Origin of the sequence: Mesorhizobium sp. M0998 (assembly GCF_040318885.1) — a bacterium.
GTDB lineage: Bacteria > Pseudomonadota > Alphaproteobacteria > Rhizobiales > Rhizobiaceae > Mesorhizobium.
The window spans coordinates 1-101,147 of sequence record NZ_JAMYND010000024.1 but is presented as its reverse complement, the minus strand read 5'-3'; the positions used below and the strand labels follow the sequence as shown (position 1 = coordinate 101,147).

The following is a 101,147-nucleotide window of genomic DNA, read 5'->3' as shown; positions in this document are numbered from 1 at the left end:
ATGTGGCTGCGGCTGCTGGCACAGCGGCGGCAATCCTCCCCCCGTGAGGGTGAGGTGCCCTCGCAGCGGGTGGAGGGGGTTGCCGCCGAAGGCACCGCTAGAGCGTCGAGCACTGCCGCCGGTAGGTCAAGCACTGCCGCACGGACCCCACCCCACCGGGCTTCGCCCGGCCACCCTCCCCTCAAGGGGGAGGGAAGCCCGCGCCTGTCCACCGTAAATATCTGCTGCGTCGGCGACGACGACCAGTCGATCTATGGCTGGCGCGGCGCCGAGGTCGACAACATACTGCGCTTCGACAAGGATTTTCCCGGCGCCACCATCATCCGGCTGGAGCGCAACTATCGCTCGACCGCGCACATCCTCGGCACCGCCTCCCACCTCATCGCCCACAATGAGGGCCGCTTCGGCAAGACGCTGTTCACCGAAAAGATCGCCGAGGACGACGAGAAGGTGCATGTCCACGCCGCCTGGGATTCCGAAGAGGAGGCCCGCGCCGTCGGCGAGACGATCGAGGCTTATCAGCGCCAGAAGCACAATCTCAACGACATGGCGATCCTCGTCCGCGCGTCCTTCCAGATGCGCGAATTCGAGGACCGCTTCGTCACGCTCGGCCTCAACTACCGCGTCATCGGCGGCCCGCGCTTCTACGAGCGCCTCGAAATCCGCGATGCGCTGGCTTTCCTTCGCGTCGTCGCACAAGGCGCCGACGACCTCGCCTTCGAGCGCATCGTCAACGTGCCGAAGCGCGGCCTTGGCGAGGCCACCATCCGCCAGATCCACGACACCGCACGGGCGCTGCGCATCCCGATGCTGGAGGCGGCGGCAAAACTCGCCGAAAGCGACGAGCTGAAGCCGAAGCCGCGCGCCGCGCTGCGCGAGGTATCGGCCAATTTCGAACGCTGGCAAAAGGCTCTCGAAACCACGCCGCACGCCGAGCTCGCCGAGACCATTCTGGAGGAGAGCGGCTACACCGACATGTGGAAGAACGACCGTTCGATCGAAGCGCCCGGCCGGCTCGAGAACTTAAAAGAACTGATCCGCTCCATGGAGGAGTACGAATCGCTGCGCTCCTTCCTCGAACATGTCGCGCTGGTGATGGACGCCGAGCAGAACGCCGAGCTCGACGCGGTCAACATCATGACGCTGCATTCGGCCAAGGGCCTCGAATTCGAAACCGTGTTCCTGCCCGGCTGGGAAGAAGGCCTGTTCCCGCACCAACGCTCGCTCGACGAGGGCGGCCGCTCAGGGCTGGAGGAGGAACGCCGCCTCGCCTATGTCGGGCTGACCCGCGCCAAGAAGAACCTGCACATCTGGTTCGTCTCCAACCGCCGCATCCACGGCCTCTGGCAATCGACCATCCCGTCGCGCTTCCTTGACGAGCTGCCGGAAGCCCATGTCGAAGTTTCCGAGAGCGGCAACTCCTACGGCGGCTACGGCAATGCCTATGGCGGCGGCTCGTTCGCCTCCGGTCGTGGAGGCCAAGGTGCAGGCAGGCAGAACCCTTATGGGGCATCGCGCTTCGACAACATCGGCGGCAATAACGGCGCCGAAAAATCCGGCGCTTTCTCCAGCACCTATGCGACACCGGGCTGGCAGCGCGCTCAGGCCAACCGCACCGAGGCGACCGACCGCAATTGGGGCACGCGCTCCGGTCACCAGGTCGAGCGCATCGGCTATGGCGAAACCGACTCCGGCTACGGCGCCGGCCGCACCTCGGTCAAGGGCCGCACCATCGACGGCGAGCTGGTCGCCAAATCCGTCGCCGACACGCCGTCCCCCTTCAGCGTCGGCGACCGCGTCTTCCACCAGAAATTCGGCAACGGCAACATCTCGGCCATCGAAGGCAACAAGCTGACCATCGACTTCGACAAGGCCGGCCAGAAACGCGTGCTGGACGGGTTTGTCACCGGGGTGTGAGGCCGCCTATGATCTAGTACCGTTATAAGTTTGCTACTGGGACTTTTCATTAATAGCAGCAATGTGCGCTTCACAATACACCAAGCGCAGATCGTCATCGCTCATGGCTTCATATTCGGCGAGCCTTGGCGCACCCGCAAAGAAGGCCAGCATGTTAGCTTTCGTACGATTTTTGTTCACCTCCATTAGCCATTCGAACATCTGAAAATTGTCCTTTGGCCGGCGAGGCTGTGGTGAAACTTGCCCAAAATATGCATCGCCAAATTCACGATACTCAGCCAACTCCGCATCTGACATCGACGATTTGAGGATAACTGATTTGTTTTGGTTCTTCGTGACGCCGACAAACATTTCCTTTTTTTGCTCGTCGACAGCCACACTCGTGACTGTTCCTAAAGTCCCGCCTTCTCCAATATCTTCGAACAAATAGGCTTCGCCAATTTTCAGGCGCGCGCTCGTCTGCCCAAACGCCTCTGAAGGCACCTTTCCATCGAAGGTGGCCGGGAACCTGAGGTATTTTTCGATCGACTCCCCAATACGGTAAGCATCAATGTGGTTTCGCTTTCTCCGGTATGCCTCGCTAACGCTAACCATACCCGGACGATTGAATTCCGGCATACCAAGGCCGAATGGCCACGCTGCGATGGACGGAGCCACTTCGAGTTGACGGTGGAACGCCATATTCGTCACAAAGACATACGCCGTAACGCCGGAAGCAAGCGTGGTCTGTTCATATTTTGAAAGCCGATCCATGGCCGGTTCAAGCCAATCAGGTTTTCCGTCTTTGACGAGCAGCAGAGGGGTATTGAGATCAATAAAAATGAGGCGCTCATCCTGTGCTGGTTTGGCCAAAGCAGCATTCAAATGCGGAATGAGCTTAGCCAGCAGTTTGCCATCTTTACCGCCATCGGCCGCAGTGCGACCAAGTTGCCCGGCCACAGATCGCATCTTTGCTTCAACCCAATAGCGTTTGCCAGTCGTCTCAGAAACCGCAGCGAACTCACAATGTTTGACCGCGCCATCACCCTCGTCCTCCAACGTCAGAGCGAAGCCGGCGCGGATCAAGATGCTGGCGACGATCAATTCGTAATACGCACCTTGGAAGTTGCCGATATCCTTCAGACGGTTGATGAACCGCGCTTGCAGTTCAGCGTTGTGATCAAGAAGGTAAAGTGCGTACGCCGTGCCTAGATATGCAGCGACGACACCGGTCACCTCGGAACTATGGACCTCCCCGTCCTGTTTAAACATCTGCGCTTGGTATTTGGCATAAACATCGTACCACTGCATGAGCGGGTGGCGGAATTCGAACGGCTTAACGATCTCTGCATTGCCCCATTCCGGGCCGATCTTCCGTTTGATATAATCGTGAAGAAAATCGGGAAACGTTTTCCATTTCTTTGACCAGTGAATAGTGTTTCCCACTGCCACAATCTGGTAGCCATCCATCCGTGCGCCTACGATAGGTCGGCCCAGCCCTTGCTGAGACTGACGAATCTTCTCGTCGGCCTCGTGTGAGTCGAGGCGCGTCTTCCTGGGAGCAAGGTCGGCGACGAAGGCGCTGTGGCATTTCTTGTATTTGAGCCCGCTCCCACAAGGACACGGTTGATTCCTGCCAATCTTCGTCATGGGGTTATATATCCGCACCACGATGAGAAAGCCATAGAAGTTGCCGATGGGCGCTGCCCATTAAACTGTGTTCGCGACTGTATACGTTACTGCGCCAACATCGCGAACGTGATTAGTCCTTCGAGTCTCAGGTCATCGTGGCCTGATAAACCTGCCATACCAGGCAACGGTCAGGGTACGCGGTTAGCGTATCAAGGACATTGTTGCGCAATCGGCCATGCCCGATCATAAAATCAGCTTCACGTAATAGCCTTGCCCTTCACCGATACCGCGCCTGGTTCCACTTATGGCCGAGCAGCGACAGGATGATGATCAGGCCGTTGAAGAACTGGACATAGAAGCCGCTCAGGCCTGCCGCGACGACGCCGGTCTGGATGAACGAGACCGTGACCGCGCCGATCGCGCCGCCGACAACCGTGCCGATGCCGCCCCAGGTCGGGGTGCCGCCGACGAACACCGATGCCAGCACCGGCAGCAGGTATCCGTCGCCCGCCGTCGGCCACCAGGTGAAGTTGATCATCACCGAAAAGGTGCCGGCGATCGCCGCGCCGATACCGACGAAGACGAACACCTTCACCCTGACGCGCTTGACGTCGATACCCATCTGCTGGGCGCTGTCTGGATTGTCGCCGACCACCTTGACCTGCGCGCCGAAGCGATGGCGGTTGTAAAGCAGCGCCGACAGCACGACGAAGCCGATGGCCCAGAAGATCTGCACCGGAATGCCATAAAGCTGGCTGGAGAAGATCTTGTAGGCCCAGCTGTCGGCAAGACCGGTCAGTGCCGTCGACCTGCCCTCGTTGATGATCTGGATCAGGCCGCGCAGCAGGAAATTCATGCCGAGCGTGGCGATCAGCGACGACAGCCCGCCATAGACGACCAGCGACCCGACCAGGAAGCCGAGCAGCATGCCGGTGACGATTGCGGCGGCGATGCCGAGGAACGGGTCGTAGCCGGCCTGCACGACCAGCGCAAACACCCAGGAGGCAAAGCCCATCGTCGCCGGAAACGACAGGTCGATCTCGCCGCAGGTGACGACGAAGACCAGCGGCACCACCACGAACAGCGCTACCGGCAGCGTGGTGAGTACGGAGCTGTAGAGATACCAGGTGGTGAAGACGATCGGGTTGGCGATCATGAACACCGCCATCATGACGATGAACACGGCAAGCGTGCCGAGCGCGGCGCGGTTGTCGAGGATGAACCCGCGCAGCCAATTGTCGGACGGGTGTCTCCACTCTTTCCCGGCGGCCTCATTATGCGTGCCGCCGAGGGGGCTCTGCAGATCGGGTTCCATGGTCTTGCTCATCGTGCCGCCCTCCCCGCATCGCCCGCGTCGTGCAACCCCGGCAATCCGCTGGGGTGGGCGACGTCTTCCATGAAATTGATCAGGTCTTCGGCCGATTTGACCTCGCTGCGGTCGGCGCTGAGCGCGACCTTGCCGCGATCCAGCACCACGAAGCGATCGGCGATATCGAAGACGTGGTGGATGTTGTGGCCGATGAACAGGATCGAGCGACCGCTCGCCCGCACCTGGCGCACGAAGTGGAAGACCTTGGCGGTCTCGGTCAGCGATAGCGCGGTCGTCGGTTCGTCGAGGACAATCAGCTCCGCCTTCTTATAGATGGCCCGCGCGATCGCCACGCCCTGCCGTTCGCCGCCCGAGAGCTGGCCGACGATCGACTGTGGCGTGAACACTTTCGAGGTGAAGCCGATCTCGCGCATCAGCCGGCTCGCCTCCGCGATCTCCTTGTTGACCTTCAGCCAGCCAAGCCAGCCGGTGAGTTCGCGGCCCATGAAGATATTGCGTACGATCGTCTGCTGCACGGCGAGCGCCCGGTCCTGGAACACCGTTTCGATACCGGCGTCGCGCGAGCGCGCAGGGCTCCATCCGGTCACCGGCTTGCCGCGGACGAGAATCTCGCCGCTGGTCGGTTTGACCACGCCGGACAGGATCTTGATCAGCGTCGACTTGCCGGCGCCATTGTCGCCGATCAGGCCGACCACCTCGCCGCGATCGACGCTGAGATTGACCCCGCCCAGCGCATAGACCTGGCCGTAGGACTTGGTGATGTCGCGCAGTTCGATGATGCGTTCGGCCATGGCGATCCTCGCTTGATTGTCGCGTGCCGGCCTTTTCGCCGGCGGTCCCGCCGGCCGGGCTCGATCCCGGCCGGCGGCTTGGGAGGTCAGCGCAGCGCCTGCTTGGCGAGCTCGGCGACGATCTCGTAATTCTGCGGCGTGACGAAGCCGGCGCCGGTGTCGACATTCATCGGTGCGAGACCTAGCACAACCTGCTGGCAGAGGCTGAGGATCGGCAGATAGCCTTGCAGGAACGGCTGCTGGTCGGCCGTCAGCTGCACCCAGCCGCCCTTGAAGCCCTCGACGATCTGCGGGCTGGTGTCGAAGCCGAAGTTGAAGATATCGCCCGGCTTCCTGCCCGCCGCCTGCATATAGGTGGGCACATTGCCCAGCATCTGGCCGCCGGGATAGCCAACCGCCTTGACGTCGGGATTGTTGAGCAGTGCCGCGGTGATCACCGGAAGGGCCAGATTTGGGTCGGAAGCCCATTCGCCGCTCGGCGGCGAGGAGAGCTGTATGACCTCGACACCCGCTTCCTTGAGGGCAGCGACAGTGCCGCGTTCTCGCGCGCCGCGGCTCTCGTTCTCGAACGGGCCGATCATGATTGCCTTGTCGCCGGCCTTGAGCCCGGCCAGCTTGACCGCCTCGGCGCCGAGCGCGCGGCCCTGCTGCTCCTGCTGGGCACCGACATAGCCGCCGCCGAACGCCGCCGTGACCGTCGGCACCGGCACGTTCTGATACATCATCTTGATGCCGTCCTTGTGTGCCTGTTCGGCCAGCGGCATGATCGCGGCGTCGCCGGGGTGGCCCATCATGGCGATGCCTTGGGGCTTGACCGCGACAGCCTCGCGCAATTGCTGCACCATCTTCTCGACATCCCACTGGGAAAAGATGTAGTCGACCTTCGGCCCGAGATCGGCCGCGGCCTGCTTCGCGCCATTATAGACGATTGTGCCGAAGGCATCGCCCTCGGCGCCGCCGACGAAGAAACGGATATGGACATCCTTACACCACTGGGCATCGAGCGCCTGCGCCGGCAAGGTCGAGAGTGCGGCGGCGAGCGCCATCGCGGCTGCCGCGACGGTCGAGCGCAGAACTGTCCTTCTCATCGTAATGCTCATGCACTTATCCTCCCTTTGTTCCCTCGCTAGCCGAGGGGTTTCGACGATCGCTTCGGCATTGCGCCGCAATCTTTCGCTGGCCGGCACCTCCCGTCGGCTTGTCCTGTTTTTATGCATGTCGTTATCGCAAAACCGCTGGGCACTTTTGCGCGACATGCATTAGCCTCACACCGGGTTCGGCAGGTAGCTCGCGCCTCCCCGGCATTGTTGGAGATAATCCAGTGCCCGCGCCTGGCCGGTGATCTCGAGATCGCCGCGATAGACCGGGTCGTGCCAGCCCTCAATGTCGATGGCGCCCTTGTAGCCGGCCAGCCGCAGCTCGCTGATCACCCGCGTCCAGTCGCTATCGCCGAAGCCAGGGGTGCGCATCTGCACGAACGGCAGGCGGCCGAACACGCCATGTTCGCGGATCACGTCCCAGCGCACCGTCGCGTCCTTGCCGTGGACGTGGAAGATACGCGGCGCCCATTTGCGGATCTGCGGGATCGGATCGATCAGATAGACCAGCTGGTGGCAGGGCTCCCACTCCAGGCCGAGATTGTCGTCCGGCAATTCGTTGAACATCAGCTCCCAGGCGTCCGGATTGTGGGCGATGTTCCAGTCGCCGCTGGCCCAGTTGCCGTCCATGGCGCAATTCTCGAACGCGATGCGCACGCCCTTGTCGGCGGCCCGCTTTGCCAGCTTCCCCCAGACCTCGCGGAAGCGCGGCAGGCTGTCGGGCAGCGGCTTGCCGCGGATGCGGCCGGTAAAGCCGCTGACCACATTGGTGCCGAACAGATGCGCGTTGTCGATGATCGTTTCCCACGCCTCGAGCACGCCGCGATCGACTTCACCGCTCTCCAGCGGGTTGCCGAACACGCCGATTGACGAGACGACGACATCGGCATCGCCGATCGCCTCGCGGATCTCGCCTGCCAGCCGTGGAATGTCCTTGCCGCCCAGCGTCTGCCAGAAGAACGGCTGGATGCTCTCGAAGCCGAGCGGCAGGATCTGCCTGACATAGGCGGCCGGGTCGTCGAGATTGGCCCGCACCATTGTGCCGATCCTGATGTCGAGCAGCGGGGTTGGCATCATGATCCCTCCTGTTGAGCGATAGCGACCCGGCGCCCGGTCTCGGCGCTCTCGATCGCAGCGAAAACCATGGCCAGGCTCTTGATGTTGTCGGCGCCGCGCGTCTCCGGCTCGGTGCCGGTCTCGACGGCGCGGACGAAATCCTGGATGATGCCGAGATGGCCGCCGACGCGATCTGCCGGGTCGAGCGGCGGCACGGCTATCGATTCGGTGCGGTCGAACAGGCCTTCACGGACCGGCCGCACGACTTCCGCCTTCAACCCGTCCGCGCCGTCCCAGACAATGCTGCCGCGCTCGGCGACGATCCGCCATGTACTGTCCCAGCTGGTACGGAAGCCGGCCGCGCACCAGCTGCCGGCATAGGTGAACAGCTTGCCGCCGCCGAGGTCGAAGCTTGCGGTTGCCGACGACCCTTGCCGATACCAGGAATTGACCGGCTCCCACTCCTGGCAATAGACGCCGGCCGGTTCGCCGGCCACCATGTAGCGGGCTGCATCGAATGTGTGGATCGCCATATCGAGCAGCAGCACATGGCGCATCTCTTCGCGAAAACCGCCGAAATGCGGCGCAACGAAGAAATCGGCGTGGATGCTGGTTGGCGCACCAATGGCGCCGGAATCGAGAAAGCGCCGGATGCGCCTGACATTGGCGACATAGCGGCGGTTCTGCACGACGGCATGGATGCGGCCGGCGCTGCGGGCCGCCTCGACAATGGCACGCGCATTGTCCGGGCTGTCGGCCAGCGGCTTTTCGGTCAAGAGATGGCAATGGTGGGCAAAGGCGGAAAGCGCGACCTCGCGGCGGGCGGCGGGAACCACGACGTCGAATACCGCGTCGGGCCTGGTCTGGTCGAGCACGGCGTCGAGCTCGGTTCCGATGACGGCGCTCGAAAGCTCGTATTCGCGCGCCCTTGCCCGCGCCCTTTCGGCGTCGATATCGACCAGGCCGACAATGGCGAGCTCGTCGATCTGCTTGGCCGCATCGAGCCACGCCTTGCTCATCGCTCCGCAGCCGACCAGGACGACATTGATCATCCAGCACTCCTCCCTCTCGGCCCCTCCAGACCGATCGTCACGGCGTTCACGGCAGAGCCGCAAACGTTCTTCCGTAAACGTTTACGAGAACACACCCGATGGCGTAGAATGTCAATTGGCCGGCTGTGAAAAATCGTGGCGTCGGCTTGGCCCGGAGAGCAGCCGGTGCTAGCCAAGCAAGGGGGAGAACTGTCCTTTGGCGTCCAGTATTCACGACCTTGCACGTCACCTGAATATTTCCATCGGCACGGTGTCGCGCGCGCTCAACGGCCGCGCCGACGTCAATGCCGACACGCGCCAGCGCGTGCTCGATGCGGCCAAGAAGCTGAACTATTCACCGAACCAGTCCGGCCGCAGCCTGCGGCGCGGCGCCACCCATTCGATCGCCTTCATGCTGCAGCCGCATCCGGGCGACCAGGAATATGGCGAGCCGTTCTTCATTCCGTTCCTGACCGGGTTGCAGGCCAAGCTCGCCGAAAGCGGCCTTGACCTGATCGTAGTGATGGGCGCGCCGGGCGACTATCAGCAGGAGCGCCTGCGCCGTGTCGTCGAGACCCGCAGGGCGGATGCCGTAGTGCTGGCCTGGACGCGGCGCGAGGACGAGCGCATCGACTATCTGACCCAGGCTGGTTTCCCGTTCGCGACGCTCGGCCGCAGCCGCTCCGGCGGCGATTCCTATCCCTCGCTCGACCTCGATTTCGAAAAAGCCGGGGCTGACGCGGTCGATCGTCTCGTCGCGCGCGGTCACCGCCGCATCGCCGCCATCCGCCCGTCGCTCGACCTCAATTTCGGCTATCTGTTCCTCGCCGGCTATCGCAAGGCGTTGCGGCGGCACGGCATCGAGTTCGACCCCGAGTTGATCGCCGACGGCTTCATCAACGAGGCCGGCGGCTACGCCGTGACGCCGAAGGTCATGCACTCCAAGGACCCGCCGACGGCCATCATCTTCAACAACGACGCGATGGCGCTTGGCGGCTGCAAGGCTCTGGCCGAGGCGGGCATCAGGCCCGGCCACGACGTTGCGGTGATCGTCATCGTCGACACCCCGCTCTGCCGCTATTTTTCCCCGGCGCTGACCGGCTTCCGCCCGGCGCTCGAGCCGATGGGCGAGCGGTTGGCCGAAATGCTGCTGGCATCGATCCCGGCTTACGCCGGCGCCGAAGGCGCACGCATCATCCGTGAAGTCTGGCCGCTGGAACTGATCGCGCGCGACAGCGATTGAATCGCGGCGCTCACTGAGCAGGCTCAGATTGATCAAGACCCCCGCGCTCGCGCTCCGGCGTTGCGACCAGCGAGGCAGCGGCGGCGTTGGCGGCGCCAAGTGCCGCCTCGACGGGCTCTCCACGCGCAAGCCACGCCGCAAAGGCGCCGACGAATTCATCACCGGCACCGTGGGTGCTGACCACCTCCACCGGCATCGCCGGCAAGGCGAATGCCTGGCCGTCGCGGTCGCGATAGGCAACGCCCTCGCCGCCGGCCGTGACGATTGCAGCCGGATAGAAACCGACGAGCATGCCAGCCGCCTTCGTAGCACCCTCGAGCGTGTCGACGACCGAAACGCCGGCCAGGAACTCCGCCTCGATGGCGTTGACGATGACGATGTCGGTCAGCGCGATCAGTTCGGCTGTCAGCTTTCGCGCCGGCGCCGCATTGAGAACGACGCGGCCGCCATGCGCCTTCACCGCTCGCGCCGCGGCAATGTTGGCGGCTTCCGGTACCTCGTTTTGCAGCAGCAGAACCGCCGTTTGCGCGATCAACTCGGCCGCCTCAATAATGTCCTTTTCGCCGAGAGTGAGATTGCTGCCCGAGACGATCACCGCGCCATAGTCGCCGCTGTCGTCGAAAATCGCTACGCTCATGCCCGAGCCGGCGCCCGAAGCCACTCCCACGAAGCGCTGGTCGACGCCGTTGCGATCGAGATTGTCGAGAAGCGCGCGGCCGAAATCATCGTCGCCGACAGCTCCGATCATCGCCGCACGCACGCCGGCCCGCGCTGCCGACACCGCCTGGTTGCTGCCCTTGCCGCCGCATTTCGGATGCCAGGCATGGCCGGTGACCGTTTCGCCCTTGCGCGGGCGATTGGGGGCTTCGACCATGATATCGTAATGCAGGCTGCCGAATACGGTCACCAGCGGCCGAGGAGCCGTCATGTGCCCCACACCTTCATGAGCCGCTTGCCTTTCATGAGTTCTTGTCTTTCCGTTTCGACGTCACGGCAGACATGGTGCGGCCGAGATTGCGCTCCGCCGCCTGGTAGTCGCGTTGCGCGACCGCGACGAACAGCGCGTCGAGAATGTTGAGCTGGGCAATGCGCGCGGCTGCGTTCTCACCCATCAACGGCGAGCCTTGGGCGGTCGAGCAAAGCACGATGTCGGCGACGGCTGCCAATGGCGAGTTGTCATAGTTGGTGATGGCCAGCGTGCGCGCGCCGCTTTTGCGCGCAAGTTGGATGGCGTCGATAACAGCGCTCGTGTTGCCTGAATGCGAGAAGCCGACGGCGATGTCGTCGGCGCCGAGCAGCGAGGCCGACATCAACATCATGTGCGAATCGTCGTAGACAGAGGTGCGGATGCCGATGCGCAGGAATTTATGCGAGACGTCGCGTGCGATCTGCGCCGAGCCGCCGACGCCGTAGAAATCGCGATTCCTGGCGCGGTAAAGCAGATCGGCGGCACGGTCGAAATCGTCCATGTCGAGGATGGCGAGCGTCTCCTCCAGCGCCTGGATGGAGGTGCGGAACACCTTCTGCACGATCTCGGCCGAACTGTCGTCCACCGACAGCTCCTGATGCATCTCGGCGGTCGGCAGGCGGCTGTATTCATAGACCGCCGTGCGAAAGTCGCGATAGCCGGAAAAACCCAGCTTCTTGGCGATCTTGACCACCATCGCCTCCGAGACACCGGCCTCCTCGGCGATCTGCTTGAGCGGTATGGTCTCGTCGAAGCCGCGCCGTCCGAAGACCGTTTCAACCACCTTCGCCTCGAGCGGCGTCAGATGCGGCATCATCATGCGAATGCGCGGTCCTACTGCTTTCAGGTCCAGCCCGGTCAAGGTCATCCACGTCCCCTCGTCACGCGATCGATAAGCATCGCGGCGAGGATTATAAGGCCAGTTGCCAGGAGCTGATAGAAGGACTGCACGTTCATCAGCGTCAGGCCGTTGCGCATGCTGCCAAGGATGATGGCACCCAGGATGGTGCCGACGACGCTGCCCTTGCCGCCCATCAGCGAGGCGCCGCCGATCGCCGCCGCTGCTATGGCGTCGAGCTCCCAGAGATTGCCCAGAATGGGTTCGGCCGCACCCAGCCGGCCGATCAGGATCTGCGCTGCAAGCGCTGCCAGCAGGCCCGAGATCATATAGGCGGCGATCTTGGTGCGGGCGATCGGCACGCCGGCTATGTAGGCCGCCTCCTCATTGCCGCCGACGGCGAGCAGAAATTCGCCAAACGGCGTCTTCTTGAGGATGATCCAGGCAATCAGCGCGACCACGGCCACGATGATGACCGCCAACGGCAATCCGAACAGCGAGCCATTGAAGATGGCACGGAAGCCGGCAGGCAGGCCGAGCACCGGATTGCCGCCGGTATAGATCAGCGCCAGCGCCCGGTAGGTGCTGAGCGTTCCCAGCGTGACGATGAAGGGCTGCAGCCCGACATAGGCGACCAGCACGCCGTTGAGCAGTCCGCAGGCAAGGCCGATGGCGAAGCCGGCGGCGATGGCCAGCGGAAACGGCACACCGGCAACCAGCATCGAGGCCGAGATGACCGCCGAAAGCGCTGCCGTCGGCCCGACGGACAGGTCGATGCCGCCCGAGATGATGACCAGCGTCATGCCCAACGCCAGGCAGGCATTGATGCTCGACTGCTGCAGGATGTTGATCAGGTTGCGCTCGGCAAAGAAGCCGGGGACCAGCGCCCCGAAGACGGCAAGGATCACCACCAGGCCGATCAGCGTGCCGGCGTCGCGCACGGAAAACCGGTGCAGGAAATCTGCCCTTGGGCGCGCTGCTGTGTGTTGGGCTATATCGGTCATCCGCTGGTCCTGTCCGTTATGCACCGGCCCGATGGCCTTGCGCCTTGCCGGTCTCAATCTCCGTTTGGGGTATGGCGTGCGCGGCGATCGCGTGTTCGCTGAGACTTGCGCGGTCCAGTTCGGCGGCGACCGTGCCGTCGCGCATGACCAGCACGCGGTCGGCGACCCGGATCACCTCGGGGAGTTCTGACGACACGACGATTACCGAATGGCCTTCGGCGGCGAGTTCCTCGATCAGGTGGTAGATCTCCGCCTTGGCGCCGACATCGATGCCGCGCGTCGGCTCGTCGAACAGAAGGATCCGCGTTCCCGCCGCCAGCCAGCGGCCGATGATCGCTTTCTGCTGGTTGCCGCCGCTGAACAGGCAGATCGGCCGGTCGAGCAGGAACGGCCTGAGATTGACCCGCTTCATCTTCTCGGCCGCGACCCGTTTCAGCCTTTTGTGATCGATGACGCCGCGCGGCGCGAACACGCCCATCGAGGCCAGCGCCATGTTGCTGGAGATCGACCGCAACGGCACGATGCCTTCGCGCTTGCGCTCCTCCGGCACCAGGCCGATGCCGGCCGCGATGGCGTCGCGCGGACTGGAAAGCTTTACCGCCTTGCCGTCGATCTCTATTGCGCCTGATGAGGCCCGGTCGGCGCCGGCCAGCAGCCGCAGCAGTTCGGTGCGGCCGGACCCGACCAGGCCGGCAATGCCCAACACCTCGCCGTGATGCAGGTCGAACGAAACGTCACGGACCTTGGTTGCCGAGGCGAGGCCACGCACGCTCAGCCTGATCTCGGGGGAAGCATGCGAGCGGTGTTGTTCCTGGGCAAGCTCGCGGCCGACCATCATCGAAACGACGGCCTTTTCCGACACCTGCGCGAGATCGACGGTTTCGACCACAACGCCGTCGCGCATGACAGTGGCGCGCTCGCAGATGCCGAACACCTCGTCCAGCTTGTGCGAGACATAGATGACGGCGACACCGTCGCGTGCCAGACCGGCAATGACTTCCGCCAGCCGTTCGAACTCGCTCGGCGTGAGGCTCGACGTCGGCTCGTCCATCGCCACGATCCTGGCGCGGTCGAGCAGCGCCCGGGCGATCTCGACGATCTGCCGCTGCGCCACCTTCAGCGAGCCAAGCGGGGCTGCCGGATCGATGGTCGGGTCGATGGCGGCCAGCGCTTCCGCAGCGCGGCTTTCCTGCTCGCGCCGTGCGACGAAGACGCCGCCGCGCGTCAACGGATGGCCGAGGAACATGTTCTGGGCGACGCTGAGGCGTGGCACCTGCTGTAATTCCTGATGGATCATCGCCACGCCCGCGGCGCGTGCGGCGACCGGATTGTTCAGCGTCACCGGCTTGCCGTCGATCAGCACGCTTCCCGCCGTCGGTCGGTAGACGCCTGACAGTATGCGCAGCAGCGTCGATTTGCCGGCGCCGTTTTCACCGAGCAGGCCATGGATCTCGCCGGCGCCGACCGAAAACGACACGTCGCTCAGCGCCCGCACAGCCGGAAACTCTTTGGAAATGCCCTCGAATTGCAGCCGCGCTGACATTGCTTCGGTTCTCCAGGCAAGGTGCCGACCCAAGGCCGGCACCTGCCGGCCCTGCTCTACTGGCCCGCTGCCGCGTCCTCGAGCAGCGCCTTGCGCACGGCGTCGCCGGCGCCAGAGTAACGGTCGGCATTGTCCTTGGTGATCAGCGCCTGCGGCGTGGCGACGACGCGCGGCAGCTTCTGCCCGGCCACCAGCCGCAGCGCAGATTCCAGCGCCACCTCGCCGGTCAGCACCGGGAACGAATCGACGGTGCCGGTCAGCTCGCCGGCGCGGATCGAGGCATAGGCGTCGGAGATCCCGTCGGTGCCGAAGACCGCAACCTTGTCCTGCAGCCCGGCAGCCTTGACCGCCTCGACGATGCCCAGCGCCATGCCGTCATTGTTGGCATAGAAGCCGATCAGATCGGGGTGCTGTTGCAGGATGTTGGTGGCCGCGTCGTAGGAGGTCTGGCGATCCCAGTTACCGGGGACGCTGGCGACGACGTCGAACTTGCCGGCCTCGGTGATCGTTGTCTTGAAACCATCGGTGCGCTGGACGGCGGCGTAGACGCCGGCCTGGCCTTCGACGATGGCGACCTTGCCGCCGTCCGGCCGGTTCTTGATGAACCATTTGGCGACGCGCACGCCGTTGTCGCGCTGGACATTACCGACATAATGCTCGGCCTGCGGGATGACCGCGTCGTTGACGTTGACCACCGGCACGTTGGCCGCCTTGGCCTGTTCCATGATCGGCTGCAGGTTGGAGTCGGTCTGCGGCGAGACGAGCAGCACGTTGTAGCCCTGTGTGACCAGGCCTTCGGCGATGGTGAGCTGACCGAGCTGGTCGCCCTCGCTCTGCGCTGCCTGGTAGACGACGGGCACGCCGGTGCGGTCGCCGAACGACTTGTAGCCCTCTCCCAGCGAGCGCCAGTATTCATTGGTCAGCGTCTTGGAGACCGCACCCGCCTTGGTACCCTCGGGCAGCTTGGGGAACGCACCGAACCTGGCCTCGAGCTGCGACCAGTCGATGCGATCCTTCTCGGTGTCGGAATTGAGCGGCGCGAGGTCCGCGGAAAAAGCCGAGCCGATGGACAGCGCCATCAGGGCAGCGGCAGCGGTGGCAAGTAGAAATTTCATGATCTTCCTCCCTTGTTGAAAAACGGTCTATGCCGCCGGCCTCAGCTGTCCGGCCCGAGCATGGCTTCCTGGATGATGGCCTGCGAGGCGACCGCGTCCTGACGGTCGACGGCAGTGGACAGCCGATTGTCCTTTTCCAGCCGATCGACGAAGCGCAGCATGCGCTTGACAGTCGCGATGTTGACTTCGCATTCGTGGACCGGGTCGAGCCCGGTCATGTCGGGGAACGTGTCGAAGTAGATGGCGCCGGCATAGCCGTCTCGACGGATCTGCCTGAGCAGCTCGATCGTCTGCAGCGTATGCACGGCCCCGACCATCAGGCCGTCGTCGCGCTTGGCGTAGCCGTCGTTGAGATGCACGCCGAGCAGCTTGCTGTGTCGCGCCACGAGTGCTGCGGCAAAGGCCGGCTGCTCGTCGGCATAGAGCACATGGGCGAAATCGAGCGTCACGCCGAGATTTGGCAGGCCGATCTCGCGGATCGCCAGCAATGTAGTCGCCGCATCTGGCATCAGGCTGTAGGAGCGCGGCTCGTTGGGTTTGTATTCAAGGCTGATTTGGCAGCCCGGATCATGCGCCGCAACTTCACGAATGCCATCGATTTCGTGTTGCCAGAGCGCTGCGTAGTCCACCTGGAAGGCATAGTCGAAGCCATCCTGCCCGAGCCACAAGGTCATCAGGCTGGCGCCCGCCTCGCGGGTGGCGTCGATGCCGGCCTTGGTCAGGTCGATGGCTTCGCGGCGAATGGCAGGATCCGGGTTGGTGAAGGCGCCGAGCTTGAAAGCCGGATTGGAATAGTAGCGCATGGCGAAACCATTGATGGAAAGCCCGATATCGCCGAGTTTGCGCGCTATTTCCGCAGGCTTTTCATCGACATGGTCGGGGTAGTTGAGGTCGAGATCGGTCAACTCCGCAACCTTCGCCGCACGTGCCGCCATTTGCAGCATGGACGGTTTGCCGACAAGATCGGGCCACTCGGACTGTGGCCGCGAGGCAAAGGAATTGAGGCGGGTGGCGAAACGATAGGCAGTCATCGGGGACCTTTCATTGTCATAACTTTACATTATAACGATTATTTGTAAAGTCGTTAATTGCTCGCTCGGCGACGACGAATTCGCCATACCCAGGCCAGTTGCGACCATGGGGGACAAGCGAGCGCGGCACTGTCACGCAAGTATCATGTTCGCGTCCTAGATCGCTTCTCCGAAGGCTTTCGCGGCATCCTCGATGCCACGCGGCGCTTTTTCAGATCCCGGCAGCTTTGTCTCAAAAGAGGATATCCATGAAAAACCTGCACCGAACCGCGTCCCTCGCCGTCGCGCTGGCGATGTTCACCGCCTTGACCCCGGCCTTGGCTGAAAACGCCGCGACCGTCGGCGGCGTCAGCTTCGTCAACAAGGGCCTGGTCGGTGTCGGCCGCATCCCGGCCAGCCAGAAGGACAAGTTCGGCGAGACGTTTGGCTCGGGCTCGGGTATGTCGATCGACGCTGCCGGCTGGACGCGTGGCGCCGATGGCTATAAGGGCTCGCTGTGGCTGCTGCCGGATCGCGGCTACAATGTCGTCGGCACCACCGATTACCGTCCGCGCCTCAACACGATCGCCCTCGAGTTCGCGCCGATCGCGCCGGGTGCGGCACCGGCCACCGGCCAGGAACAATCGGGCCTCACCGCGACGCTTGCCGACACCATGCTTTTGACCGACGACAAGGGTACCGACGCAACCGGCCTCGATCCGCTCAACGGCGTGCGTGCCGCGACCGACGACATGCCGATCCTGCCCGAAGCCAACGGCAAGCTCGCGCTCGATGACGAAGCGATCGCACGGCTGCCCGACGGCACGATGTTCATCTCGGACGAATACGGTCCGAACATCTACCGCTTCTCCGCCGATGGGCGTCTGATGTCGGCAACGCAGCCGCCGGCGGCGCTTGTCCCGATGCGTCACGGGACGCCAAACTTTGCTTCCAACAATCCGGGACCTGGCGCGGCAGACCCAGATCCGAAGGATCCCGAAACCGGCCGTCAGAACAACCAGGGCCTCGAAGGCATGGCGCTGACGCCGGACGACAAGTTCCTGATTGCCGTGCTGCAGTCGGCCCCAAGGCAGGATGGCGGCGATTCCGCCTCGACGCGCCAGAACACGCGCGCGCTGGTCTACGATGCCTCGGATCCCGGCCAGCTCAAGCTCGCGCATGAATATGTCGTGCCGCTGCCGGTGTTCACCGATGCCAAGGGCAAAACCAAGATCGCCGCGCAGAGTGAAATCGTGGCGCTGTCGGACAAGACCTTCCTGATGCTGGCGCGCGACAGCGGCAATGGCCAGGGGCTGAAGGGCGACACTTCGCTCCATCGCGAGATCAGCGTCGTCGATGTGTCGGCGGCAACCGATATCGCCGGCACAGAGTTCGACAAGGACAAGCCACTGGCACCCAAGGGTGAGCTCGATCCATCGGTGACGCCGGCCAAGCTGACGCCGTTCATCGATATCAACGACAAGTCCGAGCTCGGCCGCTTCGGGTTGCACAATGGCGCGCCCAACGACCGCAACAACCTTTCGGAGAAATGGGAGGCGATGTCGGTGGTGAGCGTCCTCGATCCAAAGCTGCCCGACGACTATTTCCTGTTCGTCGCCAATGACAATGACTTCCTCACGCAGGACGGCTTCCAGGTCGGCGCGGCCTACAAGGCCGAGGATGGCGCCGATGTCGACACCATGTTCCTGGTCTATCAGGTCACGCTCCCAGGCCTCGCCAAGAAGCAGCGGCACCCACTCAGGCGGACGCGCGGAACGCGTCCGCCTGAGCTGGCGCGATTGAGCGGTCGTGCCCTTCAGTTGCGGCTCGCCCGCGCAAGGACGGTGTCCTAGTGCGTTGCAAAACCTGCGACTGACGATCCAGTCGAAGGCACTTACCTCAACATCTCCGCGTCCTTTGGCACGCCGGCATCGATCGGCTCGGCCGTCCTGTTCGACACGGCGGCGATCTTCCCGGCGGCCGACAGGTTCGGGCGCACGAAGACCGGCGCGACGCCGTCGACGCGGCTGTAGAGGTCGATAATGTCCTGATTCATGAAGCGCACACAGCCGGAGGAAGCGTTCTTCCCAATGGAATCCCACTCCGGCGTGCCGTGCAGCCTATACATCGTGTCCTTGCCGTCACGGAAGAGATACAGCGCGCGGGCACCAAGCGGGCTCTGCGGGCCGGGCGGCATGCCGTCCTTGTATTTCGCCAGTTCCGGCCGGCGTTGGATCATTTCCGGCGGCGGCGTCCAGACCGGCCACTTCTTTCTCGCCTGAACCACGGCGCTGCCGGTCCATCCGAAACCGGCCTTGCCGAGGCTGACGCCATAGCGAATTGCCTTGCCGCCGTCGCGCACCAGATAGAGGAAGTGCTCGGAAGTATCGACGACGATCGTGCCGGGTTTTTCTCCAGTCGGGTCGGCCACGATTTGCCGCACGAATTTCGGATCGACCTTGGCTACCGGGATTGCCGGCAGTTGATAGCCCTCGTCGATGCGCGCGGCATACATGCTTGCGGCATCGCCGAAAGCCGGATCGCTTGGTGCCGCGGGCACCGGCGCCGCCACGTCCGTCGTAGTGCACGACGAAAGAGCCACGGAGGCCGCGCCCAGAGCGGATGCACCAAGAAAGGCGCGCCGGTTCAGGCGCTCAAAAAACAACGGAATATCGGACATGAGCCCCCCGGCTTACCCATGAGATCCAGGAAAATGCGGCCCCACGCGTGCGGGATCAATATACGATTCCGGAAGGTTTGAGAAATGCTTAGATCAAGGCACACCAGGCGGAATTTGCAGCGCCGCATCGACCTCTCCCGTTAAATCGGCAATCATTGCGGACTCAAGACAAGCCTTCGCCGAGTTGCCTGCCATGGACGACAACATGCCCCAGCGCCGGCAGACCGGCGACCTCACCAGTGGGCCTATCCCGCGCACCCTTTTGCTGTTTGCCCTGCCGGTGCTCGGCTCCAATGTGCTGCAGTCGCTCAACGGCTCGATAAATGCCGTGTGGGTCGGCCGTTTCCTCGGTGAAGCGGCGCTGACCGCCACGTCCAATGCCAACCTCGTGCTGTTTCTCATCCTCGGCACCGTCTTCGGCATCGGCATGGCGGCGACCATCCTGGTCGCACAATCCGTCGGCGCTCGTGACCTGCCCGAAGCCCGGCGCATCGTCGGAACCAGCGCCACCTTCTTCTTCCTCGTCTCGGTGGTGTTCGCGGTCTGCGGCTGGATCTGGGTCGATGCGATCCTCGATGCGCTCGGCACGCCGGCCGACGCGTTGCCGCTGGCGCGCTCCTATCTGCGCATCATCTTCCTCGCCGTGCCGATGATGAACCTGCTGTCCTTCGTCATGACGGTGCTGCGCGGCGCCGGCGATTCGCGCACGCCTTTCCTGTTCATGGCGCTGGCCGTCATGCTCGACGTCGTTTTGAACCCGTTGCTCATCCTCGGCATCGGCCCGTTCCCCGAACTCGGCATCGCCGGCTCGGCCACCTCGACGCTGATCGGCCAGACGGTAAGCGTGGTTGCCATCCTGATCGTGCTTTATGCGCGCAAGCACCCGCTGCGGCTGGCCGGCCCTAATCTCGCTCTGCTGCGGCCGGACCCGGCGCTGCTGCGCATCGTCGTCTTCAAGGGCGTGCCGATGGGCCTGCAGATGATCGTCGTTTCGGCCGCGGCGCTGACGGTGATGGGCATGGTCAACTCGTACGGCTCGCAGGTCGCGGCTGCCTACGGCATAGCCGCACAGCTCTGGACCTATATCCAGATGCCGGCGCTCGCCATCGGCGCCGCGGTGTCGTCCATGGCGGCGCAAAATGTCGGCGCCAGGCGCTGGGACCGGATTGGACGCATCGCCACCTCCGGCGTCGGCTTCAACCTTGTGCTCACCGGGATGCTCGTCGCGCTGCTGTTCGTATTCGATCGCGCGGTGCTCAGCCTCTTCCTTGGCAGCGACAGTGCAGCAATCGACATCGCCACTCACATCAACAAGATCGCGTCGTGGTCCTTCATCCTGTTCGGCATCACCATCGTGCTCTTCGCCACCGTGCGTGCCACCGGCGCGGTGATGCCGCCGCTGATCATCCTGGTGATCTCGGTGCTGCTGGTGCGCACCAGCTTCGCCTATTTCTTCCGAAGCGTGATCGGCGAGGAAGCTCTGTGGTGGAGCTTTCCGGCTGGCTCTATAACCTCGCTCGTGCTGGCCGCGGCCTATTATCGCTTCGGCCGCTGGCGCAGCCTGCACATGATCGAGAGCCGGCCGGCTGCCGGCGAACCGCCGGATACCGGCCTCGGCGTACCGCGCCAGCGCGCGCACCTTTCGCCCGAGACACCGAACGGCTGAAAGGTCGGCTCAGCGCGCGTATTTCGCGCCAAACCCGAGAGCGACCAGGGAAAAGACGACAATCATGCCGGCAAAGGCCACGCTTGCCGCGGTCGCACCTGCCACCGTCGACAGAACGCCGATGCCGATGACCGGCAGCGCGTTGCCGCAAAAACAGCAGATGAAGAAGGCCGAGACGACTTCGGCGCGCCGGTCCGCCGGCGCGATCTCGTTCACCACTTGCAAGCCGCCGCGATAGCCGAGCGCTGCCGCCACGCCGCACAAGGCGGTGCCGGCAATCATTATGGTCATCGAGGCGAAGACCTGCGCCGCAACAATCAGCGCGACGGTTGGGATCATCAGCGCAAGCGCCGCGAACATCGCGGCTCGGCTCGAAAGACGCGCCGTCGCTACAATGGTGGCGGCCGTCACGATCGCCAATTCAAAGAACAGAGCGCCGGCTTCGGCATGGTTGGTTACCTGCAGTTGCTGCGCCAAAATGCTCGGTGCGAGTGCTGCATAAAAGCCGACCAGCGCCATTGCGCCAAAGCCTGTCACCGCCGGCGCAACGAAATTTGCGCGGATGGCATCGGGCACGGAAAGGCGCGGCCGCATCGAAACGTCAGCCAGTTTCCCCGGCCGCGAAACGGTTTCCCGCGTGCGCCAGACCAGCAGGGTTACAGTCGCGAGGATCGCCAGGTAGACGACGAATGTCAGCCTGAGCGGCCAAGGCGCGTATTCGGCGAGCAACCCGGCTCCCAGCGCACCGAGGCCGAGGCCGAGAAAATTGGTGCTGGTGGCAATCGTCGCCGCCTGTGACTTGTCGTCGGTCGGGAGCAATTCGGCGAGCCAGGCGGTGCCGGTGCCCGCGCCGACGCCGATTCCCAGTCCGCTCAGAATTCGGGCGATGTCGAGCCATGCGACATTTTCGGCGAACAGGAAAACCACCGCGCTGACCACGGCCACCGCCATCCCGGCCAATGCCATTGGACGGCGCCCGATGACATCGGACACACGCCCCAACATCAGCAGCGCCGCCAGATTGCCGATGACATAGACGGCGTAGACCAGCGTCAAAGTGATCTGTGAGAAGCCGAAGACCTGCTTGTAGATGATGTAAAGCGGCGTCAGCGCCGTGCTGCCGGCGAAAAGAGCCGCGATCATAGCGGCCACGGTGGCCGCTGCAGCGCGGCCGCCGAGTTCGTAATCGCGCGTCATGACTTGAGCGTGAGCGGTCATTTTTTCGACCTTTTGCTGTTCGGGATCTGACATCCTAACGCCTTTTTCGCGTCAGCCGTTCCCCCTCCCCGGCTTGCTCCTGACAAGTTTGGCAGCTTTGCCGATGGCGCTGAGCGAGATCCTCTTTTAACTTCAGCGGATTGTCAGGGGAGATTCATGGGCAAGGGACGAGTCGAGGCATTCACCGATGGCGTGGTCGCCATCATCATCACCATCATGGTGCTGGAATTGAAGGTGCCGCATGGCGAGGATTTTTCCGCGCTGGCACCACTCTGGCCGATCTTCCTCAGCTATGTGCTGTCCTTCATCAATGTCGGCATCTACTGGAACAATTTGCACAACATGTTCCATACCGTGCAGCGGGTCGACGGCCGCGTGCTGTGGGCGAACCTCAACCTGCTGTTCTGGCTATCGCTGATGCCGGCGACGACAGCCTTCATGGGTGAGAACCATTTCGCGCCGGTGCCGGTTGCCGTCTATGGCGTCGACCTGGCGCTCTGCGCCATCGGCTTCAACATCCTCACCATGGCCCTGCATCGACTGCACGGCAACGAGACCCTTTTCGCCAGGGCGTTGGGCAATGACCTCAAGGGAAAGATCTCGCTGGTCCTCTATCTTTCCGCCATCGCGCTGACCTTCGTCAATCACTGGATCGGTGTCTCGATCTATGTCCTGGTGGCGATGATCTGGTTCGTGCCGGACAGGCGCTTCGAGCGGCTGATCGAGAAATAGGCCCCGTCTAGCCTCGCATTGCTTTCAGCTTTTCCGCTACCGACGCGGCAAGGTCGGCGTAGCGCTCCTCCAGCCGCTCGGCCGCCTTGATCACTGAAAAATCATGGCCGAATTTTTCCAGCGCCATACGCAGCTTTTCGACGAATTCGGCCTGTTTTTCGAGCGCCGAAAACAGCGTCATAACTTGCGCTTCGCTGATGTCGGGATTGGCGAGCATCTGCGGTACCTCGCGGCTCATCTGGTCGCCGGTGGCGGTCTGTTCTTTCAGGATCTCGATCCAGTCGGTCAATCGTCAGGTCTCCTTTTTCGATATCAGCATGCGCAGCGCCCGCCGATGCGGTCAACCCGAAGATGCCGGGACCGGCTTGCGCGAGCCTTTTTCCGCGCTAAGTTCGCCGCGGCCAGAACAGGAGAAAATCATGACCACCGACGCCGAGATCCAGACCGCCCTGCCTGCACTTGCCTCCGGCAATGTCGCCGTCATTACCGGCGCGGCCAGCGGCATCGGCCTTGCCGCCGCCAAACGGCTGGCGGCGATGGGCATGAAGATCGTGCTGGCCGATATCGGCGGCGAACGCCTTGATGAGGCTGCCCGCGCCGTCGCTGCTATCGGCGGGCAGAGCGCCGTACTTGCCGTCGCCACCGATGTCTCGAGGGCCGAAGACCTCGACCGGCTGGCCGAACGGACATCCGGCACTTTCGGCGACGTCTCGCTGCTGATGAACAATGCCGGCGTCGGCAACAACCCCGGCAAGCCCTGGGAGAACCGTGACGCCTGGAAGCGACTGCTGGACATCAATTTCTGGGGCGTCGTCCATGGCGTCGAGGCCTTCGCGCCGCGCATGCTGGCGGCGGGAAAGCCCGGCCTGATCGTCAACACCGGCTCCAAGCAAGGCATTACCACGCCGCCTGGCAACCTCGCCTACAACGTCTCCAAGGCTGGCGTGAAGACCTATACCGAGGGCTTTGCACACGCGCTGCGCAACGAGCCCGGCGCCAATGTCGCGGCGCATTTGCTCATTCCCGGGTTCACTTTTACCGGCCTGACCGAAGGTGCGACCGAAAAGCCGGCCGGCGCCTGGACCGGCGAGCAGGTCATCGACTTCATGCTGGCCTCGCTGCTGCGTGGCGATTTCTACATCCTGTGTCCCGATAACGAGGCGACCCGGCCCATGGACGAAAAGCGCATGGCCTGGGCAATTGGCGATATCATTGAGAACCGTCCTGCTCTGTCGCGCTGGCATCCGGACTACAAGGATGCTTTCGCGGCATTCATGACACGCAGCGCATGATCCCGAACCGAAGATCACCAGAGCAAAGAATCGGATCCGATCTTCGCAGGTATGCGCCGGACCTTTATATCACGCCGCTGCGTGCTTCTTCGTGTTCCGCTTCTTCGCCATGGCTTTCTCGGCTGCCAACTCGGCAAGCTTCTGATCATGCCGCTTCGCTGCCTGTTCGCATTTCTTGCGGATCTCTTCGACCTCGGTCTCAGTCAGGTGTTCGATACCGATGAAGGTGTTCTGGGCTGTGCTGACCCGGATCAATTCGTCGAGCTTCGCCTGGATCGCGGCGCCATCGCGGTTCTGGGTGTTCTGGATGAGAAACACCATCAGGAAGGTGACGACCGTCGTGCCGGTGTTGATGACGAGCTGCCAGGTGTCCGAAAAGCCGAACATCGGCCCGCTTGCCGCCCAGACGACGATGATCAGGAAACAGACGGCAAACGTCGGCGGCAGGCCGGCAAAATGGGCGACGTTGTTGGCGATCCTGGTGAAAAGCTTCTCAATCATTCAAACTCCCTCAACAGCCGGGCGACGAACCCGGACGGAAGCCGAGTTCATTGTGTCTGCAGAAACAGTTGGCAGCCGCTCCTGGTTCCCTCGTGGCGGAAGATCGCGGGTACATTGTTGGAGGAGCAGATCGCGCAGGCCGTCGGACCGCTTGCAGATACGCCCCGAAGTCAGGGGGCGCCGTTTTCCCAGCGGTCGAGGAAAGCCTCGATGGGCAAGGCCTGCATGTCGGGGACTGCCCTGGCCAGTTTCTCGACCGGCCAGTCCCACCAGGCAAGACGTTCGATCCGGGCCGCAGTTCCCGCGCTGAAGCGCTGCCGCAATGGCGTGGCCGGAACGCCGGCGACGATTGCATAGGCCGGCACGTCGCGCGTCACCACCGAGTTGGCACCGACGATCGCGCCATTGCCGATCGCCACGCCCGGCATGATCACGGCGCCATGGCCGATCCAGACATCGTGGCCGATGCTGACGGCTCTCGCCCGCCGCCGGTCGCGGAATGCCTGATCGACACCCAGCCAGCGGAAGTACTCGTTGGGCCGATAGCTGATTTTGTGCTGCGTCAGCCGCTCGACCGGATGCTCCAGCGCATTGATGCGGCTGTTGGCGGCGATCGAGCAGAATTTGCCGATCGTCGTATAGATCGCCTCGGCGTGGCGCTCGAAGTAGGAAAAGTCGCCGACCATCACCTCGCGCAGGATGACGCGCTCGCCGATCGACGCATAACGTCCAAGCTTGCACGCCTTCAGCTCCGCCGTCGGATGGATGCGCGGCTCGGGATCTTTTAGGACAAGGTGTTCAGGACGGTCCATGCGGGCGCTTTACGCCCGCGCGCAAAGTCTCGCAAGCCGAGTGCAGCGCCGCGCATCCGCTTGGACGCGCCAAGGACCCCGTAGCACCTTCAGTCTCTATTTCGGCTTGCCGCTGGTCCACACTACGTTCTGGCCGTAGAGCGGCACGGTGGTGACCGACATTTTTGCCGAGCCATCCTGCACCTGGCGCGAATGCGACAGGTAGATCAGCGTCTCGTTGGCCTTGTCGTAGATGCGGTTCACCACCTGCTTTTTCCAGATCAGGCTGATGCCTTGCTTGAACACCTCCTCGCCGGCCTCGCTCATGTCGATGTCGCCAATGGTGATCGGCCCGGTCTGGCGGCAGGAGATCGAGGAATCGGACGGGTCCTCGAACCAGTTGCCTTTCTGCAGGCGGTCGATCATGCCACGGTCGAAATACGAGACGTGGCAGGTCACGCCCTCGACCTTCGGATCCTTGATCGCCTCGACGATGATATCGTTGCCGAGCCAATCGACGCCGACCTTGCCGACTTCCTCGGCCGCCGCGCCGGCGCCAATGACCAGGCATGCGGCTAACGCGCCGCCAATCAGTTTTCGCAAAGAGGCCTCCTGCGGTTCGAATTTTGCCGACCTCAGGTGGGACGAACGGCAGCGCTTTGCAAGCAGATCGCCTCCCACAGGATTGCCGGTTGCGGCAACGCGACATCTTTGCGTCGGCGCGACCGAACCGCTAAGAGTGTTCGCCAAGCCAGGGCCTTCACGGCGCCAACCCGGCGCCCGATGGAAATAACGACGGACTTCACTGATGATGCGTTCAATTCTGGTCGGTATTCTCGTCCTGATGGCCGCTGGCATCGGCTGGCTCACCTTCGACTGGTACCGCGGACATTATGGCGGCGAGCCGTTCGGAGCACCGTTTACGCTGGTCGACCAGAAGGGCGCGCCGGTCACCGAAGCCGCGTTTCGCGGCCACCCCAGCGTCATCTTCTTCGGCTTCACGCATTGTCCGGAAGTCTGCCCGACCACGCTTTTCGAGTTGGCCGGCTGGCTGAAGACGATGGGCGACGACGGCAAGAACCTGCGTGCCTATTTCGTTACGGTCGACCCGGAGCGCGATACGCCGGAAATCATGAACACCTATGTCAGCAATTTCTCCGATCGCATCCTCGGCATATCAGGCGATCCGGATAAGGTCCACGCCATGGCCAAGTCCTTCGGCATCTACTGGAAGAAAGTCGACACGAACGACGGCGACTACACGATGGACCACACCGCTTCGGTGCTGCTGCTCAATGCCAAGGGCGAATTCGCCGGCACTATTGCCTATGGCGAAAGCCCGGACGCCGCCATCGCCAAGCTCAAACGGCTGGCGGCGGAAGGTTGACACATCCGGTAATGACGCAGACGCGTTTGTATTTCACCGCGGGCAAGATCGAGGCTGATCACATTTTCGCGGCGCTTGGTGCGGCGTTCGACGATGAGGGCCTGCCGATTGCAGTGCTCGAGGTCGACGAGGACCGCGACATCCACGAAGTATCGCTCTATGCCGGCGACGACGTCGATGCGGTCGAGGCGCAGCTCAGGGATGTACTTGCCGGACTGTCGCTGTCGAAGCCTATAGCGCGCGAAACGCTGCCCGACATCGACTGGGTGGCGCGCTCGCTGGAGGGATTGAAGCCGGTGCGGGCCGGGCGCTTCTTCGTCCATGGCGCGCATGACCGCAGGAAGCGCCACAGCGGCGAAATCGCCATAGAGATCGAGGCCGGCCTTGCTTTCGGCACCGGTCATCACGGCACCACCGCCGGCTGCCTCGAAATGCTGGAGCAGGTCGTACGGCGCGAGCATCCGCGCAACGCGCTCGACCTTGGCACCGGCAGCGCGGTGCTCGCGATCGCAGCGGCCAGGCTCGCGCATATATCGGTGCTGGCGACCGACATCGACCCGGTCGCCGTCAAGGTGGCCGCCGCCAATGCGCGGCTGAACCACGTCAAGGGGCTCGTCGAAACAGTGACGGCGCCCGGATTCCACCACCCGATCTTTGCCGCGCGCGCGCCCTTCGACTTGATCGTCGCCAACATATTGGCGCGGCCGCTGATGCGCCTGGCGCCGCAAATGGCGGAGCATATCGCGCTCGGTGGCTCGATTGTTTTGTCGGGCATCCTCGAGCGCCAGCGCGATGCGGTAATCGCGGCCTATGTCGCCCAGAAATTCCGGCACGTCCGCACCTTGCACCGCGAGGGCTGGGTGACGATTCACCTCAAGCGCTGAGGCGCGACGCCTTCAACGCAAGCCGGAATCCGCTCAGACTTAGCGCGAGTTCGCCGCTTTCTTTAGCTGTTCGCGATCGTAGCCGTGAGCTTTCAGCGTTTCGTCGTCAAAGCCAAGCAGAACGCCGCTTACATACCGGCTCGCTTCGCGCTGGCGAGCTTCGATCAGCGCTTTCACAGCGTTTTTGAAAAATCCGCGTCTAGGTGAAATCGTGGACATGACGGTCTCCTTTGCAGGGCAACAGGACTTTTCCTCCACATTAAGAAGGTAAGCTCCGCTGACGCTTTTTGAAATCGTCGATTCTGCATGGCGTCCATGCGCAAAGAGACACGCAGCAACCGGGAATGATCGGTCCGAAAATCGATTCCGATTTTCGAAGTCATGCGCTACGGTCGCGCCAGCATTCGAGGAGAGCCGACATGTTCCAGACCTTCGATTCCGCCGGCGATCCGGCCGTTGGCAAGCCGCGCGTGGCAATGCTGCGCCAATGGTTGGCGGCGAACGGGCTGGATGGCTTCATCGTGCCCCGTGCCGACGAGCACCAGGGCGAATATGTCGCCGACCGCTCGGCACGGCTGAAATGGCTGACCGGCTTCAGCGGCTCGGCCGGCGTCGCCATTGTGCTTGGCGAGCGCGCCGTCATGTTTGTCGACGGGCGCTACACGCTGCAGGTGCGCCAGGAGGTCGATCTCGACATCTTTTCGATCGAGAGCCTTGTCGACAACCCGCCGGCCAACTGGATCAAGGACAATCTCGGCAAGGGCGTGCGATTGGGCTTCGATCCGTGGCTCCATACGATCAGCGACGTCAAGGCGCTGAAAGCCTCGGCCGAGAAATCCGGCGCGATACTGGTGCCGCTCGAAGAGAATCCGATCGACGCGATCTGGCAGGACCAGCCCGGGCCGCCACTGGCACCGGTCGAGATCCACCCGATCGGCTTTGCCGGCGAACTGGCCAAGGACAAGCTGGTGCGGCTGGCAGCGGCCATCGAGAAGGACGGCGCCACCCATGCCGTGCTGACCGACCCCTCCTCCATTGCCTGGGCGTTCGACATCCGTGGCGGCGACGTACCGCACACACCGCTGGCGCTCGGCTTTGCCGTGCTCGCCGCCGACGGCTCGCATCTGCTTTTCATGGACCAGCGCAAGTTTTCGCGCACCGTCGCGGCCTACCTGACGCAGCTCGCCGAATTGCACGAACCAGGTGAATTCGAATCGGCAATCGTCACCCGGGCCAAGGGCGGCGCAAAAATCGCGCTGGACCCGGTTCTCGCGGCGGACAAGCTCAGAATGCTGGTCGAGGATAATGGCGGCACCGTCATTGCCACGGCCGATCCGGCCCGCATTCCACGCGCAACAAAGAACAAAGCTGAGATCGCCGGCGCACGCGCCGCACATCGCCGCGACGGCGCCGCGGTCGCCAAGCTGCTGTGCTGGCTCGACCGCCAGAAGCCCGGCACGCTCGACGAAATCGCCGTTGTCACCAGGCTTGAGGAGACGCGCCGTCAGACCGGCGAAGAAACGCAGATGCCGCTGCGCGACGTATCGTTCGATACCATCTCCGGCGCTGGTCCTAACGGCGCTATCATGCACTACCGCGTCTCCCGCGCCACCAATCGCAAGCTGGGGGATGGCGAGCTGTTCCTGCTCGATTCCGGCGGGCAGTACCAGGACGGCACCACCGACATTACCCGCACGGTTCCGATTGGCGCGCCAACCGAGGAGATGCGCGAGCGCTTCACGCTGGTGCTGAAAGGCATGATCGGCATCTCCATGCTGCGCTTCCCCCAGGGCACGCGCGGCTCCGAAATCGATGCAGTGGCGCGCCTGGTGCTATGGAGACACGGCTGCGATTTCGCCCATGGCACCGGGCACGGTGTCGGCTCCTATCTTGCCGTGCATGAGGGCCCGCAGCGTATCGCCAAGACCGGTACCGAGAAGCTGCTGGCCGGCATGATCGTCTCCAACGAGCCCGGCTATTACAAGGAAGGTTCCTACGGCATCCGCATCGAGAACCTGATTCTGGTGACACCGGCCGAGGCAATCGAGGGCGGCGACATCGCCATGCACGGCTTCGAGACACTGACGCTGGCGCCGATCGACAAGCGGCTGGTCCGATCGGACCTTTTAACCCGCGACGAGTTGCATTGGCTTGACGAATACCATGCGCGCGTACTGGCCGAGATCGGACCGATGCTCGACGGCGAAACGCTGGCCTGGCTGGAAAAGGCAACCGCGCCGCTGCCGCACGACTTCAAGCAATAGCCGCGGCGACAACGCCGGTTGACAGGCTTTGCTCCGCAAGCAGTCCCTGCAAAGCGGTGACGTTGGGAGAACCGGCTCCCTTGCGCCAGAACAACACCGTGACGGCATTGTCTTCGTCAGCGGGCAGTTCGTGCAGCTTTAGCCAGCGGCTTTCCGGAAAACCCGAAAGCACGCTTTTCGGCATCAGCGCTATGCCCATGCCAGCCACCACGCAACCAAGGATGGCATGGTATGAACCAAGCTCGATGGTTTTCTCGGCCATGAACCCTCTGCGCGCATACCATTGTTCCAGCCGCTTGCGGTGCGGACAGCCGTGCTCGAAGGCTATCATGGTTTTGGGCATGTCCAGGTGGTCTTCGACCGAAACGCGCGATGCCGCCGAGACAATGACCAGCTGCTCGTGGAATGCGGGCAGCTTTTCGAACGGAACGTCAGCGATCGGCTCGGCGGCGAAGGCTGCATCGAGTTCGCCGGCAAGCATGGCGGTCGCGAGAACCTGCGGATTGCCGGTGCGCAACTGGATTTCCACTTCGGGATGCCGTGCATGGTATTCGGCGAGCAGACTTGGAAGCCGTGCCGCGGCGGTGCTCTCCATGGCACCTAGGCGAAGAGTGCCGCGCGGGCGTGGATCGAGCATCGCCGTTCGCGCCTCCTCCGCAAGCGCCAGCAGCCGATCCGCATAGCCGACCAATCTGTGACCGGCCGGCGATACGTGCAGGCGCTTGCCCTCCCGGATAAACAGCTGCACGCCGAGATCCTCCTCGAGCTGCCGGATGCGTGTGGTCACGTTCGACTGCACGCGAAACAGTTTTTCCGCCGCCCTGGTGATTCCGCCCTCGCGCACCACCGTGCGGAAGATGCGCAGATCGGCCAAATCCATACATCTCTCCTGGAGAACATAACGATCTTAATTATTCATTTTAACTGATTATGCCTTTCCCGTAAATCGCCGGTGTAGCTGCCGATCAACACGGCAAACCAGGGGAGATGGAAATGTCGCGTGAGCCCTTCGGCATCCAGCCGATCGATCTAAGCGCATTGACGCCGAAGCAGCGCGAAGCGCTCTATAGCGACGCCGTGCGTGGCGCCCACCAGGAGAGAGCGGAGGCGATCCGGCTGAGCCTGTCGCGGGTCGGCGCGGCAATAGTCGCTGCGGTAAAGCGCATGTGTGCTCTCGCCGCCAAGGCAAAAGTCGATCAGCCGACGAGCTGCCGCGCGAGGATCAGCACGGCAGCACCCGCCAGGAACATCGCCATAAGGCCGCCGCGCAGTGAGACAAGGCCGGCGACGATCAAGGCTGCCCATTCCGCCGGCCCGGCGCTGAGCGCCGCCGGCGCCACCAGCGTGGTCAGCACCGCCGCCGGAACGGCGCTGAGCCCGGCTTCGACGCGCAGGTGGATTTGATCGAAACGCGAGATCACCAGATGACCGCCGATGCGGGTCAGATAGGTCGCGATCGAAGCGGCGATGATGATCCACAAGGTCGTGCTCATGGCCGTGCCTCCACGCCGCTGTGGCGGGGCGGCAGGATGACGGCGAGCAGCACGCCGGCCAGCGCACCTATGGAGACATGCCAGGGCGAGCCGACCGTTTTGTAGGCAATGATGGAGGCGGCAGCGCTGGCGACGACCACCGGCAGCCACAGCGGCCGCTTGCGGAAGCTCATGACCAGGCCGAGAAAATAGATCGGCAGCAGGAAGTCGATGCCCAGCCCATGGGTGTCGGGAATAAGCTTGCCGAACATCGCGCCGAGCGCGCTTTCGATGATCCAGAACACATAGACCGGCAGCCCAAGCCCCATATACCAGGTGAACCCGACGGTCTCGCCGGCCTCCGCCTTGCGCTCGGCCACCGCGAACTGCGGATCGGTCAGCACAAAATAGCCTATCGCCTGCTGCACCAGCGGCCAATGCGCAATGCGCCGGCCGATGCCAGCCGAATAGAGCACATGGCGAAAATTCACGGCGAAGATCGACAGCACGATCAGCCACGGCGCGACATGCTGGCCGAACAGCTCGATGCCGACCATCTGGCTGGCGCCGCCGAACACCGTTGCGCTCATCAGGAACGCTTCGAGCACGGAAAACCCGTTGTCGACTGCGAGCGCCCCGAACAGCAACGCAAACGGCGCCGACGCCACCACGACGGGCATGCTGAGCCGCACGCCGTCCCAGAAATCGCTTTTCGCTCCGTTTTCGGAGATTGCTTCCGCCGACATCGATCGCTCCTTGGGAACGGCCGTATGTAGAGAGAGCGGCCCGGCTTGTCACACCAATTTGCTTGAGGCAAACGATCAGCGGAAATGATGGCTGAAGCGTCGCGGCAAGCTCGCTTCCGAGCCTAGCGCCGCGAAGCCTTGCCTTCGATCGCCCTGCCCCAGTCAAGCAGCGGTTTTGCCTGCATGACGAAGTCGACGAGTTCGTCGACCAATCCAGCTCCGTAGATATCCGCCGGCTCGATTGCGTGCCGGACGGCAAAATGCCGGTTGCGGATCGCGGCAGCGAGATCGGGCTCGGCGATATGCTCGAAGCCGCGCGGCGTGCGCTTCATGCAGCCGTCCGGGTCGAGCTCGAGGCCGTTCTTCTTCAGCGCCGCAACGAGGCTACGGAATTCAGCGGGCCGCTTCGCGATCGCGTTGCGCAGCGCCAGCAACAGCTCCGGTCCGGGCTGCCACCAGGCAATGGCGGCAAAGCAGCGCTCCAGCCCGATATGGACGTAAAACACGCCCTGTTCCATCTTGGTGCCGTCGGGCGAAAGGATCGCCGACAAATGCCGGTTATAAGGCCGTTTGTCCTTGGCAAAACGCACGTCGCGATTAATCCGGAACAGCGATTTCTTGCGGTCGCCGCGCAGGCCGAGCCCCAATGCCGTGAAGCGCTCGGAGAGCGTCTCGACCAGATCGCCGAAGGGATCGCGCAGGTCGCGCTCGAAAAGATCGCGGTTTTCCAAAAACCACTCCCGGCTCTGATGAAAATCCAGCGCCTTGAGGAAGGGAATGGCCTTTTGCCCAAATCCATTGAACGCAGCCGCCATCACCCGCCCTTGCCAATCCGCTGCAGCCAGGTGTCCTCGTCGATCACCTCGATGCCGAATTTGGTCGCGTCCTTCAGCTTGGAACCGGCGCCTGGCCCTGCCACCAGGAGATCGGTCTTCGCGGAAACCGAGCCGGCGACCTTCGCCCCGAGACGTTCGGCCATCGCCTTGGCCTCGGGGCGCGTCATCTTTTCCAGCGTGCCTGTAAACACGATTGTCTTGCCGGCGACCGCACTATCGGCTGAGACGTTCACAATGTACGGCTTCGGGTGGACCTGTGTGAGCAGCGCTTCAAGTACGGCGTCGTTGCGTTCATTGCCGAAGAAATCGCGAAGCGCGCCTATCACGGTATCGCCGATGCCGTTGATCGAAGGAAAAACGGTGTGTGGATCGGCTGCTGCTGCTGTCTCCTTGCCAATGCGGATCAACTCCTCGATCGTCGAGAAGGTTCGGGCGAGCACAGCGGCCGTCGTTTCGCCGATATGGCGGATGCCCAGCGCAAAGATGAAGCGATCGAGTTCGGGTTCGCGGCGGGCGTCGATGGCAGCGAAGAGCTTGTCGAGGCCGTCATAGTTGCGTTCCTCGACGCTGCGTACATTCTTGCGCGTTTTGCCCGATGCGGCCTCGCGCTGCCTGGCCTGCTCCTCCCGTCGCTCCGCCAGCGCCTTGGTGACGGCGGGACGGCGGTCCCGGAGGGTGAAGATATCGGCGGCTGTCTTGACCAACCCGGCATTGAAGAACAGGTCTATGTTTTCAGCGCCCAGGCCTTCGATATCCATGGCGCCGCGCGACACAAAGTGGCGTAATCCTTCCACGGCCTGCGCGGGGCAGATCAGCTCGCCGGTGCACCGTCGGCGGGAATCCTCCTTGCCGGTCTTCTCGTTGATCTCGCGCGTTGCGGGTGAGCCGCAGATCGGACATTTGTGCGGGAATTCGTAGGGCACGGCATCTGGCGGACGCTTGTCGACGACGACGCTGACGATCTGCGGAATGACGTCCCCCGCCCGCTGGATGACCACCGTGTCGCCGATACGGATGTCGTTGCCGTCGCGGATCGGCTGGCCGTTGCTGTCCAGACCCTTGATGTAGTCTTCGTTGTGAAGCGTGACATTTTCGACCACGACGCCGCCGACCGTGACGGGCGCAAGCCGGGCAACGGGCGCCAGCGTACCGGTACGGCCGACCTGAATGTCGATCCTGAGCACGGTCGTCATCGCCTGTTCGGCCGGAAATTTATGAGCGATCGCCCAGCGTGGTTCGCCGGTGACGAAGCCCCATCTGCGCTGCAACTCCAATTGGTCGACCTTGTAGACGACGCCGTCGATGTCGTAGCCGAGCGATGAGCGCTGGGCCTCGATAAGGTGATAATGCGCGATCAGTTCGTCGACCGACTTTGCCCGGACCATCAGCGGACTGACCTTGAACCCCCACTCCGCGAATTTTTGCACGGAATCGTATTGGGTCGGAGCTGGATCCTTTGAAGTATAGCCCCAGGCGTAGGCAAAGAATTTGAGGTTGCGGCTGGCGGTAACGGACGGGTCCTTCTGGCGCAGCGATCCGGCCGCCGTGTTACGCGGATTGACGTAATCCTGGCCGCCTATCGCCGCCGAACGCTGCTTCAGCGCCTCGAATTCCGCGTAGGTCATATAGACCTCACCGCGTATTTCGATGACCTCGGGCCAGTCCGATCCCTTCAAGGTCTTGGGAATATCGGCGATGGTCTTGAGATTGGCGGTGATGTCCTCGCCGACGACGCCGTCGCCGCGCGTTGCCCCCTGCACGAACACACCGCCTTCATACCGCAGGGAAGCCGATAGCCCGTCGATCTTCGGCTCAGCCGTGAAGGCGATGTTCAGCTCCTTGTCGCGATCAAAGAATCGCCGGCCCCGTTCTATGAAGTCCGCGACGTCCTGGTCGGTGTAGGCCTTGGCGAGGCTAAGCATCGGCACCGCGTGGCGCACCTTTGCAAAACCTTCCGCCGGCGGCGCGCCGACCCTGCGTGAGGGCGAATCCTCGCGCACAAGATGCGGGAACTGCTGCTCGATGGCGAGGTTGCGCCGGGTCAGCGCGTCATATTCCGCATCCGTGATTGTCGGCGCGTCCTCGCTGTGGTAGCGCCGGTCGTGCTCGGTGATCTCCTGCGCCAACCGCTTCAACTCGCTTGCCGCCTCGCTTTCGCTGAGCGAATCGACTGGTTTTTCGTCCATGCACTGCTCCCTCCACGGTGGCGCGACACAATAGAACAGGATTTTCTCATGAGGGAGAGACCAGACACAGAAAATCATTCCTGAACAGCAGGATGGCGCCATACCCTGACTCAGGTCACGAGCGCCGGAAACGAACTCGCCTGGAGCAATTCCAGGAAAAGTGTGAAACGGTTTTCCGTCCGGAACTGCGCAGAAACAAAGAGGTAGAGCGGTTCGGCGTTTTGGTGAAACGATGAACCGCTCTACGCTGCCGCGGTGTTCTCCCGCAGCAGCCGCTCGGCCGCCGCGCGCGCCTCGTCGGTGATGGTGGCGCCGGCGAGCATGCGTGCGATCTCTTCCTGCCGTGCCGCCCGGTCCATCTCGGCGATGCCGGTCGAGACCCGGTCGGCACCGCCCGATTTGGAGATCAGGAAATGCGTCGCCGCGCGCGCTGCCACTTGCGGTGCATGCGTGACCGAAAGCACCTGCACGCGTTTTGCCAGCCGCGCCAGCCGCTGGCCGATGGCGTCGGCAACCGCGCCGCCGACGCCGGTGTCGATTTCATCAAAGACCAAGGTCGGCGCCGACCCGCGATCAGCCAGCGCGACCTTCAACGCCAGCAGGAAGCGCGAAAGCTCGCCGCCGGAAGCGACCTTCATCATTGGTCCTGGCCTGGTGCCGGGATTGGTCCGCACCCAGAACTCGACCTGGTCGATGCCTTCTTCCATGCGGCTCTCGGCATCGCTTGCGATCTCGACGATGAACTCGGCGCGTTCGAGCTTCAGCGCCGGCAGTTCGGCCATCACCGCCTTGCTCAGCCCGACAGCCGCCGCATGGCGAAGCGACGACAGCTGGGCCGCCGTAGTGTCATAGGCCTGGCGCGCCGCCGCAGCCTGTTTCTCCAGCGCCTGCAGGCGCTCCTCGCCGGCGTCGAGATCGGCAAGGTCGGCAGCCATGGTGTCACGCAATTGCGCCAGGTCATCGACGGCGACGCTGTGCTTGCGCGAGGCGGCACGCAGCGAAAACAGCCGCTCCTCAGCCTTCTCCAGCCGCTGCGGATCATATTCGGTGGCGCGAAGTGCTGCTTCGACGCCCGACTGCGCCGCGTCGAGCGACAGCATCGCCTCGTCGAGCGACTTGACGACATCCTCGAGCAGCCCGGGCGCTTCGGTGACCTTGCGCTGCAGCCGCCTGAGCAGGCTGGCCAGTTGCGGCAAGGGCGAGGACGGACCCGAGAGCACATCCTGCGCATCGTGGATTTCCGAGGCGATCTTTTCGGCACGCATCATCAAGGCGCGCAATTCGGCCAGCTCGGTCTCTTCGCCAGGTTGCGGATCGAGCCTGGTCAATTCGGCGACCGCTGCACGCAGATAATCGGCCTCACGGGCAGCTGCCTCGACTTTGGCCCGGTGCCGTGAAAATTCCTGCTCGCAGGTACGCCAATGCCGCCACGCCTCGCCGGTTGCCCGAGCAGCGCCGAGATGGCCGCCGAAACTGTCGAGCAACTCGCGATGGGCGCCGGGATCGACCAAAGCGCGCTCGTCATGCTGGCCGTGGATCTCGACCAGCGCACGGCCGATGTCGCGCATCAGCGTCACGCTGGACGGCTGGTCGTTGACGAACACGCGCGTGCGGCCGTCAGCCGTCTGGACGCGGCGCAGGATGATGTCGCCGTCGTCCTCGATGGCATTCTCGGCAAGCAACATGCGAGCCGCGTGGTTGCGCGGCACGTCGAACACGGCGATGATCTGGCCTTGTGCCGCGCCATGCCGCACCAGCGAAGCGTCGCCGCGGGCGCCAAGCGCCAGCGACAATGCGTCGAGCAGGATGGATTTTCCGGCGCCGGTTTCGCCTGTAAGGACCGAAAGGCCGGACGAGAAGTCGATGTCCAGCTTCTCGATCAGAACGATATCGCGGATCGACAGTCTGGAGAGCATGGTGACGCGCCGCTCAGGCGCCGGTGATCAGCTTCCCGGCCTTGGAGATCCACGATCCGGCATTCTCGCGCGGCTCGAGCCCACCACTCTGCAGGAGCTTGTAGGAGTCCTTGTACCACTGGCTGTCGGGATAGTTGGTGCCGAGCACGGCCGCAGCGGTCTGCGCTTCCGACGTCAGCCCCATCGCATAGTAGCTCTCGGTCAGACGCGCCAGCGCCTCCTCGACATGACGTGTGTTGGAATAGTTCTCCACGACGTTGCGGAACCGTTTGACGGCCGCGATGTATTCGCGGCGCTCGAGATAGTAGCGGCCGATCTGCATCTCCTTGCCGGCGAGCTGATCGTTGGCGAAGCGGATCTTCTCCTTGGCATCATCAACATATTCGGAAGTCGGCCAGCGCGTTACCAGATCCTGCATCGTCTGCGCGGTAAGACGCGCTTCCTTCTGGTCCTGAGTGACGTCCTTGATCTGGCGGTAGTAGCTCAGCCCGATAATATATTGGGCATAGGCTGCATCGTCGGTCGACGGGTAGAGGGTCAGGTAGCGCTTGGCCGAACCGATCGCCTCATCGTAATTGCCCTGACGGTAGTCGGCAAAGGCACCCATCACCATCGATTTGCGGGCGAATTCGGAATATGGATGCTGGCGGTCGACGGCATCGAACTTGCGGCTTGCCTCCTGCAGTCGCCCGGCATTCAGATTGGCGAGACCCTGATTGTAGAGCACGTCGGCCGGCTCGGTCTGATCGACATAGGTCGACAGATCGACGTCCTTCTCGGACGACATGCAGGCCGACAGAAACAGCGATGGAACGACCACCGAAAGCGCCAGGAAAACAGCCCGCCGCGGCGCCTTCGATTGACCAACTCGCTTGAAAAACATGTTTGGATTCCGCCCTTTCGGCGTCATTTCAGTCGACGGCAGCAGCCATAAACCATAATTGCCTTGCCCGGCAACGCTATCCCCGGCCAATCGCACATTTTTGTGGCGCTTTGGCGCTACCTGGAAAGCTGTGTAATTTGGCAGGCCGGTGATGCATCCATGCAACACAGCTTGACCGCAACGGGAGCCGCAAGACCTTAAGAATCAGATCATCCAGGGCGCACAGAGGGGTGCGTTGACGGCGCTCATCTCCGCGGTACGCCCGCGCTCGCGGCGCGTCGTCTCAACGATCTCGAAAGCCGAACGGTCGGACAAGAGACGGCGCAGCGCAGCTGCGTTCAGCCTGTGGCCGCCACGATAGGAGCGGAAGCAGCCGATGAACCGGGCACCGGCGAGCGCCAGGTCGCCCATCGCATCCATCGTCTTGTGGCGCGCGAACTCGTTGGGATAGCGCAGGCCTCCCATATTGATCACGCGGTTGTCGTCGCCGATCACCAGGGAGTTTTCCAACGAGGAGCCGAGCGCATAGCCGGCCGCCCACAGCCGCTCGACGTCCTTCATGAAACCGAAAGTGCGGGCCCGCGCGACGTCACGCCGGAAAATGTCGGCGTTCATGTCGGATGCAAAAAGCTGGCGCCCGATCGCCGGGCTTTCGAAATCGATCTCGATCTCGAAGCGCGTGCCGTCATAGGGCCGGAACTCCGCCCAGCAGGCGCCGTTCTCGATGCGAACCGGCTTGACCACCCTGATGTAGCGACGCTTGACCGGCAGCGTTTCGACGCCTGCCTGGTCAATGGCCTCGATGAACATCACTGCGCTACCGTCGAGGATAGGCACCTCATGGCCGTCGATTTCGATGACGAGATTGTCGATCCCAAGCCCGAAAAGCGTCGCCATCAGATGCTCGACCGTGGCAATGTGCTCGCCCTGCGGATCGCCGAGCATGGTGCAGAGGTCGGTGGCACCGACCTCGGAAACGAGCGCGCGAAATTCGTGGCTTCCGCTTGCATTCGAAAGCTGGAAGACGACACCCGTATCGGCGTCCGCCGGCAGGAAATGGACGGTGACCGGATTGCCACTGTGAACGCCGATGCCGGTCAGCGTCGCACGCGATTTAAGTGTCGTCTGATAGTCGTGCAAAACAATCCCCATAGCCCATGCTGCCTAGGTCCGCTTCATCTGCCCTGAGGGCGCGGCTCTTGATTGATCGGCAGGCAGGGCCACTTCCCCGAGACTCCCAGCAAACCGACTTTGGTCGGTGGCGAAGATAATGGTCCCGCAGGGAGACTCCAAATCACGGTTTCTTACTCGTTGTAACCGCGCTCCAGCGCGGGATTGCCGCATAAGTCCTTGTTTTGAAATTGCTTTTAATTTTAACAGGCGAACAGTTTCCTGCTCGCCTGTTAACAACTGTTACGAACCGTTAACAGATCAATTGGCTTGTCGGCGCAGGAAGGCGGGAATCTCCAACTGATCGTCTTCCTGGACAGCCCGGCTCTGCGGCGTCAGGCGGCCCTGCTCGTCCAGCTGGCCGCGGCGCGGTGCGTAAAGCTGCGGATCCTGGCTGGCTAGGCGGCGCACTTCCGCCGGCGCCTGGCGCAGTTTCGGTTCGCGAGGCTGCGCCGGCTGCAGTCTTGCAGGCTCCTCTTCGCGGCGGGTCAAGCCGTTGGTCAGGCGCTTGAGCAAGCCCATCGGGCCGCTGTTCTCGTGGTCGGCGGGGCGGGCCTTGGCTTCCACTTCGGCCTTCACCTGCGGCGGGAAATCCTCGACCCGCGGCATGCGCTGGGGTGCCGCGGCAACCGGCTGCGGCATTTCACGATGCGGAGCGGGCTGCATCGCTTGCTGAACCGCTGGCTGCATCATTGGCTGCGGTTGAGCGGGAGGCGCCTGGAAAATCTTGCTCTGCGGACGGAAGTCTTCCGCATGCGCGACCGGTGCCGGGCGGGCCTGCGCCATCGCTGCCGCATTCGCTTCGGCGAGCTGAATGGCCTCGGCGACCGGGTCGGCAGCACGTGGTTCATAGATTGGTTGCTGGACAGGCGCCGGGCGCATTTCCGTGACCTGGGCCGCCGGGCGGCTGACCGGCTTCGGCGGAGCCGCGCGGATGGCGATCGGCGCGGCAGCGATTTCGGCCGCCGATTTGTCGATGCCGGTGGCGACCACCGACACGCGGATGACGCCTTCGAGTTCCTCGTCGAAGGTGGCGCCCAGAATGATGTTGGCGTCCTGGTCGACCTCTTCGCGAATGCGGGTTGCCGCCTCATCGACTTCGAACAGGGTCAGGTCACGGCCGCCGGTGATCGAGATCAGCAGGCCCTTGGCGCCCTTCATCGAGGTCTCGTCGAGCAGCGGGTTGGCGATGGCGGCTTCCGCCGCGGCCATTGCGCGGCCCTCGCCCGAAGCCTCGCCGGTTCCCATCATCGCCTTGCCCATTTCGCGCATGACCGAGCGGACGTCGGCGAAGTCGAGATTGATCAGGCCTTCCTTGACCATCAGGTCGGTAATGCAGGCAACGCCCGAATAGAGCACCTGGTCGGCCATCGCGAAGGCATCGGCGAAGGTGGTCTTGTCATTGGCCAGCCGGAACAGGTTCTGGTTGGGAATGACGATCAGGGTATCGACGCATTTCTGCAGTTCCTCGATACCCATGTCGGCCGTCTTCATGCGGCGCTGGCCTTCGAAGTGGAACGGCTTGGTGACGACGCCGACGGTGAGGATACCCTTTTCGCGGGCAGCGCGGGCAACGACGGGAGCCGCCCCGGTGCCGGTGCCGCCGCCCATGCCGGCAGTGACGAAGCACATATGCGTGTTGGAGAGATGATCGATGATCTCGTCGATGCATTCCTCCGCCGCCGCGCGCCCGACTTCAGGCTGCGATCCGGCGCCGAGACCTTCGGTGACATGCGCGCCGAGCTGGATCAGCCGCTCGGCCTTCGACATCGTCAGTGCCTGCGCGTCGGTGTTGGCCACCACGAACTCGACGCCGCGCAAGCCGGCGGTGATCATGTTGTTGACGGCATTGCCGCCGCCGCCGCCGACACCGAACACGGTGATGCGCGGCTTGAGCTCGGTGATGTCCGGCTTCTGCAGATTGATGGTCATTGTCTCCGTCCTTTGCCTTTCCCGCCGCTTCGCCGCCGCGGCCGCCTATGGGGCTGTCCCCGTCAAAATTAAAAACTGTCTCTCAACCACTGACTCATTCGATGCAGTTTTCCGCCTGTTCCGGTCATCCGAAGACCGGAAATTCCCTTCGCCGGCCGGCTCTCGAAGCTCGCCATCTGTGGATAGATCAGAAGTCCGACCGGGGTCGAGAAAGCCGGCCCCTTGGCCGCCTCGGGCAAGCCTGCCACGCCAAGCGGGCGTCCGATGCGCACATTGCGGCCGAGAATGCGGCGTGCTGCTTCTGGCAGGCCGGCAAGCTGGCTGGCACCGCCGGTCAGCACCACACGCTTGCCGACGGCGTTGCCGTAGCCGGATTTGTTCAGCCGGTCGCGCAACAATTCCAGCGTCTCGTCGATGCGGGCGCGGATGATGCGCGTCATCACCGAGCGCGGTATCTGCAACGGCACCTCGCCGTCTTCGCCGATCGGATGGATGGAAACCAGGTCGCGGTCGTCGGCACTGCCAGGCAGCGCCGAGCCATGCATCACTTTCAGCCTTTCGGCGGCATCGAGCGAGGTCGACAGGCCCTTGGCCATATCCAGCGTGACGTGGTTGCCGCCGATCGCGATGGCATCGCCATGGACGAACTTGCCTTCCGAAAACACCGAGATCGTCGTCGTGCCGCCGCCCATGTCGATGCAGGCCGCGCCCATTTCGAGCTCGTCGTCGACGAGCGCAGCAAGCCCACTGGCATAGGGCGTCGCCACCATGCGTTCAACCGACAGATGCGAGCGGTTGATGCAGAGCTCCAGATTGCGCAAGGGCGCTGCGTCGCCTGTCAGCACGTGCATGTCGACGCCAAGCTGGTCGCCAACCATGCCGCGCGGATCGCGCACACCGCGCTCGGCATCCAGCGAAAAGGCTACGGGAAGCGAATGGATCACCTCGCGCTCGGCCCGCAACGCCTGCTTGGCGCCGGCGGCAAGCACGCGCTTGATGTCGGCCTCGTCGGCCTCATGGCCGCCGAGATTGATGGTGGCCGAAAAAGCCTCGCTCTTCAGCCGGCCGGCAGTCATGTTGACGATCAGCGAATCGACCGTCAGTCCCGCCATGCGTTCGGCGGCGTCGACGGCAAGACGGATGGCGTGCTCGGCACGGTCGAGATCGATGACGACGCCGGATTTCACGCCTTGCGATTTCTGGTGGCCGATGCCGATCACCTGGACGCGATGCGAGCGTCCGCGCAGCAGCTTGCCATCCTCGCGCGGCTTGAGTTTGGCCACCACGCAGCAGACCTTGCTGGAGCCGACATCCAGCACCGTCAGGATGCCGGACCGGCGCGACGAGGCATCGCTATTGCCGCCAAGCCAGCTCATATCTTCGTCTCCGGCTTGCGCTTCAGCATCTTGGGCTTTTCGTCGAGCGCGGCTTGGCGCTGTGTCGCCGCTTCCGGCGTCAACTGGACGACCAGACGATCGGAAAGGCGCATGTCGACGGCGGCGATGTCGCGCGTCAAAAGCCCGTTCTCGTGATCCATCCTGACCAGGTCGGCAATCGCCTGATCCTCACCGTCTTCGGGAAGCTTGATCGTGATGCCGTTTTCAAGCTTGAGATCCCAGCGCCGTTCGCCGATGCGGATATAGCCCTTGATCCGCGCGGCGAGCTCCGGATAATTCTTGATCTTGGCCAGGAAATCCGGCGCCTTGGCCGGTGCGCCGGTGCCGATGATCAGCGGTAGCAATATCTGCTTGCCGCCGGAGAACGGCGCAATGACGGTGCCGGATTTCTCGATGACCGAAAGCGCGCTGCCTTGCTGCCACAACGCGAACGGCTCGCGCTCCTCGACGCGCACTTCCAGCGTATGCGGGTAGACCTTGCGCACTGCCGCGGCTTCGACCCAGGGTAGCGTGGTGATGCGTTCGCGCGCGGCTTCGGCATCGAAGCCGATCAGCGAGGTCCAGCCGTCGAGTTCCAGCCTGTCGAGAATATCGATCTCGGACGTTTCGCGGTTGCCGACGACCTTGACCTGGTCGACCGCAAAGCCGGTGCGGGCGGTGACACTCTGGACGATGGCGTCGGAATATCCGCCGAGATAGGCGCCATAGGCACTGCTCGAAACAAGCAGTGCCGCCGACAGCATGGCAGCGCAATAGGGCGGCGCTTCGAAGTCGCCTTCGCCGAGGCGCGCCAGCACGCGCACCGGCCGGCGGAGCAGGCGCGGCAGCACGAAATGGTCGAACGACAACGGCATGCCGAACAGCGCCGGCCCGGCCGCGCCCTTCCCCTTGCCCTGTCCCCACTTCAACGCAGACACGAAGCGTCCTCCACCATCCAACTCAACAAATCGCCGAACGAGTGTCCCGCTTGCGCGGCGATTTCCGGCACCAAAGACGTCGGCGTCATACCCGGCTGGGTGTTGACCTCGAGCCAGACAATTTCGCCGTTTTCGGAGTGACGATCGTCATAACGGAAGTCCGACCGGGAAACGCCCCGACAGCCGATGGCTTGATGAGCCTTGAGCGCCAGTGTCTGTATTTTTTGGTAAATATTCGGTGAAAGTTTTGCCGGGCATTCGTGTTTTGATCCGCCCGCGACGTATTTTGAATCATAGTCGTAGAAGGAATGGCCGGTCGGGATGATCTCGCAGACACCGAGCGCCACATCGCCCATCACCGCGCAGGTCAATTCCCGCCCGTGCACATAACGCTCGACCATGACCGTATCGCCATATTTCCACTCGGACGAGCCGATGATCTGCGGCGGATGCGACTGGCCTTCATGCACGATGACGACACCGAAGCTCGATCCTTCGTTGACCGGCTTGACGACATAGGGCGGCTTCATCGGGTGCTTGTTCTGGATGGCGAAGCGATTGGCCACCTTCGACTCCGCCACCGGAACGCCGGCCGCCTTCGCGACCTTCTTGGCCTGTTCCTTGTTCATCGCAAGCGCCGAGGCAAGCACGCCGGAATGGGTGTACGGAATGGCGAGGTACTCGAGGATGCCCTGGATGGTGCCGTCCTCGCCGAAAGGGCCGTGCAGCGCATTGAAGACGACGTCAGGCTTGAGCGCGCTGAGCACCGAGCCGATGTCGCGCGAGACGTCGACGCGGGTGACTTGGTAGCCCTCTCCCTCGAGCGCATCGGCGCAGGCCTTACCCGACGACAGGGACACGGGCCGCTCGGACGAGAATCCCCCCAGAAGAACGGCCACATGCTTGCTTGTCATTCCCCGTCATTTCCTCTCACAGCAGGCCTGCACCATCGTGCATGCCCCGAAAAGCATCGCGCGCACTCAAATGCGCCCGAGCAACTTCGCTCCCGTGTTTCCGCAACATTGAGTCCGAGTCTCCCGGCAGGTTGCCCCCCAGACGGAAACGCGAGTAACGCGTCGAAACGACTCAAATCAGGAAACGCTTCAGGGCAGAGAATCAGAGAGTTGATTCGCTGGCAAGTGCTTACGATTCCGATGGATTCACTTTCCGCAAAAACGGCAGCAAAATGTGAATTCATGAGTCCGAAAGGCAACGGCGGTCAGCTTGCCTAAAGCAACTGCCCGAGAAATTCCTGGACGGCATGGCCCGGCCGAAAATTACCGATGCGCTTGATCTCCCACTGCAGCCGGATGCCTGATCTTTCGAGCACGCGCGCACGCACCGTCTCACCGAGATATTCAAGCTCGTAGCCCGTCGCCGTTCCGGTGTTGATCATGAAGTTGCAATGCATCGGCGACATCTGCGCCCCGCCGACCATCAGGCCGCGGCAGCCGGCCTTGTCGATCTCCTTCCAGGCGGAGGTGCCCTCAGGATTCTTGAAGGTAGAGCCACCGGTCTTTTCGCGGATCGGCTGCACGGTCTCGCGATGGTTCTGGACAGCATCCATCGCGGCCTTGATCGCCGCCTTGTCCTCAGGAATGCCTTCGAGCAGCGCCGACGTGAAGATCAGCCCGGACGGCGCCGCTGAATGGCGATAGGCATAGCCCATATCGGCATTGCTCAGCGTATGAACATTGCCCTTGCGGTCGAGTGCCCGTACCTCGACCACGCGCTCGCGCGTCTCGACGCCATTGGCGCCGGCGTTCATCCTCAGCGCTCCGCCAATGGCGCCGGGAATGCCGTGGTAGAAATGAAAGCCACCGATGCCGGCCTCGTAGGCAACGGCCGCAAGGCGCTTGTCGGGTGTCGCGGCACCCGCCTTGATCGTGGTCGGCGCAATCACTTCGGTCTCGCCAAAGCCTTTGGCCGAAAGCCGGATGACAAAGCCCGCAATGCCGCCGTCACGGACAAGCAAGTTCGAGCCGACGCCGACGATGGTCAGCGGAATTTCCTCCGGCACCGCCTTCAGGAACGTGGCAAGATCGTCCTCGTCGGCCGGCTGGAACAATGCGTCCGCCAGCCCGCCGGCTCGAAACCAGGTGATCTTGTCCATCTCGGCATTGGGCGTGATGCGGCCGCGCAGTCCGGCAAGCCGGTCGCCAAGCTTCTCGATCAACGCCTGGCCGCGCATCATGAGATGGTCCCGCCGAGTTCCCTGGGCAGCGCATAGGCCCATTGGGTGATGTTGCCGGCGCCGAGGAAGACGACGAAATCGCCCGGCTTCGCCACCTCGCGCACGATCGGCGCAATCGCCGCTGGACCTTCGATGTAGTGTGCGTCGCGATGGCCGCCGGAGCGGATGCGCGACACCAGTGCGTCGGACGTAACGCCGTCGATCGGCTCCTCGCCGGCCGCATAGACGGGCGCCACCATTACCGTATCGGCATCGTTGAAGCAGACGGAAAACTCGTCGAACAGATCGCGCAGCCGGGTGAAGCGATGCGGTTGGGTAACGGCGATGATGCGACCCTTGGTAGCGCTGCGCGCAGCCTTCAGTACCGCCGTGATCTCGACCGGATGATGGCCGTAATCGTCGAACACATCGACACCGTTCCACGAACCGGTATGGGTGAAACGGCGCTTGACGCCGGCGAAGGATGACAGGCCCTTCTTGATTGCCTCAGCCGAAAGGCCGAGCTCATGCGCGACGGCAATCGCCGCCGTCGCATTGGAAACATTGTGGCGCCCGGGCATAGGCAGCCGCAGGCCTGATATCGTTATCTGGCCGTGCGTCTTGCGGTCGCGGATCACCACGTCGAATTCCGAAGTCGGGCCGTCCATGCGGTGATTGGTGAAGCGCACGTCGGCCTGCGCATTTTCGCCATAGGTGATGACGCGCCGGTCCTCGATGCGGCCGACCAGCGCCTGCACCTCGGGGTGGTCGGTGCACATCACACCGAAGCCGTAGAACGGCACATTCTCGACGAACTGACGAAACGCTTCGCGCACTTTGTCGAAGGAGCCGTAATGGTCGAGGTGCTCGGGGTCGATATTGGTGACGACGGCAATCTCGGCCGGCAGCTTGAGGAAGGTGCCGTCGCTCTCGTCGGCCTCGACCACCATCCATTCGCCGTCTCCCATGCGGGCATTGGTGCCATAGGCATTGATGATGCCGCCATTGATTACCGTCGGGTCGAGCCCGCCGGCTTCGAGTAGCGTCGCCACCATCGAAGTCGTCGTCGTCTTGCCATGCGTGCCGCCGATCGCCACCGCTTGGCGGAAGCGCATCAGTTCGGCCAGCATTTCGGCGCGCCGCACGATCGGCAGCAACTTCTCTCTCGCCGCCTTCAGCTCCGGATTGGATTTCTTGATTGCGGTGGAGACGACGACCACTTCGGCCTCGCCGAGGTTTTCGGCCTGATGGCCGACGAAGCATTCGATGCCCTTGTCGCGCAGCCGCTGCACATTGGCGCTGTCGGCCTGATCGGATCCCTGCACCTTGTAGCCGAGATTGTGCAGCACCTCGGCGATGCCGCTCATGCCGATGCCGCCAATGCCGATGAAATGCACGAGGCCGATCGTCTGTGGCATCTTCATGCGTGCGTCTCCTTCCTGAATTCCGAAACGGATTTCCTGGACGCAATAGCCTCTGTCAGATCGGCGAGCAACCGCGCGGCATCCGGTTTTCCGGACGATTTCGCCGCCGCGGCCATTGTCGCCGCCTTGCCTGGATCATCCATCAGCCCGCCGACAAGCACGGCGATCCGCTCCGCCGAAAGCGTGGATTGCGGATGCACCTCGGCGCCGCCCGCTGCCGCAAGGGCCGCCGCATTCGCCGCCTGGTCGTGGTCGAGCGCGTGCGGATAAGGCACCAGCAGCGCCGGCCGGCCGATCACCGCGATTTCCGATACGGTCGATGCGCCGGAGCGCGACATCACCAGATGCGCCGCCGCCAGCCGCGCCGCCATGTCGGTGAAGAAGGGCGACACCTCGGCCTCGATGCCAAGCGTGGCATAGGCGGCTTTCACCCGCGTCACATCGTCGGCGCGCGCCTGCTGGGTGATCGCCAGCCGCCTGCGCTGTGCATCGGAAAGCCGGGCGATCGCCGCCGGCACCGCATCGGAAAAGAACTGCGCGCCCTGGCTGCCGCCAAACACCAGAAATCGGAACGGCTCTTCACCGGCCGATGCGGCATAAGGCGTCTTCGCCGCTTCCAGCACTTGCGGCCTGACCGGATTGCCGGTGGTCACCGTCTTGACGCCTGTAGCACTTGTGTCTTCCGGCAGGAAACCACCGGCAATAGCGTCGACGCGGCCGGCGAGCGCCCGGTTGGCGCGGCCCATCACCGCGTTCTGCTCGTGGATCAGCGTCGGCACCTTGCGCCGGGTCGCCGCGTAAAGCGGCGGCAGCGTCGGATAGCCGCCGAAGCCGACCACGATAGCGGGCTTGACGCTGGCGATGACGGCCGATGCCTGCCGCACCCCGCGCCAGATTTTCCAAAATGCGGCGAGCACGGCAAAAGGATTTTTCGACCCCATCGTCGCCGACTGGATCGGATGGATGGCGGCCGCCGGGAACTGCCCGGCAAAGCGCTCGGCGCGTTCGTCCGTCGCCAGGTGCACCGCCCAGCCGCGCCCGGTCAGTTCGTGCGCCAGTGCCTCGGCCGGGAACAGATGTCCGCCCGTTCCGCCCGCCGCCAGCAGGATGACCCCCTTCGCCATCTCACTCCGCCGGCATCGCACGCGGCGACGGCATGAAGCCCAGCTGCTTGCGCTTTTCCGGGCGCTTGCGCGTCAGCGCCAGCACCATGCCCATCGAGATGGCGATCGCGATCTGCGAGGAACCGCCGTAGGAAATGAACGGCAGCGTCATGCCCTTGGCGGGCATCAGCTGCAGATTGACGGCCATGTTGATGACCGACTGCAGGCCGAAGACCGTGACCAGGCCGCCAACCGCATAGCGTGTGAAATCGTCCTGCTCCTTGAGTGCCGTGTTGAGGCCGCGCAGCACGATGAAGCCGAAGATGGACATGATGAAGAAACACATGATCAGCCCGAATTCCTCGCCGGCGACGGAGAAGACGAAGTCGGCGTGGCTGTCGGGGATGACCCGCTTGACGGTACCCTCGCCCGGCCCGACGCCGAACCAGCCGCCATTGATCAGCGCCTCGCGGCCCATGTCGACCTGGAACGTGTCGCCCTCGCCGGTCATGAAGCGGTCGATGCGGCCGGCAACGTGCGGGAACACCGCATAGGCAGCGAACACGCCGCCGACGCCGGCAGCACCCAGCGCGACGATCCACAGCCACGGCAACCCGGCCATGAAGAACATCACCCCCCAGGTGCCGAGCACCAGCATGGTCTGCCCAAGGTCAGGCTGCGCCACCAGCAGCGAGATGACCAGCGCAAGCAGCAACATGGCGAACAAATTGCCCGGAATGTCGGGCTGGCGCTTGTGCTCGGCGAACAGCCAGGCGCAGATGATGACGAAGGCCGGTTTCAGGAACTCGGACGGCTGGATCGAGAGGCCGGCTAGCGACACCCAACGCCGCGCGCCCTTCACCTCGACGCCGATATAGAGCACCGCCACCATCAAAAACAGCATGATGCACAGCATGACCAGCGCCATGCGCCGGATCTGCCTGGATTCAAGGAACGAGACGGCCAGCATCACCCCAAGTGCCGGAATGGTGAAGATAATCTGGCGCGTCGCGAAGTGGAAACTGTCTAGCCCGATGCGCTCGGCCACCGCCGGGCTTGCGGCGAAGGACAAAACGATGCCGAGCCCCATCAGCGACAGGAACGCCGCCAGGAACCACCGATCGATCGTCCACCACCAGGTCGCCACAGGGCTTTTGTCGAGACGGCTTTGCATTATCGTGTCCCTCCGATGGGCTTCACGCCATCAATGGCGGTTGCGGCTTGCCTGAACGCCTCGCCGCGGACTTCGAAATTCTTGAATTGGTCGAAACTGGCGCAGGCCGGCGACAGCAGCACCACTGCCTCGCCGCTACTATCCCCGGCCGCATCGCGGGCGGCGTGTTCGACTGCCGCCGCCAACGTGCCTGATATCTCGTAGGGCACCGCTTCGCCCAGCGTCGCCGAAAAGGCCGGTGCGGCTTCGCCGATCAGATAGGCCTTGGCGATGCGCGGGAAGAAGCCGCGTAACGGCTCGATGCCGCCCTCTTTCGGCAGGCCGCCGGCAATCCAGTAGATACGCGCAAAGCTCGACAGCGCCGGTGCAGCGGCATCGGCATTGGTCGCCTTGGAATCGTTGACGAACAGCACATGCCCTTTGCGGCCGACCTGCTCCATGCGGTGCGCCAGCCCAGGGAAACTCTCCAGTCCGGATTGGATCTCGCCGAGCTCGAGCCCGACCTTGAGGCAGGCGGCGGCGGCGGCCAGCGCGTTCTGCGCATTGTGCTGGCCGCGCAACGAGCCGATGCCTTCGAGGAAGGCGACACGGCTGTAGCGGCCGTGCACGGCTTCCATTAAGTTGGTGCCGTCAGCGAAATAGCCGTCGGTCAGCGGCAGCCGCTTGGAGATGCGGATGACCTGCCGGCCGGCCCGCTCCAGCCGATCGGCGATCTGGGCGCACCAGGAATCGTCGACACCGATGATTGCCGTCTCGCTGCCGGCCACCAGCCGCTCCTTGATCGAGGCGTAGTGTTGCATCGTGCCATGGCGGTCGAGATGGTCCGGCGTCAGATTGAGCAGCACACCGGCCGTCGGGTTGATCGAAGGGGCAAGATCGATCTGGTAGGAAGAGCACTCAACCACATAATGCCGTTCAGGCTGCGGCGGATCGAGCGTCATCACCGCGCGGCCGATATTCCCGCCCATCTGCGTGTCGCGCCCAGCCGATTTTAGGATGTGCGCCGTCAGTGCCGTGGTCGTCGACTTGCCGTTGGTGCCGGTAATGGCAATGAAAGGTGCTGCCGGTGCCAGCAGCATCCGCTCGCGGCAGAAAAGCTCGATGTCGCCGATGATCTCCACGCCTGAGCCCCGCGCCAACTCGACGGTCCAGTGTGGCTTGGGATGCGTCAGCGGCACGCCGGGCGACAGCACGAAGGCGGAAAACCTCGCCCAGTCCGCACCGCGCAGGTCCGCTGTCGTGATGCCGACCGCGCCGGCCTTGGCGACGCTGTCGGGATTGTCGTCCCAGGCCAGCACATCCGCGCCGCCCTCGATCAGCGCGCGCGCCGTGGCAATCCCCGAGCCACCGAGCCCGAAGAGCGAAACGCGCTTGCCTGAAAAGGATGCGGCGGGGATCAAGCGGCCTCCTATCTGAGCTTCAGGGTCGACAGGCCGACCAGCGCCAGGATGACGGCGATGATCCAGAAGCGGATCACCACCTGGCTTTCGGTCCAGCCGAGCTTTTCGAAATGATGGTGGATCGGCGCCATCAGGAAGACGCGCTTGCCGGTCATCTTGAAGTAGCCGACCTGGATGATGACCGAGAATATCTCGACGACGAACAGGCCGCCGACGATGACCAGCACGATCTCGTGCTTGGTCGCCACCGCGACCGTGCCGATCAGCCCACCCAGCGCCAGCGAGCCGGTGTCGCCCATGAAGATCGCCGCCGGCGGCGCATTGAACCAGAGGAAGCCGAGACCGGCGCCGATCACCGCTCCAAGGACCACCGCAAGTTCGCCGGTGCCGGGCACGAAATGGATCTGCAGATATTCGGCGAACACCGCGTTGCCAGAGAGATAGGCGATGACGCCGAAGGATGCGGCGGCGATCATGATCGGCACGATCGCCAGCCCGTCGAGACCGTCGGTCAGGTTCACCGCATTGCCGGCGCCGACGATGACAAAGCACGAGAACGGGATGAAGAACCAGCCGAGATTGACGAGAAACTCCTTGGCGAAAGGGAATGTCAACGATGACGAGAACGGCGCCTGGCCGTTATGCATGATCACCCAGGCGGCGATGCCGGCGATGACGAATTCGAGCCCCAGCCGCGCCTTGCCGGAAAAGCCGAGATGCGATTGCTTGGTTACTTTGAGATAATCGTCGTAAAAGCCGATCGAGCCGAATCCCAGCGTCACCAGCAGGACCACCCAGACGTAGATGCTCGACAGGTTCGCCCACAGCAGCGACGAACCGACGATGCCGGACAGGATCATCAGTCCGCCCATTGTCGGCGTTCCCGCCTTCTTGAAATGCGTCTGCGGCCCGTCGGCACGGATCGGCTGGCCCTTGCCTTGCCGCAGCCGCAGCGAATTGATGATGGTCGGTCCGAAAATGAACACGATCAGTGCCGCTGTGATCAGCGCTCCGCCGGTGCGGAAGGTTATGTAGCGGAAGACGTTGAAGACCGAGATCTTGTCCGCAAATTCGACGAGCAGTGTTAGCATGCGCTTGCGTCCCCCGGACCGATCCTAGGTCTGTCTGCTGGTTGTGGCTTCCGCCGGAAACTTGCCGAGCAACGCCTCGACCAGCTTTGAAAAGCCTATGCCCTTCGACGATTTGATCATGACCACGTCGCCGGGCTTCAATTCCGATAGAAGAACCGGTTTCAGATCTTCCGCACCGGCGCGGTATTCCGTCCTGATCTCGTCGGGCAAAACGTCGGCCAGCGCCCGCATTTCCGGGCCTCCGAGAAAGACCGTGCGCGTGTCGGTGCCGACGATCAGACCGGCAAGCGCGGCATGCAATTTCGCCGAATGGCTGCCGAGCTCGAGCATATCGCCGAGCACGGCAATGCGCCTGCCCTCGCCCGACACCGGCGTCGTGTTGAGCAGTGCCATTGCAGCGCTCATCGACGCGGGATTGGCGTTGTAGCTCTCGTCGATCAGCGTGATCGGCCCGTTGGGATGACGCAACACATAGCGCTTGCCGCGTCCGCGTTCGGGCGAAAGATCGGCCAGCGCCTGCGCAACCCTGTTAACGTCGGCGCCGACCAGATGCGCGGCACCAAGCACCGCGAGCACGTTCTGCACCATATGGCGGCCCGGCGCGCCGATCCTGGCGACAATCTCGTGCCCGCCAATCTTGGCGGTGATGACCGAGTGATCGGCATTGAGCTCGCATTTGATCAGTTTGAAGGTCGCCCGGGCGTTCTCGCCGAACCCGTAGACATGCTCGACGCCGGCCTCTTTGGCCATCTTCTCCAGCAGCTTCCAGCGCGCATCGTCGCGGTTGAGAAGGGCGGCGCCACCGGGTTCCAGTCCCTCGAAAACCTCTGCCTTGGCCTTGGCGATCTCGTCCAGGTTGCGGAAGAAGCCGAGGTGAGCGGCCGCGATCAACGTGACGATGGCGACATGCGGCCGGACCATCTTGACCAGCGGCCGGATCTCGTCGGGATGGTTCATGCCGATCTCGAAGACGGCATAGTCGCAATCCTGGGGCATGCGCGCCAGCGTCAGCGGCACGCCCCAGTGATTGTTGAACGACTGGGCCGAAGCATGCACCGTACCGACCGCGGAGAGAGCGTGGCGTAGCGCTTCCTTGGTGGTGGTCTTGCCCGCCGATCCGGTCACGGCAATGACCCTGGCCTTTGAGCGTGCGCGCGCCGCAACGCCGAGCTTTTCCAGAGCGACAAGCACGTCCTCCACGACGATCATCGGTGCAGTCAGCCGCCCCAGCGACGGCAGCTTGCCCTCGGCGACGACCAGCACGCCGGCGCCCGCCTTGATGGCGGCGGTGACGAAATCATGGCCGTCCATGGCCTCGCCCTTGATGGCGAAGAAAGCGTCTCCCGGCTGCAGGCTGCGGCTGTCGATGGAAATGCCGGCGATGGCTTCAGGCATCGGACCGAGCGGCCGGCCATCCATGGCGGCAACCAGCGCCTCGGAGGTCCACAGATAGCTCACGCCGCTTGCTCCCGCAGCGCCGAGCGAACTTCCTCATGATCGGAAAAATGCAGCGTCTCGGTGCCGATGGTCTGGCCTTCCTCATGGCCCTTGCCGGCCACGATCAGCGTGTCGCCAGCGTGAAGCATCCCGACCGCCTCGTGGATGGCCTTGCGCCGGTCGCCGATCTCGATGGCGCCAGGTGCGGCTTCCAGGATCGCGGCGCGGATCGTCTCGGGTACTTCCGAGCGGGGATTGTCGTCGGTGACGATGACCACCTCGGCCAGCCTTGTGGCGATCTCGCCCATGATCGGCCGCTTGCCTCGGTCCCGGTCGCCGCCGCAACCGAATACGACGATGACGCGGCCGGTGGTAAAGGGGCGCACCGAAGCCAGCACGTTTTCCAGCGCATCCGGCTTGTGCGCGTAGTCGACATAGACCGGCGCGCCGTTGGCGGCCGTCCCGACAAGGTCGAGCCGTCCCGGCGCGCCCTTCAATTTCTCCAGCGACATCAACGCCTTGGCAACAGATGTTCCAGTCGAAATGGCGAGGCCGGCCGACACCAGCGCATTTGCAATCTGGAAGTCGCCGGCCAGCGGCAAGTCGACTTCGTGGAGAACGCCGTCCGCTTCGACCTCGGCGCGCTGGCGGTGGCGCTCGTGCTCGACCCGCTTCAGCCGCAGGAAATCGCCGTGGCGGCCGACCGTCAGCACGTTCAGTCCCGCTGCCCGCGCCGCCTTGATCGTCGGCTCCGACCACGGGTCGTCGGCAAAGATGACCGCCGGCGCGCCCTTCGGCAGCAGCGCGTCGAACAGACGCAATTTGGCGCGATGATAGTCCTCGACCGTCGGATGATAGTCCATATGGTCGCGGCCGAGATTGGTGAAGCCGCCGGCCGCGAGCTTGACGCCGTCGAGCCGGCGCTGGTCGAGGCCATGGCTGGACGCTTCCATCGAGGCGTGGGTGACGCCGGCCTGCGCCAGCTCCTTGAGCAGCCTGTGCAGTGCCACCGGATCCGGCGTGGTCAGCGAGCCATATTCGTTGCGGCCCGGCGCCACCACGCCGGTCGTGCCGATCGAGGCGGCGGCAAAACCCGCCTGCTCCCATATCTGCCGGGTGAATGCGGCGACCGAGGTCTTGCCGCTGGTTCCGGTCACCGCGACCATGGTTTGCGGTTGCATGCCGAAAAAACGTGCAGCACTCAGCGCCAGTGCAAGGCGCGGATCGTCTACGACAAGAACCGGGACTGGCAGCCCGGCGACCGCACTGCCTTTGCCGACCACGATCGCGGCAGCGCCGCGGCTTGCGGCATCGGCTGCGTAGGCTGCGCCATCCGCCTTGGAGCCGGTGAGCGCGAAAAAGACGACGCCCCGTGTTACCTGGCGGGAATCCGACGAAATCCCTGTAACCTCCATGTCGAAGGAAGCTGTCCCCTCGACAGGCAGGATACCGGCTAGATTTTTCAGCTTCATCGAACCCCGTTCATCGCAACAAAATAGCGCGCAGTTGCCGGCGCGCCCCAAGAATCACTGATAGGAAACCAGCGTTGCACCATTTTCATGGCTGAAATCTGGCTTCACGCCAAGCATGGAAGCCGCACGTCGGATGATGTTTGCAGCCATGATGCCCGCGTTCGAGGCGGCCGTACCACCCATGCCGGGCTTTTCCGGCTTCGGTTCGTCGGCGATCGTAAGCACTATGTATTGCGGATCGTCCATCGGAAAAGCCGCAACGAAGGCGTTGAAATTCTTTTCCTTCGAGTAACGGCCGTTGACAACCTTCTCCGCCGTTCCCGTCTTGCCGCCCACCCGGTATCCTGGCACCCGTGCATTGCGGCCGGATCCCTTTTCGGCATTGAGTGCATAGAGATAGCGCATGCCCTCGACCGTCTTGTCGCTGACCACTTTCTTGGCCACCGCCATCGCCTGCTCCTGCGTGCGCGGCAGGAAGGTCGGGTCCATCAGATAGCCGCCATTCATCAGCGCGGCGCAGCCGACCGCTGTCTGCAGCGGCGTCGTCGATACACCGTGGCCGAAGGCGATGGTGATCGAATTGACCTGCTTCCAGACCTTGGGCTCGGTCGGCCGAGCCACTTCCGGCAGTTCGGTCTGCATCTTCTCGAGGATTCCCAGGCGATGCAGGAATTCGCGGTGTCCGTCGATGCCAACCGCTTCGGCTTCCTTGGCAGAGCCGATATTGGAGGAGTAGATGAACACTTCCGGCACCGACAGTACCCGGCCCTTGCCATGGAAATCATGGATGGTTTGATGGCCGATCCTGATCGGGCGCGACGCGTCGAAACGGCTTTGCAGCGTTATCTTGCCGGAATCGAGCGCCATGGCGGTGGTGAAGCTCTTGAAGGTCGACCCCATTTCATAGAGGCCGGCCGACATACGGTTGAGCCGGTCCTTGTCCTGCGCGTTATAGGGGTTGTTCGGATCGAAATCCGGAACCGACGCCATCGCCAGCACCTCGCCGGTCTTGACGTTGAGCACGACGGCGCCCGCCGCGATCGCGTGGTACTTTTCCATGCCGGTGGCGACCTCATCGCGCACGATATGCTGGACGCGCAGGTCGATCGAGAGCTGCACCGGCTTCAAATCCTTGGCCACCGCCAGACCCGACGCCTGAAGGTCGCTCAAGCCTTGTTCGTCGATGTATTTCTCCATGCCGGAGATGCCCTGATTGTCGATGTTGGTGAGGCCGACAATGTAGGACGAGGTTTCGCCGGCCGGATAGAACCGGCGCTTTTCGGTGCGAAAGCCGAATCCGGGGATGCCGAGTTGCATGATGTCGGCCTGCTGCTTCGGCGTCAGTTGACGCTGCAGCCAGACGAACCCGGCGCCGCTCTTCAGCTTGTTGTATGTCTGCTCGTAGTCGATCTCGGGAAGCACCGTCGACAGCTTTTCGATCGCCTCGTCGGCATCGACGATGCGGCGCGGTTCGGCAAACAGCGACGCGGTCTTGATGTCGGTCGCCAGCACTTCGCCGTTACGGTCGACGATGTCGGGTCGCGATGCCGTCACCCGGCTCTGCGGGCCGCCCGACAGGTCGGGATTCTGGAAACCCAGATAGACCAGCCGCCCGGCAATGGTCGAATAGATGCCGAAGAACACTGCCATCGTCATGACGATGCGGGTCCTGCCCTTGCCACCGGTCGCCTTGCGGGCACCTTCGACCACGATTGATCCGCCTGCACCGGGCTTCGAACCGCGCTTCAGCAGCCTGCCAATCTTTGGAAATCTGGCAGCCATTGGAAATCCGGTGATCATTGGACGACGCCTCCGGTCACCACGGGATCCTTGCCGCCGATATCGGCCATGCCGCCCAGCCGCTGCGATGAAAGGTCCTCGATATTGACGGGTTTCGCCGGCAGATCGTCCAGCCCGACGATCTGCCGCGCATTGACCGGCTCGAGTCCGAGTTGCGATTTGTAGATTTCGGTGAGCTTCTGCAGGCGCGACGGCTGGGTAAGCAGGCTCCAGTCCGCCTTGAGCAGGTCGATCGTGTCCTCCTCATAACGGATCTGCGCCTGGATCTTGTGCACTGCCGCCATTTGCTCCTCGGCCTCGCGCTTGGTCTTGTAGGTCAGGGCGGCCGCCGAAACCATCACGGCGATCAGGACTATGTCGCTGGTACGAAACACGTGCTCACCTCTCTCCCGGTCGATCGGCGCCGGGAAGCTTTGGGCCAGGCAGTTTTGGCAGGCCGAAAATCGAAAAATCGCCGGCGCGCGCCGGCGCCTCTGTACGGATCGCAGCGCGCAGCCTTGCCGAGCGCGCCCGCGGATTTGCCGTTATCTCGGCATCGCCAGGCGTCACGCCGCCGCCCTTCTTGGTGAAGGTGGCGGTGCGCGCCTGCGCCTCGGGCAGGTGCCGCGATCCGGTCGCTGAATCGGCTCTGTCGGCGATGAAGCGCTTGACGATGCGGTCCTCCAGGGAATGGAAGGTCACCACGACAAGCCGCCCGCCCGGTTTCAGCACGCGCTCTGCGGCAAACAGTGCCTTGGCCAGTTCGCCGAGTTCGTCATTGACGAAGATGCGCAGCGCCTGGAAAACGCGGGTGGCCGGATGGATCTTGTCCTTTGGCGCGCGACCGATATGCGTCTCGATGGCATCGGCAAGATCGAGCGTGCGCTCGAAGGGGCGTTTTTCGCGACGGCTCTCGATCATGCGGGCGATGCGCCCGGCATGGCGTTCCTCGCCGAGAAAACCGAAGATGCGGGCAAGATCGCCCACCTTGAAGGTGTTCACGACGTCGGCGGCGCTCAGGCCCGCCTGCGCCATGCGCATGTCGAGCGGCCCATCGGCCCGGAACGAAAAGCCGCGCTCCGGCTGGTCGATCTGCATGGAGGAGATGCCGATGTCGAGCACGACGCCATCGGCACTTTCAACCTGTTCGTCGAGCGTCGAGAACGGTGCCTGGACAAGCCTGAGCTTGCCGCCGGACTGCTGTTCAAGGGCCCGCCCCGCCGCGATCGCATCCGGATCGCGGTCGATGGCGACGACCGAGGCTCCGCTTGCCAGAATGGCCTTCGTGTAGCCGCCGGCACCGAACGTGCCGTCGACGATCACCTCGCCTTTTGTCGGCGCCAGCGCCTCCAGAACTTCGGCAAGGAGGACCGGAATGTGACGGGCTGGTCCGCCAGCGGCATGAACTTCATCGCCGTCGCCCGCCATCATTCCGGCCGCTCCCCGGGCTTCGTCCCCTGCCGAAGTTGCAAAAGCCGGGCGCGTGCTTCCGTCCCATAGGCGCTGAGCCGTCCCGGCTCCCAGATCTGAAAGAAATTGCCGCGGCCAACGAAGGCCACTTCCGCTGAAATGCCGGTATGCTCGCGAATGAAATCGCTCATCGTGATACGGCCGTCCTGGTCGAGCTTCAGAAACGTTCCATCGCCATGGCAGAAGAACGACATGTCGTCCGCCGTCTGCAGGAACGGGTCTTCCTGGGCGATACGCTGCTCGTAGCGATCGAGCAGGTCGAGCCCACCGACATCCATCGCCGGGCGATCCAGGCAGCGTAGCGCATAAAGTTCCGAATAGCCGCGTTTCTGCACAACGGCACGGAAATGCGCCGGCACGGACACCCGTCCCTTCGCATCGATCCTGTTCACCGCGTTCGACAGAAACCGGTCCATTACGCGTTACGGCCGCTTGCGCCGCCGCACCCCTCTGCATCTTCCTGTCCGCGCCGCCCCAGCCCGGTCGGCGTCCAAAACCCACTTCGTTATAACGGGCGAACGCAGGCAAACGCGCAGCCGCCGCGGCTGCCCGATTGGCGTACGCTTCACCCTGACACGAAACGAAGGCTTGAGTATCGGAATGGGATATCATGGGGTGTTATGGGCGTCAACGGGAACAGTCTTCAAAACGCGCCTGCCACGACTGGGGAGAGCAGCTTTGACGGCACTCCCGTCTTTATCGTCTATTAAGCCTAACGAAGCGTTTAGAGCCGTGTGGCCCAACCGGAGCCGGCTTGCTGCGGATCGCTGCCGCGCATAGCCTCGGCATGTCCTTTTCCGGTCAGTAACGAGGTTGAAACCATGTCCGAAACAGCCAAGTCACGCGCCGCGGCACTTCCCCATCTGCGCCGCGGCGGGCTGGCCAAGGGCGACCCGATCCCCTTGCCCCTGACCATGGCCGCCATCTTTCATGCGCCCGGCGACGCCACCGGCTATGATCAATATGGCCGCTTCAGCAATCCAACCTGGGATGCGGTCGAGCACATGCTGGCGCATCTGGAAGACGCCCCATGCGTCGCCTTTCCCTCGGGGATGGCTGCCATCTCGGCGGTATTTTTCGGCCTGCTCAAAGCCGGCGACCGTATCCTGCTGCCGTCCGACGGCTATCACACGACGAGAGCGCTGGCAGAGCGCTTCCTCAAGTCCTTCGACGTCACTTACGATGTCCGGCCGACGTCGAGCTTCCTCGACGGCGGCTTCGACGGATACCGGCTTGCCTTCGTCGAAACGCCCGCCAACCCGGGACTGGATATATGCGACATCGCAGCCGTCGCCGAAGCCGTGCACAAAGCGGGTGCGGGGCTTGTGGTCGACAACACGACGATGACGCCTTTCGGCCAGCGCCCGCTCGATCTCGGCGCAGACATCGTCATTGCCGCCGACACCAAGGCACCAAACGGCCATTCCGACGTGCTGTTCGGCCATGTCGCCAGCCGCGACGCGGACATTATCTCAAGGGTGACCGACTGGCGCGAGACGTCGGGCGCCATCCCCGGGCCGTTCGAGGCATGGCTGGTGCATCGCGGCCTCGAAACGCTGGACGTGCGCTTCGACCGCATGTGCGCTTCCGCCGAAATAATAGCGCGACGACTGAAAAACCATCGCGCGATCAGCGGCTTGCGCTTTCCGGGACTGGAGAGCGATCCATCGCACAATCTTGCCCGCGCCCAGATGGAGCGCTTCGGCTTTCTCATCTCGTTCGTGCTCGCCTCGGAGGACAAGGCCGAGGATTTCATCAACAACTGCGCCTTGATGCAGGCAGCGACTTCGTTCGGCGGCGTACACACTTCGGCCGAACGGCGATCAAAAAGGGGAGATGCCGTTCCCCCCGGCTTCGTTCGCCTGTCGATCGGCTGCGAGCCGGTGGAAGAGCTTTGGCAGGCGATCGAGGCGTCGCTGGACGCAATCGGTGGCTGAATCGGCAATCACGAACTTAGATCGTCGGCGTCGATCTTGCGCCGGCCGTGCAGCACGCGAATGATTTCGATCGCCTCTTCGCGGACACGATACAAGGTGAGGTATTCGCCGACGATCAGGTGACGGATTCCGGTTGCGATGTCTTCGCGCGGCGCACCTGAGAAGGGGTGCAGGGTCAGCAAATCCCACCGCCTTTGCAAGAGATCCACGAGCCGAACCGCCGCATTTGGATTCTGTTCGGCAATGTAGTCGCCGATGGCTTCGAGGTCGATCAATGCCTGAGGAAGCAGGCGGTATTTCACTCCTCAAGGCCTTTGGTTCCGGTCATTTTCAGATATTTGGCGCGCAGCCGTTCCATGATTGGCGGCCCGTCCAGCCCCGGCCCGCTGTCGATCCCTTCCTGCACCAGCTTGCGCAATTCCTCGACCGTGTAGCCGAGCAGGTCGCGCCGGTCCTTCCATTGCCGCAGCGCGTCGCGGATCACCTCGCTCGCCGAGGCATATTCGCCGGCGGCGACCACGTCGTCGACCACCGCCGCCAATTCCGGCGACAGCGTGATGCTGCGTTTATCGACCTGTCCCATGACGCGCTCCTGAATACCGTCATCCAAATGGTACGATTTAATCGCACCATTTTCAAGGAATGCCGCGCTTAATTGCGGGTCGAAAACTGAACCAACGGCTGCGCCCGAAGACGCAACCTGCTGATATCAGGAGATTTCCTTTTATCGGGGAAAACTGCCAGCTGGCCTGTAAGCCGGGTTCTGTATGGCCCTCGCCGCTTACACGGCGAGAACGTGGCGGCCATTCATCTTGGGCGCATGTTGCCATACGCCTCACGCAACCTACCCGGACGGTGAGCCGGAAACAGCCCTCGAGGGTTTCCCCCCGCACCGCCCCTATTCGGTCTTGCTCCCGGTGGGGTTTACCGTGCCGCTCCTGTTGCCAGTCGCGCGGTGGGCTCTTACCCCACCCTTTCACCCTTGCCACGATTGGATCGTGGCGGTTTGCTTTCTGTGGCACTTTCCCTGGGGTCGCCCCCGCCGGCCATTAACCGGCACCGTGTCTCCATGGAGCCCGGACTTTCCTCACCCGCAGCCTTTCGGCTTCGCGGGTGCGGCCGCCCGGCCAGCTGGCAAGGCGTATAAAGGGGTTCAGGCCCGAAAACGCAAACGAAAAAGCAAGTTGTCGCTTGTCAGGCGGGCGCTCCAAGTGCAGCCAGCTGGACCTTGACCTTGCCGCAATAGGCTGCGGACACCGGGTTCATCCGTGTGGCGGCATGGCCGGCATTGTATTTCAGGATCGTGCCGCAGGTCGTGCCGCCGCCGAGATCCCGCGCCATGGCGAGGTACTTCATGCCGTATTTGATGTTGGTATCTGGATCATAGAGGCCCTGAACCGAACCGCTATAGCCCATCATCCGCGCCGTCGCCGGCTTGATCTGCATCAGGCCGATCTCGCCGGCGCTGCCGACCTGGTTCGGTTGGTAGTTGCTTTCGATCTTGATGACGGCGTTGGCGAGCGACACCGGGACGCCATAGCTGGCGGCATAACGCGCAATGATCGCCGAATACTGTCCGCTGGCGCCGACTACCACCGCCTGAGGCGCTGGCCTGCTCTTCGGAGCGACTGACGCCGTTGCCATGTGGTCGATGCTTTTGCGGTTACGCTTCACATAGTGTTTTGAGATTGTCTTTCTTGCAGCGGTTGGCTTTTTCGCAGGGGCCGGCTTTTTCGTCCTTACCGCGGTTGCTTGTTCCACTTTTGCGGTGGCGGTCTTCTCTACTTTTGCACCACGGGTGGCTTTCGGCACGGCGGTTTTGCCGGCTGCGGCACTGAAGCCCTGATCGGCCCGCTGGCTCAGCGGTGCGCTGTTTGCCGCACTGAAGGCAAAAGTCATTACGCCGGCAGCAATGGCTGCCGTTAAAACGGTCAATTTCTGCATGTGATCCTGTTCTGTTTGATCTGCACAAAGAACTTCGCGCAGATACCCTCAATCAACATCGGAACATTTGGGGGGATAGACGTCCGACAATCTGTACGGATCGCCTTTGACGACGGAATTGGCGCCAAAGAAGGCGACGCAAGTCACTTTGAGTAACAGATTGTAATTTTTAAGCTGGCAAAAGATTATTTGAGAGAGGCTATCCTTACGGAAGCGAGCAGCCTTTCCAGCGTGCGGATCGTCGATCCATCAGCCATGCCATCGACCAGGCGCTGCCGGAAATGCCGCTGAAATGCCTCTACCACGATTTCGGTCTGCCGATCGAAGGCGCCGGTGATCTCGACGCCATAACCATAGAGCGCCAGCATCGACTGCAGCGCCTCTACCTCGGCGCCGGTATCGCCTGGCTTCAGCACGGCGCCGCGCCGGATCGGTGCTGCCGGCACAACATGGCCGATACCGACGGCAAACAAGGCCTTCCATGGAAATTTCTCGCCTGGATCGACCTTGCGCCCCGGTGCCACGTCGGAATGGGCAAGCACCCGCTGCGCCGGAATGGAATGGCGCTCGATGATGCCGGCGCACAGGCCGATCACCGCACCGATCTGCGGTTTTGCAAAGTTGCGATAGCCGAGCGTATGCCCCGGATTGACGATCTCGATGCCGATCGAACAGGAGTTGATGTCGCTCTGTCCGAACCACGAGCTCTTGCCGGCATGCCAGGCGCGGTCGCTTTCCCTTACCATCTGAACAATGCGGCCGTCCTCATGGACCAGGTAGTGCGACGAGACCTCGCTTGCCGGATCGCACAACCATGCCTCGGCACCGGCGCCGGTAGCCATGCCGGTGTAGTGCAGCACGATCATATCGGGTCCGAGCGTCCCGCGCCGTGGTCCGAAATTCGGCGATACCCTGACCTCGGCGCTCGGCTCATCGGGCGGAAAGCCGCTCATGCGTGCCGCAGGCCTCGCTCGATCATTTCATAGGCCGCGTTGATCGCCGCCAGCCTGGTCGTCGCGATCTTGATGAATTCCTGCGGCAGGCCGCGTGCGATCAGCCGGTCCGGATGATTGTCGGAGACCAGCTTGCGGTAGCGCCTGCGGACCTCCTCGAACGGCTTCCCGCGCTCGATGCCGAGCACAACATAGGGATCGGCGGCACCCAGATCGACATGCCGGGCCAGGATGCTCTGGTAATGCGCCTCATCGATGCGGAATATCTCGGCGATGCGATGCAGGAATTCGCCCTCGCGCTCATGCACCAGCCCGTCGGCCTTGGCGATGTGGAACAGCCCGTCGAGTATATCCTCGAGCATCAGGCAGTTCGAATGGCCCGAACCGCAAAGCTGCGCCATCCGCTCGGCATAGGTCTCGAAACCGGCAATGTCGCGTTTGGCCAAATCGTAGAGCCGCGCCACATTGCGCCTCTGTTCCTTCGGCACCTCGAATATTTCCTGGAAGGCGCGCACCTCGTCTTGCGTGACGATGCCGTCTGCCTTGGCCATCTTGGCCGACAGGGCGATCATCGCCACCGAGAAGGCGACGCGCCGGCGCAGATCGGCATCGCCGGAGAAAACCGTGCGCACGGCCTCGACCACTTCGGCGACGCCTGACGACGCTGAAGATGAAACGCGTGTGACGAAGTCGCCAAGGCGGTCCCAAATCGACATGGGGGCTTCATAGGACCAACCACCCATCGCTATCAAGCCAAGACAGTGCCGCAGGGGCTGGCCCAATCGATTTGGCGCAATGCCTGAGGCGGCTGGCGCCAGCGCTCACGTCGTCGCACTCGGCCGCCAGGCGCTGGTATCGTAAGCAGCAGAAAGGCCGGCCTGTGAGGCCAGCCTTTCCTTGGTTGTCACATTGACTACTGAGCCGGAGCAGCCGGCGCAGGCGCCGGAGCCGGAGCCGGCTCGGCCGGCTTGTTTGCGTCAGGAGCAGCCGGTTTCATCGTCTGGTCGGATGCCGGCGGGTTGGTGCTCTGCGTCGTGGTGTTGTCGGTGCCGCTGTTGCTGCAGGCGGCAAGGCCAAGCAACGCAAGCGCCGACACCGACGCAAGAATGAGTTTCTTCATGATATCTCTCCTCTAATCACGCCTCCGTTACCGGCGGCGGTCGAGGACACAATGCGTAAGCTGCGCATGAGTTTCGTAACGTTGCATTTCTGCCTGTAACATATTCCAATCATTTGACGATTGCCGGTTAGGGCCTCGCAAGCTAACAGATCGAACAGGGAAAAATCCCGGGAGCCGCCGCAGTGACTGCAAAATGGGATTTCTGGATCGACCGTGGCGGCACCTTCACAGATGTCATCGGCCGTGACCCGCAAGGCGGGCTGCATCCAAGGAAACTCCTTTCGGAAAATCCCGAAGCCTATGCCGACGCTGCCATCCAGGGCATTCGCGATTTGCTCGGCGTCCAACCCGGCGCTCCAATCCCCTCCGCTCTGATCGGCGATGTCAAGATGGGCACCACGGTTGCCACCAATGCGCTTCTCGAGCGCAAGGGCGACCGTGTGCTGCTGCTCATCACCAAAGGCTTCCGCGATGCGCTGAGGATTGCCTATCAGGCCAGGCCCGATATCTTTGCCAAGCAGATCATCCTTCCCGAACAGCTCTATGAGCGTGTCGTCGAGATCGACGAAAGGGTTCGCGCCGACGGCAGTGTCGAGCGCCTGCTCGACATTGCTTCGGTACGCCCGGCTATTGAGCAAGCCAAGGCGGATGGCATCGATGCGGTCGCGATCGTCTTCATGCATGCCTGGAAACATCCCGAGCACGAAAAGGCGGTCGCCAAAGTCTGTCGAAAGCTCGGATTCTCGCAGGTCTCAGTCAGCCACGAGGTCTCGCCTCTGATCAAACTGGTCGGCCGCGGCGACACCACGGTGGTCGACGCCTACCTGTCGCCGATCCTGTCGAGATATGTGCAAAGAGTGGCAAAGGAACTGGGCGTCCTCTCCCCCCTTGAGGGGGAGATGTCGGCGGAGCCGACAGAGGGGGTCGTTGCGGCAGTGCTCGACGCCCCTGTGGTGCCTTCTGACAGGACCCCCTCTGGCCGCTTTGCGGCCATCTCCCCCTCAAGGGGGGAGAGTAGGTCGAACCCAGTCGAGCCGACCCCACCCGGCGGCTTCGCCGCCACCCTCCCCTCAAGGGGGAGGGAAAGCCCTCGCCTCATGTTCATGATGTCGTCGGGCGGCCTCACCGCCGCCGAAATGTTCCAGGGCAAGGACGCGCTGTTGTCCGGCCCGGCCGGCGGCGTCGTCGGCATGGTTGAGACGGCAAAACTCGCCGGTTTCGGCAAAGTCATAGGCTTCGACATGGGTGGCACCTCCACCGATGTCGCCCATTACGATGGCGACTACGAGCGCGCCTTCGACACCGAGGTCGCCGGCGTGCGCATCCGCGCGCCGATGATGCGCATCCACACCGTCGCTGCAGGTGGCGGCTCGATCCTGCATTACGAGGCCGGCCGCTTTCGCGCCGGGCCGGATTCGGCCGGCGCCAACCCCGGCCCGGCCGCCTATAGGCGCGGCGGCCCGCTGGCCGTCACTGACGCCAATGTCATGCTGGGCAAACTGCAGCCCGAGTTCTTCCCGGCTATTTTTGGACCGGGCCAGGACGAACCGCTCGACGTCCAGACGGTTCGCGAAAAATTCACCGCACTTGCCGCCGAGATCGGCGACGGCCGCTCACCGGAAACCGTCGCCGAAGGGTTCATCACCATCGCCGTCGAAAACATGGCCAACGCCATCAAGAAGATTTCGGTGCAGCGCGGCTACGATGTCACCGAATACCTCCTGAACTGCTTCGGCGGCGCCGGCGGCCAGCACGCTTGCCTGGTCGCCGATGCGCTCGGCATGGAGGCGGTGCTGATCCATCCCTTCTCAGGGCTGCTCTCGGCATACGGCATCGGCCTATCCTCTGTATTTGCGTCACGCCAGCAGGCGCTGCTGAAGCCGCTGGCGGACAATTCCGGGCCAGCGATCGATGAACTCATCGCAACGCTGCGCAAAGCCGTCATCGACGAACTCGCCGCGCAAGGCATCAGCGAAGACGCGGTCGTCTCGAGACCGGTGCTGCAGATCCGCTACGACGGCACCGATACCGCGCTGCCTGTGAACTTCGGGCACGGCTCGATTGCGCAGGCCAAGGCGGACTTCGAATCGGCGCACAAGGCACAGTTCGGTTTCGTCTATGACGACAAGCCGATGATCGTTGAGTCGATCGGCGTCGAAGGTACCGATACCGGCGGCACCGGCCGCGACGAAAGCGATTCAGTTGTTGAATACATGGCCGCAAATCCTTCCGGGAACCGGAAAATCTTTGTCGACGGCGTCTGGCGCGACGCCGGCATTTTCCCTCGCGAAACGCTGAAGCCTGGTAACAAGATCGCCGGCCCCGCTTTGATCATCGAGCCTAACCAGACCATCGTCGTCGAGCCGGGCTGGCAGGCCGAGATCACCGCCAAGAACCACGTATTGATGCGGCGCGTCGAGAAGAAGCGCCGACACGCCGCACTCGGCACCGAAGCCGATCCGGTGATGCTGGAGGTTTTCAACAACCTGTTCATGTCGATCGCCGAGCAGATGGGCGTGACGCTGCAGAACACCGCCTATTCGGTCAATATCAAGGAGCGCCTCGACTTCTCCTGTGCCGTTTTCGACCGGAATGGCGCGCTGGTCGCCAACGCGCCGCATATGCCGGTGCATCTCGGCTCGATGGACCGCTCGGTGGAAACCATCATCCGGCTCAACTCCGGCGACATCCGTCCCGGCGACGTCTTTGCGCTGAACGCGCCTTACAATGGCGGCACCCATCTGCCTGATATCACAGTGGTGACGCCGGTGTTTTCCCTCCCCCTTGAGGGGAGGGTGGCCGCGAAGCGGCCGGTTGGGGTCCTCGCAGAAGGCACCACAAGTGCGTCGAGCACTGCCGCAACGACCCCCTCCGGCGGCTTCGCCGCCACCTCCCCCACAAGGGGGGAGATCGGCCAATCGCCGAAGATCCTCTTCTACGTCGCCTCGCGTGGCCATCATGCCGACATCGGCGGCACCGCGCCCGGCTCGATGACGCCGCTTGCCACAACCGTCGACGAGGAAGGCGTGCTGTTTGACAATTTCCGCATCGTCGATCGCGGCCGGTTCCGCGAGAAGGACCTGGAGACGCTGCTCACCGACCACCCCTACCCGGCGCGCAATCCGCACCAGAACATCGCCGACCTCAAGGCGCAGATCGCCGCGAACGAAAAGGGCGTCGCCGAGCTGCGCAAGATGGTCGCGCATTTCGGCCTCGATGTGGTCGCAGCCTATATGGGCCATGTCCAGGACAATGCCGCCGAAAGCGTGCGCCGCGTTCTGGAGCGGCTGCCCGACAGTTCGGAATACGAATATCCGACCGACACCGGCCAAATGATCAAGGTGAAGATATCGGTCGACCGGCGGAAGCGCGAAGCGACCGTCGACTTCACCGGAACGTCGCCGGTGATGAAGAACAATTTCAATGCGCCAGAGCCGGTCGCCCGAGCCGCTGTGCTTTATGCCTTCCGCGTCATGGTCGAAGACAACATCCCTATGAATGCCGGATGTCTGCGGCCGATCAACATCATCATTCCCGACGGCTCGATGCTGAAACCCGCCTATCCCGCGGCAGTCGTCGCCGGTAATGTCGAGACCTCGCAACACGTCACCAACGCGCTATTCGGCGCCATGGGCGCGATGGCCAATGCGCAGGGCACGATGAACAATCTCACCTTCGGCAACAAGCAGTACCAGTATTACGAGACGATCTGCTCGGGCTCGCCGGCCGGCCGGATGAACGACGGCCGCGGTTTTGCCGGCACCTCCGGCGTCCACACCCATATGACCAATTCGCGCCTGACCGATCCGGAAGTGCTGGAACTGCGTTTCCCGGTATTGCTGGAGGATTTTCATATCCGCGAAGGCTCCGGCGGCGAAGGCAAATGGAATGCCGGCGACGGCACCAGGCGCACTATCCGCTTCCTCGAAAAAATGGAATGCGCGATCCTGTCCTCGCATGGCAACCGCCCGCCGCGGGGACTGGACGGAGGCGGCGATGGCGAGGCCGGTTCGACCAAGGTCCGCCGCAAGACCGGCGCGATCGAGACGCTGAAAGCCTGCGATCAGACCATCCTCGACGCTGGCGAGGCGGTCATCGTGACGACCCCGACCCCAGGTGGATTTGGCAAGGCCTGAACTCGCGTCAACAGGCTGTCACCGGCCTGTCATCACCCTGCGCTACCCGCTTGCGGCAACGCAAACGGGGAATCGCCTTGCCATGACGGACATTTCTGGGGACCTGGTTTTTCGCCGCGGCAAGGAAGTCGGCAAGGCCGTCTACCAGAACCGCCCGCTGTCGAAAGCTGGCCTCTCCGAGCGCCTGTTCGCCTTCCTGTTCTCCGGCCTCGTCTATCCGCAGATCTGGGAAGACCCCGAAATCGACATGGACGCGATGCAGCTCGGGACGGGCCACCGCATCGTCACCATTGCCTCCGGCGGCTGTAACATCCTTGCCTATCTCACCCGCTCGCCGGAAAGGATCGATGCCGTCGACCTCAACGCTGCCCATATCGCGCTGAACCGCATGAAGCTCGAAGCCGTCCGTCACCTGCCGTCGCAGGGCGACCTGTTCCGTTTCTTCGGCGCGGCTGGGACCGGGCACAATTCACAGGCCTACGATCGCTTCATCGCACCGCATCTCGACCCGGTCAGCCGCCATTATTGGGAGCGCCGCAACTGGCGCGGCCGTCGCCGCATCGCTGTCTTCGACCGCAATTTCTACCAGACCGGCCTGCTTGGCCTGTTCATCGCCGTGGGCCACCGCACCGCAAAATTCTTCGGCGTCGACCCGGCCGGCATCATGGACGCCAAGAGCATCGCCGATCAGCGCCGCTTCTTCGACGAAGAGCTGGCGCCGGTCTTCAAAAAACCGCTGCTGAAATGGGCGACCTCACGAAAAGCCTCGTTGTTCGGCCTCGGCATTCCGCCGGCCCAGTACGATTCGCTGATCACCTCGGGTGACGGCACCATGGCCAGCGTGCTGAAGGCACGACTGGAAAAGCTCGCCTGCGATTTTCCGCTGAAGACCAATTATTTCGCCTGGCAGGCTTTCGCCCGCCGCTACCCTGATCCGGGCGAGGCCGCCCTGCCCGCCTATCTCGAAAAGTGCAACTACAAGACGATCCGCAACAATGTCGATCGCGTTGCCATCCACCACGCCAATCTGATCGAGTTCCTTGCCCGCAAGGATGCCGGCTCGGTGGATCGCTTCGTGCTGCTCGATGCACAGGACTGGATGACCGACCACCAGCTCAACGGGTTGTGGGCCGAGATCACCCGAACCGCCTCAACCGGCGCCCGCGTCATCTTCCGCACCGCAGCGGAACCCAGCCTGCTGCCCGGCCGCGTCTCGAATTCGCTGCTCGACCAGTGGCGCTACGAGAACGACGCCTCGCGCGAGTTTTCGGCGCGCGACCGCTCGGCCATCTATGGCGGCTTCCATCTCTATGCGAAGCGGTCCTGATGAGCACGACCGACTTGCCGGCCAGCCATGCCGAGCTGATGGACGGCGTCTACCGCTGGCAGCGTCATATCTACGACCTGACCCGCAAATACTATCTGCTCGGCCGCGACCGGCTTATCGCCGGACTGGATGTGCCGGCCGGCGGCACCGTGCTCGAGCTCGGCTGCGGCACCGGCCGCAACATCATCCTCGCCGCCCGCCGCTATCCCGGCGCGCGCTTCTTCGGCCTCGATATTTCGGCCGGGATGCTGGAGACGGCCACCGCTGCCCTTGCCCGCGAAGGCCTCTCCGGGCGCGTCACCCTGGCGTGCGGCGACGCCACCGATTTCGACGCGAAAGCACTGTTCGGCGTCAAAAGTTTCGACCGCATTTTTGTCTCGTATTCGCTGTCGATGATTCCCGGCTGGGAGAAGACAGTGTTCGCGGCTCTTGCTGCCCTGTCACCGGGCGGCTCGCTGCACGTCGTCGATTTCGGCCAGCAGGAGGCCCTGCCCGGCTGGTTCCACACGCTGCTGCGCGGCTGGCTGAAAAAATTCCATGTCCAGCCGCGTGAAGCCCTGCGCGACGTCCTGGAATCGGAATCTGCGAGAGTTGGTGCAAGCCTTCGATTCAGAACACTTTATCGCGGCTACAGCTGGCTCGCCGTGATCAAGATCGCCATCTAATATCAATTTTGGCGTGGAAGGTTTTGGGGCTCCAATCCTAAATGGGGGCCGTGGCTGACATCAGTTTAATTGGCTAAATCACACATTGCCATGTGACCCAAGGAGTGGTACATTATCTCCTTGCCGGAAGCATGGGATGATCATCGGATTTAGAGATGGATGGCTGCGGGCTTTCTTCGTGGACGACACCCATTCCCGCAATATTCCGTCCGATCTCGAAAGCCGCTTGTTCCGCAAGCTCCAGATGATTGACGACGCGGCGATCGATCAGGATTTGCGTGTGCCGCCCAGCAACCATTTCGAGAAGTTGCGCGGCAATCTCGAAGGCTTCCATTCGATCCGTGTCAACAAACAATGGCGGCTGGTCTTCCGCTGGGACGGGGGCCGGGGCGAGGCGTCGGACATCTATCTCGACGACCACAGTTATATATAAGTGAGGTGAGACATGTTGATGACCGCACGCAAGCCAGCAACGGTTGGCGAAATTCTTACGGAAGAATTCATGCAACCACTCGGCCTGACACAGGCGGCTTTGGCCGAAGCTATGAGCGTCCAGCGCAAGCATGTGAACGAATTGTGCAACGGCCGCCGCAACGTGACGGCGGCTACCGCGCTCATTCTGGCGCGGGTGTTTGGCAACAGCCCGGATTTCTGGTTGAACGTCCAGCGCCGTAACGATCTTTGGACGGTTATGAATTCACCCGACGAGCGGGCGCGTGTTGATCGCGCCAAGCCTTTGGCGACAGCCGCATAGACAAGACTGCGACCGCCGCATTCCTCAGTGCAGCGCCTTGACCAGCGCCGCCACCATCACCTGCGGCCGATAGCCGAGCCTGGGCGGCGTCAGGCCGAGCCGCACCACAATCAGCTGCTCCGAGGGGATGATGGCGACCGTTTGCCCGTCATGCCCCTCCATCCAATAGGTGTCCTTGGGCACGCCGGCGGCAGTGCCGGCGCCGGGGTTTTCTTCGTCGCCCGGTCCTTCTATCCACAATTGCCCCTTGCCGTAGACTTTCGAGGCAGTTGCCGGTTCCCGCATCCAGTCGACGAAGCCGGCGGGCAGAATCTCCTTGCCGTTCCAGACGCCGCCCTGCAGCAGGAACTGGCCGAAGCGCGCCCAGTCGCGTGCCGTGGCATAGAGATAGGACGAGCCGACGAAGGTGCCGTGCTCGTCGGCCTCAAGCACAGCGCTGTGCATGCCGAGCGGATCGAACAGCGCGGTCCTCGGCCAGGCCAGCGCCTTGTCCTTGTCGCCGATCGCGTCCTGCCACAATCGGGACAGCATCACCGCCGTGCCGCTCGAATAGGAAAACACCTTGCCGACCTCGCCGGTCAGCGGCTTGGATCCGGCAAAGCCCGCCATGTCCGGTTCGAGATAGAGCATGCGCGTTACGTCGGCGACGTCGCCGTAATCCTCGTTGAATTCCAGCCCGCTCGACATCGCCATCATATCGGCGAGGCTGATCACGGCGCGGCCATCTCCCTTCCAGGGACCGAACAGACCCTGGTTGGTCATCGCTAGCTTGCCCTCCTTCACCAGCGTGCCGACGATCGCCGCATTCACCGTCTTGGTCATTGACCAGCCCAATAGCGGCGTCTTTTCGGAAAAGCCGTCGCCATAGCGCTCAGCGACGATGCGGCCGTTCTTGACCACCACCACCGCCCGCATGCCGGCGCCGGTCATGGCTGGATCGTCGAGGACTTTCGCGACCTCGGGATCCTGCGAGGCATCGGCCTTGTCGCCCTCCGGCCAGATCAGATCGGGCAGCGGCGCCGGCGTCGGTGGAGCTCCGGCGACAGCCTTGGCGGCGGCAATATCGCCGTCGGGAACCGAGGCGCAGCCGAGCCCGTCGCGGGCGACCGCGACACTTTTGCCGAGCGCGCCGAACAGGCCCGCCGAAACCGTTCCCTTCTCCTTGTCCACCGACACTCTCATCAGCTTCAGCAGCGGATGACCCGGCGCCTGCACATCGACGGCGAGCACGTCGTCGGCGTCTCGCCCGGCGATGAAGACGTTCGAGCAGACGATCTTGGCGGCATAGCCGGAACCGACGCGGATCAGTTCCGGCGGCGCGAAATACAGCCAGCCGGCGAGTATCGCGGCGGCCAGCGCAGCCAGGCCGAGCAGCCATTTGACGAACTTCAGGAGGATCTGCATTTTTTCGAATTCCCCTGAGCGCGATCTATGTCATCGATTTGCCGCCATTGTTTCGGCAAAATCGCGGCTCTTGTCGAGCGCCGTCAACCGAATATCAACCATGATCGGCGATCACAGGTGAATGTCGCCCAGAAGTGCGCAGCGGTTTTGGGACAACGACATGCATAGACAAAAGAGCTAAGCGCGTCGAAGCGACGCGCTTAGGATAGACCGGGCGATCCTGTGGGGTGACCGTCCGGCGGGGCTTGAATGTATGCGTCCCAAAACTGCGTAACGGTTTGGGAATGCATGAAACGAAGATCCAGGCGCGTCGCGTAAGTCGGTTTCAGACACGCTGCGCCCGGTCGAGGGGCACCCGCGGAAAGACCCATCAGCGGCCGGCTGAAACCGGCTCGGGAAGTAGCGATGCGCCGTTTCGCGGTTCTCATCACGCTGACGCTGCTTGGTGCCTGCTCGACAGTCGAGGATCTGACGCCATCGCTGTCGTCGTCCAGCGCCTCGATGGTTGCGGTACGCGCGCCGCGTTTTGCCGATTCCGACCCGCATGAATGGGACAGCGGCGCACCGTGGAGCTATGCCGTCCACGGCACCGACGTCTCCAAATACCAGACATCGATCGACTGGCCGGCGGCCAGGGCCAGCGGCATCTCCTTCGCCTTTATCAAGGCAACCGAAGGCGGAGACCGTTTCGATGAAGCTTTCAACGAGCATTGGAGCCGCACCAGGGCGTCGGGCATCCCCCGTGCCGCCTATCATTTTTTCTACTTTTGCACGCCGGCCGCTACCCAGGCGCGCTGGTTCATCCAGAACGTGCCCAAAGACAGCTCGGCGATGCCGCCGGTTCTCGACATGGAATGGAACCCGAAATCGCCGACCTGTAAGCTGCGGCCCGATCCGGCCACGGTACGCAGCGAGATGAGCACGTTCCTCGAAATCGTCGAAAAATACTACGGCAAGAAGCCAATCATCTACACGTCTGTCGATTTCTTCGAAGATAACGGTTTATCGGGCTTCCGCAATTACCCCTACTGGCTGCGCTCCGTCGCCGGGCACCCGCGCCAGAAATACGGCAGCCATCCCTTCACCTTCTGGCAGTATACCGGAACGGGTGTCGTGCCGGGCATGGCCGGAAACGCCGACATCAGCGTCTTCAACGGCTCCGAAGCCGCGTGGAAGAAGTGGTTGCGGCAGAACACCCGTTGACACCAGGCCTGCCGCCTGCTTTTCGACACAGCCAACGACGAATGCCTGCAACCGCCGGTAATCTTCTTGGAAGGATAGCGATGCGATTGCGCTTTGGACTTCTCGCGGCGCTGCTCCAGACCGCCGTGCCGGCCGCGGCACAGCAATGCGGCGGGGATTTCGAGTCATGGAAGCACGGCGTGGCGGCGGAGGCCAGGGCGGCCGGCGTCGGCGCTGCCGGCCTTGATGCGCTGGAAAACGCCACCCTCGATGAGAAGGCGTTGGCACGCGACCGCGCCCAGGGCGTCTTCACCCAGACCTTCATCGAATTCTCGAACCGCATGATCTCGTCGCATCGGCTGAAGCAAGGTGCGGCCAATCTGCAAAAATATGCCGAGGTCTTTGTCCGCGCCGATCGCGAATACGGCGTGCAGGCGCCGGTCATCGCCGCCTTCTGGGCCCTGGAGACCGATTTTGGCGCCGTGCAGGGCGATTTTCATACGCTGAACGCGCTGGTGAGCCTCTCGCATGACTGCCGCCGTCCGCAGCTGTTCCGGCCGCAGATCGTGCCGCTGCTGATGTTGATCGATCGCGGCGTGGTGCCGGCCGACGTGACCGGTGCCTGGGCCGGCGAGATCGGCCAGACGCAGATGTTGCCTTCCGACTATCTCGGCCACGGCGTCGACGGCGACGGCGACGGCCTGGTCGACCTGCGCGGCAGCGCGCCGGACGTGATCATGAGCACGGCCAGCAAGATCCAGTCGCGCGGCTGGAAGCGCGACCAGCCCTGGATCGAGGAAGTCCGTGTGCCTGACGATTTGCCGTGGGAGCAGACGGGACGCACCAACAAGCTGCCGTTGACGCAATGGAGCCAGTGGGGCGTTACCAGGCCCGACGGTACGCCGCTTCTCGACAACGGCCTGAAGGCCGGCCTGGCGCTGCCCATGGGTCGCAAGGGGCCAGCCTTCCTGACCTACGACAATTTCGACGTCTATCTCGAGTGGAACCAGTCCTTCACCTATGCCCTGACCGCGGCAAATCTTGCCGCCCGACTGGGGGGCGCGCCGCGATTCGATCCGCGCAACCCCGAACCCGGCCTCGACGCCGACCAGATGAAGGCGCTACAGACCAAGCTCGAAGCGAAAGGCTATGACGTGGGCACCGTCGACGGCATCCTGGGCACCAACACCCGCGAAGCCATCCGTAAGGAGCAGATGCGTCTGGGCCTGCCGGTCGACGGCTGGCCGACTCCGGAGCTGCTGGCCAGGCTGTGAAGGAGGTGAATGGTGAATGGTGAAAAGAATAGCACCGGAGCCGCATTGAGCACCAGAGCTACCACCATTCACTATTCACTATTCACTATTCACTATTCACTATTCACTATTCACTATTCACCATTCCACCATTAACTAATCCGCCATCGTCTCCAGGCTGGCGAACCCCTGCGGTGCATCGCCTTCGTCGAACGGCGTCGCCACCTCGACGAAGGTGTCGGGATAGAAGCCGTTGAACCGTGTTCTGAGCGACAGCGAATAGGCCCCGATATGGCCGATCTCGATCCAGTCGCCGGTATCGACTGTTTCGGGCAGCCAGAACGGCCGCGACAATATGTCGACGGAATCGCAGGTCGCGCCACAGACCTTGAACGGCACGATGGTCTTGTCCTCGCCATTGCGCGAGCGGATCGCCGGATCGGGGATGAAGCGCGCCGGCAGCGTGATCTTGCCGGTCCATGAATCCGACAGCGACGCCCAGATGCCGTCATTGATGTAGAGCCTTTTGCCCTTGCGCAGCAGCACGCGCACGATCAGCGACAGGCAGCGCGCCACGATCACCCGGCCGGGCTCGGCCACCAGCGGCATCTGGTCGAACTGGTACTCCTGGAGGTCGCCCGACAGCCGCGACATGATCTGGCCGAGCGACGGCATTTCCGGCTTGCGGCTGTTCGGATCATGACCGTATTCGGCGGGAAACCCGCCGCCGACATCGAGCCCGGCAACGTCGAAGCCGACGCGGTTGCGCACCCAGTCGGCGGAGGCCAGCGCCCGCTCATAGGTGTCGGGATCCTCGATCTGGCTGCCGACGTGAAAGCACAGCCCGACCTTGTAGCCCGTCCGGTTCAGCCGTTCGGCCAGTTCGACCGCATTGGCCGGTCCGGCGCCAAACTTCTTCGACAGTTCGTAGGCCGCCGAGCCTTTCGTCTGGATGCGCACGAACACGGTGATGGCGCCCGGATCGATGTCGAGCGCCCGCACCACCCTGGTCAGCTTGGTGACCTCGTCCTCATGGTCGAGCGAAATGACGCGGATGGCGTATTTTTCCAGCGCCAGCCTGATGTCCGACTGGGCCTTCACGGGGTGCATGTAGAGCATCTCGGCGTCCGGCGAGACGGCGCGCACGGCGGCGAATTCGCCGGGCGAGGCCACATCGAAGGCACCGACGCCGGCCTCGACCAGGGCGTTGAGCACGATCTGCTCGCCATTGGTCTTGACCGCATAGGCGGTCTTGCCGGGAAACATGCCCATGAACTGTTTGGCGTCCGCCTTCAGCACCTGCGGGCGGAAGCAATAGATCGGATCGTCCGGGCGAAGCGCCAGCGCTGCCTCGCGGGCATTTTCGAATCGCTGCATGGACGAATCCCTTGACTGAGGCTGCGCACAATTAATCCAAGCTAGCGGCTAATGAAAACAATTCTATGTCTCGCCGCCCTGGCTTCGCGGCGCTACGCCGGTGCTGCACGCCGGTTATGAGCGAGCTAGGCCATCGCTCAGGTTTCGGGTGGCCCTTGCGGCCGGATCGGGTATGGCGTGAACAGACGCCTGAAGAGCAAGGCATCTCGTCTGGGAGGACGACCAATGGCGATAGCTGCCACCACCACGATGCGCGGTCCGATGGTGCTCAAGGACTGGGCGCAGCTTCTGCTGCTCGGCGCCATCTGGGGCGGCTCGTTCTTCTTTGCCCGTATTGCGGTAGCGGAACTTCCGCCGCTGGTGCTGGTGCTGTTCCGCGTCACCATAGCCGCGATCGCGTTGCAGCTCTATCTTGCGGTCCGTGGCCCGTCGTTTCGCCTCGCCTTGCCGCATGCCGGCCTGTTCTTCCTGCTGGCGCTCGCCAACAACGTCATCCCTTTCTCGCTGATCTTTGTCGGCCAGACCGAGCTTGGCGCCGGTGTCGCCTCGGTGCTCAATTCGACGACGCCGTTCTGGACGCTGATCCTCGCCAACGCCCTGACCAGCGACGAGAAGCTGTCGTGGAACAAGCTTGCCGGCATCGCCCTCGGTATCGCGGGAACGGCGGTGATGATAGGCCCCGGCCTCGTCGCCGGGCTCGGCGGTCCGGTCTGGGCGAAATTCGCGCTCATCGGAGCATCGCTATCCTATGCGGTTGCGCTGATGATCGCCCGCCGCTTCAAGGGTGTGCCGTCACCGGTCATTGCCACCGGCCAATTGACCTGCTCGACCATCATTATGATCCCGGTCGTTCTGTTCACCTATGATGCCGCCAATCTGTTTTCGGCCTCGCCGCCGGTCTGGGCGGCGGTGCTGGCACTGGCGCTGCTGTCGACGGCCTTCGCCTACATCCTCTATTTCAATCTCGTCGCCTCGGCCGGCGCCACCAACGCCTCGCTGGTCACGCTGATCGTGCCGGCCAGTGCCATCCTGCTCGGTTTCCTGTTCCTGGGCGAGCGGCTCGAACTGTTCGAGCTCGGCGGCATGGCGCTGATCGCCCTCGGCCTCGTCACCATCGACGGTCGCCTGTTCGGGCGGCGTTAGAGATGGCGCAGCGAAGTTGTCGCTCCCGATCGTGCGCTATATGGGCGTGATCGCGGGAACAGATGAACCCTGCCATTCCAGACGCCAGATACCGCCTTGCCTGAGATTCTGAACGAGATCGGGAAGGAAGGCGGCAAGGCAGGTCCCGCCGACATGTCTCACGGAAGGATACACAAGACCGGTCGCGGCGTCTTGCTTGCGGAGTTGCTTCGCCAGCGCCTGACCGGCAGGATAGGCTAAGGCAGTATCCGGATCGAGCACCGGGTCCTTGCTGAACTCAGCACCGCGCAGATCGTGAAACGAGCCTATGAAGTCGGCAACGAGCTCCGCGTAGTCGGTGACGTTTTCAAACCGTTCGATTGCGGCAAGCTCGCGCGTCAGATGAAAAGAGACCTCGCCGAGCGCAGTTTCCGCATCGAACCCACAGTACCAGACGCCCCTGGCATCATCGTTGAAACGATTGCCGCCCGGACGGGTGTAAGCGAAAGCCGCATTGATGAAGGTGTAGCCCGGCCTCCCGAAAACCAGTTCGCGCGGATCGAGGTCGGGCAATCCCCCTTGCTGCGCCTGAAGACGGCCGCTGGTGGCCCCTTCGAGCTCCGCAAGGTCCTCCAAATCTCCATGATTCCTGGCCAACGGCATCAGGACCGTTTCCTTGAGCCTGCCTGTCGAAATGAGCCGGATCGTGTCGCGCTGGGAAATGTCAGCGCGCGGCGGGATCTGCATTCAAAGTCCACCGCGCAAAGCGTCGATGTGTTGGCGAACCTGCAGCAGCTTCGGAATGCCGCCCTCGATCATCACGTCCAGGGGGCGCCGGCCACCATAGAGCGGCCCTTTGTTCGGCAACCGCACCCATTCATCGGCAAGCGCTTCGGAGAACAGAAGCCGCAGTCCCTTGAAGATGCCGATCAGGGCGCTGATGCGTGTCAGCGAATCCTGGGAGAGAACGCCCTCCCACTCGCCTTTCTTCATGCGGAACCAGGTTCTCTCCGACACGTCGCCGATCAAGGTACAGATCTCGGTGCTGGTCAGATGCCAGATGTCTGCGAGCCTGACGATGCCGGCAACAGCCGCTGGCGTGAGCCGCGCCCGTGCCGAGGCATCCGCCAGATTTGCCGGCAAAGCCTGATTTGCAGGATCGCGAACCGCATAACCGACACTCATTCCGGCCTCCATCACTTGGCAGACAATATACTGCCAATTGGCAGAAAATTCAAGTCCTGGCTATCTCACAACGCTGCCGGTTGCCCACCGCATTCGTATAGCGTGCAGCACCCGGTTGGACATGCAAAGGGCGCTCCGACGCTCCGAATCTTCAGTCGGTCCGAAAATCGATTCCGATTTCTGCCGCGGTAGCGCTGCCATTCTCGCTGCTGCCACGGCTTTGCCACAAATTATTCACAGGTCCCGAGCCGGCTTTTGACAAAGAGTTTCAATGCCTAACGGCAAACGGCAGGTCGCAAATTCCACAATCTCGTCGCATTGCAGCAAAGTTTCTGCTTGCCTGTGGCACAAATGACCCTAGACTCTCGCCATAGCTCTTTAAGAGGAGGCTATGATATGGGACTGACGAGGCCGATCAACGCATTGATGATTTGTGCTGCGTTTGCATTCATCGGCGCCCTCATTATGGGCGTCCTTCCATAAGGCCGCTGAGCGGGGGAAGACCAGCACCGAATACTCCAAACCATTTGAAAAGGCCGGGCATTTTGCCCGGCCTTTTGCATTCCCCCGATCTTTGACATTTCAAAAAGGAGCTTGCCGCCTTACGCCGCGGCTGATCCCGCCGCCTCGACTTCGTGCGACCTGATGCCGATCATGTGGCAGATGGCGAAGACCAGATCGGCCCGGTTCATCGTATAGAAGTGGAAATCGCCGACGCCGCGCTCGACAAGGTCCAGCACCTGCTCGGCGGCCACGGCAGATGCCACCAGCGCATGCGTTTGCGGATCGTTCTGCAGCCCATCGAAACGCTCGGCCAGCCATGCTGGCACCAAGGCGCCGCACCGCGCCGAGAAGTTGGCGACCTGGGTGAAATTGTGCACCGGCAATATGCCCGGCACGATGGGTATGTAGATGCCGGCCCGCCGTGCCCGCTCGACATAGCGCTCATAGAGATCGTTGTCGAAGAAGAACTGGGTGATCGCCCGCGTCGCTCCGTTGTCGGCCTTGCGCTTCAGCATATCGAAGTCGGTGGCGAAATCCGGGCTTTCCGGATGCTTTTCCGGATAGGCCGAGACCGATATGTCGAAATCGCCGGCGCCCTTCAGCGCATCAACCAGTTCGGCGCCATTGGCATAGCCTTCCGGATGCGGCCGGTAGGCCGCGCCGACGCCCTCGGCCGGATCGCCGCGCAGGGCGACGAAACGCTTGACGCCCATATCGGCGAACTCCCGGATCACCGCATCGACCTCGTGACGCGCCGCATCGACGCAAGTCATGTGCGCCGCCGGCGTCAGCGTCGTTTCATTGAGGATGCGCTTGACGGTGCGGGCCGTCCGCTCGCGGGTCGAACCACCGGCGCCATAGGTGACCGAGACGAATTTCGGCTTAAGCGGCTCAAGCCGGGTGACCGTGTCCCACAGCCTTGCTTCCATCTCATCGTTTTTCGGCGGAAAGAACTCGAACGAAACCCTGACCTTGTCGCCGATGTCGGGGCGGCGGGAGAAGCGGAACTGGTTCATCAGGCGGTTTCCCCTATCGGATACGCATTGGCCGGTTGTCTGTCGTTGGAAGGCTCGGCAATCAGCATGCGCCGATCGCGGCCGAGCCAGAGTTTGACGGTGAGCTTGGCCTCGTTGCCGCCGCGCGGCTCGAATTCCTGGCTGTCCTCGAGGTCGAGGCCGGCCTCGGAAAACCAGTCGCCAATCTGCCGGTCGGAAAAGCCGAGACGCATATGCGCGTGCTCGTCGCGTAAAAACTCCAGCGTGTGCGGCGCGAAATCGACGATCACCAGCCGGCCGGCCGGGCGCAGCAGACGCGCCGCCTCGCGGATGGCGCGGGCGGGATCGTCGAGATAGTGCAGCACCTGATGGATGGTAACGAGATCGAAGGCGTCGCGTTCGACCGGTGGCGCAAAAATGTCGCCCTGGCGCACCTGCGCATTCGAAACGCCGGCCTTGTCGAGATTGGCGCGCGCCACCGTCAGCATCTCGCGCGACATGTCGATGCCGATACCGCGCCGATAGAGCGGCGAAAAGATCTCGAGCAGCCGTCCGGTGCCGGTGCCGAGATCGAGCATCGACTGGAACGGCCGCTTGCCGACGAGCTTGATGAGGGCTGCTTCGACGGCGCGATCCGGCACATGCAGCGAGCGGATATGGTCCCAGCTTGCGGCGTTGACCGAGAAATATTCGGCGGCCCGGTCCTGCCGCTTGCGCTTGACTGCGGCCAGCCGTTCGAGATCACGCTCGACCTGCGGATCGGCGCCGCGGATGCCGGAGACCAGCCTAAGCACGAAATCGCGCGACGCATCGGAATCCGATAGCCGGAAGAACGCCCACGAGCCCTCCTGGTAGCGGCCGATCAGCCCGGCCTCCAGCAGCAATTTCAAATGGCGCGAGACGCGCGGCTGCGACTGGCCGAGGATTTCGGTGAGATCTGAAACGGTCAGATCGCCGCGCGACAGCAGCGCCAATATGCGCAGCCGGCTGGATTCCGCCGCCGCCTTCAATGTATCTACCATCGTGTCGAGAGCGACATGCATGCGAGCATTCTCTTTGAAAAGATATAAACATATGTTTATGTCGGTTTGGATAGGCTTGCAAGCGCTATGTCGCTTCCGGACAAGAAAATGACGCATGCGTGGCGGATCGCGCAAAAACGGACGCATGATCGGAGCGAGAACCATGTTCGAGACGCGCAGCGGCGAAAAGCTCCTGGAAACCGACCCGGCAACGATGCCGCCGGATGGCCATGTCGTCTTCATCGGCCGCATCGCTTCGCCTTGGATCACGCGGGAGACTTGCCCCAAAAACATGAAGGCGGCGCGGGAGACGGAACAGCCGGCGCACTTGGTCATCGACCCGCTTTATCGGGATGGCCTGCTTGGGCTGGAACGCGCCAGCCACGTGATCGTCCTGTCCTGGCTGCACCATGCTCCGCGGCAACTGATTGTCCAGAAACCCCGCCATGCCACAGAGCCGAAAGGCGTCTTTTCGCTGCGCTCCCCTGCCCGGCCAAACCCAATTGGGCTGCATGTCGCAAAGCTGGTTGCCGTCGACATCGACACCGGCCGCGTCGATCTCGATGCGATCGACGTGCTCGACGGCACGCCGGTCATCGACATCAAGCCTTATTTCGCCTCGACCGATGCCTTTGCCGATGCGACCATCGCCGGGCGGGACGAACCAGGGCCGGTGGAGTGATGAGCGCGCCGACCGGCCGCCGCCGCGCCGTCGCCAAGGCGGTGACAGCGCTCCTGCCGCTGGCGCCTTATGCCGACATGGAAAAGATCCGTGCCGATGCCGGCGCCGTGCACATGAAGACCTTGCCGCCGAGCATTGCCGTGTGGCTGGCGACAATAGCCCACATCCGCCACGCCCACACCGACTACGAAAAGCTGCTGGCCGAAGGCTATGACCGCGATTCCGCGCGCTTCTTCGTCATCGAACAGACCAACAATGTGCTCACCCGCTGGCGCGCCACCCGTCTGCTCGACGATGAGGATGAGGCGTAGAGCGACGGCAGGCACACGCGTCGAGTTCTGCGCTCTTCACTGTTGTGATTAGCGAAATCGAGAGGTGACGGCCAATCTCCCCCCGCGTGGGGGAGATGTCCGGCAGGACAGAGGGGGGCGCTGTCCCGCCGACCTCAGGTCGGCAGCATCGGAACTTTCAAAGCCTGAAATAAAAAACCCGCCTCGCGGGCGGGTCGTTGGAGCCCAATTCGCACCATACTCAAATTAGTAGCATAGCTGCCGGCACAAAGCAAGAACAAAATACGCCGTGACTAGAGGTCGCCTTGCCTGGACTAGGCCCGGTAAATCCACTGCTCGGGCACGCGCACCGAAATCTCCTCGCCGGCCGCGATCGTGCCGGGCTTCTCGACCCAGGCGACGAGCCCGCGCAACCGCTTCGCCGCCTTCGGGAACAGCAGCGCGCCGGCCTCATGGTCGGCCATCCCGGCATTTTCGGCGACCGATCGCCCGGCGATCCGGCAAGGCCCGTTCTGCGCGTCGATCTTGACGGTCGCGCCGCCTTTGAAGAACAGCAGCGTGCCGGACGGCAGCATGGAGAGGCGCGGCAGGCCGTCGATCAGGAGATTGGCGCCGATCCATTCCGGCTTGATCTCGGCGATGCCCATCCGTTCGGCGACGATTGCCAGTTCGTCCGCCGCCACGATCGACAATTGCCGTTCGTTGCGCATCTCGGTGCCGCGCGGATACCAGGGTTCCCGCCCGCCGGAGCGCCGCGTCGTGCCGGCGTGGAAATCGCCGTCGATGCCGTCGAAACCGAGTTGCAGCGTATCCACCGCTCGTGTCTCAAAACGATCGAACGGTGCGAGATAGAGCGCCGCCACCCTGGCGGCGAGTTTTCGCGACGGGACGATCTCGACCGGAGTTTCGGCTTCGGGAAACATATCCGGCATTGGTTTCATTCCTAGCTGCCGGATGCAGTTAGCCGAAGTCGATTCATAGGGTCCAGTCGAAAGCGTTGATGCTCCAATCAAGACGGCTGATACGGGTCGGCACCACCAGCGTCATGGTTGAACCAGCCTCATGCAAAAGCGTGCCGCATTGCTGCCGCGCTGCATCGGTTGATAATATCGGTCAGGTCAAGCCCGCTGAGGTTTATCATGCATCCCGCATCGGCAATCGCGCAGCTCTGGCTGCTCTGGGTGGTTTCATGGGCCGCGGCCGCCTTCTGGGCCGACCGGGCCGAAAAACGCGCCGGCTTCGGGGTGGAGCTTCCATCCCGCGCCGTCATGGTGCTCGGCACGATCCTGCTCTTCATCCCGGCGCACGGTTATGCCGGCCCGCTGAGGCTTTGGACGCCGAACCTTGCCGAAGCGTGGATCTGCGTCGCGCTGATTGCCGCCGGTCTGGCATTTGCCTGGTGGGCGCGGCTGCATCTTGGCCGCCTGTGGTCGGCCACGGTCACCGCCAAGGCCGCGCATCGCGTCGTCGACACCGGCCCTTACCGGCTGGTCCGCCACCCGATCTATACCGGCCTGCTTCTGGCGATCCTCGCCACCATGGCGGCGAAAGGCACTGTCTGGGGCGTTGCCGGCGCCATCCTCATCACCGTCGGCATCGTCATGAAGGCAAGGCTGGAGGAGCGTTTTCTGCGCGGCGAACTGGGTAGCGCTTACGACGACTATGCCAGGCGCGTTCCGATGCTGGTACCGTTCGCGCCGGGCTAATGCATGTCGCCCAAAAGCATGCCCTCGGGCTTGAACCGAGGGTGTGCAGCGGTTTTGGGACAACGACATGCGTAAAACAAAAATCTAAAGCATGCGCAACAGCGCGCCGCCGATCGAGTAGCCGGCGCCGAAGGCGCAGAGCAGGCCGTAGTCGCCGGCCTTCATGTCGGCATGGTTCTCCGAGAGGGCGATGATGGCGCCGGCGGCGGCGGTGTTGCCGAGGCGCTCCAGCACCATCGGCGCGCGGTCGTGGTCGACGTCATGGCCGAACGACAGTTTCAGGATCATGGCGTTCATCCGCGCATTGGCCTGATGCAGCCAGAAGCGCCGGATCGCTTGCGGCGTCAGCCCGTGCTCGGCCAGGAACTCGACGATGAATTTGTGGCCGGCAACGGTGACTTCCTTGAACACCTTGTTGCCGATCTGCTTGATCAGATTGCCTTCCAGATCGATCATGTACGGATCGTCCTGGGTGGCGCGGGTATAGTAACCGAGATTGGTGCGGATGCTGTTCGACATCTGCGTCCAGGCGCGCGTATCGAGCACCTCGAAGCGGCCCGGCCGCTTCTCGCCCTGGGCGAGCCCTTCGACGACCATCGACACGGAAGCGTCGCCGAAGATGAAATGCGTCTGCCGGTCGCGAAAATTGAGGTGACCGGTGATGATCTCCGGCGTCGTCACCAGCACGCGTTTATGGGCCCCTGCCCGTACCAGATTGACGGCGATGTGCAACGCCGCCGCTGCCGAAGAGCAGCCAAGCCCCATATCGAAGCCGGCGCCTTTCGTGCCCAGCGCCTGCTGCATTTCGATGGCGATCGCCGGATAGGGCCGCTGATGGTGCGAGGCCGAGCAGATCACCAGGTCGATGTCGCCAGGCTTCAGCCCGGCATGATCGAGCGCCTTGCGGGCCGAAGCGATGCCGAACTCGGCCTCCAGCGACAGCGCATCGTCGGGCCGCGCCGCGAAACGCGGCGCCATGCGGGTCGGATCGAGGATGCCTTCCCGTTCGATGACATGGCGGGTCTGGACGCCCGAGGCATGGACGATGAAGGCACTGTCCGATTTCTGTACCAGCGGCTCGCCCGACACCTCGCGGCGGACGTTCTCCATGTCCACCCAGGCGTTGAAGCTGGCGACGAGCTCCTCGTTGGTGATCGAAGCTTCGGGGATTTCAACGCCGATGCCGCTGATGATGACGCGATGCATTTCCAGTTCGTCCCGTGCGCAGGCGTTGCGGCTTCATGTCGACGCCGCAAAAAGCTCGGCGCAACCTCTTTTGCACCTAGCCAGTTTATGCCGGCTTAAATCAAGTCCCTGGGACGGGTCTTTACCAGGCGCAGAGCTTGGTATTGGTCTGCGGGTTGTTCCAGCAGGCACCGTCATCGCGGCTGCGCACGAATTGCCCGGGCAGCGGCACGTTGCGGCGGCCGAGATTGACATAGCCATAGGCAAAACCCGGTCCGTCGATTTCCAGGACGTAGGTCGGATAACCCGGCGCCGAGATGCGAAAGCTGCCGGCATCGTCCAGCGCCCGATAGCTGCACGAGAAATAGCCGTCGTCGCTGGTGAAGCAGCGCGCTCGCTTGGCCTCCGCCGATAGAGACAAGGCAAGCACAGCGGCCGCACAAATGCTGCCGCCGAAACCCATCTTTTTCAGTGTCATCATCCACCCCCATGGCCCATAAAGGGCCGTGCCCCAGCGAGATGCGCATGACGGCGAAAGCCGGTCAAGCATCCGCCATGCACTGTTTTTGGGTGTAGCTAAGAGTTTCTAAGCGGAACGCCGCGCCACGATGAAGAGACGGGGAAAGCGCAGCAACACCTTGCCGCTTGCCGTTTTCGGATAGGCTTCGCTGATCCGGGCCGTGTAGCGCTTCAGGAAAAGCTGCCGCTCGTTTTCGTCGAGAGGATCGAGGAACGGCTTCAGCCCCGTCGACTTCACCCACTCGACGATCGCTTCGGCATCGGCCAGCGGATGGTTGTAGATCGTGTGCCAGATATCGGGCCGATCCGAGAATGGCGACAAAAGGTCGTAATAGAACGCGACCGGCGGCAGCGGCGCGCGGGCCGCGCGCTCGAGCTTTTCGGTGAACGGCATCTCGGCCGCGGTCTCCCGCATCAGCCGGTGCGAAGGCTCGGCCATGTTGTCCGGCATCTGCACGGCAAGCGCGCCGCCGGGCGCCAAAAATCCCATCAACCGCTGGAAGACCGCCGGATGCTCCGGCAGCCATTGAAACACCGCATTGGCAAAGATCACGTCGACCGGTTCGGTCGGCTGCCACGCCGCCGCATCCGCCAAGGCAAAGCTGACACCGGGCAGGCGCGCCCTGGCCTTCTCGATCATGTCGGGCGAGGTATCGAAGCCGCTGATCTGCGCCCGCGGCCAGCGCTCGACCAGCAATTCGGTCGAATTGCCCGGCCCGCAGCCAATGTCGACCACCCGGCGCGGTTCCGGCACCGGCACCTGCGCAACGAGATCGCGCGCCGGCCGGGTGCGCTCGTCCTCGAATTTCAGGTAGAGGGCGGCGGACCAGTCGGGTCTCACCTTCGCGACTGTATTCATCGATAGACCTCGCGACGGTCGCCTACTTGAACCACCCAAATCGCGACAGCGCTATCATCGATCCTTGTCAGAACTCGGAATGAGCCCACACGATATTTCCAGAGACCTGCCAGTGGTCCTGTTAGCGCTTCGCCAAGTTCGCGTGGATTATCGCGCGAGGCGAGCCTGTTTTCCAGGAAGTCCACAATCCGACGCTGATCGGACCTTTGCAATCTGGAGATATCCTTCAGTGCACGCTTCTCGACACGAATTGTCCACACGATCAACCGTCACTGCGGTCGCTTGCGTCCAATCCCAGTCGTTCCTTAGCTTCGGCCAGAGAAAGCCATTCACCTTCACCATCGTTAAGGCGCTCGAGGGCGATTAGTCCGTCTTCCAGATCCTGAATTTGCTCGACAATGGCCTCAACGACTACGTCATGTTTTGTCCGGCCAGTTTTCCTTGCGACGATCTCGAGGCGTTTTTCCAGCGCGGCAGGAAGCTCGACATTAAGCATGTTTATCTCCTTCCGGTAATTCTACGAGCAGCCTGGGGCGCTTGCAACCAATCCGTTGTTACCGAGTCAGCCGCTTATACGTCATCCTGTGCGGATTGACCGCCTCAGGCCCAAGCCGGCGGATTTTGTCCTGCTCGTAGTCCTCGAAATTGCCTTCGAACCATTCGACATGGCTGTCGCCTTCGAAGGCGAGGATGTGCGTCGCCAGGCGATCGAGGAACATGCGATCGTGCGAGATGATGACGGCGCAGCCGGCGAAGCTCTCGAGCGCGTCTTCGAGTGCCGCCAGCGTTTCGGTATCGAGATCGTTGGTCGGTTCGTCGAGCAGCAGCACATTGCCGCCGGTCTTCAGCATCTTGGCCAGATGCACGCGGTTGCGTTGGCCGCCGGACAGGTTGCCGACCTTCTGCTGCTGGTCGCCGCCACGAAAGTTGAACGACGCGCAGTAGGCGCGGGTGTTGGCTTCGAACTTGCCAAGCTTGACCACTTCGGCGCCGCCCGAGATCTCTTCCCAGACCGTCTTGGTCGGGTCGAGCGCGTCGCGGCTCTGGTCGACATAACCGAGCTTGACCGTCTCGCCGACGCGGATGGTGCCGGCGTCCGGCTTTTCCTGGCCGGTGATCATGCGGAACAGCGTCGTCTTGCCGGCGCCGTTCGGGCCGATGACGCCGACGATGCCGCCCGGCGGCAGCTTGAATTCGAGATCGTCGATCAAAAGCGTGTCGCCAAAGCCCTTCGACAGGCCCTCGACCTCGATCACCACATTGCCGAGCCGCTCGCCATGCGGAATGACGATCTGGGTGTCGCTCGGACGCCGCTTGTCGGCTGCATCCAGCAGATCCTGGAAGGCCTGGATACGGGCTTTCGACTTGGTCTGCCGGGCTTTCGGGCTGGACTGGATCCACTCGCGCTCGCGGCCGATCGCCCGCTGGCGCGCATCGTCCTCGCGGCCTTCCTGCTTGAGCCGCTTGGCCTTGGCTTCGAGATATTTGGTGTAGTTGCCTTCGTAGGGGATACCGCGGCCGCGATCGAGCTCGAGGATCCAGCCGGTGACATTGTCGAGGAAGTAGCGATCGTGGGTGATGATCATCACCGCGCCCGGATAGGCCCGCAGATGCTTTTCCAGCCACGCCGTCGTCTCGGCGTCGAGATGGTTGGTCGGCTCGTCGAGCAGCAGAAGGTCGGGCTGGCGCAGCAAGAGCTGGCAAAGCGCGACGCGACGGCGTTCGCCGCCCGACAGCTTGGTGACATCGGCCTCCTTGGGCGGACAGCCGAGTGCCTCCATCGCCATCTCGACCTGCTGTTCGAGATCCCAGAGGTTGAGCCGGTCCATCTCGTCCTGCAGCTTGGCCGACTCGTCCGCCGTCTCGTCGGAATAGTTCATCATCAATTCGTTGTAGCGCTCGATGATGGCGGTCTTGGCGGCGACGCCTTCCATGACGTTTTCGAACACATTCTTGTTCGGATCGAGCGCCGGCTCCTGCGCCAGGTAACCGACGGTAGCACCCTCGGCCAGCCAGGCCTCGCCGCTCCACTCCTTGTCGATGCCGGCCATGATCTTGAGGATCGTCGACTTGCCGGCGCCGTTGGGGCCGAGGATGCCGATCTTGGCGTCCGGGTAGAAGGACAGATGAATGTTCTCGAGCACCTTCTTGGTGCCGTAGGCCTTGTTGAGGCCGGCCATGTGATAGATGAACTGGCGTGCCACGCGCGCTTTCCCTGAAAAGTCGACTGATGTCGGATTGGATGGAAGTTGGGGGCTATGTAAGCGATGCGGCCCCGAACGGCAAACAGTTTTGGCCCTAAAGCAATTCCAAGAAAAATGTGAAACGGTTTTCCGTCCGGAATTGCGTCAAAACAAAAAAGATGGAGCGGTTCAGCGATTCCGTGAAACGATGACCCGCTCCAGGCGGATTTGGTCGCAGCCGCAAACGCTTAGCCGCTTCATTTCGTGCCGGCGCCCAGGCGAAAGCTCCGGTTAATCATTCCGCGTCAAACAATGTTGGATGGGAAATCGCTGGCCGCCGCGATTTCGGGGAGAGAGATCGGGCCGTGTTGAACAGTTTCCTGCTTTTTGCCGAAGCGGTTCTCTATTTCGGCATCATGGTCACGCTTTTCCGGTTCAGGGGCCGCATCGGCCTCGGCGTCTTTGTTTGCGCCCTTGGCGTCATGCATTTCTTGGAAACCTATCTCGCCAGCGTCTTCTACGTCGCGCTGCCGTTCGGCATGGTATCGCCGGGTTCGGCCGTGATGTTTTCCGGCAAGCTGGTGATGCTTCTCCTGCTCTACATCAAGGAGGACGCGGCAACTGTCCGGCAGCCGATTTACGGCCTGCTGCTCGGCAATGCCCTGATGGTCGGGCTCGTGCTGATCCTGCGCCTGCACGACATCGCGCCGCTGCCCGACGGCAAGCTTCCCGACATCGGCTTTATCGATGAGATGGGCTGGCTGATGGTGTGGGGCACGACGCTGCTGTTCGTCGACGCCATCCTGATCATTCTGCTCTATGAAAAGCTCGGCAAATACCTGCGCAAGGCGCTTTTCACCCGAATCCTGGTCTCCGTCGCCTGCGTGCTCACCTTCGACCAGGCAGGCTTTTTCACGGCGCTGCATTTCGTCACCGGTGCGCCGGTCGCGGTGTTCTTCGGCGGCTGGTTCGCCAAGATGGCAGCGGCCCTGGTCTACAGCACCATGCTGGTCGCCTATATCAGGTGGTTCGAGGCGCGGCAGGTGCCGGCGCCGCGCGGGCTTTCCGACATTTTCGACACGCTGACCTATCGCGAGCGCTATGAGGCGCTGGTCGAGCATGTTGGTCGCGACGGCCTCACCGGCCTCCTGCACAGGGCGCGCTTCGACAGCGATGGCGAGGCCGCCGTCGCCGCCAGCCTGCGGACCGCCAGGCCGCTCAGCCTGCTGATCATCGATGTCGACCACTTCAAATCGATCAACGACCGCTTCGGCCACGCCGAGGGAGACAAGGTGCTGAAAGCCCTGGCGATTTTGCTTGGCGAACTTGTCGGGACCGAAGATCAATTGTTCAGGATCGGCGGTGAGGAATTCGCCATCCTCGGCTGGCGTCCGCAGCCGCTCGCCAGGCTGCTGGGTGAAACCGTCAGGCAAGCGGTCAAGACGTCCGCGAGCACCAGCCGGTTCGACATTACCGTCAGCGCCGGCATCTCGACGGTCAGCGAGACGACCCGTTGCCTTGCCGATCTCTTTGCGCTGGCCGACCAGCGTCTCTACAAGGCCAAATCCACGGGACGCGATCGCGTTGTCGGCGAACCGGGCGGCAACGAAGCAGACGCCCGCAACACATGGACCAGGCCGGAGCGCAGCGCCGGCGCGTAACGCTGCCCAGGCCCCGCGATTGGCTCAATCAGGATTGTTTGCGCCGCTGCCATCCGCCGATCGCAACCGAAACCGCCATCAGCGCGATCGCCAGCCATTTCAACGCGGTAATAATCGGGTCGGCTTCGACATCGTAGGCAATGAACAGAAGAATGCCCGGCACCAGCAGGCCGCAGAGCACGAGCGTGATCCGATTGATCTGCCATGACACTTTTGCCGCAAGCGCCTGGTCGCCGGGCACGGCGACAAGCGCGGCCCGCATTGCCTTCGGCGCCACGAGCCTGGTCGAAAGACGCAGCGAAATCGGCAGGCCGATGCCGATGATCAGGAAGGCGCATGCCGCCAGGAGCAGCGAAAACTTGAGCGCACTGGTTTCGGCCGGTACCGGGAACAGCAGCGCCGCCAGCGGCAGGAAGACACAGAACATCCCGAGCGCGGCGATGGCGATGAAGATCGCCGCGTTGACCAGCGTAAACAATTGGTAGGTGCCGCCGCCGACGGGTTTGGCGAGCGTGGTCATGCGCGCCCACTCCACCTCGGTGTAGGAAAAGCCCGGCCACTCCATATGGCCGTCGCGGATCGCCGTCATGCCCTTGGCCCAGAACGCCAGCCGCGCCAGCGCGCCGCCCGTCATACCACTCATCGCCACCCCCTGCGAATGATAACCCCGGGATCATACCATCCCCGGCGCAAAGCGACAGTCGCGTACGGCCTGTTTACTGGAACCCGACGGCATCGACCGCGCCCTTTGGGCAGCCGGCCTTGGCTGTCGGCGCCGAGGCAAGCAGCAGGGCACCGAGCGAAGCGTTCGAAGCGATCGGGCCGGTCAGGCCGAGCGTCAGTTCGCCGATCAGCCGCCTGCCGTTCGAAGGATCGACCACGCAGGACACGCGGACCCGGTCGCCCGCGCCTTTGCCGAAGGCACTGTCGAAGGTGCTGCGGATCTGATCGGATGTCAGTTGCTTGCCGATGTTCTTGATGAAGAGATCGCGCACCGGCGACGCATTCATCGCGCGCATCAGGTTCAAGGCGTCGGCGAAATACTCCTGCTGGCTCTTGCCGTAGCAGGTGCCGTGCTTGATCCACTCATGCCTTTCGAGGGCGGACGCGGTGCCCGGCATCACCTGGTCGAGTTCCGCTCGCGTTTTCGGGTCAAGGGTGACCGGCGGCAAATCCCGCCAGTGTGCCGGATCGTCGTTCGCCTTGTCGCTTGCCGCGACCTGGCAATAGAAATTTCCGTTCGGCTGCGGCCACAACCCATGCAAGGTGAAGTGGGTCGCTTCGAACCCGGCGGCGGTCTGCGCACGGCATTCGGTTTTGCCGGATTTGGTCTCACAAAAAGCCGGCTGCCAGCTCAGCGCGAAGACATATTCCGGCTTTCCGGACGCCGATGGCTTGTTCGGCTCGGCAGGCGCCGGTGCAGCCGGCATCGTCGACGCGCTGCCGCCCGAAACGTGACCGCAGCTGATCTTGACCCAGCGGCGCTCCGGATCGGCGCCCGGCACGCGAATGAGGTAGTGCGTGGGCGCGTCCTTGTTGCCGGCCAGCAGATCATAACTCTGACCAGCCGCGGTCGAGACATTGCCGGGATTCTTGCCGCTCTTGATCGCCTGCGTTGCCGGACAGGCGGCATCGGCGACGAAAGAGCCGGTCATCTTCACATCGGCCCGCGCCGCGCTTGCGCCAGCAAACGCAACAAACACCGCCCCCCATATCGCCCAAATCCGCATTCCGGCACTCCTCGTGATTCACGCCGCAAGCTAGAAACTTGCGACATGTCAGAATTACGATTTCTTTCGCCGGCCGTAAAAACAATCGCCAGCGCATTGAGACGGCTCCCGCGCGGTCGATCAGGATCCGCCCGCCTCCACCCGTTCCGTCAGGGTGCGCAGCAGATCAAGCGAGGCTTTCAGCGCGTCGGCGTCCATACCCTCCAAAACGCGGTTCGCCCAAACATGCTGGCGTGTGCCGATATTCTTGACCGCTGCCCGGCCGGCATCGGTTATCGACAACAGCTTGGCGCGGCGATGCGCCGGGTTGTCGGCGTAGGCGGCAAGCCCCTCCGCAGCCAGTATGTCGGCCAGCCGCTGTACACTCTGACGGGCGAGACCCATGTCGCGGGCGATGTCGGCCACAGATTTCGGCTCCTTCAAAACTGCACCCAAAACCTGCCAGCGCGCTGCCGTCAGCCCGGTTGGAGCGGCCAGCCGGTCGGCCGCATCCAGAAAACTGCCGTTCATCCTGAACACGGCAAGCACCAGTTCGGTGAGCACATTTGCCGCTTCGGTCCTGGTCGTCATTTCTGGCCGGCCTCGATGGTCGCGACGAAATTATTAACGGCTTCGGCTACGACCTCGGGCTTGTCAAGCATCACCCAATGGCCGCTGCCCGCCACGATCTGGCGCGGAATGTCCGTGCGCAGCCGGTAGAGCGCGGCTGGAGTGTCACTGGCCTCGGTAGCCAATACGAACATAGGCCCGCGATACGCATCGAGTGCCGGCTCCGGGTTCCATTCGGCCAGTGCCTTGCCGACACCTGCCCTCGCCGCCGGATCGACCACTGCCGCATCGGCCAGAACACGCTGGCGAACAACCGCGTTAGGGCCGGCAATCGACGTGTAATAGGCGTTCAGGACATCACGGCCTTGCGGACCGGCCAGATCGCGGACAAAGCCGTCACGAATCGCCTGCGGCAGCGCACGAGGATCGGTCGCCGGGTCGACGAGCAAGACACCGGCGACCCGGTCGGCATGGCTGGCGGCATAAGCGAGCGCCACGCCACCGCCGCCGCTGTGCGCGACAATGAGAAACCGCTTCAGGCCAAACGCGTCGGCCACGGCACCGACATCCATTGCACGACCGTCATAACCATAGTCACCGTCCTGCGCCGGCGCGGAGGCGCCATGACCGCGAAAATCGAAGGCTACCGCCTCGCGGCCTTCGACGGAGAGCTGCATCACCCGGTCCCAGTGGGAAGCGCGGCTGCAATCCCCATGCAGGAACATGATCGGCAGGCCATTGCCGGCGTTGATCCTATAAGTGGCAAGCTGGCCTTGCGGGCCTGGAACAGTGGACGTCATCATGGTCATCTCCCTGGTTTCCTGACTGAACGCAGCAATCCCTGACAACAGAGTGGCCGTCGTGAAGGCGAAGCCCGCCAGCAAGATTGCACGCCGCGAAATGGCCCCGGTGGTTTTCATAGTCTTACCCCCAATCTGCCGCTGACCATTTGACAGCATGCTGTCATGTAATCACATTGACAGCATGCTGTCAACTACCGTCGAATGGGTACCCTACGTCCCTTGACGTCGATCGCTGCGTCGCCCAACAGTCGCCGACGGGAGCGAGACATGCCATTTGACAAGCAGAGGATGCTGGCATCGCCGACCGGCGCCGAGCTCAACCTTTATGTGAAACACGCCATCGGCCAACCGCGCGCCATTGTCCAGGTCAATCACGGGTTGGCCGAGCACGCGGCGCGCTATGCCCGTTTCGCCGATTTCCTTGGCGAGCGCGGCTATCAGGTCTACGCGCACGACCACCGTGGCCACGGCGCCACCAAGGCGCCCGACGCGCCACCTGGCAGGTTCGCCGATGCGGATGGCGGTGCCAAGGTCATCGCCGATGTCGCCGCCGTCCATGATCTCATCGCCAGGGAACAGCCGGGCCTGCCGGTCATCATCTTTGGTCACTCCTTGGGCGCGTCGGTCGCGCTGAACTTTGTCCTCCGCCACTCGGCGCGCATCCATGCCGCCGCGATCTGGAACGGCAATTTCTCGGCCGGACTGCTCGGCCAAATCGCGCTGGCCATGCTTGGTTGGGAAAAGTTCCGGCTTGGCTCAGACGTGCCGTCGCGCCTGCTGCCCCGGCTGACGTTCCGGGCCTGGGGCAAGGCGGTGCCCAATCACCGGACGCCGTTCGACTGGCTGTCGCGCGATGCCGCTGAAGTCGAGAAATACATCGCCGACCCGCTTTGCGGCTGGGATGCATCGGTGTCGATGTGGCAGGACATCGTCATGATGACGCTGCATTGCGGCAGCGACCGCAATTTTTCCGGCGTGCGGCGCGACCTGTTCGTCAATCTGGTCGGAGGCGAGCAAGATCCGGCCTCGGACGGCGGCAAGGCGGTCAGCCATCTTGCCGGCCGGATGCACATGATGGGTTTTTCGAATCTCGTTTCAAAGGTTTACGCCAAAACCCGCCACGAAAGCCTCAACGAGGTCAACCGAGACATCATCATGGAGGATTTTGCCGCCTGGGCCGACCGCGTGCTGAGGGCACAGTGATACTGGCCCATTGCAAGGGCCGTGACAGCGGCGCGCGGGATTGATAGAGGCTGCGCTTTCGATCAACCACGGTGATCCATGACTGAGCCTCCGCTCAAAGGCATCCGCGTCATCGAACTCGCACGCATCCTCGCCGGGCCATGGGCCGGACAGCTGCTTGCCGACCTCGGCGCCGACGTGATCAAGGTCGAGAGCCCGGACGGCGGCGACGACACCCGCAAATGGGGACCGCCCTTCGTCATCGGCCATGACGGCGAGAACCTTTCGGCCGCTTATTACCATTCCTGCAACCGCGGCAAGCGCTCCATCGCCATCGACTTCTCGACGCCCGAGGGTGCCGAGACGGTGCGCCGGCTGGTCGCGACATCGGATGTGCTGATCGAAAACTTCAAAGTCGGCGGACTGAAGAAATACGGCCTCGACTATGACAGCCTGAGGAAAATCAACCCGCGGCTGATCTATTGCTCGATCACCGGTTTTGGCCAGTCGGGACCGTATGCGCCGCGTGCCGGCTATGATTTCATCATCCAGGGCATGGCCGGCATGATGTCGATCACCGGCGAAGCCGGCCGCGAACCGCAAAAGGCGGGCGTCGCTATTTCGGATGTTTTCACCGGGCTTTATTCGGTCATCGCCATCCAGGCGGCGCTTCGCCATGCCGAGAAGACCGGCGAAGGCCAGCATATCGACATGGCGCTCTACGACACCCAGATCTCGACGCTCGGCAACCAGAACCTCAACTATCTCGTCTCCGGACAGTCGCCGGTGCAGATGGGCAATGCGCACATGAACATCGCGCCCTACGAAGTGGTGCCGGTAAAGAATGGCCACATCATCCTGGCGGTCGGCAATGATGGCCAGTTCGCAAAGTTCTGCGCTGCCGTCGGCCTCGACGAGCTGGCGTCGAACCCTGACTTCGCCACCAATCCCGCCCGCGTCGCCAACCGGGCGAAGCTGCGCGAGCACATGATCGAGGCGCTGAAAGCCTTCGATCGCGACCCGCTGCTGGCCAGGCTCGAAGCCGCCGGGGTTCCAGCCAGCCCGATCAACAACATCGGCCAGATGTTTGCCGACCCGCAGACCATCGCGCGCGGCATGCGGCTCGACCTCGATGACGGCCATGGCAATCTCTTGCCCTCGGTGCGGGCGCCGATGGTCATGTCCGGCACGCCGCTGGTCTATGAGCGCCCGTCGCCGCGTCTCGGCGAACACACCGAAGAAATCCTTGCCGAACTGGAGAGGTCAGGAAAATGAAGACCGGCGGACAACTCATCGTCGATGCGCTCGAAGCCAACGGAACGGACCGTATCTATTGCGTACCTGGCGAATCCTATCTGGCGGTGCTCGACGCGCTGCATGATTCACCGATCCGCACAATCGTCTGCCGCCAGGAGGGCGGTGCCGCAATGATGGCCGACTGCCACGGCCGCCTGACCGGCAGGCCCGGCATCTGCTTTGTCACCCGCGGCCCAGGCGCCACCAATGCCTCTGCCGGCATCCACATCGCGATGCAGGATTCAATCCCTCTCATCCTGTTCATCGGCCAGGTCGCCAGCCACGCCAAGGGGCGCGAGGCCTTCCAGGAGGTCGACTACGTCAGGTTCTTCGGCGATATCGCCAAATGGGTGGTCGAGATCGACGACGCCGCACGCATACCCGAATTCGTCACACGCGCCTTTGCGGTGGCGATGTCCGGTCGCCCGGGCCCGGTCGTCATCTCGCTGCCCGAGGACATGCTGACCAGCCTCGCCGAGGCACCGGACGCCCGGCATTATACCCCTGTCGAGACGCGGCCTGGCGAAGCCGAGCTCGATGCGCTGGAAGAGCTGCTCAGCAAGGCAAAGCGGCCCTTCGTCATCCTCGGCGGTACGCGCTGGGACGCGCAGGCCGTTGCACGGATGCGGACGATAGCCGAAGCCTGGTCGCTGCCGGTCGGCTGCTCCTTCCGCCGCCAGATGCTGTTCGACCATCTCCACCCGAACTATGCCGGCGATGTCGGCATCGGCATCAATCCCAAGGTAGCAACCGCCATCAAGCAGGCCGACCTTGTGCTGCTGATCGGCGGCCGCATGGGCGAGATGCCGTCATCCGACTACACGCTGCTGAAGAGTCCCTACCCCGACCAGACGCTGGTCCATATCCATGCCGACGCCGGCGAACTCGGCCGCGTCTACCGGCCGGCGCTGGCGATCAATGCCTCGCCTGCCGCTTTCGTCGAAGCCTTTGCCAGACGCAAGCCGGCCGCAACGCCGGTGTGGGCGGCTGAGGCAGCGAAGCTGCACGCCGCCTATCTCGACTGGTCGACGCCTCCGGAGAGCGGCCCGGGCGCCGTGCAGATGGGGCCGATCATGAATTATCTCGAAACGATGCTGCCGGACGACGCCATCCTCACCAACGGCGCCGGCAACTACGCCACTTGGGTGCATCGCTACCATCGCTTCCGGCGTTTCGGCACGCAGGCAGCACCCACATCCGGCTCGATGGGCTACGGCACGCCGGCGGCGGTCGCCGCCAAGCAGCTTTTCCCCGACCGCGACGTGATCGCCTTCGCCGGCGACGGCTGTTTTCTGATGAACGGCCAGGAATTCGCCACCGCCGTGCAATACGGGCTGCCGATCATCGTCATCGTCGTCAACAATGGCATCTACGGCACCATCCGCATGCATCAGGAGCGCGAATATCCCGGCCGTGTCGTCGCCACGGACTTGAAGAATCCCGACTTTGCTGCTTTGGCCCGTGCCTATGGCGGCCATGGCGAGACGGTGGAAAAGACCGCCGACTTCGCCGCGGCCTTCGAGCGAGCGCGGGCCAGCGGCAAGCCGTCGATCGTAGAGATCAGGCTCGACCCTGAAGCCATCACGCCGACCCGCACGATGACCCAGATTCGCGACAAGGCCTGACAAAACAGGATGATTGCCCTGTTTTGTCGTCGTGATCTGCCTATTTGGCCTTCTCGATCTGGCCGCGGATCTCGCCGTCCGCATGGGCCGCGGTGTGGATGTTGACGTAATATTTGCCAGCCTCAAGATCGGTGGCCTGGGCATCGGTCAATGTCGCCGAACCCTTGATCGGGCTCTTCAGCTTGCCTTCGAACGGCACCACCGGATCGGCGTTTTGACCCTTTGCCGCCGGGCCGTGAATGTGTGCGGCCTTCGCCGGCCCGCTGAGGCCGGAATATCTCACGGTCCAGCTGAGTTTCTTGGTGGCGGTGTTGAACCTGAGCGTGGCGGTGCCCTTGCCCTTCGTGGTGACGGGCGGGTTCTGCTGAGCACCATCGAGCGTCGCCGTCATCTTCATGGTTTCGGCCAAGGCCGGTGAAGCAGAGAAGATGGCTGCAGAAATGGCCAGCGCCGAAAGCATCGGCGTGAAGGACTGGATGCGCATGGAAACCTCCGTTGTGACACCCTTGAGGCGGATGCACCGGCACAACGATTTTGCGAGCGGATGTTTCCGCCGGTAACGTTTATTTTACCTCCCACTAAAAAGGGGCGGTCGCCCGCCCCTTTTCCGCTACAAGCCAGTTTGACAGCCCTATTTGATGGCCTTGTCGGTGATCGCCGTCGTGTAGGCGCCGGTAGGCTCCTTGCTGATGATCTTCTGGTCGAGCAGCGCCTTGGCGGTGCGCTCGTACGTCGCCGGATCGAGCTTGCCATCGGCATTGTCGATCAGCTTGGCGACTTCGCCCATCATGCGCTTCTGGTGATTCTCGTCCTGGCCGCCATTGTCCATGACGATGCCGGCCGCTTCGTCGGAATGGTCGACGGCGTATTTCCAACCCTTCATCGAAGCGCGCACGAAACGCACCATCTTGTCCTCGAAGGCCGGATCCTTGAGCTTGTCCTCCAGGGCATAGAGCCCGTCTTCGAGCAGATCGTTGCCCATGGCGGAATAGTTGAAGACGGTCAGCTCTTCCGGCTTGTAGCCGGCGTCGATGAGCTGCCAGTACTCGTTATAGGTCATGACCGAAATGCAATCCGCCTGCTTCTGGATCAGCGGCTGCACGTCAAAGCTCTGCTTGAGCACGGTGACGCCGTCCGGCCCGCCATCGGTCTTGAGGCCAAGCTTGTTCATCCAGGCATAGAACGGATACTCGTTGCCGAAGAACCAGACGCCGAGCGTGTGGCCCTTGAAGTCGGCTTCCGTCTTGACCGGACCGTCCTTCGGGCAGACCAGCTCCATGCCGGCCTTCTTGAATGGCTGGGCGATGTTGACCAGCGGCACGCCCTTCTCGCGCGCAGCCAGCGCGCCGCCCATCCAGTCGACGATGACGTCGGCGCCGCCGCCGGCGATGACCTGCTCGGGCGCAATGTCCGGGCCGCCGGGCTTGATATCGACGTCGAGGCCCTCGGCTTCATAGAAGCCCTTAGCCTTGGCGACATAATAGCCGGCGAACTGTGCCTGGGTGACCCATTTCAGCTGCAGCGTCACCTTGTCCGCGGCCATCGCCTGGAACGCGGCAAGCGACATCGCGCCGGCCAGCATCGAAACAACAAGTCTTTTCATGTTTTTACCCTCTGAAGTTAGCGCCCTAAACCCACCGCCCCTATCCACCACGGACAGAGGGATGCCAAAACGTGACTGCTCTCTCGAAAAGAGCGACCACGCCATAAAAGACCGAACCCGCAAGTGCTGCAACTGCGATTTCCGCCCACACCATGTCGATGTTCATCCGCCCGACTTCCGTCGAAATGCGAAATCCCATGCCGACCACCGGCGTGCCGAAGAACTCGGCGACGATGGCGCCGATCAGCGCCAGCGTCGAATTGATCTTCAACGCATTGAAGATGAAGGGTGCCGCCGCCGGCAGCCGCAACTTGAACAGCGTCTGCCAGTAGCTCGAGGCATAGGTGCGCATCAGGTCGCGCTCCATATGGCCGGAGGCGGCAAGCCCGGCGACGGTGTTCACCAGCATCGGGAAGAAGGTCATGATGATGACCACCGCTGCCTTTGACTGCCAGTCGAAGCCGAACCACATGACCATGATCGGCGCGACGCCGATGATCGGCAGCGCCGACACCATATTGCCGATCGGCAAAAGCCCGCGCCGCAGGAACGGCACGCGGTCGGCGGCGATGGCAACGAGGAAGCCGGCGCTGCTCCCCACCACATAGCCGAAGATAACCGCCTTGAAGATGGTCTGCCTGACATCGGCCCCCAGCACCGGCAGCGAGCCGACGATGCGTGCACCGATGGCGCTTGGCGGCGGCAACAGGATGAAGGGAATGCCGGCACCACGCGTCACCGCCTCCCAGATGATCAGGATCCAGGCGCCGAAGATGGCCGGAATGATCAGGCGCAGGGCGGTTGACGCCCAGCGCGACGTCGGGCGAAACGACGACAAGACCGTTACGCAGCGCCAGGCCAAAAACCACGCCGCGACGAGCAGCAGATAGAAGGATGCGCGAGCGCTGCCCTCATTGCCGGTTATGCCGGCGAGCAGCATCCACGCTGCGCCATGCGCGCCAAGGAACAGCAACACCACCCCGATCATCGGTGGAAAGTTGTCGGCCTCGATTGCCACGAGCAGCAAAATGAAAATCAAAACCGCAGTTGCCATGCCGTAACCGGGCGTAGCGCTGACGAGCGGCCAAAGAAGCAGCGCGCCGGCAAGCAGGACAAGCGCGGCGTACCCCTGCCAGGATCGAGGCGTGATTGAGGAAAGGCTCAGGATGGAGCTCATGCCGGCCTCCCGCCCATGGCGCGGTCGACAAGGCGCCCGGCGATGCCGACGACCATCACCAGCAGCGCCGCGACCACCGACCCGGCAACCAGAGCCGACCAGATGTCGATGGTCTGGCTGTAATAGGCGCCGGCGAGCAATTTGGCGCCGATGCCGGCGACGGCGCCGGTCGGCAACTCGCCGACGATGGCGCCGACCAGGCTGGCGGCCACCGCCACCTTCATCGAGGTGAACAGGAACGGCACCGAAGCCGGCACACGCAATTTCCAGAAGGTCTGCGAGGCACTGGCATTATAGGTGTGCATCAGGTCGAGATGGGTGAGCTCGGGCGAGCGCAGTCCCTTCACCATGCCGACCGCCACCGGGAAGAACGACAGATAGGTCGAGATCAGCGCCTTCGGGATAAGCCCGGTGATGCCGACCGCCGCCAGCACGACGATGATCATCGGCGCCACCGCCAGGATCGGAATGGTCTGCGAGGCGATGATCCACGGCATCAGACTGCGGTCGAGCGTCGCCACATGGACGATGCCGACGGCGATGACGATGCCGAGCGCCGTGCCGAAAGCAAAGCCGAGCAGCGTTGACGACAGCGTCACCCAGGCATTGTAGACAAGGCTGCGGTTCGAGGTGATGCTACGCAGAAAGGTGTTTTCGAAAAAATTCACCGCCACCTGATGCGGTGCCGGCAGCGTCGGCTTCGGCTGTACCAGCGTCTTGCCGATGAATTCCACAATACCCGGCGTCTGATTGGCGCGGCGGTCGAGATCGCGCTGGAACGGCGCGTTGAGGATGACAGCCATGACGTACCAGACGACGACCACGCCGAGGAGGATCGAGGTCACCGGAACGATCTTGTCGCGAAACGAGTCCACCTAGCAGGCCTCGCCGGGTAAGCGCCCTCCTCTCCCCAACGGGGAGAGGAGGGCTGGAGCGAAGCGGAGGCCGGGTGAGGGTGACCGCGCTTTCGTTGTCCTAGGGCGGAGCAGCCGCGAAGCGGCGTGCGTATCGGGAGCGGCCAACCACGCCTTCGTCATCCTAGGGCGAAGCAAGGAGCGAAGCGACGCGGCGCAGACCCTAGGATCCATGCCGTAACCTCCCCGCTCCGCAACGGTGCTGAAAATGGCTCCCTCCACACCGCTCTGGCCGGCGAATATTCTGAACCGCTTGCGCCTTTCGGCTAATGTCACGGCATGATGGGGTGGACGGCGCCCGACGGCATCGGATGTGCCAGAATGAGTTCGTTGAGATCTCAAACAAGGGAGCCGTCC

The 101,147-nt window shown here is 63.0% G+C and carries 95 protein-coding genes and 1 other RNA gene; 25 read left to right on the top strand and 71 right to left on the bottom strand.

All coding sequences use genetic code 11. The annotated features are described in order from the left end of the window. Positions 1-1,917: ATP-dependent helicase (locus NKH59_RS22085; RefSeq protein ID WP_353023019.1), on the top strand; the 1,917-nt coding region annotated here is incomplete at its 5' end. Between the two features lie 33 nt (positions 1,918-1,950). Here NKH59_RS22085 and NKH59_RS22080 read toward each other — a convergent pair. The 6 genes from NKH59_RS22080 to NKH59_RS22055 form a co-directional block, all read right to left on the bottom strand. Beyond that, a complete protein-coding gene (locus NKH59_RS22080) occupies positions 1,951-3,546 on the bottom strand; it encodes a YecA family protein (RefSeq protein ID WP_352539546.1) in 1,596 nt (531 codons plus the stop codon). Positions 3,547-3,805: 259 nt separating this feature from the next. Continuing rightward, the gene (locus tag NKH59_RS22075; RefSeq protein WP_352450091.1) at positions 3,806-4,855 is read right to left on the bottom strand and encodes an ABC transporter permease; all 1,050 of its coding nucleotides are present in this window, start codon (positions 4,853-4,855) and stop codon (positions 3,806-3,808) included. After that, positions 4,852-5,649, bottom strand: a complete 798-nt coding sequence (locus NKH59_RS22070; protein ID WP_352539545.1) for an ATP-binding cassette domain-containing protein — start codon at positions 5,647-5,649, stop codon at positions 4,852-4,854. Before NKH59_RS22070 ends, NKH59_RS22075 begins: the two co-directional genes overlap by 4 nt. Positions 5,650-5,735: 86 nt before the next feature. Next, positions 5,736-6,749 (bottom strand): substrate-binding domain-containing protein, encoded by a 1,014-nt coding sequence (locus NKH59_RS22065; RefSeq protein ID WP_023676725.1) that lies wholly within the window; start codon positions 6,747-6,749, stop codon positions 5,736-5,738. Between the two features lie 165 nt (positions 6,750-6,914). Next, positions 6,915-7,823: a sugar phosphate isomerase/epimerase family protein gene (locus NKH59_RS22060; protein WP_352539544.1), complete on the bottom strand. Its 909-nt coding sequence runs from the start codon at positions 7,821-7,823 to the stop codon at positions 6,915-6,917. Continuing rightward, positions 7,820-8,854 carry a Gfo/Idh/MocA family protein gene (locus tag NKH59_RS22055; RefSeq protein ID WP_352539543.1) on the bottom strand — a complete coding sequence of 345 codons (1,035 nt, stop codon included), beginning with the start codon at positions 8,852-8,854 and terminating at the stop codon, positions 7,820-7,822. Before NKH59_RS22055 ends, NKH59_RS22060 begins: the two co-directional genes overlap by 4 nt. Positions 8,855-9,050: 196 nt before the next feature. On the opposite strand from NKH59_RS22055, the gene NKH59_RS22050 reads away from it, so the two are divergent. Then, positions 9,051-10,076 carry a LacI family DNA-binding transcriptional regulator gene (locus NKH59_RS22050; protein WP_352539542.1) on the top strand — a complete coding sequence of 342 codons (1,026 nt, stop codon included), beginning with the start codon at positions 9,051-9,053 and terminating at the stop codon, positions 10,074-10,076. Between the two features lie 10 nt (positions 10,077-10,086). Here the strand turns inward: NKH59_RS22050 and NKH59_RS22045 are convergent, their stop codons facing one another. Genes NKH59_RS22045 through NKH59_RS22020 form a run of 6 tightly spaced genes read right to left on the bottom strand, consistent with a single transcriptional unit; the run spans position 10,087 to position 16,574 of the window. After that, positions 10,087-11,004 carry a ribokinase gene (locus NKH59_RS22045; protein WP_352539541.1) on the bottom strand — a complete coding sequence of 306 codons (918 nt, stop codon included), beginning with the start codon at positions 11,002-11,004 and terminating at the stop codon, positions 10,087-10,089. 31 nt (positions 11,005-11,035) lie between these two features. Then, positions 11,036-11,911 carry a MurR/RpiR family transcriptional regulator gene (locus NKH59_RS22040; protein ID WP_023721163.1) on the bottom strand — a complete coding sequence of 292 codons (876 nt, stop codon included), beginning with the start codon at positions 11,909-11,911 and terminating at the stop codon, positions 11,036-11,038. Next, complete coding sequence (locus tag NKH59_RS22035) at positions 11,908-12,885, bottom strand: ABC transporter permease (RefSeq protein WP_352539540.1); 978 nt, start codon at positions 12,883-12,885, stop codon at positions 11,908-11,910. The genes NKH59_RS22040 and NKH59_RS22035 overlap by 4 nt, the downstream gene beginning before the upstream one ends. Positions 12,886-12,901: 16 nt before the next feature. After that, on the bottom strand, positions 12,902-14,428 hold the full coding sequence (locus NKH59_RS22030) for a sugar ABC transporter ATP-binding protein (RefSeq protein ID WP_353023015.1): 1,527 nt from the start codon (positions 14,426-14,428) through the stop codon (positions 12,902-12,904). 56 nt (positions 14,429-14,484) lie between these two features. Next, positions 14,485-15,543, bottom strand: coding sequence for a sugar ABC transporter substrate-binding protein (locus NKH59_RS22025; protein WP_352539538.1), 1,059 nt, complete (start codon positions 15,541-15,543; stop codon positions 14,485-14,487). A gap of 41 nt (positions 15,544-15,584) precedes the next feature. Beyond that, on the bottom strand, positions 15,585-16,574 hold the full coding sequence (locus NKH59_RS22020) for a TIM barrel protein (protein WP_352539537.1): 990 nt from the start codon (positions 16,572-16,574) through the stop codon (positions 15,585-15,587). Between the two features lie 248 nt (positions 16,575-16,822). Between NKH59_RS22020 and NKH59_RS22015 the strand changes: the two genes are divergently transcribed. Then, positions 16,823-18,406: an esterase-like activity of phytase family protein gene (locus NKH59_RS22015; protein ID WP_353023013.1), complete on the top strand. Its 1,584-nt coding sequence runs from the start codon at positions 16,823-16,825 to the stop codon at positions 18,404-18,406. 41 nt (positions 18,407-18,447) lie between these two features. Here NKH59_RS22015 and NKH59_RS22010 read toward each other — a convergent pair whose 3' ends face one another. After that, positions 18,448-19,233, bottom strand: a complete 786-nt coding sequence (locus NKH59_RS22010) for a L,D-transpeptidase (protein WP_352471581.1) — start codon at positions 19,231-19,233, stop codon at positions 18,448-18,450. A gap of 193 nt (positions 19,234-19,426) precedes the next feature. Between NKH59_RS22010 and NKH59_RS22005 the strand changes: the two genes are divergently transcribed. Further along, positions 19,427-20,899, top strand: a complete 1,473-nt coding sequence (locus tag NKH59_RS22005) for an MATE family efflux transporter (RefSeq protein ID WP_352539535.1) — start codon at positions 19,427-19,429, stop codon at positions 20,897-20,899. 9 nt (positions 20,900-20,908) lie between these two features. Here NKH59_RS22005 and NKH59_RS22000 read toward each other — a convergent pair whose 3' ends face one another. Beyond that, positions 20,909-22,117 carry an MFS transporter gene (locus NKH59_RS22000; RefSeq protein WP_352539534.1) on the bottom strand — a complete coding sequence of 403 codons (1,209 nt, stop codon included), beginning with the start codon at positions 22,115-22,117 and terminating at the stop codon, positions 20,909-20,911. A gap of 156 nt (positions 22,118-22,273) precedes the next feature. Between NKH59_RS22000 and NKH59_RS21995 the strand changes: the two genes are divergently transcribed. After that, entirely contained in the window at positions 22,274-22,849 is a 576-nt protein-coding gene (locus NKH59_RS21995) for a TMEM175 family protein (RefSeq protein WP_023676740.1), read from the top strand. A 7-nt stretch (positions 22,850-22,856) separates the two neighbouring features. On the opposite strand, the gene NKH59_RS21990 is transcribed toward NKH59_RS21995, so the two are convergent. Further along, positions 22,857-23,138 carry a hypothetical protein gene (locus tag NKH59_RS21990; RefSeq protein ID WP_023676741.1) on the bottom strand — a complete coding sequence of 94 codons (282 nt, stop codon included), beginning with the start codon at positions 23,136-23,138 and terminating at the stop codon, positions 22,857-22,859. 130 nt (positions 23,139-23,268) lie between these two features. Between NKH59_RS21990 and NKH59_RS21985 the strand changes: the two genes are divergently transcribed. Further along, on the top strand, positions 23,269-24,141 hold the full coding sequence (locus tag NKH59_RS21985; protein WP_352539533.1) for an SDR family NAD(P)-dependent oxidoreductase: 873 nt from the start codon (positions 23,269-23,271) through the stop codon (positions 24,139-24,141). Between the two features lie 69 nt (positions 24,142-24,210). Here the strand turns inward: NKH59_RS21985 and NKH59_RS21980 are convergent, their stop codons facing one another. The 3 genes from NKH59_RS21980 to NKH59_RS21970 form a co-directional block, all read right to left on the bottom strand. Beyond that, complete coding sequence (locus NKH59_RS21980) at positions 24,211-24,642, bottom strand: low affinity iron permease family protein (protein WP_031211766.1); 432 nt, start codon at positions 24,640-24,642, stop codon at positions 24,211-24,213. A 170-nt stretch (positions 24,643-24,812) separates the two neighbouring features. After that, the gene (locus NKH59_RS21975) at positions 24,813-25,454 is read right to left on the bottom strand and encodes a DapH/DapD/GlmU-related protein (protein ID WP_352471576.1); all 642 of its coding nucleotides are present in this window, start codon (positions 25,452-25,454) and stop codon (positions 24,813-24,815) included. Between the two features lie 96 nt (positions 25,455-25,550). Further along, positions 25,551-26,036: a CreA family protein gene (locus tag NKH59_RS21970; protein WP_352539532.1), complete on the bottom strand. Its 486-nt coding sequence runs from the start codon at positions 26,034-26,036 to the stop codon at positions 25,551-25,553. A gap of 205 nt (positions 26,037-26,241) precedes the next feature. Here NKH59_RS21970 and NKH59_RS21965 point away from each other — a divergent pair, with 205 nt between their 5' ends. Further along, on the top strand, positions 26,242-26,820 hold the full coding sequence (locus NKH59_RS21965) for an SCO family protein (RefSeq protein ID WP_352539531.1): 579 nt from the start codon (positions 26,242-26,244) through the stop codon (positions 26,818-26,820). An 11-nt stretch (positions 26,821-26,831) separates the two neighbouring features. Further along, positions 26,832-27,704: a 50S ribosomal protein L11 methyltransferase gene (locus tag NKH59_RS21960; RefSeq protein ID WP_352539530.1), complete on the top strand. Its 873-nt coding sequence runs from the start codon at positions 26,832-26,834 to the stop codon at positions 27,702-27,704. A 39-nt stretch (positions 27,705-27,743) separates the two neighbouring features. Here the strand turns inward: NKH59_RS21960 and NKH59_RS21955 are convergent, their stop codons facing one another. Beyond that, positions 27,744-27,923, bottom strand: a complete 180-nt coding sequence (locus tag NKH59_RS21955; protein WP_352450114.1) for a hypothetical protein — start codon at positions 27,921-27,923, stop codon at positions 27,744-27,746. 200 nt (positions 27,924-28,123) lie between these two features. On the opposite strand from NKH59_RS21955, the gene NKH59_RS21950 reads away from it, so the two are divergent. Further along, complete coding sequence (locus NKH59_RS21950; protein WP_352539529.1) at positions 28,124-29,968, top strand: aminopeptidase P family protein; 1,845 nt, start codon at positions 28,124-28,126, stop codon at positions 29,966-29,968. On the opposite strand, the gene NKH59_RS21945 is transcribed toward NKH59_RS21950, so the two are convergent. From NKH59_RS21945 to mraZ, 24 genes are all read right to left on the bottom strand, one after another. Then, on the bottom strand, positions 29,958-30,848 hold the full coding sequence (locus NKH59_RS21945) for a LysR family transcriptional regulator (protein ID WP_352539528.1): 891 nt from the start codon (positions 30,846-30,848) through the stop codon (positions 29,958-29,960). The genes NKH59_RS21950 and NKH59_RS21945 overlap by 11 nt on opposite strands. Positions 30,849-31,164: 316 nt before the next feature. After that, positions 31,165-31,461 carry an AzlD family protein gene (locus NKH59_RS21940; protein ID WP_352539527.1) on the bottom strand — a complete coding sequence of 99 codons (297 nt, stop codon included), beginning with the start codon at positions 31,459-31,461 and terminating at the stop codon, positions 31,165-31,167. Next, complete coding sequence (locus NKH59_RS21935) at positions 31,458-32,186, bottom strand: AzlC family ABC transporter permease (protein ID WP_352539526.1); 729 nt, start codon at positions 32,184-32,186, stop codon at positions 31,458-31,460. Before NKH59_RS21935 ends, NKH59_RS21940 begins: the two co-directional genes overlap by 4 nt. A gap of 122 nt (positions 32,187-32,308) precedes the next feature. Then, a complete protein-coding gene (locus tag NKH59_RS21930) occupies positions 32,309-33,001 on the bottom strand; it encodes a DUF2461 domain-containing protein (RefSeq protein ID WP_352539525.1) in 693 nt (230 codons plus the stop codon). Then, entirely contained in the window at positions 33,001-35,208 is a 2,208-nt protein-coding gene (gene ligA / locus NKH59_RS21925) for an NAD-dependent DNA ligase LigA (protein WP_352539524.1), read from the bottom strand. The genes NKH59_RS21930 and ligA overlap by 1 nt, the downstream gene beginning before the upstream one ends. A 242-nt stretch (positions 35,209-35,450) precedes the next feature. Further along, the gene (recN, locus tag NKH59_RS21920; RefSeq protein ID WP_352539523.1) at positions 35,451-37,124 is read right to left on the bottom strand and encodes a DNA repair protein RecN; all 1,674 of its coding nucleotides are present in this window, start codon (positions 37,122-37,124) and stop codon (positions 35,451-35,453) included. A 13-nt stretch (positions 37,125-37,137) separates the two neighbouring features. Then, the gene (locus NKH59_RS21915) at positions 37,138-38,007 is read right to left on the bottom strand and encodes an outer membrane protein assembly factor BamD (protein ID WP_352501057.1); all 870 of its coding nucleotides are present in this window, start codon (positions 38,005-38,007) and stop codon (positions 37,138-37,140) included. A 204-nt stretch (positions 38,008-38,211) separates the two neighbouring features. After that, on the bottom strand, positions 38,212-39,159 hold the full coding sequence (gene lpxC / locus NKH59_RS21910; RefSeq protein WP_353023008.1) for a UDP-3-O-acyl-N-acetylglucosamine deacetylase: 948 nt from the start codon (positions 39,157-39,159) through the stop codon (positions 38,212-38,214). Between the two features lie 279 nt (positions 39,160-39,438). After that, positions 39,439-41,109, bottom strand: a complete 1,671-nt coding sequence (ftsZ, locus tag NKH59_RS21905) for a cell division protein FtsZ (RefSeq protein WP_254818983.1) — start codon at positions 41,107-41,109, stop codon at positions 39,439-39,441. A gap of 68 nt (positions 41,110-41,177) precedes the next feature. Next, entirely contained in the window at positions 41,178-42,485 is a 1,308-nt protein-coding gene (gene ftsA / locus NKH59_RS21900) for a cell division protein FtsA (protein WP_352471565.1), read from the bottom strand. Continuing rightward, positions 42,482-43,423, bottom strand: coding sequence for a cell division protein FtsQ/DivIB (locus NKH59_RS21895; protein WP_352456163.1), 942 nt, complete (start codon positions 43,421-43,423; stop codon positions 42,482-42,484). Before NKH59_RS21895 ends, ftsA begins: the two co-directional genes overlap by 4 nt. After that, positions 43,411-44,337 (bottom strand): D-alanine--D-alanine ligase, encoded by a 927-nt coding sequence (locus NKH59_RS21890; RefSeq protein ID WP_352539522.1) that lies wholly within the window; start codon positions 44,335-44,337, stop codon positions 43,411-43,413. The genes NKH59_RS21895 and NKH59_RS21890 overlap by 13 nt, the downstream gene beginning before the upstream one ends. A 314-nt stretch (positions 44,338-44,651) precedes the next feature. Then, complete coding sequence (gene murB / locus NKH59_RS21885; protein ID WP_031211769.1) at positions 44,652-45,617, bottom strand: UDP-N-acetylmuramate dehydrogenase; 966 nt, start codon at positions 45,615-45,617, stop codon at positions 44,652-44,654. After that, positions 45,614-47,020, bottom strand: coding sequence for a UDP-N-acetylmuramate--L-alanine ligase (murC, locus tag NKH59_RS21880; RefSeq protein ID WP_352539520.1), 1,407 nt, complete (start codon positions 47,018-47,020; stop codon positions 45,614-45,616). Before murC ends, murB begins: the two co-directional genes overlap by 4 nt. Continuing rightward, positions 47,017-48,144, bottom strand: a complete 1,128-nt coding sequence (murG, locus tag NKH59_RS21875; protein WP_352539519.1) for an undecaprenyldiphospho-muramoylpentapeptide beta-N-acetylglucosaminyltransferase — start codon at positions 48,142-48,144, stop codon at positions 47,017-47,019. The genes murC and murG overlap by 4 nt, the downstream gene beginning before the upstream one ends. Position 48,145: 1 nt before the next feature. Next, positions 48,146-49,297 carry a putative lipid II flippase FtsW gene (gene ftsW / locus NKH59_RS21870; RefSeq protein WP_023676765.1) on the bottom strand — a complete coding sequence of 384 codons (1,152 nt, stop codon included), beginning with the start codon at positions 49,295-49,297 and terminating at the stop codon, positions 48,146-48,148. Then, positions 49,297-50,697 (bottom strand): UDP-N-acetylmuramoyl-L-alanine--D-glutamate ligase, encoded by a 1,401-nt coding sequence (murD, locus tag NKH59_RS21865; protein ID WP_352471558.1) that lies wholly within the window; start codon positions 50,695-50,697, stop codon positions 49,297-49,299. Before murD ends, ftsW begins: the two co-directional genes overlap by 1 nt. An 8-nt stretch (positions 50,698-50,705) precedes the next feature. Further along, positions 50,706-51,788 (bottom strand): phospho-N-acetylmuramoyl-pentapeptide-transferase, encoded by a 1,083-nt coding sequence (gene mraY / locus NKH59_RS21860; RefSeq protein WP_023676767.1) that lies wholly within the window; start codon positions 51,786-51,788, stop codon positions 50,706-50,708. Positions 51,789-51,812: 24 nt separating this feature from the next. Further along, entirely contained in the window at positions 51,813-53,246 is a 1,434-nt protein-coding gene (locus NKH59_RS21855; protein ID WP_352539518.1) for a UDP-N-acetylmuramoylalanyl-D-glutamyl-2,6-diaminopimelate--D-alanyl-D-alanine ligase, read from the bottom strand. Beyond that, positions 53,243-54,697, bottom strand: a complete 1,455-nt coding sequence (locus NKH59_RS21850; RefSeq protein ID WP_352539517.1) for a UDP-N-acetylmuramoyl-L-alanyl-D-glutamate--2,6-diaminopimelate ligase — start codon at positions 54,695-54,697, stop codon at positions 53,243-53,245. Before NKH59_RS21850 ends, NKH59_RS21855 begins: the two co-directional genes overlap by 4 nt. Before the next feature lie 54 nt (positions 54,698-54,751). Further along, on the bottom strand, positions 54,752-56,479 hold the full coding sequence (locus tag NKH59_RS21845; protein ID WP_352471555.1) for a peptidoglycan D,D-transpeptidase FtsI family protein: 1,728 nt from the start codon (positions 56,477-56,479) through the stop codon (positions 54,752-54,754). 14 nt (positions 56,480-56,493) lie between these two features. Then, complete coding sequence (gene ftsL, locus NKH59_RS21840; protein ID WP_352539516.1) at positions 56,494-56,871, bottom strand: cell division protein FtsL; 378 nt, start codon at positions 56,869-56,871, stop codon at positions 56,494-56,496. A gap of 4 nt (positions 56,872-56,875) precedes the next feature. Then, on the bottom strand, positions 56,876-57,907 hold the full coding sequence (gene rsmH / locus NKH59_RS21835; protein ID WP_352539515.1) for a 16S rRNA (cytosine(1402)-N(4))-methyltransferase RsmH: 1,032 nt from the start codon (positions 57,905-57,907) through the stop codon (positions 56,876-56,878). Next, positions 57,904-58,362 carry a division/cell wall cluster transcriptional repressor MraZ gene (gene mraZ, locus NKH59_RS21830; protein WP_254818997.1) on the bottom strand — a complete coding sequence of 153 codons (459 nt, stop codon included), beginning with the start codon at positions 58,360-58,362 and terminating at the stop codon, positions 57,904-57,906. Before mraZ ends, rsmH begins: the two co-directional genes overlap by 4 nt. Before the next feature lie 405 nt (positions 58,363-58,767). Here mraZ and NKH59_RS21825 point away from each other — a divergent pair, with 405 nt between their 5' ends. Further along, positions 58,768-59,883: a cystathionine gamma-lyase gene (locus NKH59_RS21825; protein WP_352539514.1), complete on the top strand. Its 1,116-nt coding sequence runs from the start codon at positions 58,768-58,770 to the stop codon at positions 59,881-59,883. A gap of 8 nt (positions 59,884-59,891) precedes the next feature. Here NKH59_RS21825 and NKH59_RS21820 read toward each other — a convergent pair whose 3' ends face one another. From NKH59_RS21820 to NKH59_RS21790, 7 genes are all read right to left on the bottom strand, one after another. Beyond that, positions 59,892-60,185, bottom strand: a complete 294-nt coding sequence (locus NKH59_RS21820; RefSeq protein ID WP_352539513.1) for a type II toxin-antitoxin system RelE/ParE family toxin — start codon at positions 60,183-60,185, stop codon at positions 59,892-59,894. After that, the gene (locus NKH59_RS21815) at positions 60,182-60,466 is read right to left on the bottom strand and encodes a type II toxin-antitoxin system ParD family antitoxin (protein ID WP_352539512.1); all 285 of its coding nucleotides are present in this window, start codon (positions 60,464-60,466) and stop codon (positions 60,182-60,184) included. The genes NKH59_RS21820 and NKH59_RS21815 overlap by 4 nt, the downstream gene beginning before the upstream one ends. A 153-nt stretch (positions 60,467-60,619) precedes the next feature. Further along, an RNA gene (gene rnpB / locus NKH59_RS21810) (RNase P RNA component class A) lies at positions 60,620-61,018 on the bottom strand. Between the two features lie 59 nt (positions 61,019-61,077). Further along, entirely contained in the window at positions 61,078-61,827 is a 750-nt protein-coding gene (locus NKH59_RS21805; protein ID WP_352471549.1) for a lytic transglycosylase domain-containing protein, read from the bottom strand. Between the two features lie 185 nt (positions 61,828-62,012). Further along, the gene (locus NKH59_RS21800) at positions 62,013-62,780 is read right to left on the bottom strand and encodes an N-acetylmuramoyl-L-alanine amidase (protein WP_352471548.1); all 768 of its coding nucleotides are present in this window, start codon (positions 62,778-62,780) and stop codon (positions 62,013-62,015) included. After that, positions 62,777-63,496, bottom strand: coding sequence for a TerB family tellurite resistance protein (locus NKH59_RS21795; protein ID WP_352471547.1), 720 nt, complete (start codon positions 63,494-63,496; stop codon positions 62,777-62,779). The genes NKH59_RS21800 and NKH59_RS21795 overlap by 4 nt, the downstream gene beginning before the upstream one ends. A gap of 197 nt (positions 63,497-63,693) precedes the next feature. Next, the gene (locus tag NKH59_RS21790; protein ID WP_023676780.1) at positions 63,694-63,900 is read right to left on the bottom strand and encodes a hypothetical protein; all 207 of its coding nucleotides are present in this window, start codon (positions 63,898-63,900) and stop codon (positions 63,694-63,696) included. Between the two features lie 182 nt (positions 63,901-64,082). Between NKH59_RS21790 and NKH59_RS21785 the strand changes: the two genes are divergently transcribed. From NKH59_RS21785 to NKH59_RS21765, 5 genes are all read left to right on the top strand, one after another. Then, complete coding sequence (locus tag NKH59_RS21785; RefSeq protein ID WP_353023004.1) at positions 64,083-68,036, top strand: hydantoinase B/oxoprolinase family protein; 3,954 nt, start codon at positions 64,083-64,085, stop codon at positions 68,034-68,036. Between the two features lie 82 nt (positions 68,037-68,118). Further along, complete coding sequence (locus NKH59_RS21780) at positions 68,119-69,363, top strand: BtaA family protein (RefSeq protein WP_352539508.1); 1,245 nt, start codon at positions 68,119-68,121, stop codon at positions 69,361-69,363. Next, on the top strand, positions 69,363-70,028 hold the full coding sequence (locus tag NKH59_RS21775; protein ID WP_352539507.1) for a class I SAM-dependent methyltransferase: 666 nt from the start codon (positions 69,363-69,365) through the stop codon (positions 70,026-70,028). Before NKH59_RS21780 ends, NKH59_RS21775 begins: the two co-directional genes overlap by 1 nt. Before the next feature lie 136 nt (positions 70,029-70,164). Continuing rightward, positions 70,165-70,461: a type II toxin-antitoxin system RelE/ParE family toxin gene (locus NKH59_RS21770; RefSeq protein ID WP_352456184.1), complete on the top strand. Its 297-nt coding sequence runs from the start codon at positions 70,165-70,167 to the stop codon at positions 70,459-70,461. Between the two features lie 12 nt (positions 70,462-70,473). Beyond that, entirely contained in the window at positions 70,474-70,782 is a 309-nt protein-coding gene (locus NKH59_RS21765) for a HigA family addiction module antitoxin (protein WP_352453138.1), read from the top strand. A gap of 24 nt (positions 70,783-70,806) precedes the next feature. On the opposite strand, the gene NKH59_RS21760 is transcribed toward NKH59_RS21765, so the two are convergent. Next, entirely contained in the window at positions 70,807-72,186 is a 1,380-nt protein-coding gene (locus tag NKH59_RS21760) for a serine hydrolase domain-containing protein (RefSeq protein WP_352539506.1), read from the bottom strand. A 405-nt stretch (positions 72,187-72,591) separates the two neighbouring features. Between NKH59_RS21760 and NKH59_RS21755 the strand changes: the two genes are divergently transcribed. Together NKH59_RS21755 and NKH59_RS21750 are read left to right on the top strand one after the other, a co-directional pair. Next, complete coding sequence (locus NKH59_RS21755) at positions 72,592-73,389, top strand: glycoside hydrolase family 25 protein (RefSeq protein WP_502898549.1); 798 nt, start codon at positions 72,592-72,594, stop codon at positions 73,387-73,389. Between the two features lie 80 nt (positions 73,390-73,469). Beyond that, on the top strand, positions 73,470-74,642 hold the full coding sequence (locus NKH59_RS21750; RefSeq protein WP_352539505.1) for a lytic murein transglycosylase: 1,173 nt from the start codon (positions 73,470-73,472) through the stop codon (positions 74,640-74,642). A 135-nt stretch (positions 74,643-74,777) separates the two neighbouring features. On the opposite strand, the gene NKH59_RS21745 is transcribed toward NKH59_RS21750, so the two are convergent. Further along, a complete protein-coding gene (locus NKH59_RS21745) occupies positions 74,778-75,998 on the bottom strand; it encodes an alanine racemase (RefSeq protein ID WP_352539504.1) in 1,221 nt (406 codons plus the stop codon). 225 nt (positions 75,999-76,223) lie between these two features. Here NKH59_RS21745 and NKH59_RS21740 point away from each other — a divergent pair, with 225 nt between their 5' ends. Then, positions 76,224-77,141: a DMT family transporter gene (locus NKH59_RS21740; protein WP_352539503.1), complete on the top strand. Its 918-nt coding sequence runs from the start codon at positions 76,224-76,226 to the stop codon at positions 77,139-77,141. A 36-nt stretch (positions 77,142-77,177) separates the two neighbouring features. On the opposite strand, the gene NKH59_RS21735 is transcribed toward NKH59_RS21740, so the two are convergent. The 4 genes from NKH59_RS21735 to NKH59_RS21720 all read right to left on the bottom strand — a co-directional run bounded on the left by NKH59_RS21735 (position 77,178) and on the right by NKH59_RS21720 (position 80,847). Continuing rightward, a complete protein-coding gene (locus NKH59_RS21735) occupies positions 77,178-77,867 on the bottom strand; it encodes an RES family NAD+ phosphorylase (protein WP_353023002.1) in 690 nt (229 codons plus the stop codon). Next, complete coding sequence (locus tag NKH59_RS21730; protein WP_352501077.1) at positions 77,868-78,305, bottom strand: antitoxin Xre/MbcA/ParS toxin-binding domain-containing protein; 438 nt, start codon at positions 78,303-78,305, stop codon at positions 77,868-77,870. Between the two features lie 602 nt (positions 78,306-78,907). Beyond that, entirely contained in the window at positions 78,908-79,825 is a 918-nt protein-coding gene (metF, locus tag NKH59_RS21725; RefSeq protein ID WP_023676795.1) for a methylenetetrahydrofolate reductase [NAD(P)H], read from the bottom strand. Next, entirely contained in the window at positions 79,825-80,847 is a 1,023-nt protein-coding gene (locus NKH59_RS21720; RefSeq protein WP_352492725.1) for an ArsR/SmtB family transcription factor, read from the bottom strand. Before NKH59_RS21720 ends, metF begins: the two co-directional genes overlap by 1 nt. A gap of 142 nt (positions 80,848-80,989) precedes the next feature. Between NKH59_RS21720 and tsaA the strand changes: the two genes are divergently transcribed. Then, positions 80,990-81,508, top strand: a complete 519-nt coding sequence (gene tsaA / locus NKH59_RS21715; protein ID WP_352539502.1) for a tRNA (N6-threonylcarbamoyladenosine(37)-N6)-methyltransferase TrmO — start codon at positions 80,990-80,992, stop codon at positions 81,506-81,508. Then, the gene (locus NKH59_RS21710) at positions 81,508-81,819 is read left to right on the top strand and encodes a DUF2293 domain-containing protein (RefSeq protein ID WP_353023001.1); all 312 of its coding nucleotides are present in this window, start codon (positions 81,508-81,510) and stop codon (positions 81,817-81,819) included. The genes tsaA and NKH59_RS21710 overlap by 1 nt, the downstream gene beginning before the upstream one ends. Positions 81,820-82,112: 293 nt before the next feature. On the opposite strand, the gene NKH59_RS21705 is transcribed toward NKH59_RS21710, so the two are convergent. Continuing rightward, the gene (locus NKH59_RS21705; RefSeq protein ID WP_352539500.1) at positions 82,113-82,730 is read right to left on the bottom strand and encodes an MOSC domain-containing protein; all 618 of its coding nucleotides are present in this window, start codon (positions 82,728-82,730) and stop codon (positions 82,113-82,115) included. Between the two features lie 207 nt (positions 82,731-82,937). Between NKH59_RS21705 and NKH59_RS21700 the strand changes: the two genes are divergently transcribed. Next, positions 82,938-83,504: a methyltransferase family protein gene (locus NKH59_RS21700; RefSeq protein WP_352471529.1), complete on the top strand. Its 567-nt coding sequence runs from the start codon at positions 82,938-82,940 to the stop codon at positions 83,502-83,504. 84 nt (positions 83,505-83,588) lie between these two features. On the opposite strand, the gene NKH59_RS21695 is transcribed toward NKH59_RS21700, so the two are convergent. The 6 genes from NKH59_RS21695 to ettA form a co-directional block, all read right to left on the bottom strand. Next, the gene (locus tag NKH59_RS21695) at positions 83,589-84,710 is read right to left on the bottom strand and encodes a beta-ketoacyl-ACP synthase III (RefSeq protein ID WP_352539499.1); all 1,122 of its coding nucleotides are present in this window, start codon (positions 84,708-84,710) and stop codon (positions 83,589-83,591) included. Positions 84,711-84,831: 121 nt separating this feature from the next. Then, positions 84,832-85,167, bottom strand: coding sequence for a hypothetical protein (locus tag NKH59_RS21690; protein WP_352471527.1), 336 nt, complete (start codon positions 85,165-85,167; stop codon positions 84,832-84,834). A 108-nt stretch (positions 85,168-85,275) separates the two neighbouring features. Further along, entirely contained in the window at positions 85,276-86,067 is a 792-nt protein-coding gene (gene tam / locus NKH59_RS21685; protein WP_352539498.1) for a trans-aconitate 2-methyltransferase, read from the bottom strand. Then, complete coding sequence (locus NKH59_RS21680) at positions 86,064-86,327, bottom strand: type II toxin-antitoxin system RelE family toxin (protein ID WP_352501113.1); 264 nt, start codon at positions 86,325-86,327, stop codon at positions 86,064-86,066. The genes tam and NKH59_RS21680 overlap by 4 nt, the downstream gene beginning before the upstream one ends. 2 nt (positions 86,328-86,329) lie before the next feature. Then, on the bottom strand, positions 86,330-86,563 hold the full coding sequence (gene relB, locus NKH59_RS21675) for a type II toxin-antitoxin system RelB family antitoxin (protein ID WP_353022998.1): 234 nt from the start codon (positions 86,561-86,563) through the stop codon (positions 86,330-86,332). 58 nt (positions 86,564-86,621) lie between these two features. Further along, entirely contained in the window at positions 86,622-88,271 is a 1,650-nt protein-coding gene (gene ettA, locus NKH59_RS21670; protein ID WP_352453385.1) for an energy-dependent translational throttle protein EttA, read from the bottom strand. A gap of 344 nt (positions 88,272-88,615) precedes the next feature. On the opposite strand from ettA, the gene NKH59_RS21665 reads away from it, so the two are divergent. Continuing rightward, positions 88,616-89,911, top strand: coding sequence for a GGDEF domain-containing protein (locus tag NKH59_RS21665; RefSeq protein ID WP_352539496.1), 1,296 nt, complete (start codon positions 88,616-88,618; stop codon positions 89,909-89,911). A 28-nt stretch (positions 89,912-89,939) separates the two neighbouring features. On the opposite strand, the gene NKH59_RS21660 is transcribed toward NKH59_RS21665, so the two are convergent. The 4 genes from NKH59_RS21660 to NKH59_RS21645 all read right to left on the bottom strand — a co-directional run bounded on the left by NKH59_RS21660 (position 89,940) and on the right by NKH59_RS21645 (position 92,993). Continuing rightward, positions 89,940-90,554, bottom strand: coding sequence for a hypothetical protein (locus tag NKH59_RS21660; protein ID WP_352539495.1), 615 nt, complete (start codon positions 90,552-90,554; stop codon positions 89,940-89,942). 73 nt (positions 90,555-90,627) lie between these two features. Further along, a complete protein-coding gene (locus tag NKH59_RS21655; protein WP_352539494.1) occupies positions 90,628-91,641 on the bottom strand; it encodes a ribonuclease T2 family protein in 1,014 nt (337 codons plus the stop codon). Between the two features lie 120 nt (positions 91,642-91,761). Continuing rightward, positions 91,762-92,211 (bottom strand): MarR family winged helix-turn-helix transcriptional regulator, encoded by a 450-nt coding sequence (locus NKH59_RS21650; protein ID WP_352539493.1) that lies wholly within the window; start codon positions 92,209-92,211, stop codon positions 91,762-91,764. Then, positions 92,208-92,993, bottom strand: a complete 786-nt coding sequence (locus tag NKH59_RS21645; protein WP_352539492.1) for an alpha/beta fold hydrolase — start codon at positions 92,991-92,993, stop codon at positions 92,208-92,210. Before NKH59_RS21645 ends, NKH59_RS21650 begins: the two co-directional genes overlap by 4 nt. Positions 92,994-93,260: 267 nt before the next feature. Between NKH59_RS21645 and NKH59_RS21640 the strand changes: the two genes are divergently transcribed. The 3 genes from NKH59_RS21640 to NKH59_RS21630 all read left to right on the top strand — a co-directional run bounded on the left by NKH59_RS21640 (position 93,261) and on the right by NKH59_RS21630 (position 97,096). Beyond that, on the top strand, positions 93,261-94,196 hold the full coding sequence (locus tag NKH59_RS21640) for an alpha/beta fold hydrolase (protein WP_352539491.1): 936 nt from the start codon (positions 93,261-93,263) through the stop codon (positions 94,194-94,196). A 78-nt stretch (positions 94,197-94,274) separates the two neighbouring features. After that, a complete protein-coding gene (locus tag NKH59_RS21635) occupies positions 94,275-95,450 on the top strand; it encodes a CaiB/BaiF CoA transferase family protein (protein WP_352505567.1) in 1,176 nt (391 codons plus the stop codon). Beyond that, positions 95,447-97,096 carry a thiamine pyrophosphate-binding protein gene (locus tag NKH59_RS21630; protein WP_352539490.1) on the top strand — a complete coding sequence of 550 codons (1,650 nt, stop codon included), beginning with the start codon at positions 95,447-95,449 and terminating at the stop codon, positions 97,094-97,096. The genes NKH59_RS21635 and NKH59_RS21630 overlap by 4 nt, the downstream gene beginning before the upstream one ends. Before the next feature lie 40 nt (positions 97,097-97,136). On the opposite strand, the gene NKH59_RS21625 is transcribed toward NKH59_RS21630, so the two are convergent. The 4 genes from NKH59_RS21625 to NKH59_RS21610 form a co-directional block, all read right to left on the bottom strand. Next, complete coding sequence (locus NKH59_RS21625) at positions 97,137-97,580, bottom strand: CHRD domain-containing protein (RefSeq protein ID WP_352471512.1); 444 nt, start codon at positions 97,578-97,580, stop codon at positions 97,137-97,139. A gap of 147 nt (positions 97,581-97,727) precedes the next feature. Beyond that, positions 97,728-98,699, bottom strand: a complete 972-nt coding sequence (locus tag NKH59_RS21620) for an ABC transporter substrate-binding protein (RefSeq protein WP_352471510.1) — start codon at positions 98,697-98,699, stop codon at positions 97,728-97,730. 40 nt (positions 98,700-98,739) lie between these two features. Beyond that, positions 98,740-99,876, bottom strand: a complete 1,137-nt coding sequence (locus tag NKH59_RS21615) for an ABC transporter permease (RefSeq protein WP_352501093.1) — start codon at positions 99,874-99,876, stop codon at positions 98,740-98,742. Beyond that, complete coding sequence (locus tag NKH59_RS21610) at positions 99,873-100,751, bottom strand: ABC transporter permease (protein WP_352471508.1); 879 nt, start codon at positions 100,749-100,751, stop codon at positions 99,873-99,875. Before NKH59_RS21610 ends, NKH59_RS21615 begins: the two co-directional genes overlap by 4 nt. Between the last annotated feature and the right edge of the window lie 396 nt (positions 100,752-101,147).

What these genes read in the sequence shown, in the direction of transcription:
- NKH59_RS22080 (WP_352539546.1), bottom strand. Translation starts at nt 3,546, where the DNA reads ATGACGAAGATTGGCAGGAATCAACCGTGTCCTTGTGGGAGCGGGCTC.
- NKH59_RS22075 (WP_352450091.1), bottom strand. Translation starts at nt 4,855, where the DNA reads ATGAGCAAGACCATGGAACCCGATCTGCAGAGCCCCCTCGGCGGCACG.
- NKH59_RS22070 (WP_352539545.1), bottom strand. Translation starts at nt 5,649, where the DNA reads ATGGCCGAACGCATCATCGAACTGCGCGACATCACCAAGTCCTACGGC.
- NKH59_RS22065 (WP_023676725.1), bottom strand. Translation starts at nt 6,749, where the DNA reads ATGAGCATTACGATGAGAAGGACAGTTCTGCGCTCGACCGTCGCGGCA.
- NKH59_RS22060 (WP_352539544.1), bottom strand. Translation starts at nt 7,823, where the DNA reads ATGATGCCAACCCCGCTGCTCGACATCAGGATCGGCACAATGGTGCGG.
- NKH59_RS22055 (WP_352539543.1), bottom strand. Translation starts at nt 8,854, where the DNA reads ATGATCAATGTCGTCCTGGTCGGCTGCGGAGCGATGAGCAAGGCGTGG.
- NKH59_RS22045 (WP_352539541.1), bottom strand. Translation starts at nt 11,004, where the DNA reads ATGACGGCTCCTCGGCCGCTGGTGACCGTATTCGGCAGCCTGCATTAC.
- NKH59_RS22040 (WP_023721163.1), bottom strand. Translation starts at nt 11,911, where the DNA reads ATGACCTTGACCGGGCTGGACCTGAAAGCAGTAGGACCGCGCATTCGC.
- NKH59_RS22035 (WP_352539540.1), bottom strand. Translation starts at nt 12,885, where the DNA reads ATGACCGATATAGCCCAACACACAGCAGCGCGCCCAAGGGCAGATTTC.
- NKH59_RS22030 (WP_353023015.1), bottom strand. Translation starts at nt 14,428, where the DNA reads ATGTCAGCGCGGCTGCAATTCGAGGGCATTTCCAAAGAGTTTCCGGCT.
- NKH59_RS22025 (WP_352539538.1), bottom strand. Translation starts at nt 15,543, where the DNA reads ATGAAATTTCTACTTGCCACCGCTGCCGCTGCCCTGATGGCGCTGTCC.
- NKH59_RS22020 (WP_352539537.1), bottom strand. Translation starts at nt 16,574, where the DNA reads ATGACTGCCTATCGTTTCGCCACCCGCCTCAATTCCTTTGCCTCGCGG.
- NKH59_RS22015 (WP_353023013.1), top strand. Translation starts at nt 16,823, where the DNA reads ATGAAAAACCTGCACCGAACCGCGTCCCTCGCCGTCGCGCTGGCGATG.
- NKH59_RS22010 (WP_352471581.1), bottom strand. Translation starts at nt 19,233, where the DNA reads ATGTCCGATATTCCGTTGTTTTTTGAGCGCCTGAACCGGCGCGCCTTT.
- NKH59_RS22005 (WP_352539535.1), top strand. Translation starts at nt 19,427, where the DNA reads ATGGACGACAACATGCCCCAGCGCCGGCAGACCGGCGACCTCACCAGT.
- NKH59_RS22000 (WP_352539534.1), bottom strand. Translation starts at nt 22,117, where the DNA reads ATGACCGCTCACGCTCAAGTCATGACGCGCGATTACGAACTCGGCGGC.
- NKH59_RS21995 (WP_023676740.1), top strand. Translation starts at nt 22,274, where the DNA reads ATGGGCAAGGGACGAGTCGAGGCATTCACCGATGGCGTGGTCGCCATC.
- NKH59_RS21985 (WP_352539533.1), top strand. Translation starts at nt 23,269, where the DNA reads ATGACCACCGACGCCGAGATCCAGACCGCCCTGCCTGCACTTGCCTCC.
- NKH59_RS21980 (WP_031211766.1), bottom strand. Translation starts at nt 24,642, where the DNA reads ATGATTGAGAAGCTTTTCACCAGGATCGCCAACAACGTCGCCCATTTT.
- NKH59_RS21975 (WP_352471576.1), bottom strand. Translation starts at nt 25,454, where the DNA reads ATGGACCGTCCTGAACACCTTGTCCTAAAAGATCCCGAGCCGCGCATC.
- NKH59_RS21965 (WP_352539531.1), top strand. Translation starts at nt 26,242, where the DNA reads ATGATGCGTTCAATTCTGGTCGGTATTCTCGTCCTGATGGCCGCTGGC.
- NKH59_RS21960 (WP_352539530.1), top strand. Translation starts at nt 26,832, where the DNA reads ATGACGCAGACGCGTTTGTATTTCACCGCGGGCAAGATCGAGGCTGAT.
- NKH59_RS21955 (WP_352450114.1), bottom strand. Translation starts at nt 27,923, where the DNA reads ATGTCCACGATTTCACCTAGACGCGGATTTTTCAAAAACGCTGTGAAA.
- NKH59_RS21950 (WP_352539529.1), top strand. Translation starts at nt 28,124, where the DNA reads ATGTTCCAGACCTTCGATTCCGCCGGCGATCCGGCCGTTGGCAAGCCG.
- NKH59_RS21945 (WP_352539528.1), bottom strand. Translation starts at nt 30,848, where the DNA reads ATGGATTTGGCCGATCTGCGCATCTTCCGCACGGTGGTGCGCGAGGGC.
- NKH59_RS21940 (WP_352539527.1), bottom strand. Translation starts at nt 31,461, where the DNA reads ATGAGCACGACCTTGTGGATCATCATCGCCGCTTCGATCGCGACCTAT.
- NKH59_RS21935 (WP_352539526.1), bottom strand. Translation starts at nt 32,186, where the DNA reads ATGTCGGCGGAAGCAATCTCCGAAAACGGAGCGAAAAGCGATTTCTGG.
- NKH59_RS21930 (WP_352539525.1), bottom strand. Translation starts at nt 33,001, where the DNA reads ATGGCGGCTGCGTTCAATGGATTTGGGCAAAAGGCCATTCCCTTCCTC.
- ligA (WP_352539524.1), bottom strand. Translation starts at nt 35,208, where the DNA reads ATGGACGAAAAACCAGTCGATTCGCTCAGCGAAAGCGAGGCGGCAAGC.
- recN (WP_352539523.1), bottom strand. Translation starts at nt 37,124, where the DNA reads ATGCTCTCCAGACTGTCGATCCGCGATATCGTTCTGATCGAGAAGCTG.
- NKH59_RS21915 (WP_352501057.1), bottom strand. Translation starts at nt 38,007, where the DNA reads ATGTTTTTCAAGCGAGTTGGTCAATCGAAGGCGCCGCGGCGGGCTGTT.
- lpxC (WP_353023008.1), bottom strand. Translation starts at nt 39,159, where the DNA reads ATGGGGATTGTTTTGCACGACTATCAGACGACACTTAAATCGCGTGCG.
- ftsZ (WP_254818983.1), bottom strand. Translation starts at nt 41,109, where the DNA reads ATGACCATCAATCTGCAGAAGCCGGACATCACCGAGCTCAAGCCGCGC.
- ftsA (WP_352471565.1), bottom strand. Translation starts at nt 42,485, where the DNA reads ATGAGCTGGCTTGGCGGCAATAGCGATGCCTCGTCGCGCCGGTCCGGC.
- NKH59_RS21890 (WP_352539522.1), bottom strand. Translation starts at nt 44,337, where the DNA reads ATGACAAGCAAGCATGTGGCCGTTCTTCTGGGGGGATTCTCGTCCGAG.
- murB (WP_031211769.1), bottom strand. Translation starts at nt 45,617, where the DNA reads ATGATGCGCGGCCAGGCGTTGATCGAGAAGCTTGGCGACCGGCTTGCC.
- murC (WP_352539520.1), bottom strand. Translation starts at nt 47,020, where the DNA reads ATGAAGATGCCACAGACGATCGGCCTCGTGCATTTCATCGGCATTGGC.
- murG (WP_352539519.1), bottom strand. Translation starts at nt 48,144, where the DNA reads ATGGCGAAGGGGGTCATCCTGCTGGCGGCGGGCGGAACGGGCGGACAT.
- ftsW (WP_023676765.1), bottom strand. Translation starts at nt 49,297, where the DNA reads ATGCAAAGCCGTCTCGACAAAAGCCCTGTGGCGACCTGGTGGTGGACG.
- mraY (WP_023676767.1), bottom strand. Translation starts at nt 51,788, where the DNA reads ATGCTAACACTGCTCGTCGAATTTGCGGACAAGATCTCGGTCTTCAAC.
- NKH59_RS21850 (WP_352539517.1), bottom strand. Translation starts at nt 54,697, where the DNA reads ATGAAGCTGAAAAATCTAGCCGGTATCCTGCCTGTCGAGGGGACAGCT.
- NKH59_RS21845 (WP_352471555.1), bottom strand. Translation starts at nt 56,479, where the DNA reads ATGGCTGCCAGATTTCCAAAGATTGGCAGGCTGCTGAAGCGCGGTTCG.
- rsmH (WP_352539515.1), bottom strand. Translation starts at nt 57,907, where the DNA reads ATGATGGCGGGCGACGGCGATGAAGTTCATGCCGCTGGCGGACCAGCC.
- mraZ (WP_254818997.1), bottom strand. Translation starts at nt 58,362, where the DNA reads ATGGACCGGTTTCTGTCGAACGCGGTGAACAGGATCGATGCGAAGGGA.
- NKH59_RS21825 (WP_352539514.1), top strand. Translation starts at nt 58,768, where the DNA reads ATGTCCGAAACAGCCAAGTCACGCGCCGCGGCACTTCCCCATCTGCGC.
- NKH59_RS21815 (WP_352539512.1), bottom strand. Translation starts at nt 60,466, where the DNA reads ATGGGACAGGTCGATAAACGCAGCATCACGCTGTCGCCGGAATTGGCG.
- NKH59_RS21805 (WP_352471549.1), bottom strand. Translation starts at nt 61,827, where the DNA reads ATGCAGAAATTGACCGTTTTAACGGCAGCCATTGCTGCCGGCGTAATG.
- NKH59_RS21800 (WP_352471548.1), bottom strand. Translation starts at nt 62,780, where the DNA reads ATGAGCGGCTTTCCGCCCGATGAGCCGAGCGCCGAGGTCAGGGTATCG.
- NKH59_RS21795 (WP_352471547.1), bottom strand. Translation starts at nt 63,496, where the DNA reads ATGTCGATTTGGGACCGCCTTGGCGACTTCGTCACACGCGTTTCATCT.
- NKH59_RS21790 (WP_023676780.1), bottom strand. Translation starts at nt 63,900, where the DNA reads ATGAAGAAACTCATTCTTGCGTCGGTGTCGGCGCTTGCGTTGCTTGGC.
- NKH59_RS21780 (WP_352539508.1), top strand. Translation starts at nt 68,119, where the DNA reads ATGACGGACATTTCTGGGGACCTGGTTTTTCGCCGCGGCAAGGAAGTC.
- NKH59_RS21775 (WP_352539507.1), top strand. Translation starts at nt 69,363, where the DNA reads ATGAGCACGACCGACTTGCCGGCCAGCCATGCCGAGCTGATGGACGGC.
- NKH59_RS21770 (WP_352456184.1), top strand. Translation starts at nt 70,165, where the DNA reads ATGATCATCGGATTTAGAGATGGATGGCTGCGGGCTTTCTTCGTGGAC.
- NKH59_RS21765 (WP_352453138.1), top strand. Translation starts at nt 70,474, where the DNA reads ATGTTGATGACCGCACGCAAGCCAGCAACGGTTGGCGAAATTCTTACG.
- NKH59_RS21760 (WP_352539506.1), bottom strand. Translation starts at nt 72,186, where the DNA reads ATGCAGATCCTCCTGAAGTTCGTCAAATGGCTGCTCGGCCTGGCTGCG.
- NKH59_RS21755 (WP_502898549.1), top strand. Translation starts at nt 72,592, where the DNA reads ATGCGCCGTTTCGCGGTTCTCATCACGCTGACGCTGCTTGGTGCCTGC.
- NKH59_RS21750 (WP_352539505.1), top strand. Translation starts at nt 73,470, where the DNA reads ATGCGATTGCGCTTTGGACTTCTCGCGGCGCTGCTCCAGACCGCCGTG.
- NKH59_RS21745 (WP_352539504.1), bottom strand. Translation starts at nt 75,998, where the DNA reads ATGCAGCGATTCGAAAATGCCCGCGAGGCAGCGCTGGCGCTTCGCCCG.
- NKH59_RS21740 (WP_352539503.1), top strand. Translation starts at nt 76,224, where the DNA reads ATGGCGATAGCTGCCACCACCACGATGCGCGGTCCGATGGTGCTCAAG.
- NKH59_RS21735 (WP_353023002.1), bottom strand. Translation starts at nt 77,867, where the DNA reads ATGCAGATCCCGCCGCGCGCTGACATTTCCCAGCGCGACACGATCCGG.
- NKH59_RS21730 (WP_352501077.1), bottom strand. Translation starts at nt 78,305, where the DNA reads ATGAGTGTCGGTTATGCGGTTCGCGATCCTGCAAATCAGGCTTTGCCG.
- metF (WP_023676795.1), bottom strand. Translation starts at nt 79,825, where the DNA reads ATGAACCAGTTCCGCTTCTCCCGCCGCCCCGACATCGGCGACAAGGTC.
- NKH59_RS21720 (WP_352492725.1), bottom strand. Translation starts at nt 80,847, where the DNA reads ATGCATGTCGCTCTCGACACGATGGTAGATACATTGAAGGCGGCGGCG.
- tsaA (WP_352539502.1), top strand. Translation starts at nt 80,990, where the DNA reads ATGTTCGAGACGCGCAGCGGCGAAAAGCTCCTGGAAACCGACCCGGCA.
- NKH59_RS21710 (WP_353023001.1), top strand. Translation starts at nt 81,508, where the DNA reads ATGAGCGCGCCGACCGGCCGCCGCCGCGCCGTCGCCAAGGCGGTGACA.
- NKH59_RS21705 (WP_352539500.1), bottom strand. Translation starts at nt 82,730, where the DNA reads ATGCCGGATATGTTTCCCGAAGCCGAAACTCCGGTCGAGATCGTCCCG.
- NKH59_RS21700 (WP_352471529.1), top strand. Translation starts at nt 82,938, where the DNA reads ATGCATCCCGCATCGGCAATCGCGCAGCTCTGGCTGCTCTGGGTGGTT.
- NKH59_RS21695 (WP_352539499.1), bottom strand. Translation starts at nt 84,710, where the DNA reads ATGCATCGCGTCATCATCAGCGGCATCGGCGTTGAAATCCCCGAAGCT.
- NKH59_RS21690 (WP_352471527.1), bottom strand. Translation starts at nt 85,167, where the DNA reads ATGACACTGAAAAAGATGGGTTTCGGCGGCAGCATTTGTGCGGCCGCT.
- tam (WP_352539498.1), bottom strand. Translation starts at nt 86,067, where the DNA reads ATGAATACAGTCGCGAAGGTGAGACCCGACTGGTCCGCCGCCCTCTAC.
- relB (WP_353022998.1), bottom strand. Translation starts at nt 86,563, where the DNA reads ATGCTTAATGTCGAGCTTCCTGCCGCGCTGGAAAAACGCCTCGAGATC.
- NKH59_RS21660 (WP_352539495.1), bottom strand. Translation starts at nt 90,554, where the DNA reads ATGAGTGGTATGACGGGCGGCGCGCTGGCGCGGCTGGCGTTCTGGGCC.
- NKH59_RS21655 (WP_352539494.1), bottom strand. Translation starts at nt 91,641, where the DNA reads ATGCGGATTTGGGCGATATGGGGGGCGGTGTTTGTTGCGTTTGCTGGC.
- NKH59_RS21650 (WP_352539493.1), bottom strand. Translation starts at nt 92,211, where the DNA reads ATGACGACCAGGACCGAAGCGGCAAATGTGCTCACCGAACTGGTGCTT.
- NKH59_RS21645 (WP_352539492.1), bottom strand. Translation starts at nt 92,993, where the DNA reads ATGATGACGTCCACTGTTCCAGGCCCGCAAGGCCAGCTTGCCACTTAT.
- NKH59_RS21640 (WP_352539491.1), top strand. Translation starts at nt 93,261, where the DNA reads ATGCCATTTGACAAGCAGAGGATGCTGGCATCGCCGACCGGCGCCGAG.
- NKH59_RS21635 (WP_352505567.1), top strand. Translation starts at nt 94,275, where the DNA reads ATGACTGAGCCTCCGCTCAAAGGCATCCGCGTCATCGAACTCGCACGC.
- NKH59_RS21630 (WP_352539490.1), top strand. Translation starts at nt 95,447, where the DNA reads ATGAAGACCGGCGGACAACTCATCGTCGATGCGCTCGAAGCCAACGGA.
- NKH59_RS21625 (WP_352471512.1), bottom strand. Translation starts at nt 97,580, where the DNA reads ATGCGCATCCAGTCCTTCACGCCGATGCTTTCGGCGCTGGCCATTTCT.
- NKH59_RS21620 (WP_352471510.1), bottom strand. Translation starts at nt 98,699, where the DNA reads ATGAAAAGACTTGTTGTTTCGATGCTGGCCGGCGCGATGTCGCTTGCC.
- NKH59_RS21615 (WP_352501093.1), bottom strand. Translation starts at nt 99,876, where the DNA reads ATGAGCTCCATCCTGAGCCTTTCCTCAATCACGCCTCGATCCTGGCAG.